The sequence below is a fragment of the Streptomyces sp. NPDC001135 genome, from assembly GCF_053598395.1.
On sequence record NZ_JBSFKD010000024.1, the window covers coordinates 62,341 to 154,055 of the forward strand.

The 91,715-nt window shown below is 72.6% G+C and carries 82 protein-coding genes and 1 pseudogene; 44 read left to right on the top strand and 39 right to left on the bottom strand.

All coding sequences use genetic code 11. From position 1 onward, the window contains the following. Window positions 1-165 precede the first annotated feature (165 nt). The 4 genes from mgt to ACWC94_RS26680 form a co-directional block, all read right to left on the bottom strand. The gene (gene mgt / locus ACWC94_RS26665; protein ID WP_450799581.1) at window positions 166-1,371 is read right to left on the bottom strand and encodes a macrolide-inactivating glycosyltransferase; all 1,206 of its coding nucleotides are present in this window, start codon (window positions 1,369-1,371) and stop codon (window positions 166-168) included. A 67-nt stretch (window positions 1,372-1,438) separates the two neighbouring features. Then, on the bottom strand, window positions 1,439-2,737 hold the full coding sequence (locus tag ACWC94_RS26670) for an ABC transporter substrate-binding protein (RefSeq protein ID WP_450799583.1): 1,299 nt from the start codon (window positions 2,735-2,737) through the stop codon (window positions 1,439-1,441). Continuing rightward, window positions 2,737-3,573 carry a carbohydrate ABC transporter permease gene (locus ACWC94_RS26675; protein WP_450799584.1) on the bottom strand — a complete coding sequence of 279 codons (837 nt, stop codon included), beginning with the start codon at window positions 3,571-3,573 and terminating at the stop codon, window positions 2,737-2,739. Before ACWC94_RS26675 ends, ACWC94_RS26670 begins: the two co-directional genes overlap by 1 nt. Further along, complete coding sequence (locus ACWC94_RS26680) at window positions 3,570-4,520, bottom strand: carbohydrate ABC transporter permease (protein ID WP_450799585.1); 951 nt, start codon at window positions 4,518-4,520, stop codon at window positions 3,570-3,572. Before ACWC94_RS26680 ends, ACWC94_RS26675 begins: the two co-directional genes overlap by 4 nt. A gap of 116 nt (window positions 4,521-4,636) precedes the next feature. Between ACWC94_RS26680 and ACWC94_RS26685 the strand changes: the two genes are divergently transcribed. Further along, window positions 4,637-5,500, top strand: a complete 864-nt coding sequence (locus tag ACWC94_RS26685; protein WP_450799680.1) for a phosphotransferase enzyme family protein — start codon at window positions 4,637-4,639, stop codon at window positions 5,498-5,500. A gap of 88 nt (window positions 5,501-5,588) precedes the next feature. On the opposite strand, the gene ACWC94_RS26690 is transcribed toward ACWC94_RS26685, so the two are convergent. The 4 genes from ACWC94_RS26690 to ACWC94_RS26705 all read right to left on the bottom strand — a co-directional run bounded on the left by ACWC94_RS26690 (window position 5,589) and on the right by ACWC94_RS26705 (window position 9,969). After that, window positions 5,589-6,314 carry an exonuclease domain-containing protein gene (locus tag ACWC94_RS26690; RefSeq protein WP_450799586.1) on the bottom strand — a complete coding sequence of 242 codons (726 nt, stop codon included), beginning with the start codon at window positions 6,312-6,314 and terminating at the stop codon, window positions 5,589-5,591. Window positions 6,315-6,416: 102 nt separating this feature from the next. Further along, on the bottom strand, window positions 6,417-7,655 hold the full coding sequence (locus tag ACWC94_RS26695) for an SAV2148 family HEPN domain-containing protein (protein WP_450799587.1): 1,239 nt from the start codon (window positions 7,653-7,655) through the stop codon (window positions 6,417-6,419). Window positions 7,656-7,779: 124 nt separating this feature from the next. Beyond that, entirely contained in the window at window positions 7,780-9,093 is a 1,314-nt protein-coding gene (locus ACWC94_RS26700; RefSeq protein WP_450799588.1) for a copper amine oxidase, read from the bottom strand. Between the two features lie 75 nt (window positions 9,094-9,168). Then, window positions 9,169-9,969: a Tat pathway signal sequence domain protein gene (locus tag ACWC94_RS26705; protein ID WP_450799589.1), complete on the bottom strand. Its 801-nt coding sequence runs from the start codon at window positions 9,967-9,969 to the stop codon at window positions 9,169-9,171. 197 nt (window positions 9,970-10,166) lie between these two features. Here ACWC94_RS26705 and glgX point away from each other — a divergent pair, with 197 nt between their 5' ends. Further along, on the top strand, window positions 10,167-12,278 hold the full coding sequence (gene glgX, locus ACWC94_RS26710; RefSeq protein WP_450799590.1) for a glycogen debranching protein GlgX: 2,112 nt from the start codon (window positions 10,167-10,169) through the stop codon (window positions 12,276-12,278). A 116-nt stretch (window positions 12,279-12,394) separates the two neighbouring features. After that, entirely contained in the window at window positions 12,395-14,770 is a 2,376-nt protein-coding gene (treY, locus tag ACWC94_RS26715) for a malto-oligosyltrehalose synthase (RefSeq protein WP_450799591.1), read from the top strand. Between the two features lie 6 nt (window positions 14,771-14,776). Here the strand turns inward: treY and ACWC94_RS26720 are convergent, their stop codons facing one another. Further along, entirely contained in the window at window positions 14,777-15,718 is a 942-nt protein-coding gene (locus ACWC94_RS26720) for a LysR family transcriptional regulator (protein WP_450799592.1), read from the bottom strand. Between the two features lie 96 nt (window positions 15,719-15,814). Between ACWC94_RS26720 and lpdA the strand changes: the two genes are divergently transcribed. Both lpdA and ACWC94_RS26730 read left to right on the top strand, forming a co-directional pair. Further along, the gene (gene lpdA, locus ACWC94_RS26725) at window positions 15,815-17,281 is read left to right on the top strand and encodes a dihydrolipoyl dehydrogenase (RefSeq protein WP_450799593.1); all 1,467 of its coding nucleotides are present in this window, start codon (window positions 15,815-15,817) and stop codon (window positions 17,279-17,281) included. 138 nt (window positions 17,282-17,419) lie between these two features. Next, a complete protein-coding gene (locus ACWC94_RS26730; RefSeq protein WP_450799594.1) occupies window positions 17,420-18,670 on the top strand; it encodes a M14 family zinc carboxypeptidase in 1,251 nt (416 codons plus the stop codon). 42 nt (window positions 18,671-18,712) lie between these two features. Here ACWC94_RS26730 and ACWC94_RS26735 read toward each other — a convergent pair whose 3' ends face one another. Both ACWC94_RS26735 and ACWC94_RS26740 read right to left on the bottom strand, forming a co-directional pair. Beyond that, window positions 18,713-19,138 carry an SSI family serine proteinase inhibitor gene (locus ACWC94_RS26735; RefSeq protein ID WP_450799595.1) on the bottom strand — a complete coding sequence of 142 codons (426 nt, stop codon included), beginning with the start codon at window positions 19,136-19,138 and terminating at the stop codon, window positions 18,713-18,715. A 109-nt stretch (window positions 19,139-19,247) separates the two neighbouring features. Further along, a complete protein-coding gene (locus tag ACWC94_RS26740) occupies window positions 19,248-19,799 on the bottom strand; it encodes a DUF1707 and FHA domain-containing protein (protein ID WP_450799597.1) in 552 nt (183 codons plus the stop codon). A 191-nt stretch (window positions 19,800-19,990) separates the two neighbouring features. Here ACWC94_RS26740 and treZ point away from each other — a divergent pair, with 191 nt between their 5' ends. Beyond that, a complete protein-coding gene (gene treZ, locus ACWC94_RS26745) occupies window positions 19,991-21,736 on the top strand; it encodes a malto-oligosyltrehalose trehalohydrolase (RefSeq protein WP_450799599.1) in 1,746 nt (581 codons plus the stop codon). Between the two features lie 100 nt (window positions 21,737-21,836). On the opposite strand, the gene ACWC94_RS26750 is transcribed toward treZ, so the two are convergent. The 5 genes from ACWC94_RS26750 to cyc2 form a co-directional block, all read right to left on the bottom strand. Next, window positions 21,837-22,772 carry a phosphotransferase family protein gene (locus ACWC94_RS26750; RefSeq protein WP_450799600.1) on the bottom strand — a complete coding sequence of 312 codons (936 nt, stop codon included), beginning with the start codon at window positions 22,770-22,772 and terminating at the stop codon, window positions 21,837-21,839. A 64-nt stretch (window positions 22,773-22,836) separates the two neighbouring features. Next, window positions 22,837-23,964 carry an aminopeptidase P family protein gene (locus ACWC94_RS26755; RefSeq protein ID WP_450799601.1) on the bottom strand — a complete coding sequence of 376 codons (1,128 nt, stop codon included), beginning with the start codon at window positions 23,962-23,964 and terminating at the stop codon, window positions 22,837-22,839. Window positions 23,965-24,184: 220 nt separating this feature from the next. Next, a complete protein-coding gene (locus ACWC94_RS26760; protein ID WP_450799681.1) occupies window positions 24,185-24,754 on the bottom strand; it encodes a PDZ domain-containing protein in 570 nt (189 codons plus the stop codon). A gap of 25 nt (window positions 24,755-24,779) precedes the next feature. Continuing rightward, window positions 24,780-25,220, bottom strand: a complete 441-nt coding sequence (locus ACWC94_RS26765) for a hypothetical protein (RefSeq protein ID WP_450799685.1) — start codon at window positions 25,218-25,220, stop codon at window positions 24,780-24,782. Window positions 25,221-25,334: 114 nt separating this feature from the next. Then, window positions 25,335-27,515: a germacradienol/geosmin synthase Cyc2 gene (cyc2, locus tag ACWC94_RS26770; RefSeq protein ID WP_450799602.1), complete on the bottom strand. Its 2,181-nt coding sequence runs from the start codon at window positions 27,513-27,515 to the stop codon at window positions 25,335-25,337. A 133-nt stretch (window positions 27,516-27,648) separates the two neighbouring features. Here cyc2 and ACWC94_RS26775 point away from each other — a divergent pair. Together ACWC94_RS26775 and ACWC94_RS26780 are read left to right on the top strand one after the other, a co-directional pair. After that, a pseudogene (locus ACWC94_RS26775) lies at window positions 27,649-28,422 on the top strand (alpha/beta fold hydrolase); the annotation flags it as partial. Between the two features lie 437 nt (window positions 28,423-28,859). Then, the gene (locus ACWC94_RS26780) at window positions 28,860-30,122 is read left to right on the top strand and encodes a cytochrome P450 (protein ID WP_450799603.1); all 1,263 of its coding nucleotides are present in this window, start codon (window positions 28,860-28,862) and stop codon (window positions 30,120-30,122) included. Window positions 30,123-30,148: 26 nt separating this feature from the next. Here the strand turns inward: ACWC94_RS26780 and ACWC94_RS26785 are convergent, their stop codons facing one another. Continuing rightward, a complete protein-coding gene (locus ACWC94_RS26785; protein ID WP_450799604.1) occupies window positions 30,149-31,348 on the bottom strand; it encodes a damage-control phosphatase ARMT1 family protein in 1,200 nt (399 codons plus the stop codon). Window positions 31,349-31,370: 22 nt separating this feature from the next. Beyond that, complete coding sequence (locus tag ACWC94_RS26790; protein ID WP_450799605.1) at window positions 31,371-32,018, bottom strand: ScbR family autoregulator-binding transcription factor; 648 nt, start codon at window positions 32,016-32,018, stop codon at window positions 31,371-31,373. A gap of 502 nt (window positions 32,019-32,520) precedes the next feature. Here ACWC94_RS26790 and ACWC94_RS26795 point away from each other — a divergent pair. Then, window positions 32,521-33,384 (top strand): lytic polysaccharide monooxygenase, encoded by an 864-nt coding sequence (locus tag ACWC94_RS26795; protein WP_450799607.1) that lies wholly within the window; start codon window positions 32,521-32,523, stop codon window positions 33,382-33,384. A gap of 18 nt (window positions 33,385-33,402) precedes the next feature. Here ACWC94_RS26795 and ACWC94_RS26800 read toward each other — a convergent pair whose 3' ends face one another. Then, window positions 33,403-34,056, bottom strand: coding sequence for a Tat pathway signal sequence domain protein (locus tag ACWC94_RS26800; RefSeq protein ID WP_450799608.1), 654 nt, complete (start codon window positions 34,054-34,056; stop codon window positions 33,403-33,405). A 700-nt stretch (window positions 34,057-34,756) separates the two neighbouring features. Here ACWC94_RS26800 and ACWC94_RS26805 point away from each other — a divergent pair. Continuing rightward, window positions 34,757-35,452 carry a DUF6230 family protein gene (locus tag ACWC94_RS26805; RefSeq protein ID WP_450799682.1) on the top strand — a complete coding sequence of 232 codons (696 nt, stop codon included), beginning with the start codon at window positions 34,757-34,759 and terminating at the stop codon, window positions 35,450-35,452. 5 nt (window positions 35,453-35,457) lie between these two features. Continuing rightward, window positions 35,458-35,910 carry a DUF6114 domain-containing protein gene (locus ACWC94_RS26810; protein ID WP_450799609.1) on the top strand — a complete coding sequence of 151 codons (453 nt, stop codon included), beginning with the start codon at window positions 35,458-35,460 and terminating at the stop codon, window positions 35,908-35,910. Window positions 35,911-36,050: 140 nt separating this feature from the next. Here the strand turns inward: ACWC94_RS26810 and ACWC94_RS26815 are convergent, their stop codons facing one another. Beyond that, window positions 36,051-36,686: a helix-turn-helix domain-containing protein gene (locus tag ACWC94_RS26815; RefSeq protein WP_450799610.1), complete on the bottom strand. Its 636-nt coding sequence runs from the start codon at window positions 36,684-36,686 to the stop codon at window positions 36,051-36,053. 126 nt (window positions 36,687-36,812) lie between these two features. Here ACWC94_RS26815 and ACWC94_RS26820 point away from each other — a divergent pair, with 126 nt between their 5' ends. Continuing rightward, on the top strand, window positions 36,813-38,201 hold the full coding sequence (locus tag ACWC94_RS26820) for an MFS transporter (protein ID WP_450799611.1): 1,389 nt from the start codon (window positions 36,813-36,815) through the stop codon (window positions 38,199-38,201). 208 nt (window positions 38,202-38,409) lie between these two features. Here ACWC94_RS26820 and ACWC94_RS26825 read toward each other — a convergent pair whose 3' ends face one another. Both ACWC94_RS26825 and ACWC94_RS26830 read right to left on the bottom strand, forming a co-directional pair. Next, the gene (locus ACWC94_RS26825; protein ID WP_450799612.1) at window positions 38,410-41,028 is read right to left on the bottom strand and encodes an HAD-IC family P-type ATPase; all 2,619 of its coding nucleotides are present in this window, start codon (window positions 41,026-41,028) and stop codon (window positions 38,410-38,412) included. A gap of 4 nt (window positions 41,029-41,032) precedes the next feature. Then, a complete protein-coding gene (locus tag ACWC94_RS26830; RefSeq protein ID WP_450799613.1) occupies window positions 41,033-41,401 on the bottom strand; it encodes an ArsR/SmtB family transcription factor in 369 nt (122 codons plus the stop codon). 165 nt (window positions 41,402-41,566) lie between these two features. Between ACWC94_RS26830 and ACWC94_RS26835 the strand changes: the two genes are divergently transcribed. Together ACWC94_RS26835 and ACWC94_RS26840 are read left to right on the top strand one after the other, a co-directional pair. Further along, window positions 41,567-42,022: a tellurite resistance TerB family protein gene (locus ACWC94_RS26835; RefSeq protein WP_450799614.1), complete on the top strand. Its 456-nt coding sequence runs from the start codon at window positions 41,567-41,569 to the stop codon at window positions 42,020-42,022. Between the two features lie 38 nt (window positions 42,023-42,060). Continuing rightward, window positions 42,061-43,068, top strand: coding sequence for an Lrp/AsnC family transcriptional regulator (locus ACWC94_RS26840; protein WP_450799615.1), 1,008 nt, complete (start codon window positions 42,061-42,063; stop codon window positions 43,066-43,068). A 278-nt stretch (window positions 43,069-43,346) separates the two neighbouring features. Here the strand turns inward: ACWC94_RS26840 and ACWC94_RS26845 are convergent, their stop codons facing one another. The 10 genes from ACWC94_RS26845 to ACWC94_RS26890 all read right to left on the bottom strand — a co-directional run bounded on the left by ACWC94_RS26845 (window position 43,347) and on the right by ACWC94_RS26890 (window position 54,115). Then, window positions 43,347-44,738, bottom strand: a complete 1,392-nt coding sequence (locus tag ACWC94_RS26845; RefSeq protein ID WP_450799616.1) for an MFS transporter — start codon at window positions 44,736-44,738, stop codon at window positions 43,347-43,349. A 160-nt stretch (window positions 44,739-44,898) separates the two neighbouring features. Further along, window positions 44,899-45,858, bottom strand: a complete 960-nt coding sequence (locus tag ACWC94_RS26850; protein ID WP_450799617.1) for an ABC transporter substrate-binding protein — start codon at window positions 45,856-45,858, stop codon at window positions 44,899-44,901. Window positions 45,859-45,983: 125 nt separating this feature from the next. Further along, window positions 45,984-46,652: an ABC transporter permease gene (locus ACWC94_RS26855; protein WP_450799618.1), complete on the bottom strand. Its 669-nt coding sequence runs from the start codon at window positions 46,650-46,652 to the stop codon at window positions 45,984-45,986. Continuing rightward, complete coding sequence (locus ACWC94_RS26860) at window positions 46,649-47,302, bottom strand: ABC transporter permease (protein ID WP_450799619.1); 654 nt, start codon at window positions 47,300-47,302, stop codon at window positions 46,649-46,651. Before ACWC94_RS26860 ends, ACWC94_RS26855 begins: the two co-directional genes overlap by 4 nt. Further along, window positions 47,299-48,429: an ABC transporter ATP-binding protein gene (locus tag ACWC94_RS26865; RefSeq protein ID WP_450799620.1), complete on the bottom strand. Its 1,131-nt coding sequence runs from the start codon at window positions 48,427-48,429 to the stop codon at window positions 47,299-47,301. The genes ACWC94_RS26860 and ACWC94_RS26865 overlap by 4 nt, the downstream gene beginning before the upstream one ends. A gap of 231 nt (window positions 48,430-48,660) precedes the next feature. Further along, window positions 48,661-50,019, bottom strand: a complete 1,359-nt coding sequence (locus ACWC94_RS26870) for a PP2C family protein-serine/threonine phosphatase (protein ID WP_450799621.1) — start codon at window positions 50,017-50,019, stop codon at window positions 48,661-48,663. Window positions 50,020-50,597: 578 nt separating this feature from the next. Beyond that, complete coding sequence (gene msrB, locus ACWC94_RS26875) at window positions 50,598-51,005, bottom strand: peptide-methionine (R)-S-oxide reductase MsrB (protein ID WP_450799622.1); 408 nt, start codon at window positions 51,003-51,005, stop codon at window positions 50,598-50,600. A gap of 14 nt (window positions 51,006-51,019) precedes the next feature. Next, entirely contained in the window at window positions 51,020-52,408 is a 1,389-nt protein-coding gene (murC, locus tag ACWC94_RS26880; RefSeq protein WP_450799623.1) for a UDP-N-acetylmuramate--L-alanine ligase, read from the bottom strand. 234 nt (window positions 52,409-52,642) lie between these two features. After that, window positions 52,643-53,116, bottom strand: coding sequence for an indole-3-glycerol phosphate synthase (locus ACWC94_RS26885; RefSeq protein ID WP_450799624.1), 474 nt, complete (start codon window positions 53,114-53,116; stop codon window positions 52,643-52,645). Between the two features lie 129 nt (window positions 53,117-53,245). Continuing rightward, window positions 53,246-54,115, bottom strand: coding sequence for a pyrimidine reductase family protein (locus ACWC94_RS26890; protein WP_450799625.1), 870 nt, complete (start codon window positions 54,113-54,115; stop codon window positions 53,246-53,248). Window positions 54,116-54,152: 37 nt separating this feature from the next. On the opposite strand from ACWC94_RS26890, the gene zapE reads away from it, so the two are divergent. The 15 genes from zapE (at window position 54,153) to ACWC94_RS26965 (ending at window position 69,425) form a co-directional block, all read left to right on the top strand. After that, complete coding sequence (zapE, locus tag ACWC94_RS26895) at window positions 54,153-55,256, top strand: cell division protein ZapE (RefSeq protein WP_450799626.1); 1,104 nt, start codon at window positions 54,153-54,155, stop codon at window positions 55,254-55,256. Window positions 55,257-55,421: 165 nt separating this feature from the next. Next, a complete protein-coding gene (locus tag ACWC94_RS26900; RefSeq protein ID WP_450799627.1) occupies window positions 55,422-55,817 on the top strand; it encodes a hypothetical protein in 396 nt (131 codons plus the stop codon). A gap of 88 nt (window positions 55,818-55,905) precedes the next feature. After that, a complete protein-coding gene (locus ACWC94_RS26905; RefSeq protein WP_450799628.1) occupies window positions 55,906-56,484 on the top strand; it encodes a carbonic anhydrase in 579 nt (192 codons plus the stop codon). A gap of 8 nt (window positions 56,485-56,492) precedes the next feature. Beyond that, window positions 56,493-57,968, top strand: coding sequence for a SulP family inorganic anion transporter (locus tag ACWC94_RS26910; RefSeq protein ID WP_450799629.1), 1,476 nt, complete (start codon window positions 56,493-56,495; stop codon window positions 57,966-57,968). A gap of 142 nt (window positions 57,969-58,110) precedes the next feature. Next, entirely contained in the window at window positions 58,111-58,914 is an 804-nt protein-coding gene (locus tag ACWC94_RS26915; protein WP_450799630.1) for a slipin family protein, read from the top strand. A gap of 55 nt (window positions 58,915-58,969) precedes the next feature. After that, window positions 58,970-59,824, top strand: a complete 855-nt coding sequence (locus ACWC94_RS26920) for a PPK2 family polyphosphate kinase (RefSeq protein WP_450799631.1) — start codon at window positions 58,970-58,972, stop codon at window positions 59,822-59,824. Window positions 59,825-59,976: 152 nt separating this feature from the next. Beyond that, window positions 59,977-60,267, top strand: a complete 291-nt coding sequence (locus ACWC94_RS26925; RefSeq protein WP_450799632.1) for a hypothetical protein — start codon at window positions 59,977-59,979, stop codon at window positions 60,265-60,267. Window positions 60,268-60,457: 190 nt separating this feature from the next. Further along, window positions 60,458-61,981 (top strand): FAD-dependent oxidoreductase, encoded by a 1,524-nt coding sequence (locus ACWC94_RS26930; protein ID WP_450799633.1) that lies wholly within the window; start codon window positions 60,458-60,460, stop codon window positions 61,979-61,981. Window positions 61,982-62,088: 107 nt separating this feature from the next. Then, window positions 62,089-62,943 carry a polysaccharide deacetylase family protein gene (locus ACWC94_RS26935; RefSeq protein WP_450799634.1) on the top strand — a complete coding sequence of 285 codons (855 nt, stop codon included), beginning with the start codon at window positions 62,089-62,091 and terminating at the stop codon, window positions 62,941-62,943. Window positions 62,944-62,961: 18 nt separating this feature from the next. Beyond that, the gene (locus tag ACWC94_RS26940) at window positions 62,962-63,144 is read left to right on the top strand and encodes a hypothetical protein (RefSeq protein ID WP_450799635.1); all 183 of its coding nucleotides are present in this window, start codon (window positions 62,962-62,964) and stop codon (window positions 63,142-63,144) included. 342 nt (window positions 63,145-63,486) lie between these two features. After that, window positions 63,487-64,242, top strand: a complete 756-nt coding sequence (locus ACWC94_RS26945) for a peptidyl-tRNA hydrolase (protein WP_450799636.1) — start codon at window positions 63,487-63,489, stop codon at window positions 64,240-64,242. 130 nt (window positions 64,243-64,372) lie between these two features. After that, entirely contained in the window at window positions 64,373-65,704 is a 1,332-nt protein-coding gene (locus ACWC94_RS26950) for a DUF692 domain-containing protein (RefSeq protein WP_450799637.1), read from the top strand. Window positions 65,705-65,984: 280 nt separating this feature from the next. Beyond that, the gene (locus ACWC94_RS26955) at window positions 65,985-66,755 is read left to right on the top strand and encodes a DUF4142 domain-containing protein (RefSeq protein WP_450799638.1); all 771 of its coding nucleotides are present in this window, start codon (window positions 65,985-65,987) and stop codon (window positions 66,753-66,755) included. 97 nt (window positions 66,756-66,852) lie between these two features. Then, complete coding sequence (locus tag ACWC94_RS26960; protein ID WP_450799639.1) at window positions 66,853-67,632, top strand: TIGR04222 domain-containing membrane protein; 780 nt, start codon at window positions 66,853-66,855, stop codon at window positions 67,630-67,632. A 149-nt stretch (window positions 67,633-67,781) separates the two neighbouring features. Continuing rightward, window positions 67,782-69,425, top strand: coding sequence for an alpha/beta hydrolase (locus tag ACWC94_RS26965; protein ID WP_450799640.1), 1,644 nt, complete (start codon window positions 67,782-67,784; stop codon window positions 69,423-69,425). A 19-nt stretch (window positions 69,426-69,444) separates the two neighbouring features. Here the strand turns inward: ACWC94_RS26965 and hemQ are convergent, their stop codons facing one another. Both hemQ and hemG read right to left on the bottom strand, forming a co-directional pair. After that, window positions 69,445-70,176, bottom strand: coding sequence for a hydrogen peroxide-dependent heme synthase (hemQ, locus tag ACWC94_RS26970; RefSeq protein ID WP_450799642.1), 732 nt, complete (start codon window positions 70,174-70,176; stop codon window positions 69,445-69,447). A gap of 5 nt (window positions 70,177-70,181) precedes the next feature. Next, window positions 70,182-71,681, bottom strand: a complete 1,500-nt coding sequence (hemG, locus tag ACWC94_RS26975) for a protoporphyrinogen oxidase (RefSeq protein WP_450799644.1) — start codon at window positions 71,679-71,681, stop codon at window positions 70,182-70,184. Window positions 71,682-71,769: 88 nt separating this feature from the next. On the opposite strand from hemG, the gene ACWC94_RS26980 reads away from it, so the two are divergent. The 3 genes from ACWC94_RS26980 (at window position 71,770) to ACWC94_RS26990 (ending at window position 73,846) form a co-directional block, all read left to right on the top strand. Beyond that, entirely contained in the window at window positions 71,770-72,156 is a 387-nt protein-coding gene (locus tag ACWC94_RS26980; RefSeq protein WP_450799646.1) for a DUF4349 domain-containing protein, read from the top strand. 26 nt (window positions 72,157-72,182) lie between these two features. Then, window positions 72,183-72,389, top strand: a complete 207-nt coding sequence (locus ACWC94_RS26985; RefSeq protein WP_450799647.1) for a hypothetical protein — start codon at window positions 72,183-72,185, stop codon at window positions 72,387-72,389. A 62-nt stretch (window positions 72,390-72,451) separates the two neighbouring features. Beyond that, the gene (locus tag ACWC94_RS26990) at window positions 72,452-73,846 is read left to right on the top strand and encodes an FAD-dependent oxidoreductase (RefSeq protein ID WP_450799649.1); all 1,395 of its coding nucleotides are present in this window, start codon (window positions 72,452-72,454) and stop codon (window positions 73,844-73,846) included. Here ACWC94_RS26990 and ACWC94_RS26995 read toward each other — a convergent pair. Continuing rightward, window positions 73,843-74,106: a hypothetical protein gene (locus ACWC94_RS26995; RefSeq protein ID WP_450799651.1), complete on the bottom strand. Its 264-nt coding sequence runs from the start codon at window positions 74,104-74,106 to the stop codon at window positions 73,843-73,845. The genes ACWC94_RS26990 and ACWC94_RS26995 overlap by 4 nt on opposite strands. Window positions 74,107-74,197: 91 nt before the next feature. Here ACWC94_RS26995 and ACWC94_RS27000 point away from each other — a divergent pair, with 91 nt between their 5' ends. Next, window positions 74,198-75,022: a rhomboid family intramembrane serine protease gene (locus ACWC94_RS27000; RefSeq protein WP_450799653.1), complete on the top strand. Its 825-nt coding sequence runs from the start codon at window positions 74,198-74,200 to the stop codon at window positions 75,020-75,022. A gap of 1 nt (window position 75,023) precedes the next feature. Here the strand turns inward: ACWC94_RS27000 and hemE are convergent, their stop codons facing one another. Beyond that, entirely contained in the window at window positions 75,024-76,064 is a 1,041-nt protein-coding gene (hemE, locus tag ACWC94_RS27005; RefSeq protein WP_450799683.1) for a uroporphyrinogen decarboxylase, read from the bottom strand. 104 nt (window positions 76,065-76,168) lie between these two features. Here hemE and ACWC94_RS27010 point away from each other — a divergent pair, with 104 nt between their 5' ends. From ACWC94_RS27010 to ACWC94_RS27020, 3 genes are all read left to right on the top strand, one after another. Beyond that, window positions 76,169-76,846 carry a DUF3000 domain-containing protein gene (locus ACWC94_RS27010; protein ID WP_450799655.1) on the top strand — a complete coding sequence of 226 codons (678 nt, stop codon included), beginning with the start codon at window positions 76,169-76,171 and terminating at the stop codon, window positions 76,844-76,846. A gap of 303 nt (window positions 76,847-77,149) precedes the next feature. After that, window positions 77,150-77,806, top strand: a complete 657-nt coding sequence (locus ACWC94_RS27015; RefSeq protein WP_450799656.1) for a LuxR C-terminal-related transcriptional regulator — start codon at window positions 77,150-77,152, stop codon at window positions 77,804-77,806. A gap of 133 nt (window positions 77,807-77,939) precedes the next feature. Continuing rightward, entirely contained in the window at window positions 77,940-79,229 is a 1,290-nt protein-coding gene (locus ACWC94_RS27020) for a ribonuclease D (RefSeq protein WP_450799657.1), read from the top strand. 138 nt (window positions 79,230-79,367) lie between these two features. On the opposite strand, the gene ACWC94_RS27025 is transcribed toward ACWC94_RS27020, so the two are convergent. The 3 genes from ACWC94_RS27025 to ACWC94_RS27035 form a co-directional block, all read right to left on the bottom strand. After that, window positions 79,368-80,558 (bottom strand): MAB_1171c family putative transporter, encoded by a 1,191-nt coding sequence (locus tag ACWC94_RS27025; RefSeq protein WP_450799659.1) that lies wholly within the window; start codon window positions 80,556-80,558, stop codon window positions 79,368-79,370. Further along, complete coding sequence (locus ACWC94_RS27030) at window positions 80,551-81,048, bottom strand: hypothetical protein (protein WP_450799660.1); 498 nt, start codon at window positions 81,046-81,048, stop codon at window positions 80,551-80,553. The genes ACWC94_RS27025 and ACWC94_RS27030 overlap by 8 nt, the downstream gene beginning before the upstream one ends. A 74-nt stretch (window positions 81,049-81,122) precedes the next feature. Further along, window positions 81,123-81,635: a helix-turn-helix domain-containing protein gene (locus tag ACWC94_RS27035; protein ID WP_450799661.1), complete on the bottom strand. Its 513-nt coding sequence runs from the start codon at window positions 81,633-81,635 to the stop codon at window positions 81,123-81,125. Window positions 81,636-82,500: 865 nt separating this feature from the next. Between ACWC94_RS27035 and ACWC94_RS27040 the strand changes: the two genes are divergently transcribed. From ACWC94_RS27040 to ACWC94_RS27075, 8 genes are all read left to right on the top strand, one after another. After that, window positions 82,501-83,322: a phytanoyl-CoA dioxygenase family protein gene (locus tag ACWC94_RS27040; protein WP_450799662.1), complete on the top strand. Its 822-nt coding sequence runs from the start codon at window positions 82,501-82,503 to the stop codon at window positions 83,320-83,322. Beyond that, complete coding sequence (locus tag ACWC94_RS27045; protein WP_450799664.1) at window positions 83,319-84,434, top strand: zinc-binding dehydrogenase; 1,116 nt, start codon at window positions 83,319-83,321, stop codon at window positions 84,432-84,434. Before ACWC94_RS27040 ends, ACWC94_RS27045 begins: the two co-directional genes overlap by 4 nt. 63 nt (window positions 84,435-84,497) lie before the next feature. Continuing rightward, complete coding sequence (locus ACWC94_RS27050; RefSeq protein WP_450799666.1) at window positions 84,498-85,736, top strand: cytochrome P450 family protein; 1,239 nt, start codon at window positions 84,498-84,500, stop codon at window positions 85,734-85,736. Window positions 85,737-85,778: 42 nt separating this feature from the next. Beyond that, the gene (locus ACWC94_RS27055; RefSeq protein WP_450799668.1) at window positions 85,779-86,039 is read left to right on the top strand and encodes a phosphopantetheine-binding protein; all 261 of its coding nucleotides are present in this window, start codon (window positions 85,779-85,781) and stop codon (window positions 86,037-86,039) included. Window positions 86,040-86,099: 60 nt separating this feature from the next. After that, the gene (locus ACWC94_RS27060) at window positions 86,100-87,338 is read left to right on the top strand and encodes a beta-ketoacyl-[acyl-carrier-protein] synthase family protein (RefSeq protein ID WP_450799684.1); all 1,239 of its coding nucleotides are present in this window, start codon (window positions 86,100-86,102) and stop codon (window positions 87,336-87,338) included. Next, entirely contained in the window at window positions 87,335-88,456 is a 1,122-nt protein-coding gene (locus ACWC94_RS27065; protein WP_450799670.1) for a beta-ketoacyl synthase N-terminal-like domain-containing protein, read from the top strand. The genes ACWC94_RS27060 and ACWC94_RS27065 overlap by 4 nt, the downstream gene beginning before the upstream one ends. Continuing rightward, window positions 88,453-89,226 carry a 3-oxoacyl-[acyl-carrier-protein] reductase gene (fabG, locus tag ACWC94_RS27070; RefSeq protein ID WP_450799671.1) on the top strand — a complete coding sequence of 258 codons (774 nt, stop codon included), beginning with the start codon at window positions 88,453-88,455 and terminating at the stop codon, window positions 89,224-89,226. The genes ACWC94_RS27065 and fabG overlap by 4 nt, the downstream gene beginning before the upstream one ends. Window positions 89,227-89,317: 91 nt before the next feature. Further along, window positions 89,318-91,715: AMP-binding protein (locus ACWC94_RS27075; RefSeq protein ID WP_450799673.1), on the top strand; the 2,398-nt coding region annotated here is incomplete at its 3' end.

The window sequence follows — 91,715 nt, forward strand, 5'->3', positions numbered from 1 at the left end:
GCGGAAACGGGAGCGCGGGGGCTGATTGCACAGTTCCCCGCGTCCCTGAGGGCGTGGGTGCCTCGGGGCGACACGGGCGGGCGCGGGGGTCCCCCCTCTGCTGGGGGGGGGAGCGCCCCCGCCCCGCCGTGGCACAGGGTGCCGGTGGAACGCGGGCCGGGCGGCCTACTCCCCCGCGCGTCCCGGCAGTTCGGCTTCGATGAGGTCCGCCGCGCGCGGCGTGCCGCCCTCCTCGGCGGTCTCCGTCTGGATCTTCTTCAGCCGGCGGGCCACCTCCGGGTCGTCCACCAGGGCGAGCGCGGCCTCGCGGAGACGCTCACCGGTGGCCTCCTCGGTGTCCAGCCGCCGGGCGACCCCGAGGCCCTGGAGCATGTCGGCGTTGCCGAACTGGTCGACGGCCTGCGGGACGGCGATCATCGGCGTGGCGGTGACCAGGCCCTCCTGGCTGCCGCCCGCGCCCGCGTGCGTGACGAACAGGTCGGCCTGCCGGAGGATCGCCAACTGCGGTACCCAGCTGTGCACTTCGACGTTGTCCGGCAGGTCGCCCAGCTCGGCGGGACCCACATGCCGGCCGACCTGGAGGACCAGGTGCCAGCCGGGCAGGCCGCCGAAGGCGCGCACGCACTCGCGGTAGAACGCGGGCTGTTTGGTGAAGGCGGAGCCCAGGGACACCAGCACGACCTTCTCGGCGCCGGCCGGCCGCTGCCAGTCCCCCTGGTCGCTGCGGTCCCCCTGGCAGGCGCCGACGAAGCTGTGGACGCGCTGGTCGACCCGGTCGGCGTGCGGCTGCAGCGCCTTCGGGATGAGGACGATCGAGCGGGCCGGGCGACCGGCGAACAGGTCCGGGTGCCGGGTGATCCCGTTCTCCCGCAGCCACGCCTCGAACCGGGCGTAGTACGCCTGCCCGCGCGGCGTCTTCAACGGCTCGGCCCACATCGGCTCGGCCACCTCCTCCTCGTACCCCTCCCAGGCGACGAGGTTCGGCGAGAGGGAGACCGCCGGGACGCCCCAGCGGTGGGCCAGGACGCGGGCCGGGTAGGAGGCGATGTCGTGCAGGACCAGGTCGGGTTCGTCGCCGGCGTACGCCTCGACGAGCTGCGGGAGCGCCTGGATCGCGTCCGCGAGGAACGGCTCCACGTTGTCCAGCAGTGTCGCCCCCCAGGCCTCCGGGTCTGCGTCGGGTCCGGGCAGGGTCGAGGTGTACGGCACGGGCCGGGCCCCGGTGGCGGCCACCTTCTCGGCGAACACCGGCGGGATGGCGTAGGTGACGCGGTGGCCCCGGGCGACGAGTTCGCGGATCACCTCCAGGCTGGGGTTCACGTGGCCGTGCGCGGCGATGGAGAACATGGCGATGTGGGCGGGAGCGGTCATGACGAACACCCTAGACGAGACGAGACGTCTCGTTCAAAGCTATTTTCCGTCCGGCGCTCCTCAGCGCTCAGCGCTGGTAGCGGGCCAGCACCGCGTTGCCGTCCTCGACGAGGCGTCTGCGCAGCTCGGGGAGGCCGATCGCGCCGCTGTAGTACTCCTGGAAGGCCGGGGTGGCCACCTTGTCCTTCCACTCGGGGTAGCCGCGGACGGACTGGGCGGGCGCCGGGCGGAGTCGGCCGGCCAGGGCCGTGCCGGTCGCCCACCCGTTCTCCGCGGTGTGCAGGGCGGGGTCCTTCAGTGCCTGGGTGCCGGTGGGCAGCATCCAGTCGCCGAGCGCGAGGCGGACCATGTTCTTCGGCCGCAGCAGGAAGTCGATGAACGCGGCGGCCTCCTTCTTGTGCGGGCAGTCGGCGGAGACGGACAGGGTCTGCGGGCTGACCCCCTGGGTGAGCCCGGCGGCGCCCGCGGGAGCGGGCAGCACCTCCCAGCGGAAACCCTTCGGCGCCTGCTGCGCGATCTGCTGGCGGTAGGAGAAGCCCAGCGGGACCATCGCGTACCGGCCGCCGAAGAAACCGGGCAGGGTGTCCGAGCCACCGCTGCCCAGCGTCGAGGCGGGGGCGCTGCGGTCGACGGTGACCTGGTCGTGGACCGTGTGCGGTACGACCGCGTCACCGGGGGTGAAGCGCACGGTCACCCCGCCGTCCGCGTCCCGGTGGAAGAGCCGGCCGCCCGCCGACAGGGAGAGGTTGAGCGTGGCGGAGACGGGTTCCTTCAGCGGCCAGGCCACGCCGTACGTGCCGGGCCCGCTGAGTCTCTTCGCCACCTGCCGGAACTCCGGCCAGGTCCAGGGGTGTTCGGGGGTCGGTATGCGCACCTTCGCCGAGCGCAGCCAGGTGGCGTTGGCGATCAGCACCCGGGGCTCCTGGAGGAACGGCACGCCGTAGACGCCGTGGCCGAAGGTGACCGTGTCCCAACTCGCCTGCGGGATGCCGGACATGAGCCGGGACGGCAGCAGATCGGTCAGGTCGGCGAGGTAGCCGCCGTAGGCGAAGTCGGCCAGGTCGTCGGAGGCGTCGTGGATGATGTCCGGCGCCTCGCCGCCCTCGAAGGAGGTGAGCAGCTGGTCGTGGACGCTGTCCCAACTCCCCTGGACGTACTCGACCTTGACATCGGGGTGTGTCGCGTTCCACTCCCCCACCAGGGCCTTGTCGGCGGCGACGGACTCCTGCTGCCAGGCGAGGGACTGGAAGCGCAGGGTGATCGGGCCGCCGTCGCGGTGGGCCGGTGACGAGCAGCCCGCGAGGAGCAGCAGGGCGCCGAGGAGCGCGGCTGCCAGGCGGGTCGTGCGGGGCACGCGGGTGCTCATCAGCTCTTCACCGCCCCGGCGAGCAGGCCGTCCGTGATCCGCCGCTGGACCAGGGCGAAGACGGCCAGGGAGGGAAGCGTGGCGAGGAACGCGGCGGCGGCCAGCGGGCCCAGGTCGGCCACGCCCTCCGCCCCGATGAAATGGGTGAGGACGACCGGCAGGGTCTGCTTCCCGGGGCTCTTGAGCAGCACCAGCGCGAAGAAGAACTCGTTCCACGCGGTGACGAACGCGAACAGCCCCGTCGCCGCGATACCGGGAGCGAGCAGCGGCGCCGTCACCGACACGAGGGTGCGCAGCCGCCCGGCGCCGTCGACGGCCGCCGCCTCCTCCAGTTCGGCGGGCACCGCCCGGACATGACCGGCGAGCATCCACAGCGCGAACGGCAGCGCCCACACGACGTACACCACCACCAGCCCGGTCAGGGAGTCGACGAGGCGCAGATCCTTCAGCACCAGGAACAACGGGATGATCACCAGTACGAAGGGGAACGCCTGACTGACCACCACCCACCCCACGGCGGCCCGGGCGAGCCGGGTGCGGTGCCGGGCCATGACGTACGCCATCGGCGTCGCGAGCAGGACGGCGGCGACGGCGGTCGCGAGGGCCACCAGCAGGGAGTTGAGGGCGGCGTGCGCGAGCGGCTGCTCCCGGAAGGCCTGCCGGAAGTCCGCCAGGACCGGATGGCGCGGGAGCCACGTCGGGTGCGGACTGCCCAGCTCACGCGGGGACTTCAGGGCCGTGGACAGCAGCCACAGGAGCGGGACGGCCAGGAAGAGCAGATAGCAGAGCAGGGCGGCGTACTGTCCGGCGCGTGCCGCGCGGCGGCGGGTCCTCATGCGTCCGCACCTCCGCGCAGCCGGCCGGCCAGGAACACCGCGAGCAGGACCGACACGACGGCGACGAGCACACAGCCCATGGCCGCCGCGTAGCCGAACTGGCCGTACCGGAAGGCCTCTTCGTAGGCGAACAGCGACGGCAGCCGGGTCTTGCCGCCGGGGCCGCCGCTGGTGAGGACGTAGACCAGGGCGAAGGAGTTGAGGTTCCAGATGAGGTTGAGCGCGGTGACGGCGAGGGCCACCGGTCTGAGCACGGGCCAGGTGACCACGCGGAAGCGGCGCCAGGCTCCGGCGCCGTCGACCGCGGCGGCCTCGTGGAGTTCGCGCGGGACGTTCTGCACCCCGGCGAGCAGGGCGACCGTGGTCTGCGGCAGGCCGGCCCAGACTCCGACGACGAGCACCGCGGGCAGGGCGGTGGCCAGGCCGCCGAGCCAGTCGTGACCGTCGCCGAGGCCGAGGTCGCGCAGGGTCTCGTTGAGGATGCCGGCGTCCGGGTTGTAGACGAGCCGCCACATGATGCCGACGACGACCTCGGGCATCGCCCACGGCACGATGGCGAGCGTGCGGGCCAGCCAGCGCAGCCGTAAGTCCTCCTTGAGGAGCAGGGCGAGGCCGAGCGCCAGCAGGAACTGGGGCACGGTGACGCCGGCCGCCCAGACCAGGCCGATGCGGAACGACTCCCAGAAGAGCGTGTCGTGCAGCAGGTCCTGGAAGTTGAGGGCGCCGATCCACCGGGTGGCCCGGGTGCGGCCGGACTGGGCGTCGGTGAACGCCAGCAGGACGCCGTAGAGCAGCGGCCCCGCGCTGAACAGGAGGATCGGGATCAGGGCGGGCAGGACGAGGAACCAGGTGCCCTGCCCGGCTGCACGGCGACCGCCCGGCCGTCGCGCGTCGGCCACCGGTGTCACGGAATCAGCCCCTTCGCCTGCTGCGATTGGCGTGTTCATGGTCGTGAAGGCCCGATACCTCGTCAAGGGACCGCGCACACGGTTCGACCTTGACGAATGGGAGACTGGCCGGGGACGGCACACGCATCCCGGCTGGACGGCACGAAGGCGGCACGATGGACGAGGCACGGGCACGGGACGTACTGGCCACGGCGGGAGTGCTGCCCGGCCCGGCCCGGGACGCGGCTCTCCTCGCCCTCGGTGAGAACGCGGTGTTCGCCGCCGGTGACCTGGTGGTGAAGGTGGGCCGCGACGCCGAGCTGCTGGAGCGGGCCCGGCGTGAACTGGACATCGCCCGCTGGCTGGCCGAGGCGGGCGTGCCGGCGGTACGGGCGGCCGAGCCGGAACCGCGGCTGGCGGAGGGCCATCCGGTGACCGTGTGGCACCGGCTGCCCGAGCCCGTACGTCCCGCCGAACCGGCGGATCTGGCACGGCTGCTGCGGATCGTGCACGCACTGCCCTCTCCTCCTTTCGCGTTGCCGCCGCGTGAGTTGCTGGGCGGTGTGGAGCGGTGGCTGCGCCTTGCGGGCGACGCGATCGACGCCGAGGACGCGGCGTACCTGCGGGCGCGCCGGGACGGTTTCGCGGCGGCCGCGGCGGCGCTGACGCCCCGTCTGCCGCCGGGCCCGATCCACGGCGACGCGCTGCCCCGCAATGTGCACGTCGGGCCGGACGGGCCGGTCCTGGTGGACCTGGAGACCTTCTCCGCGGATCTGCGCGAGCACGACCTGGTGGTGATGGCGCTCTCCCGCGACCGGTACGGGCTGCCCGTCGACGCGTACGCGGCGTTCGTCGAGGTCTACGGGTGGGATGTGCGGGAGTGGGAGGGCTGTGCGGTGCTGCGCGGCGCCCGGGAGACCGCCAGCTGTGCGTGGGTGGCCCAGCACGCGCCGAGCAACCCGAAGGCCCTGGCCGAGTTCCGGCGACGGGTGGGGTCGTTGCGCGACGGGGACGAGACGGTGCGGTGGTATCCGTTCTGAACGCACCCCGGCGCTTTCAGGCGCGCCGCAGGCCCCAGGGGTGCGGGGGACCGCGCGACCGGCCACGCCCGGCCCGCACGGGAAACCGCTACGCGGGCTGGCTCTCGGTCAGCTCCCGCAGGGGCCACGTGCCGTCGACCACCGCGTCCGGCTCGCCCTTGCGGCGCAGAAACGCCTGGAAGTCCGCCGCCCACTCCGCGTACCACTGGATCTGCCGCTGGTGGAGTTCGGCCGCGCCGAGTGCGGCGATCTTCGGGTGGCGGTCGGCTATCGCGGACGCGAGCCGCGCCGCGGCGAGGGCGTCGGCCGGGGCCGTGTGGGCCGCGTCGAGGGATATGCCGTACTCGGCACACACCGCTTCCAGGTTCCGCTTGCCGCGGCGGTAGCGGTCGACCCAGCGGTCGATGGTGTAGGGGTCGACGACCGGGGCGGGGGCGGGGCCGCCCAGGCGGTCGGAGAGGGACGGCAGGGCGTGGCGGCGCAGTTCCGCGGAGAGCAGGGTGAGATCGAACGCGGCGTTGTAGGCGACGACCGGGACGCCCGTCTTCCAGTACCCCACCAGGACGTCGGCGATGGAGTCGGCCACCCGGTCGGCCGGCTGGCCCTCGGCAGCCGCCCGCTCGTTGCTGATGCCGTGCACCGCCACCGCGTCGGCAGGGATCTCCACGCCCGGATCGGCCAGCCATTCCCTGCGCCCCATGGGCTCACCGGCCCTGACCTCGATCACCGCGCCGGTGACGATGCGCGCCTCGCGCGGATCGGTCCCGGTCGTCTCCAGGTCGAAGCCGATCAGCAGCTCCCGGTGCCAGCCCATGGGCGGTCCCCCTTCTTGGTGGTGCTTTCCCCCAGTGGCTTCCACCATCGCACGCGGCACTGACAATCCGAGGACCGCGTTCCGCTTGCCGTCACGGTCAGTTCAGGACACCGGGCGCGAATCCGCCCAGGACAGCTCGAACTCCTCGCGATATGTCGGGAAAAGACCGGCCTCACCAACCTCGTCCGACTTGACCAGTTTGCTGCCGTTGCGCAGCACCAGCACCGGCGACTCCATCCCGCGCGCTCCGCGCAGATAGGACTGCACCACGGCGATGCCGTCGGCGCCGTCACCGTCCACCAGGTAGGCGGTGAAGCGCGGCGTCTCGTCGTAGACCTGGATCTCGAAGGCGCCCGGGTCGCGCAGCCGGGAGCGGACCCGCCGCATGTGCAGGATGTTCATCTCGACGGACCGGCTCAGTTCGCCCCGTTTCATCCCGAGTTCGCGCTCGCGGCGTTTGACCGAGCTGGAGGCCGGGTTGAGGAAGAGCAGCCGTACCCGGCAGCCGGACTCGGCGAGCCGGAGCAGCCGGCGGCCCGAGAAGTTCTGCACCAGCAGGTTGAGGCCGATGCCGATCGCGTCGAGGCGGCGTGCGCCGCCGAAGAGATCCTCGGCCGGGAACTGGCGCATCAGCCGCACCCGGTCCGCGTGGACGGCCACGACGTCCGCGTACCGGTCGCCGACCAGGTCCTCGACCGCGTCCACCGGCAGCCGGCGGGCGGAGGGCACGTCACCGCCGGCGCCGAGCATCTCCAGCAGCCGGGCCGAGGCGCGCTCGGCCTGGTTCAGGACCGCCTCGGACAGCGCCCGGTTGCGGGAGACGACGTTGCGGGTGACCTCCAGCTCGTCGAGGGCGAGTTCGAGGTCGCGGCGCTCGTCGAAGTAGGGCTCGAAGCACGGCCAGTGCTGCACCATCAGCTCGCGCAGCTGCGGCAGGGTGAGGAAGCTGAGCACGTTGTCGTCGGCGGGGTCGAGGAGGTAGCCCTTGCGGCGGCTGACCTCCCGCACGGCGACCGCGCGCTGGACCCACTCCTGACCGGCCGGGCCGGCCGCGGCGACCACCCAGTCGTCCCCGTGGACGGGTTCGTAGATGGGCCGCAGCACGGCGGCCACGACCGCGCGCAGGCGTTGTTCGACGAGGTTCAGCCAGATGTAGGCCCGGCCGGCCCGCTGGGCGCGGGTGCGCACCTCGCGCCAGGCGTCGGCGCCCCAGTCCAGCTCCGGCCCGATGGATCCCGCGTCCATCGGGCGGGCCAGGGACACCGCGCCGGGCGGGACGTCTGTGGAGTGACCCTCGTGACCCTCGTCACCAGGGGGCAGCTCCAGCCCTCCCGAGCCCACCCGTGCACCGCCTTCCGATCCCCGGGCCTTTCCCGTCTCAACGATCAAGGAAGGGTACTCCGCGCGGGGTCGGCGGTGCAGCCGGATGGACAGGTCGGTCTCTCAACTGTTCTCGTCAACTACGCTAGCCCCAATGGCCGTTCTGTCCTGCCAGGTCACGCGGAGTGAGCGGATTCATAGCCGTGACGTCCCGCGGGGCGATGGTGAAGCCCTGCCAGTGCACCGGCATGGGCTGCTGGTCCTCGTCGCGCGCGATGTGGTGGAAGCCGACGTTCATCCAGATCACCGGGTGCGTCAGGGTCTGTCCGCCGACCCACTTGTCGACCGCCGCGGGGTGCCCGTGGCCGCAGATCGCCGGGTTGTCGCTGGCGAACAGTTCGCACGGGTTGTACTCGGTGACGTACAGGTCGTGCCGGGTGAAGCTGCGGCCTAGGTACTTGGTGGTGGGTCCGGGGACGATCTCGTACGAACGGGCATGCCCGTCCTTGTTCTTCCCGGTCGCGCTGACCACCCGCCACCAGCGGTAGTCCTGCAGGTCTCCGGCGAGTTCCTTGGTGACCTTCGTACGGGTGGTCTTCGTGGTCGGGCCGTACTGCCCGCCGGTGCGGGGGCTGACGGCCGAGTCGTACTGTTCGACCCTCGTCTTCGACGAGCCGTCGAGGCCGAAGTCCAGCCGCCAGAAGACGTTGTGGCTGTGGCTGGTGGCATAGGCCTTGGCCCCCTTGCCGACGGGCCAGCCGCGGCCGTCGCCGGCGTCGTAGTCCTCCCAGGACAGACTGCCGGTCGCACCGACGTTCATGGAGATCCTGCCGTCGTCCTGGAAGCGCCACTCGGTGATGTACTCGTACCAGCCGACCTGGTTGACGGTGTAGACCAGGAAGTCCTTGCCCTGGGCCTGGTAGACCTTGTCCGTGCCGGTGTCGTGCAGGCGGTAGGCGTGACCGCGGGAACGGGTGGTCGTGCACAGGCCGTTGACGTCCGGGTGGGACGGGTCGATCGCGTCGGGGACCTTGACGGTCCTGATGGTGCCGCCGGGACACTCGGCGGGCGACAGGTTCATGAGCGCCTGGGCGAAGTCCTCGTCCGTCAGGTCGCTGTACTCGTGCCCGCCGTCGTCGTAGGGGACGTGGATCTGGCCGAGTCTGGCGCTGTTCAGGACCCTGATCGGCTTCGGCTCGTCCTTGGGCTGGTAGCTGATCTTCTCCAGGACGAGGCCGGCCTTGCTGTCGTAGTGCCAGCACATGCGCCAGGTCGTGCCGGTGGAGAGCTTCTGTTCGAGGCGGTAGGCGGCGCTGCAGTCGGCGGCGGGCGCGGCGGCGGACGTTCTCGGCCGGGCGGCGGCCGGTCCGGCGGCGGTCGTGGCGCCGGCGGTCAGCGCGGCCACGGCCAGTCCGACGGCCGCGGCCCTGCGCGCCCGGCGGAATCGGTACTCGGGCATGACGAGGTGACTCCTTTGCAGGAGGTGCGGTGGCTCCCTTGCAGGAGATGCAGGGAGAGGAGCGGGAAGGGCCGGTCAGCCGTGGTCGAGGGCGGTGACCTTGTGCGCGCTCAGGTCGATCACCATGGACCTGGTGTCGATCCAGGGTCCGTTCCTGACCTTGGCGAACAGCCGGACGCACCGGTGCTGGCCGCACTGGTCGAGGGCCGCGGGCTGGGCGCCCGGAACCGCCCGGTAGATGCCGCCGCTGAGCAGCAGCTGGTCCGGGGAGGTGAGTTCCCGGCCGGTGGCGTCCTTGTAGTCGGCTTTCAGGCCCGCGCCGAGCGGGGCGGCGATCAGGAGCCTGGCCGCCTCCGCGTTCTCGGCCCGGCTCGGCGGCGGCTGGACGCCGCGCTGGGTGCCGGTCCGCTCCACCTTCCCGGTGTCCAGGTCGACGGTCCTGGTGACGAGGGTGTCGTTCCGGTAGTCGTAGAAGGTGATGTCGGCCCGGCGCGGCGCGCGGGGGTCGTCCGCCTCGCCGGCCTCGGGTTCGGCGAGGTCGGCGCTCAGGCGCTGCGGCCCGCGGCCCCCCGCGGCGTTCTCGGCCGTGTGCAGCAGCTGCCCGGTCAGGGCGATCCGCTCGGCCCGCCGGATCTCGCCGTCGGTCAGGGGGTCGCGGCCGGTGCCCCTGCCGCCCTCGGCCGGCGCCTGTTCCACGACGGCGGGCCGGACCCCGTCCGGGCCCTGACCGGCCTGCGTACCGCCGCGCGCTCCTCCCGAGGCGTCCGCCCCCGCCGTGCCCGGCAGGGTGATCGCGACCGCCGCGGCGGTCCCCACCGTCGCGAGGGCCACTCCTGCCACTAACTTTCCCAGATGGCGGTGCACTGTCTCACGCACATGGTCCCCCTGCTCCCCGTGGTCCCACGGGGGGTACGTGTTGCCCCACTGGTTCGGCACACGGCGGGTACGAGCGCCGTCGCGTGCGCTGGTCGATGGGTAAGAGGGACGCAAGACACGGGAGGTTCCGTCACTTTCGGAAGACTCGGGGGCCAACGCGGCCCCAGGGCGGCGGCACACCTGGGAGAGTCGTATCCATGCAGGTCTGGCCTGGACAGGCGTATCCGCTCGGCGCCACCTATGACGGCGCCGGAACCAACTTCGCGGTCTTCACGGAGGCCGCGGACCGAGTAGAGCTGTGTCTGCTGCACGACGACGGCTCGGAGACGGCGGTGGAACTGCGCGAGAGCGACGCGTTCGTGCGGCACGCGTACGTGCCGGGCGTGATGCCGGGACAGCGGTACGGGTTCCGGGTGCACGGCCCGTACGACCCCGGGCGCGGGCTGCGCTGCAACTCCGCGAAACTGCTGCTCGACCCGTACGCGAAGGCGGTCAGCGGCACCATCCGCTGGGGCGAGGAGGTGTACGGCTACCACTTCGGCTCCCCGGACAGCCGCAACGACCTGGACTCGGCGCCGCACACCATGGCCTCGGTGGTGATCAACCCGTACTTCGACTGGGGCAACGACCGGCCGCCGCGCACCGAGTACCACCACACGGTGATCTACGAGGCCCATGTGAAGGGCCTGACCATGCGTCACCCGGGGCTCCCGGAGGAACTGCGGGGCACGTACGCGGCGCTCGCGCACCCGGCGGTCATCGACCACCTGACCAGGCTCGGGGTGACGGCACTCGAACTGATGCCCGTCCACCAGAGCGTGAACGACCACCGGCTGGCCGACCTGGGCCTGAACAACTACTGGGGCTACAACACCATCGGCTTCTTCGCCCCGCACAACGCGTACGCCTCCTGGGGCGACCGCGGCCAGCAGGTCCTGGAGTTCAAGTCGGCGGTCCGGGCGCTGCACGAGGCCGGGATCGAGGTCATCCTGGACGTCGTCTACAACCACACCGCCGAGGGAAACCACCTGGGTCCGACGCTGTCCTTCAAGGGCCTCGACAACCCGTCGTACTACCGGCTCGCGGACGATCCGCGCTACTACACGGACACCACGGGCACCGGGAACTCCCTGCTCATGCGCTCCCCGCACGTGCTCCAGCTGATCATGGACTCGCTGCGGTACTGGGTCACCGAGATGCACGTCGACGGCTTCCGCTTCGACCTCGCGGCGACCCTCGCCCGGCAGTTCCACGAGGTGGACCGGCTGTCGTCGTTCTTCGACCTGGTGCAGCAGGACCCGGTGGTCTCCCAGGTGAAGCTGATCGCCGAGCCGTGGGACGTGGGCGAGGGCGGCTACCAGGTGGGCAACTTCCCGCCGCTGTGGACCGAGTGGAACGGCAAGTACCGGGACACGGTGCGGGACCTGTGGCGGGGAGAGCCGCGGGCGCTCGCGGAGTTCGCCTCCCGGCTGACCGGCTCCTCGGACCTCTACCAGTCCGACGGCCGCCGCCCGCTGGCCTCGATCAACTTCGTCACCTGCCACGACGGCTTCACGCTGCACGACCTCGTCGCGTACAACCACAAGCACAACGCGGCCAACGGCGAGGACAACCGGGACGGCGAGAGCCACAACCGGTCCTGGAACTGCGGGGTGGAGGGCGAGACGGACGACCCGGAGGTGCTGCGGCTGCGCGCCCGGCAGATGCGGAACTTCCTCGCGACGCTGATGCTGTCCCAGGGCGTGCCGATGATCAGCCACGGCGACGAGTTCGCCCGCACCCAGCGCGGCAACAACAACGCCTACTGCCAGGACAACGAGACCTCCTGGCTGCAGTGGCCGGAGTCCTCGGAGAGCGACCTGCTGGAGTTCGTCCGTGCGATGGTGTGGCTGCGCCGGGACCACCCGGTCCTGCGCCGGCGCCGCTTCTTCCACGGCCGTCCGGTGGAGGGCACCCACGACGAGCTGTCCGACATCGCCTGGTTCACCCCGGAGGGTACGGAGATGACCCAGCGGGACTGGGACTCGGCGCGGGTGTCCGCGCTGACGGTGTTCCTGAACGGCAACGCGATCTCCGAGCCCGGCACGCGCGGGGAGCGCATCACCGACGACTCGTTCCTGCTGATGTTCAACGCCTCCCCGGCGCCGCTGGACTTCCTGGTGCCGGTCGACCACGGCCGCCAGTGGCAGGTGATCGTCGACACCGCGCAGCCGGACGGAGTGCCGCCGGGGTCCGGTACGAAGGTCGGGGCGGGCGACCGGATCACCCTGCCCGACCGCAGCCTGACGGTGCTGCAGCGGCCGGCGTAGCGGGTCGCACGGGCCCGGGCGGCAGCCCCCTGGCGGGGCTGCCGCCCGGTACCCGCGCGTGAGTCCGTGCGGGGGCCGGTGACACGAAAGCCGGCGGGCTGGGTACGTAGGTTCTCATGACTTCTGCGCGACCCGGACCGGAGGTGCCCACGGCCACCTACCGGCTGCAGCTCCAGCCCGCGTTCCCGTTCTCCGCCGCCGCCGCGGCCGTGCCGTACCTGGCGTCGCTCGGCGTCTCGCACCTGCACCTGTCCCCCGTCCTGGAGGCCGTGCCCGGATCCCCGCACGGCTACGACGTGGTGGACCACGCGCGCGTGCGCGAGGAACTGGGCGGCGAGGAGGGCCTGCGGTCGCTGGCGCGGACCGCGCGGGAGCACGGGCTCGGTCTGGTGACCGACATCGTGCCGAACCACATGGCCATGGCGCCCCGCCACAACCACGCCCTGTGGGAGGTGCTGCGCGAGGGCCCCGGCTCGCCGTACGCGCGCTGGTTCGACATCGACTGGGAGGCACAGGGCGGCCGGGTTCTGCTGCCCGTGCTCGGCGGTCCGGTCGGCTCCCAGCTGGAGCACCTCGTCGTCGACGGCGACGTGCTGCGCTACCACGAGCACGCCTTCCCGCTGCGCGCGGGCACCGGGGAGCTGCCGCTGCCGGAGCTGCTGGACGCCCAGTGGTACCGCCCGGTGTGGTGGCGGCTGGCCCGCACCGAGCTGAACTACCGGCGGTTCTTCAGCATCTCGGAGCTGATCGGGCTGCGCGTGGAGGATCCGGAGGTGTTCGACGCCACCCACGCCAAGATCCTCCAGCTGCTGCGCGAGGGCGTGATCGACGGGCTGCGCGTCGACCACCCCGACGGCCTCGCCGACCCCGACGGCTACTTCGCACGGCTGCACGAGGCGACCGGCGGGCGCTGGACGGTGGTGGAGAAGATCCTCGCCGACGGCGAGCGGCTGCCGGCGTCCTGGCCCGTCGCGGGCACCACCGGGTACGACGCCCTGCGCCAGGTCGACGGCCTGTTCACGGACCAGGCGGGGGCCTACGAACTGCTGGGCCGCTACCGGGCCTTCGCGGCCCCGCAGACGGACCGGGGCGGCAACTGGGAGGCGACGGTCCGGCGGGCGGCCTACAAGGTGCTCACGCACGAGCTGGCCGCCGAGGCCGACCGGCTCACCCGGGTCGCCACCCGGCTGTGCGCCTCCTCGCCCGACCTCGCGCTGCGCGACCGGGCTTCCTGGGCGCTGCGCACGGCCGTGGAGGAGCTGCTGGTCCGGATGCGGGTGTACCGGCCGTACACCTCCGGGGACGCGGCCGTCGTCGTCACCGAGGAGGCCGCCGAGGAGGCGCGGCTCGCCTTCGTGGTGCCCGAGGAGGCGGAGGCCGTCGCAATCGTGCGCCGGCTGCTCGTCGAGCCGCCCGGTGACCCGGAGGCACCGGACCACGCCGACCGGGTGGAGTTCCGTACCCGGTTCGCGCAGACCGCGTCGGCGCTGCGGGCCAAGTCGGTGGAGGACACCGCGTTCTACCGCTATGTGCCGCTGCTGTCGGCGACCGAGGTGGGCGGCGATCCGGGCCGGCCGGGGGTGTCCCCGGAGGACTTCCACGCGTACTGCGCGCGCGTGCAGCACGACTGGCCGGTCACCGGCACGGTGGTCTCCACGCACGACACCAAGCGCAGTGCCGACGTACGCGCCGCGCTGGCCGTGCTCACCGAGTGCCCCGGCCGGTGGGCGGAGCTGCTGGCCGAGGTGAACCAGCCCGGGGAGGGCGTGGGCGTACCGGACGGGCAGCTCGCCTGGGCGGCCTGGCAGACGGTGTTCGGGCTGGGGGCCGCCGAGGAGGAGCGGGTGCGGCGGGCGCTGCTGAAGCATGTGCGCGAGGCGGGCATGTACACCAGCTGGACGGAGCAGGAGCCGCCGTACGAGGAGGCGGTGGCCGCGTTCGTCGCCGCCGGTCCGTGCGGGGCGCCGGGGGACCGGGTGGCCGCGTTCCGCAAGGCGCTGGACCCGCATGTCCGGGCCAATGTGCTCGGCACCGCCCTGGTCCATCTGACGATGCCGGGGGTGCCGGACGTGTACCAGGGCACGGAGGGCGAGTACCGGGCGCTGGTGGACCCGGACAACCGGCGTCCGGTGCCGTTCCCGCCCGAGACGCCCGGCGAGAAGGACGCGCTGACGGCGGCGGCCCTGCGGCTGCGCGCCCGGCGTCCCGGCGCCTTCGGCCGGGCCGCGTCGTACGAACCGCTGACCGCCGAGGGCCCGGCGGCCGGGCACTGTGTGGCGTTCGCGCGCTCCGGTGAGGCGGTCACCGCGGTCACCCGGCTGTCGCTGCGGCTCGCGGAGGCGGGCGGCTGGCGGGACACCCGGCTGACGCTGCCTCCCGGTCGGTGGGCGGACGTGCTGACCGAGGGGCGGGAGTTCACGGGGCACGCGCGCGTGGCGGACCTCTTCGACCGGCTGCCGGTGGTGCTGCTGGAGCGGGTCGCGCGGGGGTGAGGCGGCTCAGCGGACGGGCGCGGCGGGCGGCCGGCAGTCCTCGTACGGCCGTTCCGGCAGGTCTCCGAGAGCGGTCCAGGTGGTGCGCAGGAGATCCACGAAGGCCTCGGCGGCCCCGGCGGGGGGCACGCGCGCGTAGACCGCCAAGGAACGCTTCCAGGCCGGGTCGGGGCTGAGGACCGTGCAGTCCTCACCGACGGCCCCGCGCACGATGTGGGCGGGCGCGGCGCACACCCCGACACCGGCCGCGGCCATGCGCACGGCTGTCGAGGTGTGCTCGGTCCACACCGCGGTCCGCGGCCTGAACCCGGCCTGCCCGCACGCCCGGTCGAGGAAGCGCTCGCCGTGCACGACGGGCTCCATGGCGCAGCGGATCCACGCGCGGTCGGCGAGTTCCGGCAGCGTCACCGTCGTACGGCCGGCGAGCCGGTCGTCGAACGGGACCACCAGGACGAGTTCCTCCTCGCCGACCGGTACGACGGTGCCGGGCGGGTCGGCGGGCTCCGGCCCGAACGCGAGGTCGGCGGTGCCCCGCTGCACGGCCTCCTCGAGGGCCTCGGCGGTGGCGTACTCGTGCAGGCGCAGCAGGACCCGGGGGCGGGCCGTGCGCCAGCGGGCGAAGACGTCGGGCAGGACGCCCACGGCGAGGGAGTGCAGGGTGGCGATGTGCAGTTCGCCGCCCTCGGCGCCGGCCGTGGCACGTGCCGCACGGCGGGCCTGTGCGGCGCTGCGGACGGCGAGTTCGGCGTGCGGCAGGAACGCCCGCCCCATGGGGGTGAGGCGCACGCCGCGGGCCATGCGCTCCAGCAGGGCGCCGCCGACCGACTTCTCCAGGGCCTTGATCTGGTGCGAGAGCGCGGGCTGTGTGACGTGCAGGGCCTCCGCCGCCCGGGTGAAGGACGCCTCGTGGACGACGGTGACGAAGTACTCCATCTGTCGCAGGCTCAACTCCGCGTCCCTCTCCCCGGTCCATAAGCATCCTGCATGACTCCCACAACAACATTGCCTTGGACTCATGGCAAGGGGCGGGCGGAGGGTGGAGCCATGAGCACACGGGCCACGAACACAGCGGATGTCCTCGTCATCGGCGGCGGAACGGGCGGGTACGCCACCGCCCTGCGCGCCGCCGCCCTCGGACTGGACGTCGTCCTCGTCGAACGCGACAAGGTCGGCGGAACCTGTCTGCACCGGGGCTGCATACCGAGCAAGGCGATGCTGCACGCCGCCGAGTTGGTCGACGGCATCGCCGAGGCGCGGGAGCGGTGGGGTGTGAAGGCCACGGTGGACTCGGTCGACTGGGCGGCGCTGGTGGCCACGCGGGACGACATCGTGGCGCGCAACCACAAGGGGGTCGAGGCGCATCTGGCGCACGCCGGCGTGCGGGTGGTGCGGGGCAGCGCGCGGCTGACAGGGACGCGCACGGTACGTGTGGAGGGCGTGCGGGGCGGATGTGTGCCCGGCGCGCAGCCGCAATCCGCCCCCGGCGTGCACGACTTCACCGCGCGCCGTGGGATCGTGCTGGCGACCGGCTCGCGCCCGCGCACGCTCCCGGGGCTCGTGCCGGACGGGCGGCGCGTGGTGACCAGTGACGACGCACTGTTCGCGCCGGGGCTGCCGGCGTCCGTCCTGGTGCTGGGCGGGGGCGCGATCGGCGTGGAGTACGCCTCCTTCCACCGGTCCATGGGCGCGGAGGTCACCCTGGTGGAGGCCGCGGAGCGGATCGTGCCGCTGGAGGACGCCGATGTGAGCCGGCATCTGACGCGCGGTCTGAAGAAGCGCGGGATCGATGTGCGGGCGGGTGCCCGGCTGCTGGACCCGGAGGTGCTGGACAACGGCGTACGCGCGCGTGTGCGCACCGCGCGGGGCGAGACGCGCACGGTGGAGGCGGAGCGGCTCCTGGTGGCCGTCGGCCGGGCGCCGGTCACCGAGGGGCTGGGCCTGGACGCGGCCGGCCTGGCGACGGACGGGCGGGGGTTCGTCGTACCGGCGGACTGGAACCGGCTGGAGACGGAGGTGCCCGGCATCCATGTGGTCGGGGACCTGCTCCCACCGCCCTCCCCCGGCCTCGCCCACGCCTCGTTCGCGGAGGCCCTGCTGGTCGCCGAGACGCTGGCGGGGCTGCCGTCGGCCCCGGTGGACTACGCCGCCGTACCCCGGGTGACGTACTCCTCGCCGCAGACCGCCTCGGTGGGGCTGAGCGAGACCGAGGCACGCGCGCGCGGGCGCGAGGTGGACGTCGACACGATGCCGCTGACCGCCGTCGCCAAGGGCATGGTGCACGGCCGGGGCGGCATGGTGAAGGTCGTCGCCGAGGCCGGCGGCGGCCAGGTGCTGGGCGTGCACCTGGTCGGACCGCACGTGTCGGAGATGATCGCCGAGAGCCAGCTGATCGTCGGCTGGGACGCCGAGCCCTCGGACGTGGCCCGGCACGTGCACGCGCACCCGACGCTGTCGGAGGCGGTGGGCGAGGTGTTCCTGACGCTCGCGGGGCGCGGCCTGCACCAGCAGTGAGCGCGCGGCACGCACCGCCCGTGCCGCGCCCCCGGGCCCGAGTCCGGGCGCCCCCGGTAGCCTCCCCCGCCGCATGCTTGACAGTTCACCTTTCGCGTGCGGGACTTGGAGGGCGAAGCCGGGCGGAACAAGTCGGGGGTGAGTCTTCTGCCGGAGCTGCGCTATCCCAGCGTTCCCGAACTGACCGCCTCCGCACAGGCGTTGGCCGCTCAGGAACCCGGGCTGTGCCGGCTCAGGCAGATCGGCGTCTCGCGCGCGGGAAGACCCCTGCACCTGCTGTCGGTGGGGCATGCCCGGCGGGCGGTGCTGGTGGTCGCCGGCGCCCACGCCAACGAGCCGACCGGGGGCTCCACCCTGCGGGTGCTTGCCGAAAGAGTGCTGGCCGAGCGGGAGCTGCGAGCGGACACCTCCTGGCACTTCCTGCTGTGCGCGGATCCGGACGGCGCGAGCCTGCATGTGACACCGGCGCCGCGCAGCCTGCTCGACTACCACCTCGGCTTCTACCGGCCGACGGGCGCCGAGCAGCCGGAGTGGTCGCCGTCCGTGCTGCCGCCGGACCGGCTGCCGCCCGAGACCCGGGCGCTGACCGGGGTGATCGACGAGCTGCGGCCCTACCTCCAGGTGACCTTGCACGGCACCGATCTCGGCGGCAGCTGGGTGCAGCTGACCAGGGACGTACCGGGGCTCGCCGAGCCGTTCGCCAAGTCGGCGGCGCAACTGCACATCCCGGTGGAGACGGGCGCCTCGGACGCCGCCGGATGGCCGGCCTCCGGCCCCGGGGTGCATGTCATGCCCGGCCCGGACACGGGTGTCGCCTACCCGAGCATGCCGGACGACGCACGGCACAGCACCTGGTACCACGTGCACCGGTACGGCGGTCTGACGGCCGTGGTGGAGGTGCCGATGTGGGCGAGCGACCTGGTGGACGATCCGGCCCCGCACCCGGCTCCGGCGGCGGCGATACGGCGTCTGGCGCAGCGGCTGCTGCGGGACTCGCTGGAGGTGGAGCACGTGCTCAGCGACGCGCTGCCCCGCCTCGACGGTGTGGACGGCCCGCTGCTGCGGGCGGCGCGCTGGGCGCTGGAGCTGATCCCGGGCCTGGCCGAGGACTGGATCCACACCCCGCCGGCCGGTACGACGATGGCGTACGTCGGCAGTGTGGACGCCTTCGGGCGGCGGCTGCCGCTGCGGGCGGCGGCGATGCTGCTGCGGGTGCTGCGGGAGACGGACGACCGGGCGACGCCGCGGCTGGAACAGCTCGTCACCGCCTGGTGCGATGCCTTCGCGGCGCGTTTCCGGGCCCGCTGGGTGCCGTTGGAGCACCAGGTGGAGCACCAGTCCCGGACGGTGCTCGTGGCGGCGCAGCAGGCCCGTGAGCGGGAGCTGTGAGGCCGTCCGCGCCGCCCGCGTCGTGCCTCCCGCCGGCCCGGCTCAGTGGTCCACGGCGAACACCGCTCCCGTCCGTGCCTCCATGACGCACTTGCTGGAGTAGGTCTGCTGGTAGTCGACCGGACGTCCGTTCCACTGCCCGTGCGCGTGCACGGTCACGGGAGCGAAGATCATCGGGCAGAAGACCTTCTTCTTCGGGATGCGGGCGATGTCACCCTCGACGGCCGCGAGGTCCGCGCAGGCCTCGGCCGCGCGCGCGTACCCGAGGGGCAGCGGGTCGCACAGCAGCAGGGTGCCGTGCTTGTCGCCGGACTGGACGGTCTCACCGCGGGCGACGGTGAGATAGAGCCAGTTGTCGGTGAGGGGGAACGTGCTGCGGGGTGCCGCCTGGGCCGGGGCCGCGGCGAGCAGGCCGGCGGCCGTCAGCAGGGCGCCGGCCGTCGCTGTGACTCTGGAGATGTACGTCATGCCCCTTCCATCGGCACGCCGGCGCGCGTTCCGCAGCCCCGCTCACCCGATCGGGAGGGCACGCGCGCGCGAGCGTGCGCCCCGTTCGCGCACGGCCGGCCGTCTGCGCTCAGCTCGTGGCGAGCCGGAACGCCATCCGGCCGAAGGCGACCTGGTCGCCCTCGCGGACGACGACCGAGCCGATCACCCGGCGGCCGTTGACGGTGGTGCCGTTGGTGGACCCGAGGTCCCTGAGGACCCACAGGCCCGCCTGGTGGCGGAGTTCGGCGTGCACGCGCGAGACGGTCTCGTGGTTCAGGCGCAGTCCGCAGGCGGGGTCGCGGCCGATGCGCAGCGGGTGGGCGTGCGCGGGGCGCGGCAGCAGCAGTTTGGGCAGCCGCTCGGCCTGCCAGGCGCGGCGCAGCCGTACGGTGAACCCGGAGACGGCCTCGACGGTGCCGAGGACCGCGCGGGAGAAACGGTTCTCGCGGGGCAGGTCGGCGACCAGGGCGGCCAGTTCGTCGGCCCGGCGGGCGGCCAGCGCCAGCTCCATGCGGCGTACGAACGTGTCGTGCGAGAGCCGGCCCAGGGCGACGCCGTCACGCAGCACCCGCAGCGCCTTGTCGCGCTCCTCGTCGGACGGCCGCGCGGGGTAGGTGGAGAACTCGAAGGACGACGTCACGCAGGTGATTGTCGGGCAGTGAACCCCGGGTGTCCAGAAAACGGGGAATCGGCGCCGGTCCGCGCGTACTTCCGCGACACCCACCGGGGAAGGGTGAATTCAAGGGCGGATTGATCGTCCGGGCGGGCACGATGGGGACGCGGGACATCACGGTGAGCAGGCGAGACATCACAGACGAAGGGGAACCGTCCGTGCAGTTCGAGGTGTGGGCACCGCAGGCGGAACGAGTGACGCTCCATCACGGGGCCGGGACGCGCGCGTTGACGCGTGATCCCGACCGCGCGGGCTGGTGGACGGGGGAGGCGGAGGCCGGGGACGGGACCCGGTACGGGTTCGCGCTGGACGACGGTCCCGTGCGGCCCGATCCGCGCTCGCGCCGCCAGCCGGACGGCCCGGACGGGCTGAGCGCGGTCGTGGACCACGGGCGCCACACGTGGCGTACACGGTGGGCGGGGCGCGGACTGCCGGGTGCCGTGCTGTACGAGCTGCACGTGGGCACGTACACCCCCGAGGGCACCCTGGACGCGGCGGCCGCCCGGCTGGAGCACCTGGTGGAACTGGGGGTCACCCATGTCGAGTTGATGCCGGTGTGTCCCTTCCCGGGGCGGCACGGCTGGGGCTACGAGGGGGTGTCGCTGTGGGCGGTGCACGAGCCGTACGGCGGTCCCGAGGCACTGAAACGCTTCGTCGACCGGGCGCACGGACTCGGCCTCGGGGTCGTCCTGGACGTCGTGCACAACCACTTGGGACCGTCGGGCAACCATCTGCCCGCCTTCGGACCGTACTTCACCGACACCCACCACACGCCGTGGGGCTCGGCGGTGAACCTCGACGCGCCGGGCTCGGACGAGGTGCGCGCGTTCCTCGTCGGCAGCGCGCTGGCGTGGCTGCGGGACTACCGGATCGACGGGCTGCGCCTGGACGCGGTGCACGCCCTGTACGACACGCGCGCGTGCCACTTCCTGGAGGAGCTGTCGGCGGCCGTGGACGCTCTCGCCGAGGAGCTGGGCCGGCCGCTGTTCCTGATCGCCGAGTCGGACCTGAACAACCCGCGGTTCATCACCCCGCGCGCGGAGCACGGGCTCGGGCTGCACGCGCAGTGGAACGACGACTTCCACCACGCCCTGCACACCGTGCTGACCGGCGAGTCCCAGGGCTACTACGCCGACTTCGCCCGTGCCCCGTTCGCCGCGCTCGCCAAGACACTCACCGGCGGCTACTTCCACGACGGCACGTACTCGTCGTTCCGGGGCCGGCACCACGGACGCCCGCTGGACCGTGCGCGGGTGGCCGGGCACCGGCTGCTCGGCTACGGCCAGACCCACGACCAGGTCGGCAACCGCGCCCAGGGCGACCGGCTCTCCGCCCACCTGTCCCCCGGCCTGCTGGCCTGCGCGGCGACGCTGACGCTGACCTCGCCGTTCACGCCGATGCTGTTCATGGGCGAGGAGTGGGCGGCGGGCACACCCTGGCAGTTCTTCACCGACCACACCGATCCGGAGCTGGCCGAGGCGGTACGGCGGGGCCGGCGGCGGGAGTTCGCGGCGCACGGCTGGGCCGAGGAGGACGTACCGGATCCGCAGGACCCGGCGACCCGGGACCGGTCCTGCCTGAACTGGTCGGAGCCGGAACGCGAGCCCCACGCGCGCGTGCTCGCCTGGTACCGGCAGCTGATCGCGCTGCGCCGGGGCCAGCCCGACCTCACCGACCCCGACCTGGCCGACACGAAGGTGGCGTACGACGAGCAGGCCCGCTGGCTGGCCTTCCGGCGCGGTGACGTCCGCGTGGCGGTGAACCTCGGCAAGGAGCCGGCGGCCATCCCCCTGGGCACCCGCCCCGCGGTGGTCCTGGCGGCCTGGGAGCCGGTGCGGGGTCCGGGACCGGACGGAGTGCTCCGGCTTCCCGGGGAGTCGTGCGTGGTCCTGTCGCAGCCCTAGGCAGCCCACCCCACCGGGCAGCGTGCGGCCGCGTCGTGGCCGGTCGCGCCCACGCGGCGGAACCGCACATCGATACGGCCCCGGACCCCTTCGGGGCGCGCTACGGCTCCGGTTCCTCCTCCTTGAAGTCCGACAACCGCTCAAGGAGGATCGGCTCCCAGGCGCGGCGCAGCTGGGTGCGGAGCAGGGGGAGGGAACCCACCGCGCGGCCTTCCAGGTGGCCGGCGAGCCGGATGACCGTGTCGCAGCGGGCGAGCCACAGGCCGCGCAGGCAGGGGCGGGCGCCGTAGCCGGCCAGGGTGGCGGCTCGGACGGCCGCCGGGGAGCCGACGGCGACGGCGAGCCCGGCGATGTCCTCGGCGGGGTCGCCCCAGGCCGCCTGGGTCCAGTCCAGGATGCCGCGGACCCGCCCGTCGGCGCTGACCACCACGTGCTCGCCGGTCAGGCCGTGGTGGGTGAGGACGGCGGCGCCGGGCTGCGCGGCGAGCTGGGCCGCGCCGGGCGCGGTCAGCTGGTGCAGCCGGGCGGCGTCGAACTCGTCGGCGGCGGCCAGCCGTTCGGCGGCGTGCACGGCCATGCGGCGCAGCGCCTCCAGGGAGCGCGGGGCGGTGCGCGACACGCCGAGGGCCTCGGCCTGCCGTACGGGCACCGCGCGCAGCCCGGCGAGCAGCCCGGCGAGGTCGGCCTCGCCGACGGCGGAGACGTCGTGCTCGTCGGCCGTACCGCCGGGCACCTTGGTGTCCAGGGTGTAGGCGAGGCCGGGTGCCCAGTCGCCGTGCGCGACGCTGGTGGGCACGGCGACGGGCACGTGCGGGCGGACCAGGTCGCGCAGGCGCAGTTCGCGGCGGCGGGCGGCGGAGGACTCGCGGTCGGGCGCGAGGCGCAGCACATGGCGGGTGCCGACCCACCACGTGTGCGCGCGGCCCTCCGTCACGGGCCGTACTTCGGGTCCCCCGGTGCCGTCGCCGCCCTCCTTGAGCAGCGAACGGACCAGTCTGCGGACGGTGTCCGCGGTGGGTGTCGGTGCCTGGGTCATGGGTCGCGCGTCGCCGTTCCTGGATGTCGTCGGGGGCGGGTCCCCCGGGTCGCCGTGTGGTCCCTCAGTCCACTATGACCATGTCACGCGTGGTGTTGTTGAGGCGGCGCCCGCCGTCCCCGGTCACCGTGACGATGTCCTCGATGCGCACCCCGAAGCGGCCGGGCAGGTAGATGCCGGGTTCCACGGAGAAGCACATGCCGGGCACGAGGGGCTGCTCCTCGCCCTCGATCATGTACGGCGGCTCGTGCGTGGTGACGCCGATGCCGTGCCCGGTGCGGTGGATGAAGTACGCGCCGTACCCGGCGTCGGTGATCACCGCGCGGGCGGCACGGTCGACCTCCTGGCAGGCCACTCCCGGACGGACGGCCCGGCAGCCCGCCTCCTGGGCCTCGCGGACGACATCGTGCACCCGGCGCTCCTCCTCGGTGGGCTCGCCCACGTGGACCGTGCGGGTGGTGTCGGAGCCGTAGCCGTCCTTCAGGCCGCCGAAGTCCAGTACGACCATGTCGCCGTGCTGGATGACGCGGTCGCCGACCTCGTGGTGCGGGTTGGCGCCGTTGGGGCCGGAGCCGACGATGGTGAAGTCGACCTGGGAGTGGCCGAAACGGCGCAGCAGCGCGGCGAGGTCGTGGCCGACGTCGGACTCGCGGCGGCCGGCGAAGGGAACTTTGCGGATCTCCTCGAACGTTGCATCGGCAGCCGCTCCGGCGGCGGCGAGGAGTTCCAGTTCCGCGGCGTCCTTGACGGCGCGCAGCATGGGGAGGGCGTCGGTGAGAGAGGCGTAGGACGTGTCGGGCAGGGCCCGCTGCAGGCCCAGCAGGTGCATGGCCCAGGTGTTGTCACTGATGCCGAACCGGCCATGGCCGTCGAGGAGCGCGGCGGTGACGGCGTAGGGGTCCTTGCCGTCGGTCCAGTCGCGCAGGGTGAGCGCGGATGTGCCGGCCGCGTGCTCGGCGTCCGGTGCCTCCAGGGTCGGCACGACGAGGACGGGGTCCCGGCCGGGGACGAGGACCAGCGCGGTGAGCCGTTCGGTGACGGCGGTGGGGGTGTAGCCGGTGAGCCAGACCATGTCCGGCCCCGGTGCCACGAGCAGCCCCGCGAGGCCGGCGTCGGCCGCGGAGCGCGCGGCGCGCTCCATGCGGGCCCTGTAGTCGGCGGCGGTGAAGGGCGCGGGCGTACTACCGGTCATCCGGGCCTCCGGGCGCGGGTGGGGAAACGGGCGACGGCGTCTCGGGCAGCATCCTGCCCGGCCGGACAGGGTCACGCGAGCCGATCGCCGGTGCTCCCCGCGGGGCACGCTGGGCGCGGAAGGGACTCGGCATGGGGCCATCATGGCGCGTGGTGCGGATGGTGACCAGCGGGTTTCCCGGGGTGACCGAGAGAGGGGGGTGGGGCCGCGGCGGCCCCGCTCAGACCACCAGCCCCGGCAGGACCGTCAACTGCTGGTAACCCCCGCGGGTGTGACGCACGGTGAGGAGCACCGGCTTGCCGGGCCGGGCGCGGGCGACGGCCCGGGCGAGGTCGGCGGCGGTGTCCACGCGGACGGAGCCGAACCGCAGCAGGACGTCCCCGCGGATCAGGCCGGCCGCATAGCCGGGGCCGGGCACGTGCACGCCCACGACCAGTGCGCCCGCCTTCTCGGCGTCGACGGCCTCGACGCCCAGGGTCGCCCCGGGGGTGGCGGCCGGAGCGGGGGTCGGGGTGGCGGCGGGGGTGGCCCGGGCCGGCGGCCTGGCCGGCGGGGCCTGGCGCTGCAGCTCGGCGAGCCTGCTCAGGCCGATCACCGTGGCGCCGACGGTGCCGATGCCGACGCCGGACAGGACCAGCAGGGTGCCGGTGCACAGGCCGAACAGCACGGCCCGCAGCCGCCGTCCGCGCCGGCGCGCGGCGTGCGGGCGGTGGGCCGGGACGGGGGTGCCGGTGCCCTGCCGCGGGTCCTGGCCGGGCATCGGCTTGGGACGCAACGCAGTGTGTTCCATGGTTCGCTCGCCTCCGGCTGGTGCTCTACCCGGGGCGGCGGGCCGCGACGAGACACGAACGAGTGAGACTGGCCGGAGGGTGGCGGAGGGTAGCCATACTCCCTGGGAAACCCGCGGTCCCCACACCGCGCGCACCAGATCCGGACCACCCCCGCCGCCGCTCCCTGTCCGGTGCGCGGCCTCGGCACGGGTTGCCGCCCGCATCGGTCAGGACGAGTTCGAAGATGCGCGCGTTCGACGCGTTGACCAGCCGGAAGCGGTACCAGGCGGCGTCCGCCCGGGCGTACGGCCAGATGCGGCCGTGGACCGTGGTGTACGGGCCGCCGTGTCCGACGGCGTTGTCCGCCCGGCCGTCGGCGCCGCCACCCGTCCGGGCGCCGTGCGCCGTGTACGGCGTCAGTTCGTCCGCCGCGGGTACCCGCTCTGCCGCCGTCTCCTCGGTGAGCCTGTCGACGATCTCGGTCAAGGCCGAACACCCCCGTGTGTTCGTGGTCTGTTGTTCCCCTTACTCCACAGGACTCCCGAGGATGCATCGAAGTTTCCAGAATGCCCGCTTCCGTACGCGGAGATTCCGCGATCGTCAGCCGAGCGACAGGGTCGGTACGAGCGACAGGGCCGGCACGGCGGGCGCGCGGTCGGGCAGGAAACCGTGCGAACGGCGGCCCAGCCACTCGGCCTTGTAGCGGTCGGCCTCGCGGTGCCAGTTCAGGATCCCGGCGAGCCAGTTCTGCAGGTCGAGGACATAGTCGTCCATGGCGGCCCGCGCCTGTTCCGACAGGGCGAAGTCGTCGTACAGCACGGGCAGTTCGTGTGCGACGACGTGCTCGAACTGCTGCATGCGCTGGGTCGTCAGGTCGTGTACGACACCGAGCGCCGTCGGCTGGTCGACGCCGAAGAAGTTCTGCACCACCAGGACCGCGTTGTGGATCTCGCCGTCGTACTCGATCTCCTTCTGGTACGAGAAGATGTCGTTGAGGAGACAGGCGTAGTCGGTGGCGGCGTTCTCCAGTGAGCGCACCGGGCCGCTGCGGTACACCTCCGGCGGGACGGCGGGGCCGTGGCCCATCCGGCACAGGCTCAGGGTGAGGTCGGAGCCGAAGGTGGCGCGCCGCATCTCCAGGTAGTCGACCGGGTCGGGGATGCGGTTCTGCAGCTGGTTGGACAGCTCCCACACCCAGCTCTCGGTCATCGTGTCCACGGCCGCCTTCAGGGTGCGCCGCTGGTCGGTGGTCATCCCGGCCGTCGTACGCGTCCACAGGTCGACGAGCCCCCGCTCCAACGCACCCACCGGGACGAGCACCGGCCCGCCCTCCACGGGCATGCACCGCGACAGCCGGGCCGTGGTCAGGCGGGCGGCGGCGAGGTCGCGGCGGCGGCCGTGGACCAGCGGGTAGTAGTCGTCGCCGTACGTCCCCCAGGCGAGCCACTGGGCACTGAGGTCGAGGGCTTCGGGGGTGGCGTCCGGGTCCAGTCCGGCGGAGCACAGCGCGAGGTCGGCGGCGGCGAGTCTGTCCTCGTCCCAGACGCCTTCCTCCAGGATGCCCATGCGGTGCGACCAGGCGACCAGGTTGCGGCGGGCGGCGTCGAGGTGCGGGCTCAGTCCGAGCCGGTAGGGCATGTGGAACTCGGGCAGCGGGGAGGGGCCGACCTTCTGGTAGGGCACATGGGTGTAGGCGCGCAGGCGTTCCCGGGCGGCCGAGGCGAGGAGCACGCCGACGTCGGCGGCCGAGGTGCCGGGACCGCTCGGGAGCTGCCAGGGCGAGCCGGGGCGTGCGCCCTTGTTCATGTAGCGGCTGGAGCGCATGTGCCATTCCTGACCGCCGGACTGCCAGTCCTGCAGCCCCTTCGTGTAGGCGGCGATCGCGGCGGCCTCCGCCGGGGTGAGGCCCTTCTCCAGGGCGACGGCGGGGACCTCGGTGAGCGCGGTGTGCTCGAACTGGTGCAGACGCGAGGTGAGGATGTCGTTGACGGTCTCGGCGGCCTCCTGGGTCGTACAGCCGAAGAAGGTCTCCAGGACGAGCACGCCGTTGCTGTTCTCGCCCTCGTCCTCGACCTCGCGCTGGTAGGAGAAGAGGTCGTTGCGCAGGTGGACGGCGTCGGAGAAGGTCTCCATCAGGACGCGCAGCGGCCGGGTGCCGGCGACGGCGGCCGGCACCTCCGCGGTCGCGTACTCCACGAGCCCGGCCGACCACGGGGCGCCGCCCACCTTGCGGCGCATCTCGATGTACTCGACGGGGTTGGCGATCCGCCCCTCGTTGATGTTCGACAGCTCCCACATCGACTCGTTGAGCAGGTGCTCGGTGGCCACGGAGAAGCGGCGGCGCCAGTCCACGGACATCTCCGGCACCGTGCGCGCCCACAGGTCCTTCAGGCCGGCCTCGACGGCGTTCTCCGGCTGCGGCACGGGGGTTGCCGGGTCGAGCGGCATGAACAGCGGCAGGCGGTCCAGGTGGGCCTTGCCGGCGGCGCGGTCCGGGGTGCGCTTGTACATGTCGAGGAAGTGGTCGTCGAAGAAGAACACCCACACGTACCAGTCGGTGATCAGCGAGAGGGCCGGTCCGTCGCAGTCGGGGTGGGTGTAGGCGCACAGGAGTCCGTAGTCGTGCGCCTCCAGGTCGGCCTGCTCCCAGATCCCGGAACCTTCCAGCATGCCCATCTCGCGCGCCCACGCGGTGGAGTGGGCACGCGCCTCGTCGAGGTGCGGGTTGAGCCGCGCGGGATACGGCATGTAGAAGTGCGGGAGTTCGAACGGCTGCGTCATGGCCGGGGCCCTACCCGTGGCCCCCCGCACCCATCCGCCGCCCGGGACATGATCACACCATCGCGTGAACACCGCGAAACGCCCGGCGGCCGGCCCCCTTGCCGCGCCCCCGCGGTCCGGCCACGGTAGGCGCATGACCTCCTTCGTGCTGCCCCATGAGGTGCACGGCGACGGCGCCCACAAGGTGTTCGCCGTGCACGGCTGGTTCGCCGACCGGTCCGCCTACGCGGCCGTCCTGCCGGATCTCGACCGCGCCGCCTTCACGTACGCGCTCGTCGACCTGCGCGGCTACGGCGAGGCCCGGGACGCGGCGGGCGCGTACACGACGGCCGAGGCGGCCGCCGACCTGGTGGAGCTGGCCGACCGGCTGGGCTGGGAGCGGTTCTCGGTCCTCGGGCACTCCATGGGCGGAGCGGTGGCACAGCGGCTGCTCGCACTCACCCCGCACCGGTTGCGGCGGATCGTCGGCGTCTCCCCGGTGCCCGCCTCGGGCCTGCCACTGGCCGGCGAGCAGGCCGCGCTGTTCACGGACGCCGCGCACCGGCCGGAGAACCGGCGCGCGATCATCGACGTCACCACCGGGGGCCGGCGCCCCACCGCCTGGCTGGACCGGATGGTCGCCCGCTCGCTGGAGCGCAGCGACGCGAAGGCGTTCCGGGCCTGGCTGGACTCGTGGGCGGGTGAGGACTTCCACGCCGACGTCGAGGGCAGCGGGGTCCCCGCCCTGGCCGTGGCCGGCGCACTCGACCCGGCCCTGTCGCCCGAGGTCGTGCGGCAGACCTGGATGTCCTGGTACCCACGCGCCGAACTCGTGACATTGCCGTCCGCCGGGCACTACGCGATGGACGAGTGCCCCCTGGAACTCGTCCGCACGGTGGAGGACTTCCTCCGGGCGGACGGCGCCGGACCGGCGGGGGGCGCGAACGGCGAGGGGCACGGGGTCGACGAAGGCCACGGGGTCGGCGAAGGGCACGGGGGTGGGGAGGGTCGTTCGGTCGGCGAAGGTCACGCGGTGGGCCAAGGCCGCGCGGACGGCGAACGCCGCACGGACGGCGAAGGGGACCGGACCGTCGAAGGGCGCGCCGTCGGCAATGAGGACGCGGACGGCCAAGGCCACAGGACCCGCACGGGCCCCTCCGGCGCCGGAGATCACCGAACCGGCGAAAGCCACACCCTCGGCGAAGGCCGCGCGGACGGCGAAGCCCGCAGGACCGGCAAGGAACCCTCCGGCGCGGGAGATCACCGAACCGGTGTACGGCGCGTCGGCGGTGCGGGGGCGGCGGGCGGGGAGCGGGGCGCTGCCGGGGGGCGGGGAGCCGGTGCCGCGGTGCGGGGCGGGGTGGCGTGAGGGTGGGTGAGGTGCCGGCCGTGCCCGATGTGTTCGACCCGCGCCGGTACGCCGCCGGTGTGCCCCATGACGACTACCGCGTGCTGCGCGACCACCATCCGGTCGCCTGGCAGGAGGAGCCGCAGGTGCTCGGCTGGCCGTCCGGACCGGGGTTCTGGGCGGTGACCCGGCACGCGGACGTCGTCCGGGTGCTGAAGGACGCCACGACGTACTCCTCCCACCTCGGCGCGACCCAGATCCGCGACCCGGCCCCGGAGGACCTGCCGTTCATCCGCAGCATGATGCTCAATCAGGATCCGCCGCGCCACGGGCGCCTGCGGCGACTGGTGAGCCGGGCGTTCACGCCGGGCCGGGTCGACCGGTTCGCGACGCTCGCCCGGGAGCGGGCACGCACCCTGCTCGCCGGGGCGCTGCGGCAGGCGCGGGAGGGTGACGGCACGGTCGATCTGGTGGCCTGCGTCACCGACGAGTACGCCCTGCTCAACCTGGCGGATCTGCTGGGCGTCCCGGTCAGCGACCGGCGGCTGCTGCTGCACTGGACGCAGCGGGTCATCGGCTACCAGGACCCGGACGAGGCCGGTCCCCCGGTGCTGGACGAGGCCGGCAAGCCGGTCGATCCGCGCTCCCCGGCGATGTTGAAGGACATGTTCGCCTATGCGCGTCACCTGGCCGCACACAAGCGGCGTCACCCGGCGGACGACGTCATGAGCACCCTCGCGGCCGACGCCGAACTCACCGGCACCGAACTGGAGATGTTCTTCTTCCTGCTCACCGTCGCCGGCAACGACACCGTGCGCAGCGCGGCCCCCGGCGGGCTGCTCGCCCTGGCCGAGCACCCCGAGGCGTACCGGTCACTGCGCGCGGGACAGGCGGAACTTCCCGTCGCCGTCGAGGAGTTGCTGCGCTGGCATCCGCCCGTGCTGACCTTCCGCCGGACCGCCGTCCGGGACACCGAGCTGGCGGGGCGACGGATCCGGGCCGGTGACAAGGTCGTGGTCTTCCACGCCTCGGCCAACCGGGACGAGCGGGTCTTCACCGGTCCCGACCGGCTCGACCTGGCCCGCTCCCCCAACCCGCACGTGTCGTTCGGCGACGGCCCGCACGTGTGCCTGGGTGCCCACTTCGCGCGGCTTCAGCTACGGCTGCTCTACGAGGAGGTGCTGAGCGCGCTCCCCGGGCCGCGGCTCGCCGGACCGGCCGGACGCCTCGTGTCGAACTTCATCAACGGCGTCAAGTCGCTGCCGGTGGATGTCACGTGACTCGGACGGTCACTTGAGTCAGACGGTCACTTGACGTCGACCTGGATCAGCGCGTGCGTGCCGCTGGTCCGCCAGCGCCGGCCCTCGGTGGCCCCCAGTGCGGCATCGGTCGCCGCGGACAGGCCGGTGATCACGTCGGACTTCAGGGTGCGCAGCGCGGCGACCGGGCCGGGGAAGTAGGCGGTGGTCTCCTGGAAGGGGGTCGTCGGCGGCCACAGCCGGTCGCCCACCAGACGCCGGTAGTTGAGGTCGCCCTTGAAGACGGTCAGCGTGGCCGCGGCGAACTCGGCGCGCAGGTCGTCCGGCATCTCCGCATACGGCAGCGGGGCGCAGGAGAAGGGGTGGACGCGTACGGTGAGGCGGCCGTCGCCCATCGCCGCCCACAGCACGCGCGCGTACTCGACCGCCGCGCCGGAGGCGGTGCGCAGCCGGTGCAGCGCGTCGACGACGTCGGCGGTCGTGGCGTCGGAGACGTAGTACGGGTACGGCTTGACGTGCAGCACCGCCCGCGCAGCCCGGCCCTCGGCCAGGAGATGGGCGATCAGTAGCAGGTCCGGGACGAGTTCGCGGCCCGCGTTGTCGGCGACCAGGACGAGCGTGGCCGTGCCGCCGGGCGGCAGCAGCGACCACAGGGCCGCACTGTCGTCGGCGACCAGCGCCGGGACCGGAGCCCGGTTCCCGACACCCTCGGCGCTCTCGGCGCTCTCGGCGGAGAGCCGGAAGCCCAGGTCGGCGCGGTTGCCCCACAGCGAGCCGTGCAGCAGGGCGCGCGCCCGCTCCTGCTCGGGCAGGCCGGGCAGGACGTCCAGCGCGGCCAGTTCCTCGTCGGTCTCCGGCGCGTCGAGCTCGGCGCGTTTGAACGGGCGGAAGGGGTCGACGCCCTGCCAGGCGCCGGGGCCGAACCAGCCGACGGCGTCGAGCAGCCGGCGGTAGAAGTAGCTCTCGGACCACAGCCAGGGCACGTCGTACCAGGAGCGTCCGGCGCAGCCGGACAGGCCCCACTCCTGCCACCGGTCCCGGTCCGGGGCATCGGCGTGCAGCGGCTCGACGGTCCCCTGGGTGCAGCTCTTCAGCAGCTCGTCCAGCGCCCGGTGCTGCCCGGGGCCGTACGGGAAGGCGTCCCGTACCTGCCGGATGATCGCGGGGTGGCGTTCGGCCAGCACGCTGTGCGGGAACGAGCCGGGTTCGTTGCCGAGGATCACGGGCGCGAACGGGGTGTCGGGCATGTCCGTCACCGTATCGCGGGCGTCAGGCGGTTCTGGTCTCCCGCTCCAGCTGCGTGGCGAGGGTGACGTAGCGGGGGCGGCGGTGCACCGGGACCAGACCCCGGATCAGGAGGTGCCACATCTCGGCGACCCGGCGTGGAAGCCGTCCGACCGGTTCGAGCGAGCGGCCGGCGACGCGGGTGCCGACGAAGAAGGCGACGAGGGAGTGCGCGACGACTCCGACGTCGAGGTCGCTGTGCACATCGGCCTCTCTGACGGCCGCGGTGAACTTCCGGGTCGCGAAGTCGAGCCACTCGGTGAACGGGTGCCGAAGCGGCGGCGGTACGGTGACGTCGGCGGTGGCGAGGCGGAGCGCGGCGCGCGGCACCGGGTCCTCCACGGCGAGCCGGGCGACCCCGAACGTGGTGCGCATCAGGGCCTCCAGTGAGGAGTAGCCGCGGCTGTCGACCTCGGCGACGAGCTTCCGCGCGGCCCTGGCGTTGAGTTCGAGTATGGCGTGCGCGAGGTCCTCCTTGGCGGCGAAGTGGAAGTACAGGGCGCCCTTGGTGACCTTCGCGTGTGCGACGATGTCGCTCAGACTGGTGGACTCGTAGCCGTGCCGGTCGAACAGATCGGCGGCGGCCGTGATGATCGTTGTCCGGGTCTGCTCGGCGCGTAACTGCCTCGCCATCCTGGGACCCCTCCTCGCGACTCGTACGAACGGGACATGCGGTTTGTTTTAACCCCTTGCACACGATAACTCACCCATGTGCGGCGGAAGTCCGGTGCGCGGGCCGAGGGCACGACACGTGTCACCGGCGGATCCGGCAGCGATCGGTTCCCCGGCGATCCGTGAGCGGACGAGACCAGAACGGTTCCTCCCCTTCGTTGCCCGACTGTCTTCGACAGCCGCGGGACGGCGGGTGCCGGACCCATGATCGCCACGATACGAGGCCGACGGCCGGCTCCTCAACGGGGTCTGGAAGCAGGCGCGAAACATCCCAACCGGTCGGTGCTTTCGCGCCCCTGACTCACCGATGCGCCGGTCCGGGGATCACCGATGCGCCGGTTCACGGTCGTGGACCCACCGGTTCACGGCACGTGGATGCGCCGGTCCGGCTGAACGCCCGGGACGCCCCCGCCGTACTGGACGCCGCAGACCCTGTTCCCGCGCCGCCGAGGAGACGTCCCGGATGACTCGGACGACCCGGACGCCCCGGACGACCGCCCGCCTGAGTGTCGTGGCGGCCGCCGCCGCGGCCCCGCTCCTGCTCCTGTCGTGGGCGGCGGGGCCCGCCCGGGCCCACGGAGCCCCCACGGACCCGGTCAGCCGGGTCTACGCCTGTTCCCCCGAGGGCGGTGAGGCGACCCGCTCGGCGGCCTGCCGGGCGGCGGTCGCGGCGAACGGCGCTCCGTTCACGGCGTGGGACAACCTGCGCGTGGCCGGGGTGAACGGCCGTGACCGGCAGGTGATTCCGGACGGCAGACTGTGCAGCGGGAACCTGCCGGCGTACCGGGGCCTGGACCTGGCCCGGCCGGACTGGCCGGCGACCCGGCTGACGCCGGGCGGCAGACTGACGATGACGTACGCCTCGACGATCGCGCACACGGGGACGTTCCGGCTGTACCTCACCAAGCCCGGTTACGACCCGGGGAAACCGCTCAGGTGGTCCGATCTGCCGGAGCGGCCCTTCGCCCAGGTCACCGATCCGCCCCTGCGCAACGGGGCGTACCACATCGATGCGACGCTGCCCACCGGCCGGACGGGGCGTCAGGTCCTGTACACCGTCTGGCAGAACACCAGCACGCCGGACACCTACTACTCGTGTTCCGACGTGGTGTTCGCAGAGAAGGGGGCGAAGGGGCCGGGGAACGCGGACGCGAAGGCGGCGCCGGTGAAGACGGCACGTCCGGCGCCCTCCGCCGCCGGCACACCGGCGGCGGAGGGCGCGCGGGCGGGCTTTGGCCTCTCGGCGCCCGTACTGACGGGCGGCGCCGCCGCGGTGCTGGTGCTCACCGGGGGCGCCACGCTCGCAGTACGGCTCAGGCGCCGGTGAACTCGACCTGGCTGCAGGTCAGTTGACGTAGACCCGGGCGCCGCCGTCCGTCACGGGCGCGTACTTGGCGGTGAAGTAACCGTTCGCGAAACACAGCGACGACCCGGAGGCCTTGGTGAACTGCTGGTTGGTGAAGCCGATGCTGCTGTCGCTGTTGTCGGTCTTCCCGGTCAGACCGGGCGCCTGGTAGACGCAGGTGATGGTGCCCAGCAGGGTGCGCAGCTTGACCGTGGTCTGGATGGTGGAGCCGGCGGCCGGCGACACGGTGAGGGTGCCGTCGGAGGCGACGGTCGCCGTGTAGGGCAGGTGGTCGACGGTGATGCTGCTCACGCCGGTGACGCCGGTGACGTTGCTGGTGCAGGAGCCGGCGTCGAAGGTGTGCCCGGTGACGGACTCGGTGGCTGTGCCGGGGGCGGTCGGGTTGCCGGTGACCGTGGCGGTGAACTGGGAGGACTTGCACGTGACGCCGCTGGTGCCGGTCGCACTGGAGTAGAGCGTGGCGGACGTGCCGGAGGCCAGGGGCGCGGTGAGGGTGTCGCCGGTCGCCACGGCGGCGCCGCCCGCACTGCCGGCGGTGAGGACGGCGCTGCCGTCGGCGGAGGCGGGGGCGGCCACCGCGAGGGCGAGTGCGGTGGCGGTGCCGGCGAGGGCGAGGAGGGATCGGGTGCGCATGCGGGTGCCTCTTTCCTGGGTGGGGTCCCGGTGAGGTGGGTGGGGGGTGGCGCCGTGGAAGCGGCGTGGTGAAGGGGGGCGTCGTGGAATCGGCGCGGTGAAGGGTGGCGCGGGTGGTGTGCGCGGTGCCGCCGGCGCAGGGCCGTGGCGCCTTCTCCGTACGCGACGGACCGGCGACGGCGGCAGCCCGGGCAACGGACCGAGCCCCGGGCACCGGCCGAAGGCCCGGGGGAAGGCCTTCGGCCGGTCCGGCAGGGAACAGCCGACGACAGCCGGGAACGGCCGGGCACGACCAGGGGGATTGATCGTGCGCAGCCGCACCGATGTGAACGGTTTCCCTGGGCTGAGGTGAGCGGTCGGCTGAGACGGCCGGGGACACGGCCGGTGCCGCTCGGCGGATCCGGCGCCACGGATCCGTGAAACAGGGGAATTTGTAGACCTGATCAGACGTCAACGTCAAGGAGTTCAGGGCCAGTTGGGACGCCCGGTCGCCCCCCGCGCACATCCGACACGCTTTTTTCACAACTCCCTTGACCCCTCGAAGTAACCGGCGGTAACTTCCTCGCAGGCTACTGCCGCGTAACGAGAAAGCCCTTGCTCCGCCGGGGTGCGAGGAGGCGTACGCGGCAGTCGCTGTCCGCGCCAGGACACCGCGCCGCTGAAGCCCAACCCGCATTGATCCATGCCCATGGGAGCAGACATGGCCTCGTCCCCGGACGTCCCGTCCGCCGACAGCACACCCGAGAACCCGGGAAACGGTTCACCGTCCGAAGCACAACAGGCCGCGACCCCCGCCGGCGCCGAGAGACGGGGCCGGGTCCGGGCCCGCCGGGCCGCGGTGATGGCGGTACCCGCCACGCTCGTGGCTGCCGGTCTCGCGGTGCTCACCGCGCAGGGGGCGCTGGGCGTGCAGTTCGCGATCTCCGGCATGCCGTTCACGGTCACCGCGACGGAACTCAACGGAACCGGTTTCGAGCAGTTCGGCGGCCTCGACAACATGGCGGACGGCAGCCCGAACGCCGGGGACAGCGGCGGCCAGGTGCTGGTGGTGACCTCCGCGATCAAGAAGGCCACGCTCACCAAGCTGTGCCAGAGTGTCGACCTCGGCGGCACCAATCTGCTGATCACGGCGGGAGGCGGTGCGGACAAGGTGGTCGCGCGCGACCTCACCACCGACTCCACCGAGCTGTCCGGCAACGCGGCGTTCAGGAACATCGAGATCGGCAACGACGCCAGCACGCTGAACAAGGCGAACGCGAAGGGTCCGATCGGGGTCTTCAGCCAGCAGGCCGACACCGTGCACATCGGGAACCTGCGGCAGACCAACTACGCGACCACGGCAGGGGTGTTCAAGCTCCCCGGCCTCAAGCTGCGCTTCAGCGGCTCGGGTTGCTGACCGCGGTGACCGGCCGTCCACGTCGGGGAGCACGGGCGGCCTTCCGTGGCTGGCGGTCCCGTCGGCCGTTCTGGGGCGGGCTGCTGCTCGCCCTGGCCGGCGGGGAGATCCTGCTCACCGAGAAGGCCTCACTGAAGGTCGTGATGCACATCGGTATGCAGGGGCTGGCCGGATACCTGCTGCCGACGCTGATGGCGCTGCTGGGTCTGCTGATCCTCTTCAACCCCGCGCAGCGGCTGTTCTACTCCGTCACCGGCGTCCTGGTCTCCCTCGGCACCTGGGTCACCTCCAACCTCGGCGGCTTCTTCGTCGGCCTCCTGCTGGGCATCACCGGCAGCTGCCTCACCTTCGGCTGGCTCCCCGACCAGCAGCCACGCGTCAGCCGCCGCACACGCCGAAAGCACAAGCAGGCGAGGGCGGCTGCGGCGGCGGAGGGGGCGGAGGGCACGGCGGCCTGAGGGGGCGGGAGGGACGGAGGACGACGGCACCCCCACGGTGCGAGGGGACGGGAGCCGCCGTTGCGCGATGCCGTTACGGCAGTCACCTCCGCAAGGGAGCGGCCGGGGCCACGCTCCCCGGGCTGATGGAGTCCTGCCGGTCATGACGTGGTCGACGGTGGGTTCGGGGTGGTCGGCGGGGCGGGATCGGCTGTGGACGGTCCGGCCCGGACGATGGCTTGGTCTCCTCGTGGACCGAACAGGTGCAGGATCTCCACCGCGCTCGTGTCCGCGGGGCCGAACCAGTGGGGCTCGGTGGTGTCGAACTCGGCCACTTCGCCGGGCCGCAGCGTGAAGTCCCGCGCGCCGAGCACGAGGCGCAGCCGACCGGCGAGGACGTAGAGCCATTCGTAGCCCTCGTGGGTGACCAGTTCCGGCCGGCGGGGTGCCAGCACCTGCTTGAAGACCTGTACTCGGCCCGGGTACTGCGTCAGGGGCACGAGAACGCTCCCGCGCTCCTTGCGCAGGGGCCGCAGGTGCACCCGAGGGTCACCGCTGGCCGGCGCCGCCACCAGCTGGTCGAGTGCCACGCGGTGCGCCCGTGCCAGCGGGATGAGCAGGTCCAGAGTCGGGCGCCGCTTGCCCGACTCCACCCGGGACAGTGTGCTGACCGAGATCCCGGTCGTGGCCGCGAGCGCCTCGAGCGTGAGTCCCCGTTCCCTGCGCAGCCGGCGCAGCCGGGGCCCGATGCCATCGAGGATCTGCTCCAGCTCTGCGTCCCCGGATCCTGTGTTCATGGGTCCAGTTTTGCAGTGTTCGCAAAACTGATGGGCCGCGGCCGTCGCCCGGGCCGAGGCTTGCCGGGCATTGTTCCCGGACATCAGAGGTAGACCGTGACCGCGACGACACACCCTGTTCAACCCGTGCTGAGTGCGCGCAGACGCTGGACGGTACTGGCCGTCTGCTGCCTGAGCATGTTCCTGGTGGGCCTGGACACCACCATCGTCAATGTGGGTCTGCCGGCCATCGGGCGCGGCCTGGACGTCGACACGCGCGGTCTCGAATGGATCGTGGACGCCTACACCCTCGTCCTGGCCAGTCTCCTGATCTCCTCCGGCGCACTGGCGGACCGCTTCGGACGCCGCCGGGTGTTCCAGTGCGGGCTGGCCGTGTTCGGCGCGGCCTCACTGGTCTGCGCGCTCGCCCCGTCGGCGGGCGTACTCGTCGCGGCCCGCACCCTGCAGGGCATCGGCGCCTCGATGCTCAGCCCCGTGGCGCTCGCGATCGTGGTCAACGCGATGCCCGACCCGAAGGAACGGGCGCAGGCGATCGGCATCTGGGCGTCGGTGTTCGGACTGAGCATGGCCGCCGGACCCGTCACGGGCGGCGCGTTGCTCGCAGGGCTCGACTGGCGGGCGCTGTTCTGGATCAACGCACCCGTCATCGCGGCCGCTCTGCTCCTCAGTGCGGTGTTCGTGCCGGAGTCCCGGGCACCGCGGGCCCGGCGGCTCGACCTGCCCGGCCAGGTCCTGCTGACCATGGTCCTCGCCGTCGTGGTCGGCGTCCTGATCGAAGGGCCGCGCATCGGCTGGACGTCGCCTGCGGCACTGGCGGGATACGCGGGGGCTGCGGTGGCGACAGCCGGATTCGCGCGGGTCGAGTCCCGCCGAGGCGAGCCGCTGATGGATCTGCGGCTCTTCGGACGCCCGGTCTTCAGCGGTGCCGTGGTCGGCGCGGTGGCGGTCTTCGTCGCCCTGAACATGACGCTGCTGCTGAACACCCTCTACCTGCAGCACACCCGGGGATGGACGCCGCTGGCCGTGGGGGTGGCCACCTTGCCCCTGGCCGTCGGAGCGACCCTCTGTGCCCCCTGGTCCGGCCGCATGGTCGGCCGCACGGGACCGCGGCTGCCGCTGCTCCTCGCCGGCGGTTTCATCACGGTCGGCGGGCTCTGCCTGGTCCGGCTCACCCCGCACACGAGTGTGCTCCTGCTGCTGGCCGCCTACTCGCTCATCGGCATCGGGTTCGGCTTCGCCAACGCCCCGATCACCAACACCGCGGTCAACGGACTGCCACCCGCCCGTGCCGGCGTGGCCGGGGCGATCACCTCCACCGCACGGCAACTCGGTTCCGCCCTCGGCATCGCCCTCGCCGGCGGCCTGGTCACGGGCGCCGGCCCGACGGGGCTCGCGCACGCGTCCCGCCCGGGCTGGATCCTGGTCGCCACCTGTGGCGTACTGCTCCTCCTCGTCGCCCGCGCGGCACGGCCGAAGGAGGCCGCCACGGGCCCCGCCTCCCCGCAGGCGCGGTGAGCCCCGTGACGCGCCGCAACGCGCCGTTGCCCGTCGACGCGCGCCGCCGCCTCGCTCCTGAGGACGCGCATGGACTGGCCCAGCGCCCGCGCGGTGGCCGGGGCTTCCGGGAACCGGACGGGACGAGGAACTCGACGGCGGTGATCAACCGGTGCCCGGGACCGAGTCCCTTCCGGAGCACGAGCGCCCCTGCTCGGGGGACCCGAACTCACCGCCCGCGCCGCGTGTGGCGGATTCTCGCCGCGGTGAGAGCCAGGGCGTACAGGCCGAGAACGGCGGCGAGCAGCAGGTGGTACGCGGCGGGCAGGGCGGTCATGCCGAGTGCGGCGCCCAGCGGACCGGGAGGGACGGCGAGTCCGACGACGGCGAGGAGGGCGGCGGCCCCGCCGACGGGACCGGGCCGGCCGCCGCGGGCGAGGCCCCGGCCGTCACGCAGGAGCAGCATGACCAGCGCCTGGGTGAGCAGGTTCTCGGTGAACCAGGCGGAGTGGAACACGGCCTGGTCGTCCAGGGCGTCGGGGCCGTCCAGGGCGAGCGCGAGGACGCCGAAGGTGGCGAGGTCGGCGACCGCGTTGAGCACGCCGAAGCCGGTGATGAACCGCAGGAAGGCCGGTGGCCGCAGCACGGTGGGCCGGCGCAGCTCGTGCGGGGCGGGGCGGTCGTGGGCGAAGGCGAGCTGGGCGGCGTCGAAGCACAGGTTCTGCGCGAGCACCTGGACCGGGAGCATCGGCAGGAAGGGCAGCGCCAGTCCGGCGGCGAGCATGGCGAGGACGTTGCCGAGGTTGGAGGAGAGGGTCACGCGCAGATAGGCGGCGATGTTGGCGCTGCTGCGCCGGCCGGCGGTGACGGCGTGTCCGATGGCGGTGAGGTCCTTCTCGGCGAGCACGACGTCGGCGCTCTCCCGGGCCGACGCGACGGCTCCGCGCGGCGCGATGCCGACGTCGGCGGCGAGCAGCGCGGGGACGTCGTTGACGCCGTCCCCGAGAAAGCCGACGGTGTGTCCGGCAGCACGCAGCCCCGCGACGACCCGGGCCTTGTGCTCGGGGGTACAGCGGGCCACCACCGTGGTGGCCCCGACCGGGAACCCTCCGTCTGCTTCGACCGCCGGCCCTCCTACGGCCTCGACCGCCGACTCGACCGGGAACGGCCCGATCGCGAACGCCTCGGCCGCGAACGGCTCGGCGCCGCCCCCGGCCCCCCGTACACCGCCCCAAGCCCCGCCGCCCCCGGCGCTGTGTACCTCGCGGACCTCCAGACCCAGTTCCCGGCAGACACGGGTCGCCGTCGCGGGATGGTCGCCGGTGAGGACGTGGATCCGGATGCCGAGGGCGGTGAGGGCGCGCAGGGAGTCGGCGGCGCCCGGGGTGGGTTCGTCGTGGAAGGTGACCAGGCCTCGGAAGGTGAGCCCGCGTTCGTCGGCGGGCGTGTACGGGCGGGTGCGGGCGGGCCGTTCGGCGGTGGCGACGGCCAGGACGCGCTGTCCGGTGTCCGCCTCGCGTGCGGCCAGCGCCAGCAGTCGCTGCCGCTCGCCGACCGGCAGGGCGCAGCGCTCGAGGACGTCCTCGGCGGCTCCCTTGGTGACCAGCAGGTGGCGGCCGGGCCGGGCGGCGAGGACGGCGGTCGCGAGGCGCCGGCCGGGTGCGACCGGCAGGGCGGCGAGACCGTCGTACTCCTCCCCCACGGCTCCCGAGACGTCGAGCAGGGCCTCGTCGAGGGCGTCCGGGACGGGCAGTTCGGCGAGTTGCAGGGTCCACCAGGCTCCGGCGGCCGCCCAGCGCAGCACCTCCGGGTCGTCCCGGCCGTCGGGTCCGAGGGAGCGGGCGGCGACCGGCCGGTCCTGGGTGAGGGTGCCGGTCTTGTCCACGCACAGCACGTCGATCGCGCCGAGGTCGTGCAGCGCGGGCAGCCGTCGTACGACGACCCGGCGGGTGCGGGCCAGCAGGGCGGCACTTCGCGCGAGGCACGTGGTGACGATCACCGGAAGCATCTCGGGGGTCAGTCCCACGGCCACCGAGACGGCGAACGGCAGTGTCTGCAGGCCCCAGCCGCGCAGCGCCGCGCCCGCCATGAGCACCAGCGGCGGGGTGAGCAGCACGAACCGGACCAGCACCCAGGCGATGCCGTGCACGGCCCGGTCGAGGGCGCTGGGCTCGCGCGGCTCGGGCGCCCGCTGGGCGGCGCCGAACCGGGTGTGCGCCCCGGTCGCCACGACGACCGCGGTCGCGCCGCCCGCCACCACCGCGCTGCCCTGGAAGCACAGGAAGGACTCGCTGCGGGGCTCCGGCAGGTCGGTGGCGGCCTTGGGCACGGGCGCGGACTCGCCGGTGAGCGCGTCCTGGCGCACGGTCAGCCCACGGCTGCGCAGGAGTCGTACGTCGGCGGGGACGAGGTCGCCGGGGCCGAGCCGGACGACGTCGCCGGGGACCAGGTCGGTCACCGGGACCTCGAGGGCGCGCGGTGCGGCGGTGTCGTCGGTGCGGCGCAGCACGGTGGCCGTGCCGGCGACCAGTTCGCGCAAGGAGGTGAGCGAGCGGTCGGCGCGGCGCTCGCCGGCCGCGCGCAGTGCGCAGCCGACGGCGACCAGGGCGAGGATCACCGTGGCGGTGCCCCAGGAGGCGACGAACGCCGAGACCAGGCCGAGCGCGAGCAGTACGGCGGTGAACGGGTCGCGCAGGCCGCGCAGCCAGCGCCGGGGCCAGGAGGGGGTGCGTGGGCGGGGCGGGGTGTTCTCGCCGTGGGCGGCGAGCCGGGCGGCGGCCTCGGCGTCGGTGAGTCCGCGCGGGCCGGTGTCCAGGCGCCGCAGCACCTGGAGGGGCGTTCCGGACACCGGGTCAGAGGCCGCAGAGGCGGCGGGCCGGGACCGTGGCGGCCGCGTCCCGTTCGGTGAGCCGGCCGACCAGCAGGCGTACGACGTCGACGACGGCCGCCTGTCCGGCGGCGTCCACGAAGTACACCTGGCGGCGGCCCTCGCGTCGGGAGCGGACGAGTCCGGCGAGCTTCAGCTTGGTCAGGTGCTGGCTGACGGCGGGCAGCGCGCCGCCGACCCGCTCGGCGAGCCCGGTGACGTCGCTCTCCCCGTGGATCAGCGCCCACACGATGTGCAGCCGGGCGGGTGAGGCGAGCAGCCCGAAGGCGGCGGCCGCCTCGGTGAGCACCTCGGCGGAGGGGTCCTGGTGGCCGGTGCCGGGCGCTGTCGCCACTGTCGCCTTCCTCTGCTTCCTCGGTGTCGTCCGTGTGCGGTCCGTGTGCGGGGACTCAGTGTAGGTCGGCGGGAACTTCCCGGCCGCCCCATGAGTTTCTACGGTGTTGTAGAAGTTGCGCCGGTGTGCCGTGGCAGCACCCGGCAGTTGACACGAGGAGTGCGCATGGCCCTGTGGGACCGCGTCAAGGAGTCCGCGTCGCAGATGCAGACGCAGTTGGTGGCGAGGAAGAACGACCTGAAGAGCGGCGCGTTCCGCGACGCGAGCATGGCGATGTGCGCCCTCGTGGCCGCCGCCGACGGGACGGTGGACCCTTCGGAGCGGCAGCGGGTGGCCCAGCTCATCGCGACGAACGAGGTGTTGCAGAACTTCCCGGCGGACGACCTCAGGCGCCGCTTCGAGGAGAACCTGAGCAAGCTGACGACCGACTTCGCCTTCGGCAAGGTGAGCGTGCTGCAGGAGATCGCCAAGGCGAAGAAGAAGCCGGCCGAGGCGCGGGCCGTGATCCAGATCGGCATCGTGATCGGCGGTGCGGACGGCGACTTCGACAAGACGGAGCAGGCCGTGGTGCGCGAGGCGTGCTACACGCTGGACCTCCCGCCGCACGAGTTCGACCTCTGAGCCGTACGGGCGTTGTCGCCGCGGGCAGGATGGGGGGCATGCTCGACGATCTCGACCGTGCCCTCATCCACGCCCTGCACCTGGACGGCCGGGCGCCGTTCAGCACCATCGCCGAAGTGCTCGGGGTCTCGGCGCAGACCGTGGCCCGCCGCTACCGCCGGCTGCGTACAGAGGCCGGCCTGCGCGTGGTGGGCCTCGCCGACCCGGACCGGGCGGGCCGCGCCCAGTGGCTGGTCCGGCTGACGGCGACGGCACGCTCGGCGCAGGACATCGCCGCGGCCCTGGTGCGGCGGCCGGACACGTCCTGGGTGAAGCTGACTTCGGGGGGCACCGAGATCACGGCGGTGATCCACGCCCCGGCCGAGGACGCCTCCCCCGGCTCCCTCCTGCTGCACGACGTCCCGCGCACCGGCGGCATCACCGCCGTCTCCGCGCACTGTCTGCTGCACACCTACCTGGGCGGCCCCGCCAACTGGCGGCGCAGCGCCCAGGCCCTGGACGAGAGGCAGCGGGCGGCCCTGGAGTACCGGGAGAGCGCGCAGGGCGTACGGCAACCGGGGCCGGAGGACGACGCGTTGCTGGCGGCGCTGGAGCGGGACGGCCGGGCCGGGCAGGGGGAGCTGGCCCGGGTGACCGGCTGGTCACCCGCGACCGTGGCCCGGCGGCTGGCCGAACTGCGCGCGGCGGGCGCCCTGTTCTTCGACGTGGAGGTGGACGCCGGGCTCTTCGGGGTGCGGACCCGGGCCCTGCTGTGGCTGTCGGTGCGGCCGGCGGACCAGGAGAAGGTCGCCCGCGCGCTGGCCGGCCATGACGAACTGGCTTTCGTGGCCGCGACGACCGGCCGCACCAACCTGGTCGCCCAGGCCCTGTGCCGCGACCCTGCCGATCTGCACCGCTACCTCACCGGGCGGCTGGGGGCGCTGCGGGAGATCGACGCGCTGGAGACCAGCCCGGTGCTGCGCACGCTCAAGGCGGCGAGTCCGGTGCTGACGGATCTGGCCCGCCTGCGGCCCCTTGGGACGACGCCTGCCCGTCGGTCCGGTTGAGACCGTACGCGGCTGCGGATGCGCGGAAGCCGGTCGCGCGGTTCCCCGCGCCCCTTCGGCGCGGTGCCGCCTACGGTCTGTCGTCACCTTCCCGTCGTTGCCCGAAGGGCGGCCCGGCGGCGTCAGGTGCGTGCTCTCGGCGTGCCGGGCGTGGACCCGCGTACTGGACGTACTCGGGTCCGCGCCCGGTGCGGCGAGTGGGGGCACCTCCCACGCCCTTGAGGCAGTGGGGGAGCGTGCATGGCGCCGCCGGGCAGACGGGAATGTGACGACAGGCCCTAGGCGCCCTCGCCCGTCCCGACCCTGCCGCTCGCCGCCCAGGCCACGGCCAGCAGTACCACCGCCGCCCAGCAAGCCGCCTGCGATGCGCCGAGCCCCTTCCCGGCCAGGTACACGCTTCCCAGCACCGCCACCCCCAGTGTCGCCCCCAGCTGCTGCACCGCGTTGAGCAGCCCGGCCGCCGAGCCGACCTCGTGCGGGCGCAGGGGTCGCAGGGCGAGGGTGAAGAAGGCGGGTGTGAACAGGCCGGCACCCAGGCCGACGAGGGCGAGGGCGGGCAGCAGCGCGACCGGGTAGTGCCCCGGCGTGGTCGTCCGGTACGCGGCCACGGCGGCGAGCAGTCCGGCCAGCAGCACCCCGAGCCCGTACGGCATGACCCGGTGCCCGTACCGCCGTACCAGTCTTGAGCCGGCCCACCAGGAGGCGAGGGCGAGCCCCGCGGACCACGGCAGTAGGCTCAGGCCGGACGCCAGGACACCCGTGCCGGCGTCCAGTTGGAGCTGGAGGACGACCACGACGGTCAGCCCGTTGGTCACCGCGAAGAAGGCGGTGGAGGCGACCAGAGCGGCGGGGAAGCCGCGGTGGGTGAACAGGCTGGGCTCCACCAGGGGACGGGCCGTGCGCCGCTGGTGCCGGGCGAAGCCGGTGAGCACGAGGAGTCCGGCACCGAGCAACAGCCAGTCGCTGACGGCGAGTTGACTGAGGTCGCCGCCGATCAGCGGGTACACCAGGAGTCCGGTGCCGAGCGCCGCCAGGGCGGTGCCGGGCCAGTCGAGGGCCGGACGGTGCGGGGCGCGGTTCTCCGGCAGGTTCCGGGCGAGGGCCAGCACCACCGCGGCCACCGGCACGTTCACGACGAACGCGGACCGCCAGGACGAGCCGAACAGGTCGGCGTGCGTCAGCACACCGCCGACGACGGGCCCGCAGACGGCGGCGAGGCCCATCACCGGTCCGATGCTGCCCAGCGCCTTCGCCGTCTCCTCCCCCGAGAACATCGCCTTGATCAGGCCGATGGTCTGCGGAATGATCAGCGCCGCCGCGGCGCCCTGTACGGCCCGGAAGGCGATGAGCAGCCCCGGCGACGGTGCCAGGGCGCAGGCGGCGGACGCCGCCGTGAACAGCGTGACGCCGAGGACGAACATCCGGCGCCGGCCCGCGATGTCCCCGAGCCGCCCGCCGGTGATCAGCAGCACGGCGAACGGCAGGGTGTAGGCGGCGCCGAACCACTGCACGTCCGAGACCGGCCCGCCCAGGTCGGCATGGACGGCCGGGGCGGCCACCTGTACGACGGTGGCGTCCAGCAGGTTCATCGCCTCGCCGAGCAGCAGGGCGGCCAGGCCGGGCCAGCGCCTGCGGTAGGGAGTGGCGGCAGCCACGCTTTCCGTGATCATGGAGTTCCTCTCACGCTCGCTACGGGACCGGCGACCGGCCCCGTAGCGAGGGTGGGAGATCACGGGAGGCGGACTCCAACGGGAGCGGCGCGCTTGCGGATTTCTTCCATCAGCACCACCAATCCTGAGGAAATCCCACAGGAAGACGCGGGACCGGGCGTCAGACGAGGCCGGCGGAGCGCAGCCAGGCCCTGGCCACGTCCAGCGGGTCCTTGTTCTGGACCTGCACCTGCGTGTCGAGGTCGAGCAGGGTCGCGGTGTCGAGCTTGGCCGAGACCGCGTTGAGCGCGTCGACGCCCTTCTTGGGCAGGGCGCCCTTGCGGACGAGCGGCTGGACGTTCTCGAAGCCGAACAGGTTCTTCGGGTCCTGCAGGACGACGAACTTCTCCTTGGAGATGGTCGCGTCGGTGGTGAAGATGTCCGCGGCCTGTACGGCGTCCTTCTTCAGCGCCGCCTGGGTGAGCGGGCCGCCCGCGTCCAGCGCCCGGAACGACTTGAACTCGAGGCCGTAGACGGACTTCAGGCCCACGAGGCCCTGCTGGCGGGCCTGGAACTCCGGCGAGGCGCCGATGACCAGGTCCTTCGCGATGTCCTTCAGGTCGGCGATGGACGACGTCCCGGTGAGGTGGTACTTCTTCGCGGTGGCCGCGTTCACCGTGACGGAGTCCTTGGACTGCGCCGCCGCGGGCTTCAGCAGGGTCAGCCCGGAGTCCAGCTTGGCCTCGATGGCCGTCGTGGTGGCGTCGGCCGTCTTCGGCTTCGCGTTCTTGTCGAGGTAGGCCAGCAGCGCGCCGTTGTACTCGGGCAGCACCGAGAGGGAGCCGTTCTTGATCAGCCCGTAGGTGGTCTCGCGGCTGCCGATGTTCGGCTTGTACGAGACCTTGACGCCCTTGGCCTTGAGGGCCTCGCCGTAGATGTCGGCGAGCAGGGTGCTCTCGGGGAAGTTGTTGGAGCCGACGACGACGGTGCCGCCGCTCGGCTTGCTGTCGTCCGACAGGGGGTTGCCGGACGTGCCGTTGGAGGAACAGCCCGCCAGCAGAGCCGTCGCCGCCGCGAGGGCGACCACCGCCGCGCCTCGGTTCCTCCGGATGGGCCTGCTGATGCGGTTGGTGGAAGTCACGCACCGATCCAATCCAGCCGGTTCTCGCCCAGTCAAGGGCCGCAGATCACTGATTGGCCTCGATCGGCGGTCAGTTGTGCCGGGGGGTGGTCTGGTGCGGGCCCCCGGGCACCGGGTCGTGGGCGTCAGCCGCTCCTGCGCACCCCCGGTGACACCGTGAGCCGGGACACGGCCCAGAACACCACGAGGGTGGCCAGGGCGAGTCCGGCGACCAGCGTGGCGCCGCCGACGACCTTCTCGTAGTTCTTCTGGTAGAGGCCGTCGATGATGTACCGGCCGAGGCCGCCGAGGCTGACGTAGGCGGCGATGGTGGCGGTGGAGACGATCTGGATGGCCGCCGTGCGCAGGCCGCTGAGGATCAGCGGGAGCGCGACCGGCACCTCCACCTGGAACAGCACCCGTGCCTCGGACATGCCCATGCCCCGGGCGGCGTCCACCGGCGAGGGGTCGACGGAACGGATCGCCTCGTAGGTGGTGACCAGGATCGGCGGTACGGCGAGCACGACCAGCGGGATCATCACCGGCAGCAGACCGAAGCCGATCCAGAGGAACATCAGGACCAGGAGACCGAAGCTGGGCAGGGCCCGGCCCGCCGTGGCGATCAGGGCGAGGGCGTTGCCGCCGCGTCCGTGGTGTCCGGTGAGCAGCCCGACGGGCAGTGCGATCGCGGCGGCGATCAGCAGGGCTTCCAGCGAGAACCTGAGGTGTTCGGCGAACCGGGTGGGGATGCCGTCGTAGCCGTGCCAGTGGGCGCTGTCACTGAAGAAGGCGCGGGCGAAGTCGAGGACGTTCACCGGGCGGCTCCCTTCCGCGGCATCCAGGGGGTGAGCAGGACGCGGACCAGGACCAGCACGGCGTCGGCGAGGATGCCGAGCACGGCGATGGTCAGGACGGAGTTCACGGCCAGGGCGGGCCGGTGGTAGGTCTGGGCGTCGTAGAGCATGTTGCCGAGGGCGCCCTGGTTGCCGATGAGCATGCCGACGCTGACGAGGGAGATGCTCGACACGGTCGCCACCCTGAGGCCCGCGATGATCGCTGGTACGGCGATGGGCAACTGCACCTGGAAGTAGCGGCGTACCGGGCCGAGACCCATGGCCTCGGCGGCGGCCAGGGTCTCCTGCGGTACCGAGCGGACCCCGTCCACGATCGCGGGGACGAGCACCACCAGACTGTAGAGCGCGAGCGGGATCATCACCGTCGTCTCGCTCTGCCCGAAGTAGTCGATGAGCACGACGAAGAACGCCAGGGACGGGATGGCGTAGAGGACGGTGGTGATCCCGAGGACGGGCGGGTAGATCCAGCGGAAGCGCACGCACACCTGGGCGACGGGCAGCGAGACGATCAGGCCGGCCAGTACCGGGATCAGTGCCTCGCGCAGATGCAGGCCGACGAGTCCGAGGTAGCTGTGCTGGAGGTCGCTCGGGAGGTCGAAGAAGCCGTTCATCGTGCGGCCTTCACCCCTGCCCCGTGCGCCACCCGGCTGTGCGCGGCGCGGATGGCCTCGCCGATGACCTGCTGGGACACGACGCCGACGGCGCGTCCGTCGCCGTCCACCGCGACGGCCCAGCCGGTCGGTGAGAGCACCGCCCCGTCGAGCGCCGTGCGCAGGGAGTCCGTGCCGGGCACGAACGGGCGCCCGTGGTCAATGAGTTGCTCCCGGTCGATGGCGCCGGCGGTGAGCCGGTCCGGTTCGCTCCAGCCGAGCGGCCTGCCGTCGGGGTCGGTGACGAGGAGGTAGGGGGCGTCGGCGCGGGAGGCGAGCCGCGCGGCGTCGGCGTCGATCGCGACGACCGGCGACGTCTGCAACTCCAGGCCGGCGGAGGGGAAGAAGGACAGGCGGCGGATGCCGCGATCGGCGCCGAGGAAGTCCTCCACGAAGGAGTCGGCGGGCGCGCTGAGCAGTTCGGCGGGCGGTGCGAACTGGGCGAGCCGCCCGCCGGTGCGCAGTACGGCGACCATCGTGCCGAGCTTGATCGCCTCGTCGATGTCATGGGTGACGAAGACGATGGTCTTGCCCAGCTCCTCCTGGATGCGCAGCAGTTCGTCCTGCAGCCCCTTGCGCACCACGGGGTCGACGGCGGAGAACGGCTCGTCCATCAGCAGCACCGGCGGATCGGCGGCGAGCGCCCGGGCGACACCGACGCGCTGCTGCTGGCCGCCGGAGAGCTGGTACGGGTACCGCTTGGCGAGCGAGGTGTCGAGCCCCACCCGCTCCATCAGCTCGGCCGCCCGTTCCCGGGCCTTGTGTCTGGTCTGGCCGAGGAGGCGGGGCACCGTGGCGATGTTGTCCAGGATGGTGCGGTGCTGGAAGAGGCCGGCGTTCTGGATGACGTAACCCATCGACCGGCGCAGGGTGTTGACCGGCTGCTGCCGGATGTCCGTGCCGTCGAGGAGGATGCTGCCCTCGGTGGGCTCCACCATCCGGTTGATCATCCGCAGGGTCGTCGTCTTGCCGCAGCCGGAGGGCCCGACGAGGACGGTGATCGCGCGGTCCGGTATCTCCAGCGACAGCCGGTCGACCGCGACCGTGCCGTCCGGATACCGCTTGGTGACTGAATCTATCCGTATCAAAACGCCGAATGCCCTTCGGGTTTGGCGGATTTCCGCCCGCTTGCGGCCACGGTCGTCGTTGCGCAGGCCGTTGCGGGAAGAGTCTAGACCGCGAGTGTTTCAGCGTTTTGGCGGCGAGTGACCGGGCCGCCGCGGGCGGCGGCCCACGCCGGCCCGTCCGACGCCCTGCAGGGGGGCGGGGAACGGCGCGATTGACGCCGTGCGGACGGCCGGGCAGGCCTCCCGCGATCCCTACGGCGAGACGCCGCCCTGTCGGCTGTGCGGCCGGCAGGCGAGCGCGGCGACGTCGTCCTCCGCGTGCCGCGCGTCCAGCCGGCCGAGGATGGTGTCCAGTACGTCGTCGAGCCCGTCCCCGACGGGGAAGCGGACGGCGGACAGCCGGGCCAGCGAGCGGTCGATGTCCTCCCCCCGGCGTTCCACGAGCCCGTCGGTGAACAGCACTAGGGTCTGGCCCGGTTCCAGCCGCTGGGTGGTGGACTCGTAGCCGCCGAGCCCGGTCCCCAGCGGTGGTCCGACCGGGACCGGCACGATCGAGGCCTCGCCGCCGGAGGTGATGAGCACGGGCGGCAGATGCCCGGCGCTGGCCAGCGTGACCTGCCCGCGCCCCGGGTCGACCCGGGCCAGCAGGCAGGTGGCGGGCCGCAGCTCCGCCTCCCGGGAGGCGATGTCGTCCATCTGCCGCAGCACCCGGTGCGGAGGCAGGTCGGCGGAGGCGATGTAGCGCAGGGAGGAGCGGTAGGCGTTCATGTCGACGGCGGCCTCCAGGCCGTGCCCCATGACGTCGCCGACGACCAGCAGGGTCCGCCCGAAGTGCAGCCGTACGGTCTCGCACCAGTCGCCGCCGACCAGGACGCCGCCGCCGGCCGGGAGATAGCGGATGGCGATGTCGAGGTTGGGGTGGGGGCGGCCGGGCTCGGAGAGCAGGGCGCGTTGCAGGTCGCCGGCGGTGCGGTTGACGCTCTCGTAGTCGCGCGCGTGGCGGATGTGGGAGGCGGCGCGCTCGGCGAGCAGGCCGAGCAGCTCGGCCTCCGCCTGGCTCAGGGGCGGCGGCCCGGAGCGGGCCCACACCAGGACGCCGTACACGTCCTCCCCGCTGATCAGCGGCGCGCACAGGGCGATCCGGTTGCCGCCCGCGTGCTCCAGCCATGGCTCCGGCTGCGCGCCGAGCGCCGGTACGGCCGCCTCGCGGGTCACCGCGGCGGCCCAGCCGGCGCCGGGCAGCGCGTCGGCGTCCCCGGTGACCGCCTCGTACCCGGAGACGGTCCGACCGGTCAGGCGCATCACGGCGGCCGTTCCGCCGGCCAGCCGTACGGCGACCCGGGTCAGCTCGGCGCAGGTCGTCGCCTCGTCGAGGGTCGTGCCGATCCCGGCGAGCGCCTCCCGCAGCACGCCCAGCCGCACACCGGTCTCCATGACGTCGCCGACCGCCACGCCCTTAGCGCCCCCCTCGGCATCCGCTGATTCCGCTGATTCCGCGGAGTCGTCGGCCGGCGCGGGCGGCGCGGCTCCCTCCTGGCCGCCACCGTCTTCCCGGTGGCGGTCGCCGTCGGCGGGCTGAGGCCTGCGACGGGACTGGATCCAGCGCGCCACACCCAACACCCTCACAGAATCTCAAACCGGAGCGACTCGGGCACCAGCCTCGTCGTCACCACCGCCCTCGGCGGCCCCGTGCGCTCGGTGCGCCTGCGATGCGGTCGGGACGGGCGGGACGAAGCGCTCGGGGGCCACCCGCGACGTGCCCGGGAGCCACCCGCGACGATCAGGGCCGCGGGACAGGGGCGGCGGTGCGCCGCGGCAGAGGCGGTGGACGGGCACCGTCGGGCCGACGCGAGGGGACCGGGCCGTCGACCGGCGAGCGCGCACACCGGCCCCCGGCCCTCCCCGAGGGACCGGCGCACCGCCCCGCGGGCGCGGTCGCCGGACGGTCCGGGCGCCGCACTCCACGCGGCGTTCCCGGTGCGCAGCGGGCCGTACGCGCCGCGTGACCGCGGGCGCGGAGCGGGCCGGCCGGTGCCCGGATCGTCGTGGTCGTCCGTACCCACGCTCCGCCGTCCCTCCCGCTCCCCTGTCCGACGGCGTTCATCTTCGACCGAACGCGCCCCATCGAGCACGTCTTTTGCAAGATTCAGGTTGGCGATTGATCGAAACCCCAGTGGTCGGCCGGCGGGTCAGTCCTCGGCGGGCGTCAGCCGCAGGGAGATGGAGTTGATGCAGTACCGCTGGTCGGTCGGGGTCGCATACCCCTCGCCCTCGAAGACGTGCCCGAGGTGGGAGCCGCAGCGGGCACAGCGCACCTCGGTGCGGACCATTCCGTGGGAGCGGTCCTCGACCAGTTCCACGGCGTCGGTGTCCTTCGGGTCGTAGAAGGACGGCCAGCCGCAGTGCGACGCGAACTTCGTGTCCGAGGTGAACAGTTCGGCACCGCAGGCCCGGCAGGAGTAGACACCCTTGGTCTTGGTGTCGGTGTACTCACCGGTGAAGGCCGGCTCGGTGGCGGCCTGCCGCAGCACGGCGTACTCGGCCGGGTTCAACTCCGCGCGCCACTGCTCGTCCGGCTTCTCGACGTCGTACGACATGAGCCTCAGCCCCTTTACTGCGACAGGCGGTCCAGGATCAGCGGGCCCAGGTCGGTCACGTCGCCCGCGCCCATGGTGAGAACGAGATCACCGGGCTTCGCCATTCCCGCGATCACCGCGGGGCTCTCGGCCTTGTCGTGCACGGCGGTGACCTCGGCTCCGGCGGCGCGCGCGGCCTCGATGATCAGTTCGCTGGTCACGCCCGGGATCGGGTCCTCGCGGGCCGGGTAGATGTCCAGCACGACGGAGGCGTCGGCGAGGGCGAGGGCCTGGCCCATCTCCTTGCCCAGCTCCTGGGTGCGGGAGAACAGGTGCGGCTGGAAGACGACGAGGATCCGGGAGTCGCCGGCGGCGGCGCGCATGGCCTCCAGGTCGGCGGTCATCTCGGTGGGGTGGTGGGCGTAGGAGTCGATCACCTGCGTCCCGGCGGCCTCGCCCTTGAGCTGCAGGCGCCGCTTGACCCCGGTGTAGGCGGCCAGCGCGGACGCCAGCCCGTCGGCCGGGATGCCGAGCGCGGCACCGGCGGTGAGCGCGGCGACGGCGTTGAGGGCGTAGTGCCGCCCCGGCACCGAGACCGTGAAGGTCAGTTCCTGGCCGTCCAGCAGCACGGTGACCCGGCTCTTCAGCCCCTGCGGTACGACGGCGGTCACCCGCACGTCGGCGTCCTCGGCCTCGCCGTAGGTCACCGTCCGCACCGTCCCGGCCAGTCGCCGGGTCAGCTCCCGCGCACCCTCGTGGTCGGCGGAGATCACCAGCGTGCCGCCGGGGACGATCTTCGCGGCGAAGGTCTCGAAGGACTCGTAGATCTCGTCCATCGAGGCGTAGTTGGCGTGGTGGTCGAGCTCGACGTTGAGGACGATGGCGACCTCGGGCGCGTACTTGTGGAAGCTGCGGTCCGATTCGTCGGCCTCGGCGACGAAGATGTCACCGTCGCCGTGCAGCGCGTTGGAGCCGGGGGCGTCGAGGTCGCCGCCGATGGCGTACGACGGCTTCAGGCCCAGCTCGGTGAGGGAGACGGCCAGCATCGAGGTGGTCGTCGTCTTCCCGTGGGTACCGGCCACCGCGATCGGGCGCAGCCCCTCCATCAGCGCGGCGAGCGCGTCGGAGCGGTGCACCACCGGGATGCCCCGCTCGGCCGCGCGGGCCAGCTCGGGGTTGTCCTGGCGGATCGCCGACGACACCACGACACAGCTCGCGTCGTCGGCGAGGTGCTCCGCGGCGTGCCCGATGTGCACGGTGACCCCGAGCGCCCGCAGCGCCTCGGCGGTCGCCGACTCCTTGGCGTCACTCCCGGCGACCTCGGCCCCGCGCTGCGCGAGGATCTTGGCGATCCCCGACATCCCGGCGCCGCCGATGCCGATGAAGTGCGGTCGGTCCATGGCGGTAGGAAGGCCGGGTGCCATGTGGTTCTCCCCAGAGACGGTGCGTACGAGAGCGGGCCCTAGCCTATGCGCTCAAGCACCGGGCTCCTCGCAGCGAGGGGCAAGGGCGCCGGCCTCGGGGGCGCGGGGCTCTGTCCGACATGCGGCTCCGCCGCGCGGGCGCGAGCAACAACAACGCACCCGCACCCACACCCACACCCACACCCACGAACGCACCGCACCCCACGGCGCTCCTCGGCCGAACCAGCGGAGCGCCTATGCCTTGCTGTGCGAGAACAGCTTCAGCACCGGCACCCCCACCTTGTGCCGGGCCCGGGAAGCCCAGTCCCGGTGGAAGAACTCCTCCACGTAGTGGGGGTCGGTGAGCACGATCACCTCGTCGGCGTCCACCTCGGCGACGAGGGACTTCAGGGCGTCCAGCGGGTGGTCCTCGACCAGCCGGCCCTCCGCGTCGCTCCCGGCCGCCCGCAGGGCCTGTACGGAGACGTCCAGCGCCCGCTGTCCGACACTCCTGGCATCCTCCCCCTCGGGGGTGTCCCCCTCACGCACCGCCTCGTCCAGTTCGCCAAGCGCGATGTCGTCGATGGCCCGCAGCAGGCGGTCCGCCTGGTCCCCGCGCGGCTGGAGGAGCACGTGGAACGCGACCGGCTCGTCTCCGTGCAGGGTGGTGACGAACTCCACGTCGGCGGACGTCAAGGCCTTCTCGATCATCAGGATGCTTGTGAACACCGAACGCCTCTTCTCCTCCGTGGGCCCCGGCAAGGCCCCTGCGGAAACCATCCTGCCCCGAGATCGCACGGGGTGTGCCGGACTAAGTCTGCCCGCCGGAAGTTAAACGGAACGGTATATTCCGCCGATTCAGGACCGACGGTAACGACCGAACAGGAATCCGGCCTCCTCGAGCAGGGACGCGAGTTCGAACCGGTGCGGCACCGCGACCGACGGCCCCCCGGCGATGCGCTGCGCGTCGCCCGCGGTGAGCATGGGCGACACGGTCAGGCACAGCTCGTCCAGCACCTCGTCGGCGATCAGCTGGCCGAGCAGCCGGGGCCCGCCCTCGGTGAGCAGCCGGGTGTGACCGAGACCGGCCAGCGCGGCGACGGCGCGCGCGGGCTCGACGCCCGCGCCCTCACCGGCCACCAGCACCCTGGCGCCGGACTTCTCGGCGGCGGCGACCCGGTCGGGGGCGGCCGCGGCCCCGGTCAGGATCAACGTGGGCACCAGGGGCGAGGTGAACAGCGGGAGGGAGAAGTCCAGCTCCAGGCTCGCGCTGACGACCGCGATCACCGGCGCCGGGCCCTGTCCGGCGGCCTTCCGGGCATCGGCGAACTCGGCACGCGCGCGTGCGGGGCGGTACCCCTCCTGCCGTACCGTTTCCGCGCCCACCACGATCACGTCCGCGAGCGCCCGCAGCGTGCCGAAGATGCGCATGTCGGCGGCGCTGGAGATGGGCTGGGAGCGCCCCTCGTGCTGCGCGGCGCCGTCGAGCGAGGAGACCATGTTGGCCCGCAGCCACGGCCGCGGGGCGCCCGGCACGGGCTCCGGGTAGGCGTAGGCGGCGGCCAGCTCGGCGAGGCTCCACTCACGGTCGACGAGCGCACTGCCGGCGTGCACTCCGGGCACCTCGGCCGCACCGGCCCCGGTCGCCCGCCTCACCCCCTCGCCCTCGCTCGTCGCGCCGAAGGCCTGGGCTGCTGTTTCGTCGGTCACAGGGAACAGGCGTCGCATGTCGTGCAGTGTGACACGGCGCTTAGCATGGATAACCGTGTCGTCCTCCACCACCGCCCCCGGATCCAGCCCTCTGACCGACGCGGGCCCCCTGTCCCTGTGCACCCGTGAGCCGCACGTCCCCGCGGACCGGCTGGTCGCCGAGATGGTGCCGCCGCCGCGCTTCGACTCGGTCCGCTTCTCGACGTACATACCGGACCCGAACCAGCCCAGCCAGACCGAGGCGGTGCGGATACTCGAGGGCTTCGCGGCCGGGCTCGGCGGGGCGCACGCCTCCGGCGCCGGCCGGCGCCGCCTCTTCGGCCTGGGCAGGGCCAAGGCACCCAAGGTGCCGGCCGGCCCGCGCGGCGTCTACCTGGACGGCGGCTACGGCGTCGGCAAGACCCATCTGCTCGCCTCCCTGTGGCACGCCACCCCCGCCGAGCCCTCCCTCAAGGCGTTCGGCACCTTCGTGGAGCTGACGAACCTGGTCGGCGCCCTCGGCTTCCAGCAGACCGTGCAGACCCTCTCCGGCCACCGCCTGCTGTGCATCGACGAGTTCGAACTGGACGACCCGGGCGACACGGTCCTCGTGTCGACACTGCTCGGCAAGCTGGTCGAGGCGGGCGTGGCGCTGGCCGCCACCTCCAACACGCTGCCGGGCAAGCTCGGCGAGGGCCGGTTCGCCGCCGCCGACTTCCTGCGCGAGATCCAGGGCCTGTCCGCCCACTTCCGCGCCCTGCGCATCGACGGCGAGGACTACCGCCACCGCGGGCTGCCCGAGGCGCCGAAGCCGTTCACCGACGAAGAGGTGACGAAGGCGGCCTACGCCACCGCGGGCGCCTCGCTCGACGACTTCCCGCATCTGCTGGAGCACCTGGCCAAGGTGCACCCGAGCCGGTACGGCGCGCTGACCGACGACGTGCGGGCGGTGTGCCTCACCGACGTGCGGCCGGTGCCGGACCAGTCGACCGCGCTGCGGCTCGTGGTGCTCGCCGACCGGCTCTACGACCGCGAGGTCCCGGTGCTGGCCTCGGGGCTGCCGTTCGACAAGCTGTTCAGCGAGGAGATGCTGAACGGCGGCTACCGCAAGAAGTACTTCCGCGCGATCTCCCGGCTCACCGCGCTGGCCCGCGACGCGAAGGGGCTCGTCGGCTCGTAGTCAAGAGCCAGATCACGCCACGCGACCGGCACTTTTCACGCTCTCTTGAGTTCGTAACGCGCTGTTAACCCTGCAAAGGCCTTTGCAGGGTTAATGTGCTTCTTGACCATCCATTGACCAAGACTTGGTCTGGACAAGGGGCGCGACGCGAGGGAAGGGGGGCGCATGTTCCGAGGTACGACGACCCGGACACGCTTCGCCCTTCTCGCCGCACTCCTGCTCGCCCTCCAGCTCTTCGCTCCGACGGGAACCTTCGCACCCGCGCATACGCACAGTCAGGCACAGGCCAAGGCCCAGTCCGGAATTCCGTCCTCCGGGGCGCCGGTGCACGAGGAGAAGGACTCGGTCCGCACCTCCCACCGCTCGGGTGCACCCGCGAGCACCCCGCACCTGCGCGACCGGCACCGTGGCTCGGCCTCCGGCCGGGGCCAGCAGCCCGCGCTGATATCCGGCCGTGCGTCCGGTGCCGAAGCCCCGGACGCACCCGGCGCGCCGTACCACCGCGCCGCGAGAACCTCCGCAGCCCACACCCCGGCAGAGCTTCAGGTCTTCCGCTGCTGACCGGCGTTCGCTCTCCGCACCTCCCCCACACACAAAGTCGTTCAAGTCCGACGCGCCCGCGCAGGCGCGCCAGGAGGAACTCACACCTATGCAGCCCCTCATCGACAACGCCCGTACCTTCGGACAGCGCCCTGAGGAGTTCGCCCGACTCGCCGAGGGCCAGTCCCCGCAGGTGCTGTTCATCACCTGCTCCGATTCCCGGGTCGTCCCGGCCCTGATCACGGGCGCCCGCCCCGGCGAGCTGTTCGAGCTGCGCACCGCGGGCAACATCGTGCCACCCCACACCTCGCAGCACCCCACCAGCGAGGCGGCCACCATCGAGTACGCCGTGGAAGTGCTCGGCGTCCGCGACATCGTGGTCTGCGGGCACTCGCACTGCGGCGCCGTCGGCGCGCTGGTGCGCGGTGACGACCTGACCGCCGTACCCGCCGTGCGCGACTGGCTCGCGCACGCCACCCCGCGCCCGGCCGGCGCGGCCGAGGATCCCGAGGTCGCCGAGGGCGTCCAGGCCCACGTCCTGACCCAGCTGCTGAGGCTGCGCTCGTACCCGTGCGTCGCGCGCAAGCTCGCGGCGGGTCAACTGGAGCTGCACGCCTGGTACTACGAGGTGCACACCGGCACCGTACGGACGCACCGCCCGCACTCCGACACCTTCGAGTCCCTGTGAGCGCGCCGATGACCAGCAAGAACCTGATATCCCGGTTCCCTTATCTGCGGCAGGACTTCGCCGCCTCCCTCGTCGTCTTCCTGGTCGCGCTGCCGTTGTGCGTGGGCGTGGCCGTCGCCTCCGGGGTCCCGGCCGAACTCGGCCTGGTCACCGGCATCGTGGGCGGCCTCGTCACCGGGCTGATGCGCGGCAGCAGCCTGCAGGTGTCGGGCCCGGCGGCCGGCATGACCGTGCTCGTCTTCGAGGCGGTCAAGGAGTTCGGCCTGCCGGCACTCGGCGCGCTCGTGCTCGCCACCGGTCTCCTCCAGGTCGGCATGGGCCTGCTGAGGCTGGGCCGCTACTTCCGCGCCATCTCGGTCTCCGTCGTCGAGGGCATGCTGGCCGGCATCGGGCTCGTGCTCATCGCCGGGCAGTTGTACCCGGCGCTGGCGGCCAAGGCCCCCGACTCCGGACTGGGCAAGATCGCCGGACTGCCCGGGGCGTTCCGGGACGCCCTCCAAGACGGCAGGGCGCTGGCCTCGCTCGCGGTGTGCGCGGGCACGATCGCCGTACTGCTGCTGTGGAAGCACGTCCCGGCCGGGGTGCGGACGCTGCCCGGTCCGCTGGCCGCGGTCGGCCTCGCCACGGTGGCCGTGTTCGCACTGGACCTGCCGGTGGCCACGGTCGAGGTGCAGGGCCTGCTGGGCGCGGTCCAGCCGCCGCCGCTCAGCGCGTTCGGCGGACTGGCGGGCGTCGGGATGCTCGGCACGGTCGTCGCCTTCACGCTGATCGCGTCCGCCGAGTCACTGTTCAGCGCGGCGGCCGTGGATCGGCTGCACTCCGGGCCGCGCACCGGGTACGACAAGGAACTGGTCGCCCAGGGCGCCGGCAACACGGTGTGCGGGCTGCTGGGCGCGCTGCCGATGACCGCGGTGATCGTGCGCAGCGCGGCCAACGTCCAGGCGGGGGCCCGTACCAAGGCCTCCCGGGTCCTGCACGGCGTGTGGCTGCTGCTGTTCGCCGCGCTGCTGCCCGGCGTGCTCGCGTACATCCCGATCCCGGCGCTCGCGGGCATCCTGGTCCACTCCGGCGCCAAGCTGGTCCCGGTCCGGGCGCTGGCCGGGCTGTGGCGCGAACACCGGGGCGAGGCGCTGATCCTGTCCGTCACGGCGGTCTCGATCGTGGCGGTCAGCATGTTCGAGGGTGTGCTGATCGGTCTCGCGCTGGCCGTGGTCAAGACCGCCTGGGAGTCCTCGCACGTCAAGCTGGAGGTCGTCGACAAGGGAGCGGGTCCGGTCGACGCGTATCTGTCCGGCAACGCGACCTTCCTGCGGCTGCCCAAGATCCTGGACAGCCTGGAGTCCCTGCCCCAGGACCGCCCGGTCCGCCTCGACCTGTCCGGCCTGCACCACCTGGACCACGCCTGCCGTACGGCCCTGGGGAACTGGGCGGAACGGCACAGTGCGGCGGGCACGGAGCCGGTGCGGATGACGACTGCCGCGTAGGCGACCGCCGGCCGGCCGGGAAGCGAGCCCCAGGCGACCCGGCCGGCCGGGCACCGGCCCAATCCAGCCGTGGCCTCGCGGCCGGGCGCGGGCATATCGTTGCAGCAACAGACAGAACGGACCTCTGTGCGAGGAGGTCATCATGCTCCAGGATCTGCTGGGAGCGATCGCCGCGGCCGGCGGTGCCGCCGTGGTGTACCTGGCGATGGCGGCCCGCGTGGTCAAGCAGTACGAACGGGGCGTGCTGTTCCGGCTCGGGCGCGTCGCGGGTGACGCACGGCCGCCGGGCCTGACCCTGATCATCCCTGTCGTGGACCGGCTGCAGAAGGTCAACATGCAGATCGTGACGTTGCCGATCCCCGCCCAGGAGGGCATCACCCGCGACAACGTCACCGTCCGCGTGGACGCGGTCGTCTACTTCCGGGTGGTCGACCCGGAGAGCGCGCTGGTGAAGGTGGAGGACTACAAGTTCGCGGTCTCGCAGATGGCCCAGACGTCCCTCAGGTCGATCATCGGCAAGAGCGACCTGGACGATCTGCTCTCCAACCGCGAGAAACTCAACCAGGGCCTGGAGCTGATGATCGACAGCCCGGCCGTCGGCTGGGGCGTCCAGGTCGACCGGGTGGAGATCAAGGACGTGTCGCTGCCGGACACGATGAAGCGGTCCATGGCCCGCCAGGCCGAGGCCGACCGGGAACGCCGCGCCCGGATCATCAACGCGGACGCCGAGTACCAGGCCTCCAAGAAGCTGGCCGAGGCCGCCCAGCAGATGGCCGACACACCCGCCGCACTCCAGCTGCGGCTGCTGCAGACGGTGATGGCGGTGTCGGCCGAGAAGAACTCCACACTGGTCCTGCCCATCCCGGTGGAACTGCTGCACTTCCTGGAGCGGGGCAACCAGCAACAGGTCGCGTCGAGCGGTGACGGAGCGGTCCGCTCCGGCTGATCTTCGAGGGCGCCACCGCTGGCGGAGTGGGCGGGCTCGGGCGCACCATGCCCTGGTGAAGGAAAGCGCGAAGGATCTCAGGGAGTTGTTGCGCCTTCCGCCCGGCGAACCGGTGGTGCTGGCCGGGTACGACGCCCGGGCCACTCCCGGCGGCCCGGGCGGGAAGCGGGCCGGGCTCTCCGACAGTGCTCGTATGGGCAAGCGCCTGGCGAACCTTCAGGAACGGCTGTGGGCGGCGGGCACGGCGGGGGACCGGCGGCGGGTGCTGCTGGTGCTCCAGGGGATGGACACCAGCGGCAAGGGCGGCACGGTCAAGCACGTCATCGGTCATCTCAACCCCTCCGGCTGCCGGATCCAGGCGTTCAAGGCGCCCACCGAGGAGGAACGGCGGCACGACTTCCTGTGGCGGGTGCGCGCGGCCCTGCCCCGGCCGGGCGAGATCGGCATCTTCGACCGCTCGCACTACGAGGACGTCCTCATCGCCCGTGTACGGCATCTGGCCCGGCCCGCCGAGATCGGCAGCCGTTACGGCCTCATCAACGACTTCGAGCGCTCCCTCGCCGAGGACGGAGTGACGCTGGTCAAGTGCTTCCTGCACGTGTCCTACGAGGAGCAGCGGCGCCGGCTGCTGCGCCGCCTGGACCGCCCGGACAAGCACTGGAAGTTCGATCCCAGCGACATCGACGAGCGCACCCTGTGGCCCGCCTACCAGGAGGCGTACGAACTGGCCCTGGAGCGCTGCTCGGCGCCGTACGCGCCCTGGTACCTCGTTCCGGCGGACCGCAAGTGGTACCGGAACTGGGCGATCAGCCGCCTGCTGCTGGAGCACCTGCGGGAGGTGGACCCGCACTATCCGAAGGGCGACTTCGACGTGGCGGAATGCCGGGAACGGCTGCTGAAGGGCGCCTGAGGTCTCTCGTCTCCGCTCAGGCCCAAGAGGCGGGTTCCTGATCAGAAACCCGGCGCGCCGCTGTCCACTTTGGGCTATTTTCACATAATCTCCGTGACTGTAAGAGGTCGCCCCGTTGCAGACCGCATCCACACTCACGTCATGGAGATGACATGCACAGACTTCGCAGGGCTGCCGTGCTCGTCGCGGCCCTCAGCACCGTCGGGCTCGTCACGGCCGGCACGGCCTTCGCCGACGACCACGAACACGGGGACGACCACGACAAAGGGGGGTGGCACGTCATGCAGAGCTCCAACTGCAAGGACCACGACCTGAACGTCGACGTGCTCGGCGAGGTCGGCATCCTCAACGGCCTGCTGGGCAACGCGCTCAACGGCGAAGGCGACCCGGGCGCCCAGGCGACCCACATCGGCTCGACCATGGGCTGCAGCAACAAGGCCTGACGCAAGGCCGGCTCAGAACTCCCTGACGGCGCAAGCGGCGGCGGGCCGGACATCCGGTGGGCCGGCCCGCCGCCCACCGCCGGCAGGGGACGGGCGTGGTGACCTCACGCGCAGGTGCGTGTGCGGTCACCACGCCCTCACGCCGTTCGGGAGCGCCGCTGAAGGCGCCACGGGTGGGTACCCGGCGGCCATGCAGGAGCAACGGCAGGTCACCGACTCGTACTGGCTCCGGACCGCACCGGCGCCGCCCCGACCCGGCCTGGCCGAGAACCTGGACGTCGACGTGGCCGTCGTCGGCGCGGGCATCGCCGGACTGAGCACCGCCCACGAACTGATCCGGGCCGGATTGCGGGTGGCGGTACTGGAGGCCGGACGGGCGGCGGCCGGGGTCACCGGCTACACCACCGCCAAGCTGACGGCCCAGCACACCCTGGTCTACGACCGGCTGCGCCGCACCCGCGGCCCCGAGGGGGCACGGCTGTACGCCCGCTCCCAGTCGGAGGCGATCGAGCACGCGGCGGCGCTGGTGGCCGAGTTGGCCATCGACTGCGAGTGGGAGACCCGGGACGCGTACACGTATGTGCGGGACCGGGCCCGCGTGGACGAGCTGCGGGCGGAGGCCCAGGCGGCGCGGGACGCGGGGCTGCCGGCCGCGTTCACCACCGAGACCGGGCTGCCGTTCCCGGTGGCGGGCGCGGTCCGGGTGACCGGGCAGGCGCAGTTCCACCCGGTCAGGTACCTGCGGGCGATCACCGACGATCTCGTCGCGCGCGGTGGCCTGCTGTACGAGGGGACACGGGTCGTCGGGCTGCAGGAGGGCGGGGAGCCCTGCCGTGTGACGACCGGGTCGGGCCACACGGTCACCGCCCGGGACGTCGTCATCGCCACCCACTACCCGGTGTTCGACCGGGCCCTGCTGTTCGCCCGGCTCTCCCCGCGCCGCGAGCTGGTCGTGGCGGGTCCGCTGGGCGAGGGCCCGGACCCGGAGGGCATGTACATCACGCCGGAGGAGAACACCCGCTCGGTGCGCACCGCCCCGTACGGCACGGACGGGCGGCGCTTCCTCGTCGTCACCGGGGAGCACTTCACGCCCGGCACCGGCGATGTGCGGGCCGGCTTCGAGAAGCTCGCCGGCTGGGCCGAGGAGCACTTCCCCGGGGTGGCCCTGGACCACGCCTGGGCGACCCAGGACAACGACTCCACCGACACCGTGCCGCTGGTCGGACCCTTCCACCCGGGCGCCCGGCACACCTGGGTCGCCACCGGCTTCGGCGGCTGGGGGCTGAGCGGCGGGATCATGGCCGGACGGCTGCTGACGGCGCTGATCACCGGCCGGGACTGCGCCTGGCGCGAGCTGTACGACCCACGGCGGCTGAAGTCGGTGGTGCGCGAGGCGCCGTCGCTGCTGAGGACCCAGGCGGAGGTGGCCCGGCACTTCGTCGGCGACCGGCTGAAACCTCCCGGCTCGGTGGACGACCTGGCCCCCGGCGACGGGGCGGTGGTCCGGGCGGACGGCGGCCGGCTCGCGGTGCACCGGGACGAGGAGGGCGCGCTGCACGCGGTCTCGGCCCGCTGTACCCACCTCGGCTGTCTGGTCTCCTTCAACCGGGCCGAACGCGCCTGGGAATGCCCCTGCCACGGTTCCCGCTTCGCCGTCGACGGCACGGTGCTGCAGGGCCCGGCGGTCCGGCCGCTGGAGCAGCGGGACCTCTGAGGTCACCTCGGGGACCGCGCCCAAGTCGCCCGCCGCGCGGGGGACCCCGTCACCCCACCGCAGGACAAATAATCACACAAGTCGTCAGTTAGTCATATTTTCATACCGTGATCCCACAACTACGCCGTATCACCACCGTCTGTGCCCTGGGCGCGGCCCTCGCCGCCTGCGGTACCGCGGACCCGGCGGGCAGCGCCCGCCGGGCCCCGGCCGAGTCCCCCGTCCCCGCCTCCCCGTCCGCCTCGCGTCCGCCCGTGCTGACCCCGGGCCCCGGCGGGCTGACCCCGGTCTTCGAGCACGGTCCACGCACCCTGGGCAAGACCGTCGCGCTGACCTTCGACGCCGACATGACCGCCGACGAGGGGCCGCGCGCGGCGGCCGGCGAGCACTTCGACAACCCGGATCTCATCAGCACCCTGCACTCGCTGAAGGTGCCGGCGACGATCTTCATGACCGGCCGCTGGGCCGACGAGTACCCGACCGAGGCCCGCAGCCTCGGCCACGACCCGCAGTTCGAGGTCGCCAACCACTCCTACAGCCACTACGCCTTCACCAGCGACTGCTACGGCCTGCCCACCGTCGACGCCGGCAAGATGCGCTCGGACGTGGAGCGGGCGTACGCCTCCCTGCACAAGGCGGGCGTGCCGCACGCGCTGCCCTACTTCCGCTTCCCCGGCGGCTGTTACGACCAGCGGGCGCTGCGCGCGCTGAGCGGGCTCGGGGTGACCGCGGTGCAGTGGGACGTGGTGAGCGGAGACGCGTTCGCCACGGACGCCGACGCCGTCACCCGGCAGGTGCTGGACGGGGTGAAACCCGGCTCGGTGGTCGTCATGCACTGCACCCGCAGTGCCGCCCCGACCACCGAGCGGGTCGTCCGCGCGGTCGTACCGGAACTGCGCAAGCGCGGCTACCGGTTCGTGAAGGTCTCCGAGCTGATCGGCGAGACGTCCGGCCATCGGTGACCCTCCTACGCTGGAGGCATGAGCGACGAGGACCACTGCACGATCGTCGACGCCGCCGAGCCGCCCGAGGCCGACGGTCCGCCGTATGCCGAGTGCGTGCTGTGCCGGGAGCCGACGGAGTACCCGGAGTCGTACAAGGGCATCACGCTGTGCCCCCGGTGCGCGTGGCAGGAGGCGCAGCGCACCGCCTGCTCAGGGTGACCGGAGTGCCGCCGGGCCGGCCGGTCCCCGGTGACGTCGGTGAGCAGCCCGGCCGGTGAGCAGCCCGGCCGGTGAGCAGCCCTGTCGGTGAGCGGTCCGGCCGGTGAGCGGTCCGGTCGGTGGGCTGCCGTCGTTGACCGGAGAGCGCCGTCGAGCACGGTGTGCGTCCCGTCCGGTGCCCCGGCCGGCGCCGGTCGTGGTCCGGCGGCACCGCGGCACCGCCGGCGGTGATCCGCTCGGCCCGCGCCGCCGTGGCCGGTCCGGTCCCCGCCCGGCGGCGGCTCCGGTTCGCAGGGCAGAAACCGGCGGCGGCCTTGTCCGCGGTGCTCGCGCGGTCACCGCATGCCAGACGCCGCACAGCGCCCCTTAGGGTTGGCTGCTGTGAGCCAGAGTCCGCCGTCCCCCGGAGCCAGTCCCTTCCAGGCCGAGCGCAGTCCTCGTGACGAGGCGCCGCAGTTCGTGCTGCCGCTCGTCGTGCGGATCGAGCGGAGTGCGCCGCCCGCTCGTACCGATGCGCTGGAGACGGCCGCCCGGGCGGTCCTCGTCCTGCTCGGCGACGAGCGGGCACACGGCGGCGGCGAGTGGGCCGAGGCCGTGCGGAACTGGGAGGACGCGCGGATCCGCAAGGTCGTCCGGCGGGCCAGGGGTGCCGAGTGGCGGCGGGCCGAGGCGCTGCCCGGGATCACGGTGACCGGCAAGTCCGCGCAGGTGCGCGTCTTCCCGCCGATCCCGCTCGACGGCTGGCCCAAGGACCTGGCGAAGCTCCAGGTGTCCGGCACCGAGCTGGACGACCCCGAGCCGCCCCTCGGGGCCGACCCGGCACAGCCCGTGCTGTGGCTGAACCCGCGGCTGGAGATGTCGGCCGGGAAGGCGATGGCCCAGGCCGGGCACGGCGCCCAGCTGGCCTGGTGGGCGCTGCCCGAGGCCGAGCGCACCGCCTGGCGGGACGCGGGCTTCGCCCTGTCCGTCCGCGCGGCGGACCCCGCCGACTGGCCCCGGCTGACCGGCGGCGGGCTGCCGGTGGTCAGGGATGCCGGCTTCACGGAGATCGCCCCGGGCAGCTGCACGGTCGTCGCCGACCACCCCGCGCTGCGTTAGCCGGGGCCGCTCCGCCGGACCCCGGGCGGCCCGGGGCCGAACCTCAAATGTTGCTCTGAACCGGGTTCGGAGGAGGTTCGGAGCCGGTGGCCGGGGCCATACCCCCCTCATTCGAAGGAGGGGTGGGACCATGCGGCGACTGGGTACGGGGATCGGCTGGCGGCCGGAGATCGCGGACGCCGTGGAGCGCATGCCGGGCATCGACTGGGTGGAGGTCGTGGCGGAGAACGTCTGCCCCGGCCACCTTCCCGCGTCGCTGCTGCGGCTGCGCGAACGCGGGGTGACCGTGATCCCGCACGGCGTCTCCCTCGGCCTCGGCGGCGCCGACCGCCCCGACGAGGGCCGGCTGACGGCCCTCGCCGAGCGGGCCGAGGAACTGGACGCGCCGCTGGTCACGGAGCACATCGCGTTCGTGCGCGCGGGCGGCCCGCTCACCGCCTCACCGCGCCTGGAGGCCGGGCACCTGCTGCCGGTGCCGCGCACCAGGGACGCCCTCGACGTGCTCTGCGAGAACGTGCGCATCGCCCAGGACGCCCTGCCGGTGCCGCTGGCCCTGGAGAACATCGCCGCGCTGTTCTCCTGGCCGGGTGAGGAGCTGACCGAGGGGCAGTTCCTGTCCGAGCTGGTCGAGCGCACCGGCGTACGGCTCCTGATCGACGTGGCCAACCTGCACACCAACCACGTCAACCGGGGCGAGGACCCGGCCCGGGCACTGGCGGCGCTGCCCGTGGAGGCGATCGCCTACGTCCATGTCGCGGGCGGCTTCGAGCGTGACGGCGTCTGGCACGACAGCCACGCGCACCCCGTGCCGCGCCCGGTGCTCGACATCCTCACCGACCTCGCCTCCCGCACCGCCCCGCCCGGTGTCCTGCTGGAACGGGACGAGAACTTCCCGGAACCGTCCGAGCTGGAGCGCGAGTTGGCGCTGATCCGGGAGGCGGTGACGGCTGGGCGCGGGCGGGCGCACGGGGCCGCGGGGGCCGTCGCCGGTGCCGGCGCCGGCGGCGGGGCGACGGGTGGGGGTGTCGCGGTTCTGGCGCGGCCGGCGGTCGGCGCGCGGGAGCGGGTCGGGGTCGCCCAGGCCGCCGTGCTGTCCTCGCTGGTGGCCGGGACACCGGTGCCCGAGGGGTTCGACCGGGTACGGATGGGGGTGCAGGCGCGGGCGCTCGCGGCGAAGCGGGCGGATGTGGTGGCGAAGGTGGCGCCCGAGCTGCCGGTGCTGCTCGGCGACGGGTACCGGGGGGCGTTCCTGGAGTACGCGCGGGCGCGGCCGATGGGCGGGGGGTACCGGCGGGACGCGCTGGACTTCGCCGGTCAACTGCTGGAGGCCGGACGGCCGGAGGACGCGGGGGCCCGGCGGGCGCTGCGGGAGTGGTGGCTGGACCGGGCGGGTCCGGCGCCGCGGTCTTCCCGGCGGGTGGCTCGGATCGCGCGGAGGGTGTGGCAGCGGCACCGGGGCTGAGCGGAGCGCTCACCGGCACCGGCCGGGTGCCTTCCCGGAGGGGGCAGGCACGGGGAGAGGCAGGACTGCACGCGGCCACGGGCACCGAAGCCGACGGCTGTGCGGTGCGCCGAAGGGCGCGGGGAACCGCGCGGACGACCCCGACGCGGGCGCGGACGCCGACGCACGTGACCGCCCTTCCCCTGTCCGCAGCGGCGGAAAACCCCGCAGGAAACCCGCAGTAATATGCCAAGCCGCACCACCCCTGCACACTCGCGTACGGTGCGCTACAGGAGGCGCCATGCGACCCCGACCCCCGGTCAAGGGCCGAGGCATATTCAGCGGCACAGGACTCGTCGTCGCGGCCCTCGCGGCGACCGCGGCGGCGCTGCTGTACCCGCTCTGGTCGTACGCCGACCGCCCGAACGGGGCCGAAGCGAACGTGCTGAGCGCGCCGACCGTCACCACCCCGTACGGTCCCCTGTCCGCGCAGGACCGGGACTTCGTCACCAAGGTCCGGCTGGCGGGGCTGTGGGAGCTGCCCGCCGGAGAGCTGGCGGAGCAGAAGGGGACCACGGCCGCCGTACGCACCGCGGGCCAGCACCTCGTCGACGGCCACACCTCGCTGGACGCGCATGTGCGCACCGTCGCCACCCAGCTCGGCGTACCGCTGCCGAACGAGCCGAACGAGCAGCAGAACCAGTGGCTCGCCGCCCTGAGGGCGGCCAGGGGGCAGGACTTCGACCGCCGGTTCGCCGACATCCTGCGGCTCGCCCACGGCCGGGTGTTCGCGCTGGTCGCCCAGGTCCGGGCGGGCACCCAGAACTCCCTGGTCCGTGATCTCGCCGACGACGCCAACGCGACCGTCCTGGACCACATCAGGATCCTCGAGGCGACGGGGTACGTCGACTTCGCGGCGCTCGCCAGGGAGCTGGCGGCCTCGCCCACGCCCGTGCCGTCCCCGCCGGCGGTCGCCCCGGGCGCCGCCGTACCGGTCGCTCCCTCGCCGGGCGAGTCGTACTCGCTGCCGCCCGCCGCCGCCAGCCCGCCGCCCGCGACGGCCGCCCCCTGACCCGGACCCGAAACGGAATGTCACATACCGCTAACACTGTGTCCGGATGATGAACAGGGCATGGTGTCCACCCCGGCCCCTGGCATAGAAAAACGTCATGTTCTGGGTCCTCCTCCTGCTCCTGGCCTGGGCTTTCGCCGGTACGGCGTGCACCCGGCTGTGCCTGGCCGCCGTCCGCTCCGCAGCCCTGGACACAGATGCCGCGCCACCGGACCGGGAGCGCGATCTGACGCTGTACGAAGCCGCCTTCCTGTCCGGCGGCCCGGCCCGGGTCGCCGATGTGACCCTGGTCTCCATGGCCCGCCAGCGGCGCCTGCTCCTCGCGCACACCGGCTGGGCCACGGTGGTGGACCCGCGGGGGCGCGACGAGATCGAGCAGTCCGTCATAGGGGCCATAGGCCCTGGGGGACAGTCGCGGATCGCGCCCGTGCGGGCGCGGGCGGCCGGCGCCGAGGCCGTGCGGGGGCTCGCCGACCGGCTGGTGCGCGCCGGCCTCGCCGTCCCCGAGGGCGCGGGTACGACCGTGGGCGCCGCCGTCCGCCAGGTGCGCGCCGCCGCGCTGGCCGTCGCGGCGCTCGGCCTGACCGCGCTGCTGCTGCCCGTCCAGACCGGGACGCCACGGCTGCTGGTCGGCCTGTGGTTCGCCCTGCCCCTCACGCTGGCCCTGAGCTGCCTGGCCATCGCCCGGTTCGAAGTGCATCCGTACGCGCGCTGGGCCTCCCCGGCCGGGCAGCGCCTGCTGGGCGCGCTCATCCGCAGGCCGGCCGGCGAGGAGCGGTCGTTCCTCACCTCGGTCGCCCTGCGCGGGATCCGCGCGATCGGCGAGCCGGAGCTGCGCGCCGCGTTCACCCACCGCGACCAGCCCTGGCGGGAGTGACGGCGGCTTCGGGGGCGCACAGGGGGCATTGACGCCGACACCGGCCCGACGGTGCTTGCCTTCGCCGACGCCCGACCGAAATATCCCTTCTGTTGTCGCCGGGCCGTGGCAGCCGTGCCATCGCCGCCGTTGCACCGAAGGGATACGCGATGAGAGCTGCCGCCCTCTACTCGGCCGCCGGGACCCTGCTCCTGACCACCCTGGCCGCGGCCCCGGCAGGCAGCGCGACCGCCATCGCAGCGGCGCCCGGCGCGGCCGAGCTGCACGGCGTCGAGGTGGCCGCGGCCCGCGCCCGGACGGCCGGCATCGCCTTCGGCGCGTGCTCCCCCGCCGACGTGCCGCACGCGCCGAGCAACGTGCGGTGCGGCACGGTGACCGTCCCGCTCGACTACGCCCACCCGAACGGCCGGCAGATCACCCTGACCGTCAGCCGGGCCCTGGCGACCCAGAAGGACCCGCGCAACAGCAAGCGGAAGGTCCCCCGGCAGGGCGCCCTCGTCTACAACCCGGGCGGCCCCGGCGGGTCCAGCATGTACTTCCCGCTGGTCGGCACGGCCCCGGAGTGGAAGCGGATGGCCGCCGCCTACGACCTGGTCGGCTACGCCCCGCGCGGCGTGGGCCGTTCGGCACCGCTGTCCTGCGAGGACCCGAAGCACTACTTCAAGGCGCCCACCGCGTCGCCGGCGCACCCGTCGGAGGCGTACAAGCGCGAGCGTATCGCCGAGGCGAAGGCGTACGCGCGCGGCTGCGCCCAGCGCTCCGGGGAGAAGCTGCGCCACTACACCTCCCTGAACAACGCCCGGGACCTGGACGTGCTGCGGGCCGCGCTGGGCGAGAACCGGCTGACCTTCCTCGGCGCGTCGTACGGCACCTACTTCGGTGCGCTGTACGCGACGCTGTTCCCCGCGCACGTCCGGCGCATGGTGCTGGACTCGGCGGTGAACCCGGACCCGGCCAAGATCTGGTACCGGAACAACCTCGACCAGTCGGCCGCGTTCGAGGGGCGCTGGGCGGACTTCCGGGACTGGATCGCCCGCCACGACGACGTCTACAACCTCGGTGACACCGCCGAGAAGGTCCAGCGCAGCTACGACACCGCGCGGGAGCGGCTGGCCCACAGGGCGGCCGGCGGCAAGGTCGGTCCCGGCCAGCTGCAGAACGCGTTCCTGCGGGCCGGGTACTACGACGACTTCTGGCCGGGCCAGGCCCAGGCCCTGTCGGCGTATCTGCACGGCGACCCGAAGCCCCTGGTGCGGCTGGCCGCGCCGGACCTGAGGACGGCCGCGGAGGCGGAGAACGGCAACGCGGTCTACACGGCCGTGGAGTGCAACGACGCGCCCTGGCCGACGGACTGGAAGGTGTGGGACCGGGACAACACCCGGCTCGCCCGGGTGGCACCCTTCGAGACCTGGGACAACGCGTGGATGAACCTGCCGTGCGCCTTCTGGCCGGCGCCCCGCCAGCAGCCGCTGGACGTCCGGACCGGGCTGGGTGAGCTGCCGCCGGTGCTGATCCTGGCGGCCGAGCGGGACGCGGCGGCGCCGTACCCGGGTGCGCTGGAGATGAACCGGCGGCTGGCCGACTCGGTCCTGGTGACCGAGCGGGACGCGGGCACGCACGGCATCGGGGGCGGCGCCAACAAGTGTGTCAACGCCTACCTCGACGCCTACCTGCTGGAGGGGCGGGTCCCCGGGCGGCGCGCGTCGTGCGCGCCGCACCGGTTGCCTTCGGCGGTCGGGCCGGCGAAGAAGGCCCAGCGGGACGCCCTCAAGGGGAAGACCGGCCGGCGTTGAGGGGCTCTGACGAGGCGCTCTACGCCAGGCCCGCCACCAGGTCCCCGATGTCCTTGCGGCGGCCCGTGTAGAACGGGATCTCCTCGCGGACGTGCATGCGGGCCTCGGAGGCGCGCAGGTGGCGCATGAGGTCGACGATGCGGTACAGCTCGTCGGCCTCGAAGGCCAGGATCCACTCGTAGTCGCCGAGGGAGAACGAGGCGACCGTGTTGGCGCGCACGTCCGGGTAGCCGCGGGCCATCTTGCCGTGGTCGGCGAGCATGCGGCGGCGGTCCTCGTCGGGCAGGAGATACCAGTCGTAGGAGCGCACGAACGGGTAGACGCTCACGTAGTCGCGGGGCGTCTCGTCGGCGAGGAACGCCGGGATGTGCGAGCGGTTGAACTCGGCCGGGCGGTGCAGCGCCATGTTGGACCACACGGGCTCGAGCGCGCGGCCGAGCCTGGTGCGGCGGAAGAGGTTGTACGCCTCCTGCAGCTGGTCGCTGGTCTCCGCGTGCCACCAGATCATGAGGTCGGCGTCGGCGCGCAGGCCGGAGACGTCGTAGGTGCCGCGGATCGTCACGTCCTTGGCGGCGAGCTGGTCGAACAGCTCCTGGACCTCGTCGGCGTAACCGGCGCGGTCCTCCGGCAGCACGTCCTTCAGCCTGAAGACCGACCACAGGGTGTAGCGGATGACCTCGTTGAGGTCCTTGGCCAGCTTGCCCTTGTTCGGGATCCTGCCGGACTCAATGGTGGGGGCGTCGTCACTCATGGTCCCTATTCTCCCGCTCCGCCATGGAGGCTCTGCACCGGGTTGGCCGTAAGCTCCCGGATTCCGCTCGGGTCACCGCCCAGCTGATCCACCGCCGCGTACGCGCTCGCGATGCACGCCGGGATGCCCACACCGTCGTACTGCGCGCCGCACACGGCGAGGCCCGGCAGCTTGGCGACGTGTTCGCGGATGCGGGCCACGCGCGCGTGATGCCCGACCGGGTACTGCGGCAGGCCGTCGCTCCAGCGGGTGACCCGGGTCTGAAGGGGTACGGCGGCCAGGCCGGTGGCCTCCCGCAGGTCGTGCCGGGACACCTCGGCGAGGGCGGCGTCGTCCCGCTGGAGGATCTCCGTCTCGCCGTACCGCCCGACGGACGTGCGCAGGACGACCACGTCGGGGTCGTCCTCGGCGATCCAGCCCCACTTCTGCGAGGCGAAGGTCGAGGCCTTGATGGTGCGTCCGTCGACGGGCGGCACGAGGAACCCGCTGCCCTCGGGGAGTTTCAGGTCCGCGCGCCGGTAGGCGAGGGTGACCAGGGCCATCGAGGCGTACTCGACGGCGGCGAGTTCGGCCGCCGCGGCCGGGGCCTCGGCCCGCAGGAGGCCGGCGGCGGCGCCGGCGGGGACGGCGACGACGACCGCGTCCGCGTGCAGCACGCGGTCACCGGCGACGACACGCCACGCCGCGTCCCCGGGTGCGCCCGCGCCCTTGCCCGGGGTGCCCGGTTCCGGCGTCCCGCCCCGGCGCAGCTCGCGCACCGGCGTCCCGGTGAGGATCTCTCCCCCGCGTGCCCGCACCGACTCGGCGAGCGCGAGCGGGAGGCTGCCCACCCCGCCCTCGATGCCCATGAAGACGGGCCCGGTCTGCTGGGCGGCGGCGGCCTTCGCCTGGATGTCGCGGACGGCCTCGGTCAGGGACGCGTGCGTGCGTGCGGCCTGGAAGAGCTGCGGGACGGCCGAGCGCATCGAGATGCGGTACGCGTCACCCGCGTACACGCCGCCGAGCAGGGGCTCGACGAGGCGGTCGACGACCTCGCGGCCGAGCCGGGCGGCCACGTACTCCCCCACGGCCACGTCGTCGCCGACCTCGGTGCGGGGCAGGCCGGCGTCGCGCTCGATGCGGGCGAGGCCCTCGTCGGACAGCACGCCGGAGAGCGCGGCGGCGGTGCCGGGCACGCCCATGACATGGCCCTTGGGCAGGGGGCGCAGGGCGCCGCGGGTCCAGATCGAGGCGGTCGCGGTGGCCGGCGGCCGGAGCCGCTCGGCCAGGCCGACCTCGCGCGCGAGGGCCACCGCCTCGGGCCGGCGGGCGAGCATCGACTCGGCGCCCAGATCGACCCGGACGCCCGCGATCTCACCGGGCAGCAGCTTGCCGCCGACCCGGCCGGAGGCCTCCAGCACGGTCACGCGCGTGCCCCGTCCGAGCAGCCGGTGGGCGGCGGCCAGCCCGGCGATTCCGGCTCCGATGACGACGACATGCCCTGTACGCGTACCCGTTGCGCTCATGCCCCCACTCTCTCAGACCCCACTGACACTCCGGCCGGGGCCCGAGGCCTCGGCATCACGGACCGGGTGCCGGGGCCGAGTCCGGACCGTGACCGCTTCGGGGCCGCCCGGCACCGGTGTTCCGGCACCCCGGGCGTCGAAGGAGCGTCACTGGTTCCGTCCTCCGGAGGCACCGCCCACGCGCACACCCCGCTCCGCACGACCTGGACGACGCGCCGCGGGCGGCGCGTGGGCGGCCACCTGGAACACCGGCCGGGACGGCGACGGCCATGAGCACACCCGGGTCGTCCTGCGGGTGCCGGGCGCGAAGTACGGCGACGTCCTCGCGGGACTGCGGAGGACGGGCCGACGGGTCGACCGTAGGGCCCAGGCGGTGGACGTCACCGGGCGGGTCGTGGACGTGGACAGCCGCGTCACGTCGCAGCGCGCCGGCGTGAACCGGATCCGGGCGCTGATGGCCTGGCGGCCGGGCTGAGCCATGTCGTCGCGCCGGCGGGCGAGTTGAGCGGCCGGGAGGCCGACCCGCAGGCACTGCCGGCACAACAGGCGTCCCTGAAGGACCGTACGAGCCCGGCCACGATCACCCGGGCCCTGTCCGGGACACCGGTGCGCGCGACGGCCGGTGACGACTCGCCCGGCAGCGTGGACGCGCTGGCCGGCGCCGGGGACGCCGCCGTCGGCCCCCGCGGCGGCGGGGTCCGCCGGTGAACGGCCGGACCGTGACTGATACGCATGCGGACTGACATGCCCTCGCCCCGTAGCGTGTTCCCATGAGCATGCGCGGTGGGCGGGGTGGGACGGAACGGCTGGTCGTCATCGGCGGCGACGCCGCGGGCATGTCGGCGGCGTCGCGGGCGCGCCGGCTGAAGGGGCCCGGCGAACTGGAGATCGTGGCCTTCGAACGCGGCCACTTCACCTCCTTCTCGGCGTGCGGCATCCCGTACTGGGTGGGCGGTGACGTCCCCGAACGGGACGCGCTGATCGCCCGCACGCCCGAGGAGCACCGCGCGCGGGGCATCGACCTGCGGCTGCGCAGGGAGGTCACGGAGATCGACGTGGCCGGACAGCGGGTACGCGCGCGTGACGTCGATTCCGGCGCCGAGTCCTGGACGCCGTACGACAAGCTCGTCGTCGCGACCGGCGCGCGCCCCGTCCGCCCCGACCTGCCCGGCGCGGACGCCCCCGGGGTGCACGGCGTGCAGACCCTGGACGACGGCCAGGCCCTGCTGGACACACTGGCACGCACGCGTGGCCGCACCGCGGTGGTCGTGGGGGCGGGCTACATCGGCGTGGAGATGGCCGAGGCACTGCTCCACCGCGGCTTCGAGGTGACCGTCGTCAACCGTGGCAGGGAACCCATGTCGACGCTCGACCCGGACATGGGCCGACTGGTGCACCGGGCCATGGAGGGTCTCGGCATCACCATGGTGAACGACGCCGAGGTCACCAAGATCCTCACCGGGGAGGACGGCCGGGCCCGCGCGGTCGCCACTCAGGACGCCGAGTACCCCGCGGACGTGGTGGTCCTCGGTATCGGTGTGCGCCCGCAGACCGCGCTCGCCGAGGCCGCGGGCCTTCCGCTCGGCGCCCATGGCGGCCTGCTCACCGACCTCGCGATGCGGGTGCGCGGCCACGAGAACATCTGGGCGGGCGGCGACTGCGTGGAGGTGCTGAACCTGGTCTCCGGCCAGGAGCAGTACGTCCCCCTCGGCACCCATGCCAACAAGCACGGCCAGGTCATCGGCAGCAACGTCGGCGGCGGCTACGCCACCTTCCCGGGTGTGGTCGGCACGGCGGTCAGCAAGGTCTGCGACCTGGAGATCGCCCGCACCGGTCTGCGGGAGAAGGACGCCGACCGGGCGGGCCTGCAGTACGAGACCGTCACCATCGAGTCCACCAGCCGCGCCGGCTACTACCCCGGCGCCTCCCCGATGACGGTCAAGATGCTCGTCGAACGCCGCACGGGCCGGCTGCTCGGTGTCCAGATCGTCGGCAGGGAGGGCGCCGCGAAACGGGTCGACATCGCGGCGGTGGCGCTGACGGCGCGGATGACGGCGGACCAGATGACGGCCCTGGACCTGGGCTACGCCCCGCCCTTCTCACCGGTGTGGGACCCGGTTCTGGTGGCAGCGAGAAAGGCCGCGGCGAAGGTCGGTGCTTCCTAGGCGGTCCCACTGATCCGCGGCAGGGCGGAAACAGCGGCCGGCTGCTCCGCGGACGGCTTCGCATGAGTGGCCGTCGGCCGGGCGGACCGCAGTCGGTAGCTCACCGCCTCGTCCAGCGTCACCGGCCGCTGCATCTGCGAAGCGAGCCGCCCCGCTTCCTGGCCGAGCCGTGCGACGTCCTCCCACGGGAGCCGTACGACCAGAGAGAGCTCCGCCTCGCCGTCGGGCAGAGCATGCATCGGGGTAACTCGTTCGCTCATCGCCTGTCCTCACATCGGTTGACGAGAGATACGCACGCCCGCCCCGCACCGTTCACCGATTCGCGCGCCCCGTCCCGGGCACTACTTCTGTGTGGTCATCCCCGTCCATGACGTGAATCCGGTGCGCCGCACCCCGTGGGTGACGTACGCGCTGATCGCCGCGAACGTCCTCGTGTTCCTCACCACGCCCGGCCTGGCCGGTTCCGTGGCCGGCGGCAGCGACCTGGCGCGGCTGTGCCATCTGCAGGCCTTCATGGACCACTACGCGGCGGTCCCCAGAGAACTGATCCACCATCGGATACCCCGGCTGGTCCCGACGGGGGACGTCGGTGTGGGCCCGCACGGACCGGGCTGCGTCGTGGCTCCGCCGCCCTACGACAAGTCGCCGCCGCTGTCGGTCCTCACGGCGATGTTCCTGCACGGCAGCTGGCTGCACCTGCTCGGGAACATGCTCTTCCTGCTGATCTTCGGCAACAACGTCGAGGACCGGACGGGACACATCCGCTTCCTCCTCTTCTACGTCGTCTGCGGCTATGCGGCCGGGTACGGCTTCGCGCTGCTCAACGCCGCGTCGGGGGACCCGCTGATCGGCGCGTCGGGCGCGATCGCCGGGGTCCTCGGTGCCTACATCGTGCTGTGGCCGAGGGCGAGGGTCTGGGTCCTCGTCCCGTTCCTGGTCTTCCTGCCGCTCAGACTGCCCGCCTGGCTGGTGCTGGGCTTCTGGTTCGTGCTGCAGGCGGTGTACTCGTCCGGGCACGGTGTGTCCGGGGCGGGCACGGTGGCGTACGCGGCGCACGTGGTCGGCTTCACGGCCGGCATGCTGATCGCCTGGCCGCTCAAACCCGGTACCCCGCCCCCGCCGGAGCCGCGCGGCCTGCTGTTCGGCAGGCGGGCACGGCCCCGGTACACCTGGTGAGTCAGCGCGCGGTGGCGGTGTGCACGTAGTCCACGAGGCGGGTCAGCGCGTCCGGGTCGGTGTTCGGCAGGACCCCGTGGCCGAGGTTGAAGACGTGACCCTCCAGGCCGGCCGCCGCGTCGAGCACCTCGCGGGCCCGGGCCTCGACGGTGTCCTTGTCGGTGAACAGGACCGTCGGGTCGAGGTTGCCCTGCAGCGCCTTGCCGGGCCCGACGCGGCGCACCGCTTCGTCCAGCCGGACGCGATAGTCGACGCCGACGACGTCCGCGCCGGCCTCGCCCATGAGCTTCAGCAGCTCACCGGTGCCGACACCGAAGTGGATGCGCGGGACGCCGTAGCCGGCGACGGCGTCGAAGACCTTCGCGGAGGCCGGCATGACCGAGCGCCGGTAGTCGGCCGGGGCGAGGGCGCCGACCCAGGAGTCGAAGAGCTGGACGGCGCTGGCGCCGGCCTCGATCTGCACCTTCAGGAAGGCGGCCGTGATGTCGGCGAGGCGGTCCAGCAGGTCGGCCCACAGCTCGGGGTCGCCGTACATCATCGCCTTGGCGTTCTCGTAGGTGCGCGAGGGGCCGCCCTCGACCAGGTAGCTCGCGAGGGTGAAAGGCGCGCCCGCGAAACCGATCAGCGGGGTGGCGCCCAGCTCCTTGGTGAGCAGGCCGATCGCCTCGGTGACGTAGGAGACGTCCTCGGGCGTGAGGTCGCGCAGCCGGGCCAGGTCGGCGCGGGTGCGGATGGGCTCCTCGACGACCGGGCCGACGCCGGGCTTGATGTCGAGGCCGAGGCCGATGGCCTTCAGCGGGACGACGATGTCGCTGTAGTAGATCGCCGCGTCCACGCCGTGCCGGCGCACCGGCTGCAGGGTGATCTCGGTGACCAGCTCGGGCCGCATGCAGGACTCGAGCATCGGGATGCCCTCGCGCACCTTGCGGTACTCGGGCAGGGAGCGGCCGGCCTGACGCATGAACCACACCGGGGTGTGCGGCACGGGTTCGCGCCTGCACGCCCTGAGGAAGGCACTGTCGTACGTCGCTGTCGGCTGCATGCTGTCGTTGGCGGTCACGGGGCAAGTCTCGCACGACGGCGGCGGGCGACGGCGCGGGGTGTCTTGCCCTGCACAAGGGCTCGCTTCCCCTTACTCTTCCCCGCATGGCTGCGGCTCACGGACGAATGTCGGACAGCGCTGACGGAATGGACGACGTGAAGGACACCGAGGAGGGGGACCGGCGCGCGAGCACTTCGGGTCCGCCGGCTTTCCGGGCCGCGGTCGATGCCCTGCGCAGCAGCCGGCTGCGGCCGCAGGTCGAGGTGGAGCCCACGCCCGCCCCGCAACGGCTCGCCCCGTACGCGTACGCGCTGGAGGCCGTGGTGATCGACGGCGAGCAGGAGCTGGCCGACGGCCGGCTGGTGCTGCTGCACGACCCGGCGGGCCATGACGCCTGGCGCGGAACGTTCCGGCTGGTGACGCTGGTGCGCGCGGAGCTGGAGCCGGAGATGGCGGCCGATCCGCTGCTGCCGGAGGTGTGCTGGTCGTGGCTGACGGGGGCGCTGCAGGCGCGCGGGCTCGGTTACGGCGAGCCGAGCGGGACCATCACGCGCGCGAGTTCGCACTACTTCGGCGGTCTCGCCGACCGTCCGTCGGCCTCGCAGATCGAGATCAGGGCGTCCTGGACGCCCCGCGAGGGGCTCGGCGGGGTGCCGGACACGGCCTCCCACCTGGCCTCCTGGTGCGATCTGCTGGCCCAGGTCGCGGGCCTGCCGCCGGCCGGTCCGGGCGACGCCTCGGTGGTGACGCTGCCGCAGCGCAGGGGCCCGCAGTCGCGGTGACGGCGCGGCGGTGCCGCGGTGAGCCGACCGGCGGGGGTCGGCGGCTTCATCCGCATGGGCGCCTTATTGACCATCCCTTTGTCGATACGGCCACTTTCTGACCCGGAATCGCACCCGCTCGGGCCGACTCGATCTTCGGATGATCGATCGCGTGTCCGAATTGAGCAGATTGTTACTCACTAGATCGTGATCATTCTCTAAAGGCGGACGAGTTTGCTGCCGAAGACGACTGTGACCTTGAAAGCACGGTTCGTCCCGGCTTCCTCCCCACAAGCCGGCCCCGTCCCCCACCCAGGAGGCCTGGTGTCCGTTCTCCTCGAGCAGCCCGCAAGCCTGGTCGCCTACCGCCCGAACAAACCGACCGCCATGGTGGTCGTGGCCGACCCGCGCGTCCGCTCCACCGTCACCCGTCATCTGTGGGCTCTCGGCGTGCGCGATGTCATCGAGGCCTCGTCCGTCGCGGAGGCGCGCCCCCGCATCGGCAACCCGCGCGACATCTGCGTCGCCGACGTCCACCTGCCCGACGGCTCCGGCCTGACCCTGCTCTCCGAGACCCGCGCCGCGGGCTGGCCCAACGGACTGGCCCTGTCCGCCGCCGACGACATCGGCGCCGTGCGCAACGCCCTGGCCGGCGGGGTCAAGGGGTACGTCGTCACCGGCACCCGTACCAACATCGGCCTGCCCGCCCGGCCCGGCACCGCTCCCCTCGGCGCCGCCCGGATGCACCGCCGCCCCCCGGGTGCCCCGAGCCACCCGGGCGGCTACCGCGAGCTGTCCGGACGTGAGGTCGAGGTGCTGCGACTGGTCGCGGAGGGCCAGTCCAACAAGGCGATCGGCGTCTCGATGGGCCTGTCCGCCCTGACCGTCAAGAGCCACCTCGCCCGCATCGCCCGCAAGCTGGGCACGGGCGACCGGGCCGGGATGGTGGCCGTGGCCCTGCGCACCGGGATCATCCACTGAGCCGTTCGGAGCGCGACCGGTTCACTCACGTGAACCGCACCTTTCACCGACCTGACTGGTTTACGACCCTCCCGCGCCCGTCGACGGAACGTTCCGGCGACGGGCGGCGTCCACGCACGGATACCCTTGACAGGTGACCGACGCCCAAGACACCGCAGCAGACAGCTCCCTGCGCACCACCGGAGGCACCCCTCCGGACGACGCCGGATCTTCTGTGACAGGGGCGCCGACACCGCTACTCGAACCCCGCGAGGGCATTCCGCCCGTCGTCGCCGACGAGGCAGCGCTCGCCGAGGTGGTCGCCGCCTTCGCCGCGGGCTCCGGCCCGGTCGCCGTCGACGCCGAGCGCGCCTCCGGCTACCGCTACGGCCAGCGGGCCTATCTGGTGCAGCTGCGCCGCGAGGGCGCCGGGAGCGCGCTGATCGACCCCGTGGCCTGCCCGGACCTGTCCGGGCTCGGGGAGGCGCTGTCCGGCGTCGAGTGGGTGCTGCACGCGGCCACCCAGGACCTGCCCTGCCTGCGCGAGATAGGCATGGTCCCGACCCGGCTCTTCGACACCGAGCTGGCCGGCCGGCTGGCCGGGTTCCCCCGGGTCGGCCTCGGCGCGATGGTCGAGGGCGTCCTCGGTTTCGTCCTCGAGAAGGGCCACTCCGCCGTCGACTGGTCGACCCGGCCGCTGCCCGAGCCGTGGCTCAGGTACGCCGCGCTCGACGTGGAACTCCTCGTCGACCTGCGCGACGCCCTGGAGAAGGAGCTGGACCGGCAGGGCAAGCTGGAGTGGGCCCGGCAGGAGTTCGACGCGATCGCGGCCGCGCCCCCGGCCGAGCCGAGGAAGGACCCCTGGCGGCGTACGTCCGGGATGCACAAGGTACGGCGCAGGCGGCAGCTCGGTGTCGTACGGGAACTGTGGGAGACGCGGGACCGCATTGCTCAGCGGCGGGACGTCTCCCCCGGCAAGGTGCTGAGTGACGCGGCCATTGTGGAGGCCGCGCTCGCCCTGCCCGGCAGTGTGCACGCGCTGGCCGCGCTGAACGGTTTCGGCCATCGCATGGGGCGGCGGCAGCTGGAGCAGTGGCAGGCCGCGGTCGACCGGGCCAAGGCCCTTCCCGACAGCGCGCTGCCGCAGCCGGGACAACCCGTTACCGGGCCTCCGCCGCCGCGTGCGTGGGTCGACAAGGACCCCGCCGCCGCGGCCCGGCTGTCCGCGGCCCGCGCCGGGGTCACGGCTCTCGCCGAGCAGCTCGCCATGCCCCAGGAGAACCTGGTGTCCCCGGACACGGTCCGGCGGATCTGCTGGGAGCCTCCGAAGACGGTGGACGCCGGATCCGTGGGGTCGGCACTCGCCGGGTACGGCGCGCGTCCATGGCAGGTCGAGCTGGTCACACCGGTGCTGGTGACCGCGCTGACGGCCCGGGGCGCCTAGGGTTCTCGCCGCGGGGCGCCGTAGGCCGGATCAGGCCGCATCGGGCCTGATCCGAGAGACCGGCCCTGGCCGCCGTAGTACCCCATCACGTACGGCGGCTCCGGGCCGTCCGGGGTGGCTGCCCGGCCGGGCCCGGGGCTATGCGCTTTCCCTGCTCACGGGCCTCGGGCCGGCAGCGGGCGGTCGGGGGACCTCAGCGAGGGGGGACCTCGCGAAGGCGCGGGCCAGTTTGCGCTGGAAGGCCAACTCGGCCGCCAGATCCTGCGGCTGGGCGATGCGCGGGGTGTTCATGTGCTCGACGGGCTCGCGTTGCCGCGCCTTGGCCCGCAGGGCCTCCTTGAGCTGGGCGGCCTCGACCACGGCGGCCAGGTCGTCCCCGGACAGGCCGGCAGCGGCGGCCCGTCCCCGAGCCGCGTCCGCCACCACTGGGTCCATCCAGGTGCGCAGGGCCCACTGGGCGTCGCGGATCTCCACCACACGCCGGTACAACCGGGTACGCAGATCCGCCCCCCGTTCCAGGACGAGGACCGGTTCGGGCACCTGAGCGGTCACCGCGCGGTGCAGCGGGGCCAGTTCCCGGTGGGTGCGGCGCAGGTCGAACCAGTTCCAGGCCGAGCTGAGGTAACGCCCCCAGTCCGGCAGCGTCCAGCCGACCGTCTTCACCACGGTGCCCGCTATGGCGAGCTGGGCTATCGGTTCCCACGGGTGGCCCGTGGCGTCGAACTGCGCGGCGACGATGTCCGCGATACGACAGCCGGTGTAGATCATGGCGAACGGCATGGACACCGCGACCAGGCGCAGTCCACGCCGGAGCCAGGGGGTGGGCGCGATCTTGGCGTAGCGCCAGCCCATGATGCCGATGTCGATCTGGTTCGCGGCGTAGCCCAGCAGGTAGATGGCGAGGTAGGCGGGGTAGTACTTCGCCCTGGTCAGGGCGAAGTCGTCAGGGCGTTCGCCGAGGCTGCTGGCGGTGCAGAACAGCGTCACCATGCCGAGGAGCACCACTGCGAGGGCGGCCAGGCGGGGAATGGCTCTGCGCCAGGCCACATCCCTGCTGTGGGACAGATGCAGCAGGACCAGTTGCTGGCACGCGGCCGACAGGATGACCGTGCTCTGCGAGAGCAGACCCGAGAAGTTGACGATCCCGACGGCCCGGCTGGTCGCGACCCAGACAGCCGGAGTGGAGAGGGTGAAGGTGACAAACAAGAAGAAGAAGTTGCCCACCAGCCCGAGCTGTGTCGGCGAGCGATCGGTGCGTATGACCCGCAGTTTGAAGACCAGCGCGAGCAGGGAGATCAGCGCGCAGGCGGGGTACAGGATGCTATTCATCTTTCCTTCGACCGGTGGGGTTTTCCAACGCTGCTAGCCGGGCGGCCACTTCGCGCGCTTCCGGGGGGACGTCCCAGGTACGAGGCGAAACCCACGTGGCGACCTGACGTCCGATCAGGGAGCCGACGAGTTCCGCTTCGATTTCGGCTCCCGAGTGCGAATGCTCGCGGCCGAGGACCCGTCGCACCAATTGCGGGTCGAGCGAGGGAAGAAAGAGCCGGGTGGCCTCCGGGGTCATCACCGGGGCTGCTTCGTGGCCGCAGATCAGGTGACCGAGTTCGTGCAGGATGACCTGATGCTGGTGCACGGGAGCCAGCCGCTGCTCGAAGATGATGTGGTTCTCGCCGTCGGCGAACACCCACAGTCCGTCGGGGCTGCCCACGGGCAGCGGCAACGGAACGAGGTGAATGGGCTGTCCAAGGCGTTGGGCGAGGTGAGCGCACAGCGTCCGCACCGTCATCTGGTGCGCCGGCAAATCAAGTTTGCGCACCAGGTCCTCGCAGTGCTGCCGAAGACTTGCCGCTCTCCGGCGGCCGGATCTGCGCCGCCATATCACCGAGATCACTACTTCTGCGTGTCGGGGGATGGCGGTGCGTCCGGAGAGGGGGAGAACTCTCTCAAGGTGTCACGGGCAGCTTTTGCGGAACGAAGGATCCCCGTGACGAGTTCCGACAGTTCGGACAGGGATGCAACGGACGGGTTCGAGGCGGAAGCCGTTCGCAGAGCCACGCTCTGCACCCCGCTTCGCTGGAGTTCCTTGACGGTCTCCAACTCTGCGTTGACCTGTGCGAAGACTTCCTCGTCGAGGAAGTACGCCCACCGCTGAATGCCGAGGCTGTGCGCGACCTTGACCAGGGTCTCGATGGTCAGGTTCGTCCCGTCCGCGGACTCGGCCGATGCCAGGGTCCGCTTCGAGACGCCGGCACGCTCGGCCAGCGCCGCCAGGGTGAACGGGCCTTCCGGGTGATGGTGCCGGACGTAGCGGAGGCGGGCGGCGATCGCGGTCTTCGCGGCGCGCAACTGCCCGTCCAGAGCGCCGACTGACGTCTCGTCGCCTGCACCCTGCTGACGATTCACGGTTCCCCCACCTCTCAATGCAGCAGGGTGAACCAAGTTACAGCATGCAACTGCAACCAGGTGGGGAGGGGGACTTCAAGCCAAGTCCCAGCCGGTCGGCGACGGTGCCGGCGACGTCACCGGGTCCGGGCCGTCCGGTCGGGCCCGCGACCCCGCTGGTGCAATATCCTGCATCCGGGGGGTGATTTGTTGCAATGCCTCGCGCGACCTGCTTATCCTCCTCAGGAGATCGCGAAGGAGGCGGGGTGCATGCTAAGAGCCCCTGTTGCAAGGGGACTTGCGGGCGTTGCCGACAACTCGGTCCGCTCGCGGGCATAAACTCGCAAGAGTCGCCCTGCGCCTCCTGGTAGATGCACAGGCAGCAGCCGCTCCACTGAGGAGACGCAGTGCTGCGCAAATCGAGTTCATAATACTGTCGGCAATCGAGCCGTGGCGGACCGTGACCACAGTCGGCACGGTGGCCCTTGACGGCTCGGGACTCGCCGCAAATTTAGGGGGAAATTTCTCATGCGAGGCACGAGAAGAGCGATGCGTCGCTGTCGCAGCACTGCCGCTGCCAGCCACTGACGAAGTCGCCCAACGCCGATTACGCGGCGCCTGCATGTGTCCGGTCGACAAGGAACCCGAACTTCGGGGTTCCCTTCGGGACGCCCTTCAGCGGGAGCCGTTGATTCAACCTGCATGACAGTTGCGCCGGTTGGCGGTCCGCAAAGGCTTGCGCGGATGCGCCCGAATTCCGGCGTTTTTCAAGCCTGCCCCGTCGGCAGGCGTGTCCGGACAATCCCGGGTTCAACGGGGAACCATGACCATGAATGCCGGTCGAGGATGGACGCGGACGTCGGATTTCGCTATCAAGGAGGCTTTCTTGAAGCTGTCGGAAGAGATGCTGGCCCAGTACCACCGCGATGGATTCGTCCTTGTGCCGGAAGTCTTCTCGCAGGCCGAGCTCGCATCCATCAAGAGCGCGCTCGCCGAGGACGTGACGGTCAAGGGACCGCACCTGATCACGGAGGACGACGGGGAGACGATGCGGGCGGTCTACGCCTCGCACACCCGGCACCCGCTCTTCCGTGACCTCGTATCCTCCGAGCGGCTCCTCGGCCCCGCCATGCAACTGGTGGACCAGGACCTCTACGTGCACCAGTTCAAGGTCAACACGAAGCGGCCCTTCGGGGGCGAGTCCTGGGCATGGCACCAGGACTACCCCGTGTGGCGCGACGCCGACCGGATGCCGCAGCCGCGTGCCGTGAACGCGGCCGTGTTCCTGGACGACGTCACCGAGTTCAACGGACCGGTGGTCTTCCTGCGGGGATCGCACCGGCTCGGCTCCGAGGCGAGCCGGCGCCAGCAGGGCCACGAAGCGGCGGAGCACATCGACCCGCACGACTACATGCTGTCCGCCGAGGACCTCTCCCGGCTCGTCGGGGTGCACGAGATGACCAGCCCGAAGGGGCCGGCCGGGACCGTCGTCTTCTTCTCCACGGAGATCGTGCACGGCTCGGCGCCCAACATCTCACCCTTCCCCCGCGACTTGCTGATCACGACGTACAACGCCTCGTCCAACGCCCCCCGCCCGCTGGGCGAGCCGCGTCCGGAATACCTCGTGGGCCGGGACACCACGCCGCTGGTGCCGCAGGCGAGGCCGCTGGAGACCGTGGCCGCCTCCGTGACGGGAGCCGGAGCATGACGCCCCGTCAGACCGCTGCGGCGGCGGTGCTGGAGGAGTTCGGGCAGCCGGTCGAGATCCGCCGGCTGCCCGTGCCCGAGCCGGGTGCGGGCGAGGTGCTCGTCGACGTCGGCTACGGCGGCATCTGCGGAACCGATCTGCACCTCCAGCAGGGCCACCTGCCGATTCCCACCCCGCTGACACTCGGTCACGAGGGCCTCGGCACCGTCCGTACCCTCGGAGCCGGGGCCGACCGAGACGCGCTCGGCGCACAGCTGCGGGTCGGCGACACGGTGATGTGGGCCTCGTCGATCGCCTGCGGCCAGTGCGTGCCGTGCCGGCAGCACCGTGAGCCCACCTTGTGCGAGGCGCGCCGGACCTACGGCGTCAACCGTCCGCTCTCCGAGGGGTCCGGACTCGCGGGCGCTTGGGCGGAAACCATTCTCCTGCACCCGGGTGCGGTCGTCGTCAAGCTCGACCAGGGCGTCGACGAGCTGGCCGCCATGTCGCTGGCGTGCGCCGGACCGACCATGGTGCACGCCCTGTACGAGCGGCGCCCGGTACGGGTCGGGGAGACCGTGATCGTCCAGGGCAGCGGACCGGTCGGCCTGGCGGCCGCGGCGCTCGCGCAGCTGGCGGGCGCGGCGAAGGTGGTCCTGATCGGCGGCCCGCGTCAGCGGCTGGACCTGGCCGCGCGGTGCGGCATCGGGGACCACCACATCGACATCGTGGGCGACGCGGACCCCCGGCAGGCCCTCGACGAGGCTCGCGCGCTGACGCCCGGAGGCGCCGGCGCGGACCTGGTCATCGAGTGCGCGGGCGTGCCCGGAGCGGTCGCCCAGGGCCTGACGCTGGCCCGGCGCGGCGGCTCGTACCTCGTCGTCGGCCAGTACACCGACAGCGGCGACACGCTGCTCAACCCCCACCAGATCGTCCACCGGCAGCTCGACATCCGCGGCTCCTGGGCCTTCAGCGGTGCCCATCTGGTCGAGTACGTGAGGCTGCTCCCCGCGCTGTGCGGGCGATTCGACCTCCGGAGCCTGGTGGTCCCCTTCCCGCTGGCGGACGTCCGGCAGGCCATGCGGGCCGTCGCGGACGGCACGGTCGTCAAGGCCGTCCTCCGAACGTCCTGACCCCCCTTCCCGCGATCCGACCGCCCGCCATGTGCGCGCCGCGCACGGCCCGAGGAGCAAGACATGCACGGCACTCGACTCGAGGACACCGAACTCTTCGGTGATGCCTACATGCAGGATCCGTACAGCGTGTACGCCCGGTTGCGCGCGGCCGGCCCGGTGCACCGGGCGACGACGCCCAACGGCCTGCCCGTCTGGGTCGTCACCGACTACGACGAGGTCCGCGCGGCCCTCACCGACGAGCGTCTGTCGAAGGATGCCGGCCGTATGAGGGCTCTCGTCGAACGCAAGCTGGCCTCCGTCAAGGCCCCCTCGTCGGCGCCCGAGACGCTGGCGGCCAACATGCTCAACTCCGACCCTCCCGACCACACTCGGCTCCGCAAGCTGGTGGTCAAGGCGTTCACCACCCGTCGCGTCGAACAGCTGCGGTCGCGCGTGGCCGGCATCGCCGACGAACTGCTCGACGGGCTGGAAGCGCTCGGGAAGAACGGCGACCCCGTCGACCTCGTCCGCAACTTCACCTTTCCCCTGCCGATCGCGGTCATCTGCGAACTGCTCGGCATCCCCCTCGCGGAGCGCGAGACCTTCCGCGAGTGGTCCAAGGCACTGGTCGGCTCCGGCCCGCCGGAGGCCGCACGGCACGCGTCCATGGCCATGGGCGGATACCTGATGCAGGTCATCGCGGCCAAGCGCGCCCAGCCGGCGGACGACCTGCTCTCCGACCTCATCCAGGTCAGCGACGACGGGGACCGGCTGGACCGGCTCGAAGTGGTCTCCATGACGATGCTGCTCCTGGTCGCCGGTCACGAGACCACGGTCAACCTCATCGGCAACGGGATCCTCGCACTGCTCCGCCACGACGACCAGCGGGCGGCACTGCGCGCGGATCCGGGCCTGGCCCGTGGCGCCGTGGAGGAACTGCTGCGCTACGACGGCCCGGCTCCGATGGCCACGATGCGGTTCACCGCCGCCCCGGTGGACATAGGGGGCGTCCGCGTTCCGGCCGGGGAGATCGTCTTCCTGGGCCTGGCGGCGGCCAACCGCGACGGTCGGAAGTTCGACCGTCCCGACGAACTCGACATCACCCGCCCGCTCGGCGGACACCTCGGCTTCGGATTCGGAATTCACCACTGCGTCGGCGCTCCACTGGCCAGGCTCGAAGCGGAAGTCGCCATCGGCGCGTTCCTGAAGCGCTTCCCCGAGGCACGACTCGCCGTCGAACCGGACTCCCTGACATGGCGGTCCAGTGTGATCATGCGCGGCCTGGAGAAGCTGCCGATCACCTGGGCACGCACCGCGTAAGCCTTTCCCGCCACCACACCAGACAACGAAACGAGGACTGAAATGGGAACGGACGACCTGCAGAACGACAGCAACCTGCTCAGGGTGAAGAAGACCGTGTGCGACCGGCTCGAGCTCGACGAGAACGAGGTCACCCTGACCAGCCTCTTCCATGAGGAGCACGGCGCGGACTCCCTCCAGGCCATCGAGATCCTCGCTGCCCTGGAGGAGGAATTCGACATCGAGATCGACCAGGCCAACCTCGTGCGCATGGTCAATCTGCAGGGTGTCTACGAAGTCGTCGCCGAAACCATGGGCTGGTGACGTACGTGTCCTCCATCTTCAACGGGCGGGAGGCTGATGTCCATGGCGCCGCTTGACGTCATGCCGGGTGCCTCGCCACGCCGAGTGGTGCTGACCGGTCTGGGTGTCGTCTCGAGCATCGGCATCGGCGCCGAGGAGTTCGCCGCGTCGCTGCGCGCCGGACGCAGCGGTGCCGGGCCCATCAGCCAGTTCGACACCGCGGGTTTCGCGCACTCCAACGGCTGCGAGGTCACCGGGTTCGAGCCCGAACGCTGGATCTCCGAGCTCGATCCGGAGAGCCTGGGGCGGGCCACCCAGTTCTCCGTCGCGGCGGCCCGGATGGCCGTCAGGGACGCCGGGCTGACCTCCGCCGCCCTCGACGGCCGACGGGGCATCATCTCCGTCGGCACCACCGACGGCGAATCACACGACCTGGACCGGCTCGTGGCGGCGGAACTGCGGGACGGCATCGAGAACCTGCCCGCGCAGATCGCCGGTCGGGTGAGCCCGATGCGGCTGTCCACGGCCATCGCACAGGAACTCGGGCTCACCGACGTCGAGACGACGGTGATGGCCACGGCCTGCTCGGCGGGAAACTACGCGATCGGCAGCGGCTTCGACGCGGTCCGTTCCGGCGAGGCCGACTTCGCCGTGTGCGGTGGCGCCGACGCCATCTGCCGTAAGACGTTCACCGGTTTCTACCGGCTGGGCACCATCGCCCCGGACGTGTGCCGTCCCTTCGACAAGGACCGCAAGGGCATCCTCACCGGAGAGGGCGCCGGTGTGCTGATGCTGGAGCCCCTGGAAACCGCGCTGGCCCGCGGTGCGCGCATCTACGCCGAAGTTCTGGGATACGGCATGAACTGCGATGCCTATCACCAGGTGGCGCCGCAGCAGGAAAGCGTGACGCGCTGCATGGAACTGGCTTTGAAAGACGCTGGCATCGACCCGAGCCAGATCGATATGATCTCTGCGCACGGGACCGGCACCAAAGCCAACGACATCACCGAGACCCGGGCCATTCGCGATCTCTTCGGAGACAATCCGCCGCGCACCGTCTCGATGAAGTCGATGCTCGGTCACACCATGGGCGCGGCGAGCGCACTCTCCGCCATCGGCTGCGCCCTGGCGATCACCAACGGATTCATTCCGCCGACCATCAACCATGTCGCCACCGACCCGGAATGCCGGATCGACTGCGTTCCCAACGAGGCCGTCGAGGCGGACCTCAGGATCGTCCAGAACAACGGCATGGCATTCGGCGGGAACAACGCCGTCGCGATATTCGGCAAGTACGAGGACGAGAGGAACTCCCAGTGACAGCCCAGGGCCTCTCCGGCGGTCGTCGCCTTGTCATCACGCGTTGGTCGGCCATTTCTCCGTTCGGACTGGGGCGGAACGCCTTCCAGGACGGTATTCGTACCGGCCGGAAGACGGTGTCCGCCGTCGACGCGGAGCAGTGGTCCACCCCGGACGGCCAGGCCTGTCTGGTGCCTGACTTCTCCCCCCGCGAACTGCTGGGCAAGAAGGGCACCCGGGACATGGACCGGGTGACGGGTCTGGCGGTCGGCGTGACGGCGGAGCTGTTGGCCGAGGACGCCGGCGCCGGCGCGCCGATCCCCACCGGTGAGGGCACCGGCCTGGTGCTCGGCACCACCACCGGCAGTGCCGAGAGCATGATGGGCTACACCCGCACGTCGATGCGGAAGTCCAAGCCGTTTCTGGTCGACCCGGCGCTGATGCCGTACGCGGTGATGAACTGCGCGGCCGGGCAGTGCGCGATCTGGCACGGTCTCAAGGGGCCGAACGCCACCCTGGCCGGCGGCCAGTCCGCGGGGCTGCTCGTCCTCAACTACACGCGCCGGCTGCTCGCTTCCGGCCGTGCCGAGAGGATCCTGTGCGGAGCGGCGGAGGAGTTCTCCCACGCGCGTTCCTGGATCGAACACCACCGCCGCGGCCGGACACCGGCCGAGACGGTCCTCGGCGAGGGCAGCGCGATGTTCCTCATCGAGACGGCCGGGGAGGACACGGCAGAGCGTCCGCCGCTCGCCGAAATCCTGGACGTGCGGTCCCGCGCCCATGCGCCGGGTGCCGTCCGGGAGGCGGTCGCCGCCTGTGTCGCGGACACTCTGCGGCGCACCGGCCTGCGCCCCGAGGACGTGTGGGCCGTCGTCCCCTCCGGGGTGAGGACGCAGGCCGCCGAGGAGGAGAGCGATGCGCTGCACGCGTCGTTCCGGAGCGCGGACACCCGCTGGATCAATGTGACCGATCTGCTGGGCGACACCGGCGCCGCCAGCGCGGCGTTCCAGATCGCCGCGGTCCTCAGCGTCGCGGACGCCGATCCGGAGGCCGCCGGGAAGATCGCCCTGATCACCTCCGTCGACCGGGACGGCACCGTGGCCTGCGCGCTGATCAGGACCGGGGGTGAGCACCGATGAGCGACGACCGTACGCACCACGCGAAGGAATCCGGGGCCCGCCGCGTGGCCCTGGTCAGCGGGGGTTCCCGGGGCATCGGCCGGTCGGCGGTGCTGCGACTGGCGCGGGACGGCTTCGACGTGAGCTTCTGCTACCGGTCGAACGCCGCCATGGCGGAGTCCCTCCGGCAGGAGCTCGCCCACCTTCCGGTCCGGACGCTGGCCGCACAGGTCGACGTCGCGGACGGGGAGGCGGTCCGCGCCTGGGTGACCCGCACCGAAAAGGAGCTGGGCCCGATCCAGGCCGTCGTCACCTCCGCCGGTATCACGAGGGACAAGCCCCTCATGCTCATGAGCGATGACGACTGGCACCAGGTGCTCGACACCAACCTCGACGGCAGTTACCACGTCAACCGAGCCGTGGTGGTGCCGATGATGAAGCGGAAGTCGGGCTCCATCATCAATCTGTCCTCGGTCTCCGGCGTGTACGGAAACCCCTCGCAGGCGAATTACTCGGCGTCGAAGGCCGGAATCATCGGCTTGACCAAGGCACTGGCCAAAGAGGTGGGGCGGTTCGGTATCCGGGCCAATGTGGTGGCACCGGGACTGATCGACACCGACATGACCGACGCCTTGAGCGACAAGGCCAGGGAACAACTGCTCCAGGCCGTTCCGCTCCGGCGTTTCGGCCGCGCGGAGGAAGTCGCCGATCTGATCTCCTACTTGGCCTCGGACGCCGCCGCGTACATCACGGGCAGCGTGCTCGAGATCCACGGTGGAATCACCCTCTGACAGCGCGTTCTGCGCTTCTCAACGGCTTATTGACATGCGTGAAGACAGGAGCAAGACGTTGTCCGGTGGCCGCCGTGGAACAGTCCTGCCGTTGACCTCGGCACAGCGCGAAGTATGGCTCGCGCAGCAACTCGATCTGGACAACCCGATCTACAACGTCGGTGGCTACCTGGAGATACTCGGCCCGATCGACCCGGCCCTGTTCGAAGCGGCGCTTCGTCGGGCCGTCGGCGAGGCCGAGTCCCTCCATGTCCGGTTCGTCGAGCACAGCGGCGAACCCGGGCAGATCCTCGACCCCGCGCCGGCACCCTGGCCCCTCCACCGCATCGACGTCAGCGGCGCCCCCGACCCGCGCGCCGCCGCCGAGGAGTGGATGCGGGCCGATCTCGCCAAGCCGTACGACCTCACGCAGGCCCCGCTCTTCCGCCAGGCACTCCTCACCGCCGGCCCCGACCGCTTCTTCTGGTACCAGGGCACCCACCACATCGTGCTCGACGCGCTGAGCGTCTCTCTCGTCATCCGCCGGGTGGCGGAGGTCTACACGGCGCTCGCCGACGGCCAGAAGGTGCCGGCCACCCGCTTCGGGTCGCTGGCCGAGCTTCTCCAGGACGAAGCGGACTACCGCCGGTCCCGGCAGTACGAGAGGAGCCGGGCCCACTGGCTGGACCGTTTCCGCGACGCCCCGGAAGCCGCCCGGCTCGCCGCCCCGCCCACGTCCATGCCGTCCACCTTCCTGCGGCGCACGACCTACCTCCCGCACGGCATCTCGGAGTTGGTGCGCAAGACGGCCGCGAACACCGGGACCACCGTCCCCGGCACGATCACCGCCGCGGTGGCCGCGTACGTCCAGCGGATGACCGGCGCCGAGGAGGTCGTCCTCGGCCTCGCCGTCACCGGCCGGGACAGCGCCCGGCTGCGCCGCATCCCCGGCATGCTCGCGCACGCCGTACCGCTCCGTCTGCCTGCCGGCCCCGGCACGGCCATGGCGGACCTCGTCCGGCGGACCTCGCAGGAGACCTTCCACGCCCTGCGTCACCTCCGGTACAGCAGCGACGAGCTGCGCCGCGAGCTGCCCGCCCTCAGCGGACGCCAGGGGATCTTCAGCCCCCTCGTCAACTACATGTCGTTCGACTACGACCTGCGCATGGGGCCCCACCGCACCCATTTCCACAACATCTCCAACGGTCCCGTCGAGGATCTCTCGATCGCCGTCTACGACACTCACGACGGTCAGGACATCCGCCTCGACTTCGACGCGAACCCGAAGCTCTACACCGAGTCCGAGGTCACCGCGCAGCAACAGCGCTTCCTGCGCTTCCTCGAGTCCGCCCTCACGGACGCCGAACAGCCCATCGCCCAGGCCGAGTTGCTCTCGGCGGATGAGCGCGGCCGGCTGGTGGTGCAGTGGAACGACACGAGCCGGGACACGGTGGTACCCGGTGTGCTCTCCGACGCCTTCGAGGCGCAGGTGCGCGCCACGCCCGACGCACCGGCACTGGTCTTCGACGCCACCGAGCTGTCGTACGCCGAGCTGAACGAGCGGGCCAACCGTCTGGCACGCCTGCTGATCGCCCGGGGCGCCGGACCCGAGCAGCTGGTCGCACTCGCCGTACCCCGCTCGGCCGAACTGATCGTCGCCGTGCTGGCGGTCCTCAAGACCGGCGCCGCCTATCTGCCCCTGGACGTGGAGTATCCGGCGGAGCGCCTCGCCTTCATGGTGCGGGACGCGAGCCCGGTGCTGATGGTGACGACCGCCGCGGCGGCCGACCGCCTGCCGGAGGGTGTCGCCCGCGTGCTGCTGGACGACCCCGCGGTGACCGGCGAACTCGCGCAACTGCCGACGGGTGATGTGACCCCCGGTGAGCGTCGCGGCGTCGTCCTCCCCCAGTCCCCGGCCTACGTCATCTACACCTCCGGCTCCACCGGCACCCCCAAGGGCGTCGCCGTGTCGCACACCGGCGCCGCGAGTCTTGTCGTACAGCAGGCCGAGGGACTCGGCGTCGGCCCGGACAGCAGGGTTCTGCAGTTCGCGTCAGCGAGCTTCGACGCGATGTTCTGGGAATGGTGCATGGCTCTTCTGACCGGCGCCACCCTGGTGGTCGCCGCCGACGAGCGCCTGGTGCCCGGACGTGCGCTGGCCGAGCTGGCCGCCGAGCACCGCATCACCCACGCCACGATCCCGCCTGCCGCGCTGGCGACCATGGCCGCGGACTCCCTGCCCACGGTGTCGACGCTGGTGGTCGCCGGCGAAGCGCCGTCGGCCTCCCTCGTGGGTGACTGGTCCCGTGGCCGGACGATGATCAACGCCTACGGTCCGACCGAGAGCACCGTCTGCGCCACCATGAGCGGCCCCCTCTCCGGGACGGGCACGCCCTCGATCGGCGGACCCATTCTGAACACGCGGGTGTTCGTGCTGGACGCCGCTCTGGCTCCGGTACCGGTGGGTGTGGCCGGCGAACTGTACCTGGCGGGCACCGGCCTGGCCCGCG

Coding starts and splice junctions, on each gene's coding strand:
- ACWC94_RS27055 (WP_450799668.1), top strand. CDS start 85,779: ATGGGAACGGACGACCTGCAGAACGACAGCAACCTGCTCAGGGTGAAG.
- ACWC94_RS26965 (WP_450799640.1), top strand. CDS start 67,782: ATGAGAGCTGCCGCCCTCTACTCGGCCGCCGGGACCCTGCTCCTGACC.
- glgX (WP_450799590.1), top strand. CDS start 10,167: ATGCAGGTCTGGCCTGGACAGGCGTATCCGCTCGGCGCCACCTATGAC.
- ACWC94_RS26950 (WP_450799637.1), top strand. CDS start 64,373: ATGCGGCGACTGGGTACGGGGATCGGCTGGCGGCCGGAGATCGCGGAC.
- cyc2 (WP_450799602.1), bottom strand. CDS start 27,515: ATGACGCAGCCGTTCGAACTCCCGCACTTCTACATGCCGTATCCCGCG.
- ACWC94_RS26795 (WP_450799607.1), top strand. CDS start 32,521: ATGACTCGGACGACCCGGACGCCCCGGACGACCGCCCGCCTGAGTGTC.
- ACWC94_RS26790 (WP_450799605.1), bottom strand. CDS start 32,018: ATGGCGAGGCAGTTACGCGCCGAGCAGACCCGGACAACGATCATCACG.
- ACWC94_RS26910 (WP_450799629.1), top strand. CDS start 56,493: ATGACCAGCAAGAACCTGATATCCCGGTTCCCTTATCTGCGGCAGGAC.
- ACWC94_RS26785 (WP_450799604.1), bottom strand. CDS start 31,348: ATGCCCGACACCCCGTTCGCGCCCGTGATCCTCGGCAACGAACCCGGC.
- ACWC94_RS26915 (WP_450799630.1), top strand. CDS start 58,111: ATGCTCCAGGATCTGCTGGGAGCGATCGCCGCGGCCGGCGGTGCCGCC.
- ACWC94_RS26930 (WP_450799633.1), top strand. CDS start 60,458: ATGCAGGAGCAACGGCAGGTCACCGACTCGTACTGGCTCCGGACCGCA.
- ACWC94_RS26905 (WP_450799628.1), top strand. CDS start 55,906: ATGCAGCCCCTCATCGACAACGCCCGTACCTTCGGACAGCGCCCTGAG.
- ACWC94_RS26755 (WP_450799601.1), bottom strand. CDS start 23,964: ATGACCGGTAGTACGCCCGCGCCCTTCACCGCCGCCGACTACAGGGCC.
- treY (WP_450799591.1), top strand. CDS start 12,395: ATGACTTCTGCGCGACCCGGACCGGAGGTGCCCACGGCCACCTACCGG.
- ACWC94_RS26670 (WP_450799583.1), bottom strand. CDS start 2,737: ATGAGCACCCGCGTGCCCCGCACGACCCGCCTGGCAGCCGCGCTCCTC.
- ACWC94_RS26805 (WP_450799682.1), top strand. CDS start 34,757: ATGGCCTCGTCCCCGGACGTCCCGTCCGCCGACAGCACACCCGAGAAC.
- ACWC94_RS26890 (WP_450799625.1), bottom strand. CDS start 54,115: ATGCGACGCCTGTTCCCTGTGACCGACGAAACAGCAGCCCAGGCCTTC.
- ACWC94_RS27050 (WP_450799666.1), top strand. CDS start 84,498: ATGCACGGCACTCGACTCGAGGACACCGAACTCTTCGGTGATGCCTAC.
- ACWC94_RS26860 (WP_450799619.1), bottom strand. CDS start 47,302: ATGAACGGCTTCTTCGACCTCCCGAGCGACCTCCAGCACAGCTACCTC.
- ACWC94_RS26940 (WP_450799635.1), top strand. CDS start 62,962: ATGAGCGACGAGGACCACTGCACGATCGTCGACGCCGCCGAGCCGCCC.
- ACWC94_RS26845 (WP_450799616.1), bottom strand. CDS start 44,738: ATGATCACGGAAAGCGTGGCTGCCGCCACTCCCTACCGCAGGCGCTGG.
- ACWC94_RS26995 (WP_450799651.1), bottom strand. CDS start 74,106: ATGAGCGAACGAGTTACCCCGATGCATGCTCTGCCCGACGGCGAGGCG.
- ACWC94_RS26680 (WP_450799585.1), bottom strand. CDS start 4,520: ATGAACACGCCAATCGCAGCAGGCGAAGGGGCTGATTCCGTGACACCG.
- ACWC94_RS27045 (WP_450799664.1), top strand. CDS start 83,319: ATGACGCCCCGTCAGACCGCTGCGGCGGCGGTGCTGGAGGAGTTCGGG.
- ACWC94_RS26955 (WP_450799638.1), top strand. CDS start 65,985: ATGCGACCCCGACCCCCGGTCAAGGGCCGAGGCATATTCAGCGGCACA.
- murC (WP_450799623.1), bottom strand. CDS start 52,408: ATGGCACCCGGCCTTCCTACCGCCATGGACCGACCGCACTTCATCGGC.
- ACWC94_RS26990 (WP_450799649.1), top strand. CDS start 72,452: ATGAGCATGCGCGGTGGGCGGGGTGGGACGGAACGGCTGGTCGTCATC.
- ACWC94_RS26750 (WP_450799600.1), bottom strand. CDS start 22,772: ATGACCCAGGCACCGACACCCACCGCGGACACCGTCCGCAGACTGGTC.
- hemG (WP_450799644.1), bottom strand. CDS start 71,681: ATGAGCGCAACGGGTACGCGTACAGGGCATGTCGTCGTCATCGGAGCC.
- ACWC94_RS27010 (WP_450799655.1), top strand. CDS start 76,169: ATGGCTGCGGCTCACGGACGAATGTCGGACAGCGCTGACGGAATGGAC.
- ACWC94_RS27060 (WP_450799684.1), top strand. CDS start 86,100: ATGCCGGGTGCCTCGCCACGCCGAGTGGTGCTGACCGGTCTGGGTGTC.
- ACWC94_RS26840 (WP_450799615.1), top strand. CDS start 42,061: ATGCTCGACGATCTCGACCGTGCCCTCATCCACGCCCTGCACCTGGAC.
- ACWC94_RS26690 (WP_450799586.1), bottom strand. CDS start 6,314: ATGGGCTGGCACCGGGAGCTGCTGATCGGCTTCGACCTGGAGACGACC.
- ACWC94_RS26815 (WP_450799610.1), bottom strand. CDS start 36,686: ATGAACACAGGATCCGGGGACGCAGAGCTGGAGCAGATCCTCGATGGC.
- lpdA (WP_450799593.1), top strand. CDS start 15,815: ATGAGCACACGGGCCACGAACACAGCGGATGTCCTCGTCATCGGCGGC.
- msrB (WP_450799622.1), bottom strand. CDS start 51,005: ATGTCGTACGACGTCGAGAAGCCGGACGAGCAGTGGCGCGCGGAGTTG.
- ACWC94_RS26835 (WP_450799614.1), top strand. CDS start 41,567: ATGGCCCTGTGGGACCGCGTCAAGGAGTCCGCGTCGCAGATGCAGACG.
- ACWC94_RS26925 (WP_450799632.1), top strand. CDS start 59,977: ATGCACAGACTTCGCAGGGCTGCCGTGCTCGTCGCGGCCCTCAGCACC.
- fabG (WP_450799671.1), top strand. CDS start 88,453: ATGAGCGACGACCGTACGCACCACGCGAAGGAATCCGGGGCCCGCCGC.
- ACWC94_RS27025 (WP_450799659.1), bottom strand. CDS start 80,558: ATGAATAGCATCCTGTACCCCGCCTGCGCGCTGATCTCCCTGCTCGCG.
- ACWC94_RS26800 (WP_450799608.1), bottom strand. CDS start 34,056: ATGCGCACCCGATCCCTCCTCGCCCTCGCCGGCACCGCCACCGCACTC.
- hemQ (WP_450799642.1), bottom strand. CDS start 70,176: ATGAGTGACGACGCCCCCACCATTGAGTCCGGCAGGATCCCGAACAAG.
- ACWC94_RS26900 (WP_450799627.1), top strand. CDS start 55,422: ATGTTCCGAGGTACGACGACCCGGACACGCTTCGCCCTTCTCGCCGCA.
- ACWC94_RS26735 (WP_450799595.1), bottom strand. CDS start 19,138: ATGACGTACATCTCCAGAGTCACAGCGACGGCCGGCGCCCTGCTGACG.
- mgt (WP_450799581.1), bottom strand. CDS start 1,371: ATGACCGCTCCCGCCCACATCGCCATGTTCTCCATCGCCGCGCACGGC.
- ACWC94_RS26960 (WP_450799639.1), top strand. CDS start 66,853: ATGTTCTGGGTCCTCCTCCTGCTCCTGGCCTGGGCTTTCGCCGGTACG.
- hemE (WP_450799683.1), bottom strand. CDS start 76,064: ATGCAGCCGACAGCGACGTACGACAGTGCCTTCCTCAGGGCGTGCAGG.
- ACWC94_RS26685 (WP_450799680.1), top strand. CDS start 4,637: ATGGACGAGGCACGGGCACGGGACGTACTGGCCACGGCGGGAGTGCTG.
- ACWC94_RS26945 (WP_450799636.1), top strand. CDS start 63,487: ATGCCAGACGCCGCACAGCGCCCCTTAGGGTTGGCTGCTGTGAGCCAG.
- ACWC94_RS26700 (WP_450799588.1), bottom strand. CDS start 9,093: ATGCCCGAGTACCGATTCCGCCGGGCGCGCAGGGCCGCGGCCGTCGGA.
- ACWC94_RS26675 (WP_450799584.1), bottom strand. CDS start 3,573: ATGAGGACCCGCCGCCGCGCGGCACGCGCCGGACAGTACGCCGCCCTG.
- ACWC94_RS26760 (WP_450799681.1), bottom strand. CDS start 24,754: ATGGAACACACTGCGTTGCGTCCCAAGCCGATGCCCGGCCAGGACCCG.